Origin of the sequence: Brevundimonas vesicularis (assembly GCF_014204545.1) — a bacterium.
GTDB lineage: Bacteria > Pseudomonadota > Alphaproteobacteria > Caulobacterales > Caulobacteraceae > Brevundimonas > Brevundimonas vesicularis_B.
The window spans coordinates 446,484-558,060 of the sequence record NZ_JACHLJ010000001.1; the positions used below are offsets into that span (position 1 = coordinate 446,484).

Consider the following 111,577-nt stretch of genomic DNA (forward strand, 5'->3'; position numbering starts at 1 on the left):
GACGATCAATCCGGTCGCCGAGATCACGCGACTGGCCCAAGCGGCGGGGGCGCAGGTGCTGATCGACGGGTGCCAGGGGGCGGTTCATGCGACGCCGGATGTGCAGGCCATCGGCTGCGACTTCTATGTCCTGACCGGGCACAAGCTGTTCGCGCCCACCGGCATCGGCGCCCTGTACGGCAAGGCCGAGGCGCTGGAGGCGCTGCCGCCCTATCAGGGCGGGGGCGAGATGATCGAGACGGTCGAGCATGACCGCGTGACCTATGCCCGGCCGCCTCACCGGTTCGAGGCGGGGACGCCCCCGATCCTGGAGGCCATCGGCCTGGGCGCGGCCCTGGAATGGCTGGCGCAATACGACCGGGCGGCCGTGCAGGCGCATGAGCATGCCCTTTATCAGCACGCCGTCGATCGACTTCAGGGTGAGAACTGGCTGCGGATTCTAGGCGAGGCCGAAGGCAAGGGCGCGATCCTGACCTTCGCCGTCGAGGGCGCGCACGCCCATGACGTGGCCCAGATCATGGATCGTTACGGGGTCGCGGTGCGCGCGGGGCTGCACTGCGCCGAGCCGCTGGCGAAAAGAATGGGGGTGACGTCAAGCACCCGCGCCTCCTTCGCCCTATATAACACCGTGGAGGATGCCGACGCCTTCGTGGATGCGCTGATCAAGGCGCGGAACTTCTTCGTGTAAGCCGATGACAGATCAACCGATTCAAGACAGCGACGCCTTCAAGGACGCCTGGGACGAGCCCCAGAAGAGCGCCCTGTCGCAAGCCGAGCTGGACACCCTGACCGATCAGCTGATCGAGGCGCTGAAGTCCGTCTATGACCCGGAAATCCCGGTCGACATCTATGAGCTGGGCCTGATCTACCGCGTGGATGTCAACGATAACCGCGACGTGGTGGTGGACATGACGCTGACGGCGCCGGGCTGTCCGGTCGCCGGCGAAATGCCGGGCTGGGTGGAGACGGCGGTGGAGAAGGTCGAGGGCGTGCGCAGCGCCAAGGCCAATCTGGTGTTCGATCCGCCGTGGGACGCCTCCAAGATGAGCGACGAGGCGAAACTCGCCTTGAATATGTTCTGATGACCGAGCTTCAAGCGACATCCCGTCCGCGCCGCCCGCGCCCCAAGGCCGTGACCCTGACGGACGCAGCCGCCGAGCGGGTGCGCGAGATCCTGGACAATGCCGAGAACGATCACATCGGCCTGCGCATCGGCGTCAAGAACGGCGGTTGCGCCGGGCAGGAATACACGTTCGCCTATGCCGACGAGATCGGGCCCATGGACGAGGTGGTCGAGGACAAGGGCGTCACTATCCTGATCGAGCCCCGGGCCGTGCTGTTCCTGATCGGCACCGAGATCGACTATGAGACGACGCGTCTGGCGTCCAAGTTCGTGTTCAACAATCCGAACCAGACCGACGCCTGCGGCTGCGGCGAGAGCGTGACCATCGTGCCGGTCGCCGCCGATTGAGAGGGCCTGGGTCTGATGGGCTGCTGGACCCTGACCGACGCGGCCCTGGACGATCCCGACGAAGCCGTCGCCTGGGCGCGGCAGTCGCGCTGGACGTGGCGGTAAAGAAGGCGACGAGGAAGACGCCGAAGTCCGCTACTTAGTCGGTGTGTCGATGAGCACGGCCGGCGTGATGGGTTGACCTGTGGCCTGGGCGACGAGCTCGGCGGTGCGGGTCTCGATGACGGCTTCGAGGCGAGCCAGGAACTCGTCCTTGGGGAGGCCGACTGGGATCGGGTCGAGGAACTCCAACGTCGCCGTGCCGGGATGTTTTTCGTATTTTTCCTCGGGCCAGAAGAGGCCGAGGTTGGTGCCGAGCGGCACGACGGGCACGTCGAAGTCGCGGTACATGTGCCAGACGCCGGAGCGATATTTGAACTTCTTGCCGACAGGCGCGAGATGTCCCTCGGGATAGATCAGGATCTTGCGGTTCTCGGCGCGGGCCTCGGCGGCGCGCATGGCCAGGGCCTTGCGGGCTTCGTGGCCGCCGCAGGAGTTGACGACGATGGCGCCCAGTTTCTTCAGCACGCCGCCCAGCAGGGGAAACTTTTCCAGGTGGTCGCCAGTGACGAAGGCGATGTCGTCGAACTGGTCATAGGTCGCAAAGCCGTCGCCCCAGCTTTGGTGCTTGGAGGCGATGATGAAGGCGCCCTCGGGCAGGCGATGCTTGCCGCGAACATCCAGTTTGATGCCGCCGAAGATCGCCATGGCTTGGACCATGCGTTTCACATAGCGACGGATGACCCAGCTGGCCGGGCCGCGACCGGGCGCCAGCGCAGCGAAGGCGGCGGTCAGCCCATAGCCGATCGACAGTATCCAGTAGGCGACATTGAAGGCGAAGCTGCGCATGCGGCGACTATGGCAGAAAGCTTGGCCTTGTCAGACCCTAAGCCGCTTTTTCGAGCGACGAAGCGGGCGTGACGCAGTTTCGACCTGCACGTTTGGATTCGTACAGAGCGGCGTCGGCGCGTTCCAGCAGGCTGGCGGCGGTTTCGCCCTTGCGGCGCTGCGCGAAACCGGCGGAGACCGTCACAGAGCCCAGGTCGTCATTGGTCGATCGACGGCGCAGTGCGCGTGAAGCCACGTCGTTGCGGATGCTTTCAAGCGCCGCCATCACGACGCCGGCGCCTTCACCAGGGAAGATGATGGCGAACTCTTCGCCGCCGAACCGAGCGGCGAACCGGGTCCTGCCGCAAATATTGGACAGGACGGTCGAGACATAGCGCAACACCTGATCGCCCGTCTGGTGGCCCCAGGTGTCGTTGAACCGTTTGAAATGGTCGATGTCGAGGATGGCCAGGCTGAGCGGCGCGCCGTCATCCTCGGCGCAGGCGGCCTCAAGCCGTTCGTCGAAGGCCTTGCGGTTGGCCAGATTGGTCAGGGCGTCGGTCATGGCGTCGCGGCGCACCTGTTCCAGGTTTTCGCGCAGGCGGATGACTTCCTTATTGGACTTTTCCAGACGCTTTTCCAGGATCGCCGTTTCCCGACGCACCCGGTTGGTCGCGGTCGAAAGGCCGCCGACCAGATCCTTCAGCGAAGACGGATCGTCGACGGTTTCCATGCACTGAGAGGCGTCGGCGAGGGTTTCGCCGTAGTCGTGTTGGGTCTTGTGAGCCATGGCGATGGCGCTGGCGACGCTGGCCAGTTCGCGATCCAGCACGGCGCCGACGTCGCGGATCTGATCCGGCAAGCGACCGCGCGGCAGGAACTCGGCGGCCAGCATTTCGGATGTCTTATCAGTGATGGTAGCGGACTGCGCCAGAAGACGGCGAATTTCCTGGGCCAAGGCGCCGTCGGGGTCGCTGATGTAATGCAGCCAAAGCTCGAAGTTCAGGGGGGTCGGCCAGACGCCGGCCTTTTCCATTTCGTCGATGACGTTGCGCGCCAAAGCATAGGCTTGAGGAGCTCTTAGCGCCGTCTCGACTTTTTTCGACATTCTTGTTCCCCTGCGCTCCTGTTCTGGAGCTGTATCGCGGGGCACACTACGGGATGTTCCGTAATGCGGGGTAAACGGCGCAGCATTCACTGCGCCGCTGTGTGTGAGTTCAGGCGCGAATGACGACGGGCCGGCGCAGGAAAGCGGGGATGTCGTCGCCGAAGCCACGCACGCCTTGGCGCTGCGTATCGCTCTTGTCAGCCTTGCGGTCGCCGCGGCGATCGGATTGCAGCAGGTGCGGCTCGCGATCTGCGCGTTCCGGGCGTGGGGCGCGAGCGGTCTCAACAGGTTCGACGGCCGCCTCAGCTTCGATTGCGGCGGCGACGGGAGCCGCGACTTCGACCGGAGTCTCGGGGCGGGCCTTGCGGCGGCTGCGGCTGCGGGGCGCCTCGGCCTCTTCAGACGAAGGTGCGCCGGCGACGGCGGCGATGTCGACAGGTTCGGCGGACGGTGTGGGCGCGCTGCTGGTGCGCGACCGGCCGCGACCGCGTTCGCCCGAGCGTTTGTCGTCGCGGCGCGGGCCGTCCTTGATGGCGGCGAAGTCGATGCCTTCGAGGACCAGCTCTTCCGGATCCTTCTTGATCAGCTTCAAGACCTTATCCAGCGACTTGTCGTCGGCCGGGGTCACGATCATGAAGGCCTGGCCCAGCTTGCCGGCGCGGCCGGTGCGGCCGATGCGGTGGACGTAGTCGTCGGCGTGGTGCGAGACGTCGTAGTTGAAGACGTGGCTGACGTCAGGGATATCCAGGCCGCGCGCGGCGACGTCGGAGGCAACCAAGATCTTCAGAGCGCCCGAGCGGAAGTCCGCCAGGGTCTTCATCCGGTGCGACTGATCCAGGTCGCCGTGGATCGGGGCAGCGTCGAAGCCGTGGGTCTTCAGCGACTTGGCGACGATATCGACTTCGGACTTGCGATTGCAGAAGACGATGCCGTTGCGAACGTCCTCACGGCCGACCAGGGCGCGCAGGGCGGTCCGCTTGGCCTTGGGGTCCGAGGTCGGGATGCGGACGATGTACTGGGTGATGGTGTCGGCGGTCATCGCCGGACGCGAGGCCTCGATCCGGGTCGGATCCTTGAGGAAGGCGGTCGTCAGGCGCGTGATCTCGGGCGGCATGGTGGCCGAGAAGAACAGGGTCTGGCGACGCGGCGGCGTCAATTTGAAGATCCGCTCGATGTCGGGGATGAAGCCCATGTCCAGCATCCGGTCGGCTTCATCGACGACCATGATCTCGACGCCGGTCAGCAGCATCTTGCCGCGTTCGAACAGGTCGAGCAGGCGGCCGGGCGTTGCGATCAGGACGTCGACGCCCTTGTTCAGCGCCGCGACCTGGTCGCCCATGGAGACGCCGCCGATCAGCAGCACCCAGCTCAGCTTGGTGCCCTTGGCGTATTTGGCGAAGCTTTCGGCGACCTGATCGGCCAGTTCGCGGGTCGGCGCCAGGACGATGGCGCGCGGCATGCGGGCGCGGGCGCGCCCGGTGGACAGGCGATCGACCAGGGGCAGGGTGAAGGCGGCGGTCTTGCCGGTGCCGGTCTGGGCGATGCCCAGAACGTCACGGCCGGCGAGGGCGACGGGGATCGCCTGTTCCTGAATGGGCGTGGCGGTCGTGTAGCCGGTGTCGGCGACGGCCTGAAGGGTCGTGGGCGAAAGGCCCAGTTGGGTAAATTCGGTCATGAATCCTTGGGAGAGAAAGCGTCTGCGTGCATAGCAGCGACGGAACCGCCCCTCTTTGGGCGAGCGGGCGGCGCGTATCGCAGACCTGTCCCGAGGCTGGGGGCGATATAGAAGCCCCTGCGCAGAAGTCAAGTATTCCTGGTTTTTCGCTCGTGCGGACACAGCCGTAAATTACGGCCCACAAACGAAAATCGCCGGACGGGCGAGCCGTCCGGCGATCTGCTGGATCAGAGGGGAAGTGCGATCAGCGCTTGCCGAAGATCATGTCGCCGAGTTTGGCGAGGAAGCCCTTTTCCTCGGGCTTGGCGGTAGGCGCCGGCTTGGGGGCTTCGACCGGCTTGGGAGCCGGAGCCGGAGCCGGAGCCGGCGTAGGCGCCGACGCCGCAGCGGCGGAGGCAGCGGCGGGTGCGGGGGTGGCGGCGGGCTTGGGCGCGGCGACGGCTTCAGCAGGCTTGGGCGCCGCTGCGGCCGGCTTGGCGGTAGGCGCGGCCTTCGGGGCGGCGGCGGGTTTCGAAGCGGCGGCCTTAGGCGCAGCAGGTTTTGCCGCTGCAGGCTTTGCCGCCGTCGCCTTCGGTGCGGCAGCTTTCGAAGCTGCAGTCTTCACTGCCGTCTTGGCGGCGGCGGGCTTGGGTGCGGCGGCTTTGGGCGCGGCTTTCGGAGCAGTCTTGGCGGCAGGGGCGGTCTTGGGCTTGGCTGCGACCTTGGCGGCGACCGGCGCAGCGGCGGCCTTGGGGGCGGCGGTTTTGGGCGCCGCAGCCTTGGGCGCGACAGTCTTGGCGGCGGCGGGCTTCGGCGCAGCGGCTGCCGGCTTTGCCGCGGCCTTGGGCGCAGCGGTTTTCTCGGCGGCGGTCTTCACAGCGCTCGACTTCGGCGCGGCTTTAGGCTTGGAAGCGGCGGTCGCCGGCTTTGGCGACGCTGGTTTAGACGTAGACGGTGACTTGGCCATGTATTCCCCGACCCCTCGGTTTGATAAAAACGCGGCGGCGACGGGCGTTCAGCACCGGATCGCTACGATTCGCCATATTACCGGTGTTTGAAAAATGTCCGAGTCCGCACTTCAGATAATCGCACGTGGCCCGCGCGCCGCCGCAGAGGCCGCCGCAGAGGCCGTAGACGCCGATCCACGGCTGGAAGGCGCGACCTATTCGATCCTGGAAGAGGACGAGGACAACGACGTCTGGCGCATCGACGCCTTTCCCACGACCGACGACGAGGTCGAGGGTCTGAAGGCAGTGCTGGCGGGCTATCCGGTCACGGTGCTGGTCGAGAAGCTGGCGGACGCCGACTGGCTGGCCATGTCGCTGTCGGGTCTGCCGCCCGTCGAGGCCGGACGGTTCTTCGTCTATGGCGCGCACGATCAGGGCAAGGTGCCCGAGGGTCGCGTCACGCTAAAGATCGACGCCGGCGCCGCCTTCGGCACGGGCCACCATGGCACCACGGTCGGCTGCCTGGAGGCGTTCGACAAGCTGCTGGAGACCGAAAGCTTCGAGAAGGTGTTGGACGTCGGCTGCGGCACGGGCGTGCTGGCGATCGCGGCGGCCAAGACGGGCACGCCGATCGCCGTCGGCACCGACATCGACGAGCCCTCGGCCCGGATCGCCAATGAGAACGCCGAGATCAACGAGGCCAAGTGCGACTTCTATTTCGCCGATGGTCTCAGCGATCCGCGCATCGCCCAGCATCAACCGTATGATCTGGTGTTCGCCAACATCCTGGCCGCGCCGCTTGTGCATCTGGCGCCCGAGATCGGGGCGGCGCTGAAAACCGGCGGGGTCGCAATCCTGTCGGGCCTGCTGCGCACGCAGGAGGAGCGGGTGCTGGAGGCCTATCTGCCGCTGGGCTTCACGGTCGAGCAGACCATTCATCACGACGCCTGGAGCGCCCTGCAACTGCGCAAGGGCTGAGGATCGATCATGCGCCAGACGTTTGATGAAACGACCGACCCGTCCTTTGGGGCCAAACACCTGCCGCTGCTGCGCGCCGAAATGGCCAAGCAGGGGCTGGACGGGTTTCTGATCCCGCACGAGGACGAGCATCAGAACGAATATCTGCCGGACGCCAATGAGCGTCTGGCCTGGGCGACCGGCTTCACCGGCTCGGCCGGGGCGGCGGTGGTGTTCCAGGATCGGGCCAGCATGTTCACCGACGGTCGCTACACCGTTCAGGTGAAGGCCCAGACCGATCCGGCGCTTTTCGAGCGACGCGACTTGAATGACGTGGCGGCCTATCTGGAGACGGCGGCGAAGGGGGCGGTGATCGGTTACGATCCGCTTCTGCACAGCCCGGATGCCTTGGTCGCCTTGAAGGCGGCGGCGCAGAAGGCGGGGGCCGAGTTGCGCGCCGTGGACGCCAACCCGCTGGATATGGCCTGGGGCGCCGATCGTCCGGCTCAGCCGACGGCGCCGGTCGTGCCGCATGAAGATGTCTATTCCGGAGAGATCCATGCATCGAAGCGGGCGCGGATCGGCAAGGCCGTGGCGGACGCCGGCGCAGATGCGGCAGTGCTGACGGCGCCGATGTCGATCGCCTGGCTGTTCAATGTGCGCGGCGGGGACGTGATCCGTTCGCCCCTGCCGATCGGTCAGGCCATTCTGGCGGCGGACGGAAAGGCGCGGCTGTTCCTAGACCCGGCCAAGGTGACAAATGCTTTGCCGGACTGGCTGGGCGACGATGTTCGCATCGAGGCGACCGAGCAGCTGCCGGCTGCGCTGGACGGGCTGTCGGGCCAAAAGGTCATGATCGATCCGTCGCTGTCCTCGGCCTGGTATTTCGACCGGCTGGAAAGCGCCGGGGCGACGGTGGTGCGGGCGATGGACCCCTGCGCCATTCCTCGTGCGGCCAAGAATGCGGTGGAGATCGAAGGCAGCCGCCAGGCGCACATCCGCGACGGGGCGGCGCTGAGCCGGTTCCTGCACTGGGTCGACACGGTGGTGCAGGAGACCCTGCCGGACGAGCGCGAAGTGGTCGAGGCGCTGGAGCGGTTCCGCGAGGAGACCGGGGCGCTGAAGGACCTGAGTTTCGACACCATCGCCGGGGCCGGGCCAAATGGGGCGCTGCCGCATTACAAGCCGGTCGGGGCCAGCATTCGCAAGGTCGAGAAGGGCTCGCTGCTGCTGGTGGACGGCGGCGGCCAGTATCTGGACGGCACGACCGATGTGACCCGCACCATGGCGGTGGGCGAGCCGAGCGAGGACCAGCGCCACAAGTTCACCTTGGTGCTGAAGGCGCATATCGCCATGGCGACGATACGCTTCCCGGCCGGGACCAGCGGCATGGCCCTGGACGCCATTGCGCGGGCGCCGATGTGGGCTGCGGGCCTGGATTATGATCACGGTACGGGGCACGGCGTCGGCTCCTACCTGGGCGTGCACGAGGGGCCGCAGCGGATCGCCAAATGGGGCACGTCCCAGCCGCTGCTGGAGGGGATGATCCTGTCCAACGAGCCCGGCTATTACCGCGAAGGCCATTGGGGCATTCGCATTGAGACCCTGCAGGTGGTGACGCCGGCCGTGGTGCCCGAGGGCGGAGAGCGGCCGATGCACGGCTTCGAGCAACTGACCTTCGCGCCTCTCGACCGCAAACTGATCGATGTCGGGATGCTGACGCCGGACGAGCGGGCCTATATCGACGCCTATCACGCCGAAACGCTGGCCAAGGTCGGGCCGTTGATGGACGGCGAGGCGCTGGACTGGCTTCGAGGGGCGTGTGCTCCGCTCTGACACCTTCCCAGCCGCTCATCCCCGCGAAAGCGGGGACCCAGTGCTTTGGGCGAAAAACTTGACCCCGTTTTCAAGATTGCTGTCCAACGCACTGCCGAGCGACAGAACTGGGTCCCCGCTTTCGCGGGGATGAGCCGATAGGTCAGAGGCCAGACGGAGATCTTCTTCTCAGGTGGGTGATGGGGACCGTCAGTTCGGCCAGCGCCGCCCTCATAGCGTCATAGCCGATGGCGACGGGGCCGTCGTAGGTCTTCCAGTCCCGAATGTCGCTGCCGGCGACCTGGGGCAGGACCAGAACGTCGGCGTCAGCCCTCGACTGCGTCATCTCAACGTCGGTGGTGATGGTGGCCGAGCGCATCAGGATCGAGACGATGGGCGGGCCGGCCTTCCAGGCGCCGGACAGGACCCATTTCCACCAGGACGGCGGATTCTCCAGCGCCTGGGGATCGACGCCGCGCGTCTGGGACATGTCGACGCCGATGATCGGGCCGCTGTTCAGCTGGCGCATCACGCTGGTGGGGAAGTTCTTCAGAACGGCGCCGTCCACCAGCACCTGACCGTCCATGACGACCGGCGGCAGGACGCCGGGGATGGCGATGGAGGCGCGCATGGCCCTGCGCATCAGGCCCGTGCGATGCGCCTCGATCCGGCCCGAGGTCAGATTGGACGAGACGGCGAAGAAGGGCAGGGGCAGGTCCGCCAGGTCGATGTCGCCGTAAGCCTGTTCCAGCAAACGGGCGACCTTGCGAGCGCGGGACATGGCGATGATCGGCACGGCCAGGTCCGACAGCGGATCGGACTCGACGAAGGCGCGCCGAATCTCGAAATCCAGCCGTTCGCAGGACCAGCCCAAGGCCGGGCCGGCGGCGACGACCGCGCCCATGGACGCGCCGCCCGCGAAGTCGATGGGCACCTTGGCCTCTTCCAAGGCCTTGATCGCGCCGATGTGGCAATAGGCCCGCGCGCCCCCGCCGGACAGCACCAGGCCGACCGCCGTGCCGGTGACGACGCGGGCGATGCGCTCGGCGTCCTTGGCCAGTCCTTCGACGCAGTGGAACCAGCGGTCGGGCTGTAACGCATCCAGCCAGACGCGCGTGTTGGCCGGGTGATGCATGCGCGGATCGCGCAGCAGGATCAGGTCGGTCAGGCGGCGGCCGTCGCCGAAGCCCTGGCGGCGCGGCACGGCGGACGGCGGCGCCAGAAGGCCGCTGCCGACGATGAACATCCGGTCCACCTGGCGCGCGCACAGACTGGCCCAGGCGGGCTGATCCTGCTCGGCGACATAAAGGACGTAGTCGTGGTCGCCCTCCACCCGGCTGAACCACTCGGACGCCGAGGCCAGGGCCGACTGGTCGATGACCTGACAGGTGAAACCCATGGCCTGGATGGCGGCGGCGATGCGTTCGACGAAGGCGCGGATGGGGCGGGGGCGGGCCGAGACGAAGCCGAAGACGCTGGGCTCGGATGCGCCGGCGGTGCGTTCGCGAGCGCGGTGGATCATCAGCCGCGACAGCTCGACCATCAGGTCCGGCTCGGTGCGGGCGGCCTCGAAGAAGGCTTCGCGCGGCAGGGCCAGGATTTCGCTGTCCCTCAGGGCGACGACGGTGGCGGTGTGCGGCGTGCCGGCCAGCATGGCCATGCCGCCCACCGGCTCGCCCGCCTTGACCACGCCCAGCATGTGCGGCGTCTGATCGGCCTCCGTTCGAAACACGCCCAGACGGCCGGAGCGGACCAGATACAGGGTGTCGGCCGGATCGCCCTCGGTGAACAGCGGCTCGCCGCCGGTCAGGGCAAACCAGCTGGCCCGGTCGACCATGCGACCTTCGAAGATGCGCGCGAGCGAGGTCGCCAGCGTGTCGGGGCGAAGCGTGGCCATGATGCGTTTGTAGGCGCGATTCTGGGACGGGTGAATTGGCTTCTCGCGTTGCCCGAGTCCGCGTGGGCGGGTAGAGCGTTCGGCTTCTCCCGCCCAGCCGAAGTTTCAGACCATGCACGACATCAGAGCCATTCGCGAGAACCCCCAGGTTTACGTGGCGGGCTGGTCGTCGCGCGGGGTGGACGAGGCCGACGGGCTGGTGGCCGAGATCCTGCGGCTGGACGCCGAATTGCGTCATGCCCAGACGACGGGGCAGGACGCCCTGGCCAAGCGCAATGCGGCCTCCAAGCTGATCGGCGCCGCCATGGGGCGCAAGGACATGGCCGAGGCCGACCGACTGAAGGCCGAGGTCGAGGCGCTGAAGGGCGATATCGCGACGGCGGCCGAGGTCGAGGCGCGCGTCGGTAAGGAACTGCGCGAGCTGCTGGCAGCGCAAAAGAACCTGGCGGCCGAGGATGTGCCGGACGGCGAGGACGAGGCGGGCAATGTCGAGGTCTCGACCTGGGGCGAACCGCGTCGCACAGGTCCGGCCAAGGATCACGCCGACCTGGGCGAGGCCCTGGGGATGCTGGACTTCGAGGCGGCGGCGAAGATGTCGGGCGCGCGGTTCGCGGTGCTGAAGGGGCAGTTGGCGCGGCTGGAACGGGCCGTGGGCCAGTTCATGCTGGATATGCAGACGGACCAGCACGGCTATCTGGAAGTGAACCCTCCGCTTCTGGTGCGGGATGAGGCGATGTTCGGCACGGGGCAGTTGCCCAAGTTCGAGGAGGATCTCTTTGCGACTTCCGACCCGATTGTCGCGACTGGACGCGAAATTCTAGCCGCTGCGGAAAAGCTCCGTAACAAACCTTCGTCTGAGCTGAGTTTGGATGAAACCTATGTCGTACTCGATGCAATCGACATTGAGTTGGAAGTCGCTCGTAGCAACAACCGACGTTTCCTCATCCCCACCGCCGAAGTCTCCCTGACCAATCTCGTGCGCGAGACCATCCTGTCTGAGGACGACCTCGCCACGCCGATGCGGATGACGGCGTTGACGCCATGCTTCCGGGCCGAGGCGGGGTCGGCGGGACGCGATACGCGCGGGCTGATCCGCCAGCACCAGTTCTCCAAAGTCGAGATGGTGTCGATCGCGCGGCCGGAAGACAGCGACGCCGAGCATGAGCGGATGACGGCCTGCGCGGAGGCGGTGCTGATGGCGCTGGAGCTGCCGTTCCGGCGGATGCTGCTGTGCAAGGGCGACATGGGCTTTTCGGCGCAGAAGACCTTCGACCTGGAGGTCTGGCTGCCCAGCCAGGGGACCTATCGCGAGATCAGCAGCTGCTCGAACTGCGGCGACTTCCAGGCGCGGCGCATGGACGCGCGGTTCAAGCGTGCCGGCGAGAAGAAGACCGAGTTCGTCCATACGCTGAACGGCTCGGGGCTGGCGGTCGGCCGGACCCTGGTGGCGATCATGGAGAACTATCAGCAGGACGACGGGCGGATCGCCGTGCCGGCGGTGTTACAACCCTATATGGGCGGTCTGATCCACATCGGAGGAGTTTGATCATGAAGACGTTGAGCCTGATCGTTGTCGCCGCGACCGCAGCCCTGTCAGCGTGCGCCACGCCCACGACCCTCACCAATCCCAATCTTGATACGAACGCTTCGGAGTTCACCGGCTGGGTGCGGGTGGCGAATGGGGAATTTCAGCTTTACCAGACGCAGCGGGACCTGCGTATGCCGCCTTCCGCCCTTCGCTGTGTCAGCGGCGCGCTGCCGTTCAATCAGCAGAATGGTGCGCAGGATCTGGGCGGCTCTAAAGTGGTCTTTACAGGCCGGGCTGTGCCTTGGGCCGAGGCCGACGGTGTTCAGACTATACGTCATGAGGGCGCGCGCATCACCAACCAGTGCCGCGGCGACTATGTCATCAAGGCCCAGTCGGTTCGGGTGTTGCGCTAGGCATGCGGATTCTGCTGACGAACGACGACGGGATCGAGGCCGAAGGCCTGGAATGCCTCGAGCGGATCGCCCGCACGCTGAGCGACGACGTGTGGGTGTGCGCGCCCGCCGTCGAGCAGTCGGGCAAGGGACGGGGGATCACCCTGACCGAACCGCTGCGGGTGCTGAACCTGGGCGAGAAGCGGTTCGCCGTGACGGGAACGCCGACCGATTGCGTCGTGCTGGCGGTCAATGACCTGATGCCGGAGAAGCCCGATCTGGTGCTGTCGGGCGTCAATCGCGGGCACAATATCGGCGAGGACGTCAGCTATTCCGGTACTGTCGCGGGCGCCTTGCAGGGGATGGCGTTCGGCATCCGCTCCATCGCCCTGAGCCAGAGCCTGGAGCGGTTTCACGACGAGGTGGTTGCGCACTGGGAGACGGCGGAAGCCTTCGCCCCGGCGATCATCAGTCGCCTGCTGGACCAGAAATGGGCGAACGGGGTGGTGATGAACCTGAACTTCCCCAACCGGCCGCCCGAAGCGGTCGATCAGGTCGAGGTGACGACCCAGGGCTTCCGCAACGTCGGCGAGATGCACGCGGTGCGGCGCACGGACCTGCGCGGTCGTGACTATTACTGGATGAGCTTCCGGGGCGAAAAGCAGGAGCATGCCGAGGGCACGGACCTGCGCGCGATCGAAGAGGGGCGGATCTCGGTCACGCCGCTGCATATCGACCTGACGCACATGACCAGCGTGCATGACCTGAAGAAGGTGCTGGGCGGAGCGCCGCCAAAGAGCGTGGCGACCGCCGCATGAATCTGCACGACGACCGGGCCGGGCGGCTGATCCTGTCGCTCAGGCAGCAGGGGGTCACGGACCCGCGCGTGCTGAAGGCGATGGAGAGCATCGACCGCGCGGTCTTCGTGCACGAAAAGTTCCTGGATCAGGCGTGGGAGGATCAGGCCCTGCCGATCGACTGCGCCCAGACGATCAGCCAGCCCTATATCGTCGGCCTGATGACCCAGGCGCTGGAGGTGCAGGCGCGGCATCGGGTTTTGGAGATCGGCACGGGCAGCGGATACCAGTGCGCGGTGCTGAGCCGGCTGGCGCGCTATGTCTATTCGGTGGAGCGGTATCGCAGTCTGCTGGTCGAGGCCGAAGCGCGACTGCGGGTGCTGAAGATCGAGAACGTCATCACCAGGCACGGCGACGGCGGCCTGGGCTGGGCCGAACAGGCGCCGTTCGACCGGATCATGGTCACCGCCGCCTCGCCCACCGAGCCGACCGAACTGCTAAAACAGCTGAAGCCGAACGGGGTGCTGGTCGCGCCTGTGGGACGCACGTCGGTGCAGATGCTGCATCGCTATGTCGGGCAAGGCGACGGGTCGTTCCACCGCGAAAGCCTGACGGAAGTGCGTTTCGTGCCCCTGGTCGAGGGGACGGCGAAGGAGGGATAGGCTCCTTTTTGCTGGCTATCACTCGCGACCGGGTTGCTCGCTGTTTGAGCCGTTAACCTTCGCGCCCCAATTCCGCGATGATTGCGGGGTTGGCTTATGGGGCGCGAGCGGGCACACCGGGCGGGCGAGTTTAACCACGAATGGGAGCAGCCGGTGGCGATGATTTCGGGCTGGATGAGAGCGGTTCTGGTCGCGGGGGCGACGTTGAGCACGGCGGCCTGCATCAGCTATCCTTCGGAGCCGCGCTATTCGACGCATGCGAACCCGGCGCCGGCCTATGGTCCGGGGCAGGGCGCCTACCCGCAGCAGCCGACCTATCCGAATGCCGGCCAGAATCCGAACCAGCCCTATCGTCCCGCCCCTTATGAATCGCCGCCGCCCGCGACGGCGCCGATCGGTCAGGTCGATGGCGGGGCCTTGCCGCCGACGGTCAATGTCGGTCCGAGCCAACCGACCTATCAGCCGCCGGCGTCGCAGCCGCCCGCCTATACGCCGCCGTCCTATCCGTCGTCGTCGGCCCCGGTGCGCCCGGGCGCGGCCTATGTGATCCAACCGGGCGACACGATCTCGGGCGTGGGACGCCGGTTCCAGACGCCGGTCCAGACGCTGATCGACCTGAACGGCCTGGGACCGCGCGGGGCGATCACGACGGGCCAGCGAATCATCCTGCCTGAAGCGGCGGTGGATACCGGCCGCGATCCTTACGCGACCGGCGCTTCGCCCGTCGGCGTGCTGGTGCCCAACAACGGCGCCGTGCCGCCGCCCCCGCCGCCGCCGCCCTCGGGCAATGCGGCGCTGCCGGTCCAGACGCGGCCTGTCGAACAGACCAACGCCGCCAGCGCCGCTGCCGGTCAGCCGAACCTGCTGTGGCCCGTGCGCGGCGACATCGTGCGGCGTTTCGGCCCGGTCGGCATGGGCGAGCGGAACAACGGCATCAACATCGGCGCCTCGGCCGGCGCGACGATCAGCGCCTCTGCGGCCGGGCGCGTGGCCTATGTCGGCAGCGATCTGGTGGGGCAGGGGCTGACGGTGCTGATCGTGCACGCCAACGGCTGGCGCACGGTCTATGGCCATCTGGGTTCGGCGACGGTCAAGGACGGCGACGACGTGCGCGCGGGCCAGCAGATCGGCACCGTGGGTCTGACGGCCGGCGACGGACGCCCTTCGATCCACTTCGAGACCCGTCAGATGCGCGGCGACGATCCGGTTGCGGTCGATCCTTTGACAGTGTTGCCCAGGTAGCGCTTTCGCCGCGTTGCATTCCACGAAGCGGAGCCCTAGGTTCCGCGCCTCGTTTTTGATGGGCGCCGATGACGGCCGCCCCCTATCTGTTTGCGGAGACTACCATGGGCGCTGAAGGCGGCTTGACGGCGCAGTTGATCGGGTTTGCGCCCATCATCGGTATTTTCATCCTGTTCTACTTCCTGCTGATCCGTCCGCAGCAGAAGCGCGCCAAGGAACACGCGACCGCCATCGCCGCCGTCAAGCGTGGCGACACCGTCGTCCTGGGCAGCGGCATGATCGGCAAGGTCACTCGTGTCGAAGAGGCCGAGGTCAACGTGGAGATCGCGCCCAGCGTCAATGTGCGCGTGGTCAAGGCCATGATCGCCGAGGTGCGCAACCGCACCGCCATCGCCGCCAACGATTCCAAGGCCTGATACGCTCGCGTATCCGCCGATACCTGGACCGCCCTCATGATTCAGCTGTCGCGCTGGAAAGTCATTCTCGTCGTCGTCGCGGCCGTTCTCGGCTGTCTGCTGGCGTTCCCGAACCTGTTGTCGGATCAGCAGCGCGAGGCGCTGCCCGGCTTCATGCCCAAGAACAAGCTGAACCTGGGGCTGGACCTTCAGGGCGGTTCGTATCTGCTGCTGGAAGTCGATGTGCCGGCGATGCGCGAAAAGCGCGTCACCAACCTGATCGAAGACGTTCGGGTCACGCTGAACGGCGCGGGCGTCGCCACCAACGGCTTCCAGCGTGAAGCCGGCGGCGTGGTCGTCACCCTGGCCAATCCGGCCCAGAACGATGCGGCGTTTACGGCGCTGCAGCAGCTGGCCGGTCAGGCCGGCGCGGGCGGGCAGGTCGAACGCGCAGCGACGCGCTTGGGCAATAACCGCATCCGCTTCGCCTACACCGACGCCGCGCTGAACGGCATGGGCGCGACGGCCGTGGACCAGTCGATCGAGGTGGTGCGCCGCCGCATCGACAGCCTGGGCACGCGCGAACCCTCCATCACCCGTCAGGGCGCCGACCGCATCGTGGTCCAGGCACCGGGCGAGAGCGATCCGACCAAGCTGGAAGAAGTCATCGGCCAGACGGCCCAGCTGACATTCCAGATGGTGGATGTCGAAAACTCGGTCACCGAGGCCGTCGCCGGACGTGTGCCGCCGGATTCCGAACTGCTGGTCGGCGAGGACGGCACGCCCTATCTGGTCAAGAAGCGCGTGCTGGTGTCGGGCGAGAACCTGACCCGTGCAGGCGTCGGTTCGGACCAGAGCGGCCGCCCGGCCATCGATTTCCGCTTCGACGGCGCCGGCGCCCGCCGGTTCGGCGAAGCCACCGCTGCCAACCTGCAAAAGCCCTTCGCCATCATCCTGGACGGCAAGGTGATTTCGGCTCCGACGATCCAGAGCGCGATCACTTCTGGCTCGGGTCAGATCACCGGCAACTTCTCGATCCAGGAAGCGGCGACGCTGGTGAACCTGCTGAACGGGGGCGCCCTGCCGGCGCCGCTGAACGTCGAAGAGCGCCGCACCGTGACGGCTGAACTGGGTGCGGACGCGGTCGCCGCCGGCGCCCTGTCGACCGCCGTCGGCTTCGCCATCATCGTGCTGTTCATGATCCTGGCCTACGGCCTGCTGTTCGGCGGCGTGTCGGTGGTCGGCCTGGTGCTGAACGGCGTGCTGATCGTGGCGGCCATGTCGTTGACCCAGGCGACCCTGACCCTGCCCGGTATCGCCGGTCTGATCCTGACCTTCGCGGTCGCGGTGGACGCCAATGTGCTGATCTATGAGCGGATGCGTGACGAGGCCCGGGCGGGGCGCAGCGTCATCGCCTCGATGGACGCCGGCTTCAACAAGGCCATGGGCACCATCATCGACGCCAACCTGACCACCCTGGTCGCGGCGGGCATCATGTTCGTGTTCGGCGAAGGCCCGGTTCGCGGGTTCGCCTGGACCCTGACCATCGGTGTGTTCACCTCGGTCTTCTCGTCGGTCCTGGTCGCCCAGGTCCTGCTCGGCTACTGGCTCAAGACGGCCAAGCCCAAAAAACTGCCGATCGCGGAGTGATGGCGATGCGTGGATGGCCCCTCATCAAACTGCTGCCGCAGAAGACGAACTTCCACTTCGTCAAATATGCGCGGTTCGCCGGCGTTCTGTCGGTGATCCTGTGCGTCGCGTCGATCATCGCCTGCTTCTATCCTGGCCTGAACATGGGCATCGACTTCCGGGGCGGCGCCTCGATGGAAGTGTCCAAGCCGGCGGGCCAGACGATCGAGCTGGATCGGGTCCGCGAGGCCGTAAACGGCCTGAACCTGGGCGACGTCCAGGTCCAGGGCATTGCGCGCCGCGACACCAATGTCGATGACGGCTCGACCGCCATTCTTCGCTTCCAGGTGCCGGAAGGCCGCGATCAGACCCAGGTCGTCAACCAGGTCGAGGGCGCCATCAACGGCGCGGTCGGTCAGGTCAACTATTCGGGCGTCAGCGTCGTCGGCTCCAAGGTGTCGGGCGAGCTATTCACCTCGGGCCTGTTGGCTCTGGGCGTCGCGATCGGCCTGATGTTCCTCTACATCTGGTTCCGGTTCGAGCCGCAGTTCGGGTTTGGCGCCGTGGTCGGCCTGCTGCACGACGTGATCCTGACGTTCGGGCTGATCGTGCTGTTCAAGCTGGAGTTCAGCCTGAACATGGTCGCCGCCGTCCTGACCGTGATCGGCTATTCGATGAACGACACCGTCGTCGTGTTCGACCGCCTTCGCGAAAATCTGCGCAAGTACAAGACCATGCCGCTGCGCGACGTGATCGACCTGTCGCTGAACGAGACCCTGTCGCGGACCATCATCACCGGCGTGACCGCCGTCATGGTGCTGGCGGCCCTGGCCATCTTCGGCGGCGAGGCCCTGTTTGGCTTCTCGATCGCCCTGATGTTCGGCATCATCATCGGCACCTATTCGTCGATCTATGTCGGCGCGCCGATCATCCTGCTGTGGGGCGTCAAGCGCGGCGCCCTGGCCGACGACGCCAAGCCGGTGAAGCTGGGCATGGCCAGCCGGCCGTAGGTCGAGCGCCATCGTCGAAAGTTGGGCCGTCCCGTCATCGCCGGGGCGGCCTTTTCCTTTGGGCGGCGTCCGTGCAAGACTGAGCCTATGAAAGCGCTCGTCTATACCGCCGTTGCCCTCGCCCTGACTGGCGCCCTTACCGGCGGACTGTCCGCCTGCACCGACAGCAAGCGGGCGCGCAACGACGCCACCTGGGGCGACAAGCCGGCGGACATCACCTGCTGGACCTATGGGGTGGAGAACTTCAAGGGACGCTCGACCGGCAAGGTCGAGTACGACGACGGCGGCCGGATCTCGTTCGTCGACGCGTCGAACAACCGCTACACCACGATCGATGGCGATTGCCGCGTGGTCTATATGCAGCCCAGCCAATAGGGCCGGATGGCGGGCGGAGGCCTGAACCTCCGCCCTGAATCGATCAGCGCAGCGAGGCCGTGAAGCGCTGGATGCGTGTGCAGGCTTCTTCCAGCACAGCGTCCGAGGTGGCGTAGCTGATGCGGAAATAGGGGCTGAGGCCGAAGGCCTCGCCCTGGACGACGGCGACGCCCTCGGCGTTCAGCAGTTCCGCGGCGAAGGTGGAATCGCCGTCGATGGCGACACCCGTCTCGGTCGTCTTGCCGATTAGTCCGGCGATGGACGGATAGACGTAGAAGGCGCCCTCGGGCGTAGCGCAGGTAATGCCAGCCGCCTGGTTGAGCATCGACACGACAAGGTCGCGGCGCTTTTCAAAAGCGGCTTTGCGCTCAGGGATGAAGTCTTGCGGGCCGTTCAGCGCCTCGACGGCCGCCCACTGGCTGATGCTGGACGGGTTGGACGTGGTCTGGCTGGCCACCTTGCGCATCAAATCGATCAGCGGATTGGGGCCGCCGGCGTAGCCGATGCGCCAGCCGGTCATGGCGTAGGCCTTGGACACGCCGTTGACCGTCAGGGTGCGGTCGATCAGGTCCGGCGCCACCTGGGCGATGGTGGTGTATTCGAAGTCGCCATAGACGAGGTGCTCGTACATGTCGTCGGTCAGCACCCAGACGTGCGGATGGCGACGCAGGACCTCGGCCAAGGCTTCAAGCTCGGCGCGGGTGTAGGCGGCGCCGGTGGGGTTGGATGGGCTGTTGAGGATCAGCCATTTGGTGCGGGGCGTGATCGCGGCCTCCAGCACGGCGGGCAGCAACTTGAAGCCGTCCTTCTCCTCGCCGATCACGGTGACGGGCTCGCCGCCGGCCAGCAGCACCATGTCGGGATAGCTGACCCAGTAGGGGGCGGGCACGATGACTTCATCGCCGGGGTTCAGCGTGGCGACCAAGGCGTTGAAGATGACGGGCTTGCCGCCCGGCGCGACGTGGATGTTGGCCGCCGTATAGTCGAGATCGTTCTCGCGCTTGAACTTGGCCACGATGGCCGCCTTCAGCTCGGGCATGCCGTCGGCGTCGGTGTATTTGGTCTCGCCGCGGTTGATCGCGTCGATCGCGGCCTGTTTGATATTTTCGGGGGTGTCGAAATCCGGTTCGCCGGCGCCCAGGCCGATCACGTCGCGACCTTCGGCTTTGAGCTTCCGGGCCTGCGCAGTGACGGCGATGGTGGCCGAGGGCTTGACGCGGGCGAGGGCGGAAGATTGCAGGCTGGACATGAACTATCCCGTGGTTTTGGAAGTTTTTGCCGGGGAGGCGGGGTTGTTTACGCGGCGTCGTCCCTCGGGACAATGCGCTGATGCTCGCTAATGCAGAGATGGGATGATAAGCGGCGGCTCTGATGCGCTGGATCATCGATTTCCTGTCGAACATGGAGGGGCGGCGCTGGCGCGCCGTGCTGGCGACGGCCCTGCTGCTGGTCGCGATGATCGCCCTGTTCGCTGTGGGCAAGAGCCAACTGGGTCTGGAGGCCGAGGGGCGGCTGGAAGACTGGCTGGCCGGATTCCGTCAGGGGCCCTGGGGCCTGGTCGCCGCCATCGTGGTGTTCACGATCTCGGCCTTTTTCGGGGCGCCGCAATTCATCCTGATCGCCGCCTGCGTCGTGGCGTTCGGGCCGTGTTTCGGCTTCCTTTACAGCTGGATCGCGACGGTCGTGTCGGCGGGTGTGACCTATTGGCTGGGACGCGGACCTACGGCGCGGCTGCTGGCGCGGCACGGCGGCAAGACGGTCGGACGCCTGACGCGGTTCGTCGGCAAGAATGCCTTCTACGCCAGCTTCATGATCCGCAACGTGCCGTCGGCTCCGTTCATCGTCGTGAACATGGCGTTCGGGGCGGCGAGGGCGTCGTTCCCGGGCTTTCTGGCGGGGTGCGCGCTGGGCGTATTGCCGAAGACCGCTCTGGTCGCCTTCTTCGGCGGATCTTTCATGACGGCGGTCAGCGGCGACGGCATCTGGACCTCGGCCATACTGGCCGGCGTGGCGCTGGCCTGGCTGGCGCTGATGCTGTTGGTGCGTGAACTGGTGAAGCGGCGCGAGATCGCGCGCGGCGACTGAGGGAATTTGCTTAGCCTGCTATTTACACTCCGTTCACCCACAGGTTGCATGATGGCTGGTGGGAGGCATCGCTATGGATGTCGAGGTTCTAAAAACGCAGCACGGCCGGATCATCCGATTGGCCAGCGCCTTGAGCGGGACCGCCGCCGTTCTGAAAACATCGGATGATGCGACACGCGCGCGCGAGTTGATGAGCGCGCTGAACGTCGCCCTGACCGAGCATCTGGCGATCGAGGACGGTGAACTGTACCCCGTGCTGGTGCAGTCCGAAGATGTGTCGGTTCGTCACCTCGCCGAGCATTACGTCGAGGATATGGGTGCGCTCAGCGGGGTCTGGGCGCACTATTTCAAGGAATGGACGCAGGCTCGGATCCTAGCGGATCGTGACCGGTTCGCCAGCGTCACCAAGGGGCTGATCGGCGCGCTGGCGCACAGGGTCGCGCGCGAGGAAGACACGCTGTATCCGACGATGCTGGCCGCCGCCAGTTTTGGCGTCGGCGCATATAGGCCGGGCAGGGCGGCCTCCTAGGCATGGCGTCCACAGGCGACGCGTATCAATAGCCGTCTCTATATGACGACACTGTCATCGGGGCTTGTATTCCCGGTTTCATACGGGCAAACCCGCCGCTAGTAGGCGTGGCGAAGACGATCAGGAACTGTCCGGCGTGGGGATGTCAGGGCAGTTGGGGCGTCGCCAGGTCGACTGAGACATCTAGACGCCCTGCCAGCTAACAACGGTATCGATTCCCATGAGCTTCTCCCTTTTCGGCGCGATCTCCAACGACATCGCGATGGACCTGGGCACCGCCAACACCCTGATCTACATGAAGGGCAAGGGCATCGTCCTGAACGAGCCGTCGGTCGTGGCGCTGAGAAACGTGGGCGGGCGCAAGGTCGTCCACGCCGTGGGCATCGAGGCCAAGCAGATGCTGGGCCGGACGCCGGGCCACATGGAGGCGATCCGCCCCATGCGCGACGGCGTCATCGCCGACTTCGAAGTCGCCGAAGAGATGATCAAGCACTTCATCCGCAAGGTTCATAACCGCAAGGGCTTCGTGAACCCCAAGATCATCGTCTGCGTGCCGTCGGGCGCTACGGCGGTCGAGCGTCGCGCGATCAACGACAGCTGCCTGAACGCCTCGGCGCGTCGTGTGGGCCTGATCGACGAGCCGATGGCGGCCGCGATCGGCGCCGGCCTGCCGATCCACGAACCGACCGGCTCGATGGTCGTCGACATCGGCGGCGGCACGACGGAAGTCGCCGTCCTGTCGCTGTCGGGCATCGTCTATTCGCGTTCGGTCCGCGTGGGCGGCGACAAGATGGACGACAGCATCATCAGCTACATGCGCCGCAACCATAACCTGCTGATCGGCGAAACGACCGCCGAACGCATCAAGAAGGACATCGGCACCGCCCGCATCCCGGCCGACGGCGAAGGCCTGTCGATCGAGGTCAAGGGTCGTGACCTGATGCAGGGCGTGCCGCGCGAGGTGCGCATTTCGGAGCGTCAGGCGGCGGAAGCTCTGGCCGAGCCGGTCACTCAGATCATCGAGGCCGTGAAGGTCGCGCTGGAAGCCACCCCGCCGGAACTGGCCGCCGACATCGCCGACAAGGGCATCATGCTGACGGGCGGCGGCGCCCTGCTGCGCGGTCTGGACGTCGAGATCCGCGATCACACCGGCCTGCCGGTCTCGGTCGCCGACGATCCGCTGTCGTGCGTGGCCATCGGCTGCGGCCGGGTTCTGGAACACCCGCGCTGGATGAAGGGCGTGCTCGACTCCGCGCTCTGATCCGTCTGTTGCGGCCAGATGAAAGCTTGGCTGCAAATCCTTGTGTTGCCTGTGTGATCACGGTTCCATTCCGGCCTTGATTTTGCGATAGGCAGGCTCAGCGGCAGGGGGCGTCCTGCCGATTCCAACCCCTTTGAGTGGAAGGTCGCCCGTGGCGTTTCGCGACGGCCCTTTTGAAAACATCAAGGTGCCGCTGGCGTGGACCGCCGCGGTCGTCGTCGTCGTGGCCGTCATCGGCGCGATCGTCCTGTTGCTGGGCGACCGGACCACGTCCGAGGGCGGCTCGACCATGGGCGCCGCGCGTGGCGGTTTCGAAGCGGCGGCCGGGCCGGTCGGCGGGGTCTTCGCCGCGCCGGTGCGTTGGGCTGGGGCCGCGCGCGACTATGTCGGCGGTTATTTCTTCGCCATCGGCGAGAACCGCCGCCTGAAGGCCGAGATCGCCGAACTGCGCGGCTGGCGCGACGAGGCGATCGCCCAAAAGAATATCAACGGCCGCTATGAGGCCATGCTAGGTCTACGCACCGAGCCGCCGTTGCCCATGGCCACGGGACGGGCGATTTCGGAATCGCGCGGTCCCTTCTCCAACGCCAAGCTGATCGACGTCGGTTCGGCCAAGGGCGTGCGGATCGGCAATCCGGTCGTGACGGAACATGGACTGGTCGGTCGGGTGACGGGCGTGACGGGGGGCGTCAGCCGCGTCGTGCTGCTGACGGATGTGGCGTCGCGCACGCCGGTGATGATCGAGCGCACTGATGCGCGCGCGATGCTGACCGGAGACAGCGGCGACAGCCCGCGTCTGGAATTCATTCGCGGCTCGGGTTCGATCAAGGCGGGTGACCGCATCCTGAGTTCGGGAGACGGCGGCGGTCTGCCGCGTGGTCTGCCGGTCGGGGTCGCCGCCAAGGGCGTGGACGGCGCCTGGCGGGTTAAATTGTTCAGCGATCACGGCGCGATCGATTATGTCCGCGTGCTGTTGTTCCAGAGCTTCGGTCAACTCGTCAGCCCGAACGCGCTCAATGCGCCGCCGCTCGCAGGCCTGACGACGGCACCGGAGCCGAGCGCCGCCGAGGTCGGAGCAATCCGTGACGCCGCCGCCCGTCGTCTGGCGGCGCAGCAGGCCCAGGCCGAACGGGCGCGTGCTGCGGCGGCGACGCCAGCGCCAACGCCTGCGCCCGCCGCTGCGCCGACTGCGGTCCGTCCGGCTGCGACGTCTCCGAGGCCTGCGGCCTCGACCCCGTCGCCTGCGCCGACTGCGCCCAGCCCTGCGCCGGCGCCCGCTCCGGGAGGCGCGGCGTGAGACGGCCCGTCGCGGTTCGCGTTGTCGGACCTCTTCAGTGGATCGTCTATCCAGCCCTGCTCGTCCTCGCCGCGACGGTCGTTCTGGGGACGCCGCTGCAACTGTTCGGTCTGCATCTGCCCGAGCCGGTCATTCCGATGATCCTGGCCTTCGCCTGGCCCTTGATCCGGCCGTCGATGCTGGCGCCGGCGGTGCTGTTTCTGATCGGCCTGTTCCTGGATCTGTTCTGGAATACGCCGCTGGGTCTGTGGGCGCTGTGTCTGATGGCCGTCTATGGAACGGTGCTGCTGTCGCGCAATCTGCTGGCGGGGCATGAGGGGCTGATCCGCTTTGGAGCCTATGCCGCCTGTACGCTGGGCGCCTTTTTTCTGGCCTATCTGGTGGTGACGATGCGGGCGACGAACGCGCCGGCGATTCTGCCGCTGGTCGGACAGGTCGTGCCGACGCTGCTGCTTTATCCGATCGCCAACTGGATGCTTGAGCGATTCGACGACGGAGACATTCGGTTCCGATGAGCGGCGAGCCCTCCATCTTCTTTGCCGATGTGAACGAACGCCAGGGGTCTTTCCTGCGGCGCACCTTCGTATTCGGCGGGGCGACGGCGCTGGGGATCACCGCGCTGATCGGACGGCTGGGCCAGCTGCAGGTCGTGCAGGCTCAGGAATATGCGACCCTGTCGTCGCAGAACCAGTTCAATTTTCGCATGGTCCCGCCGCCGCGCGGCCTGATCAAGGACCGCAACGGCGTCGTCATCGCCGGCAACCGCCCCAGTTTCCGGGTGCTGGTGGTGCGCGACGAAACCAAGGACCTTGACCAGACGCTGGATCTTCTGGGACGGCTGTTGCCCGACACGCTGGAGCGCCGTCGCGCGATCATCCGCGACGTCAATGCGGCGTCCAAGTTCAACCCAGTGCCGGTCAAGAGCGACCTGACCTGGGAGGAGTTCGCCAAGGTCAATCAGTACGCCAACGAACTGCCTGGCGTGATGGTCGATATGAACGAGGCGCGCTACTATCCGTTCGGCGGATCGTTCGCCCACGTCATCGGCTATGTGGCCAAGGTGTCGGACCGGGACGTCAAGGCGATCCGCGACAAGGGCGAGCAGCCGCCCGCCCTGCTGTTCAACCCCAGCTTCCGCATCGGCCGCCAGGGCGTCGAAAAGGCGCTGGATATGTCGCTGCGCGGCGAGCCGGGCGGCAATCGGGTCGAGGTCGATGCGCGCGGTCGCGTCGTCGCCGAGGACATCGGCGGATCGCGGCCCGCCGTGCCGGGCAAGGAAGTCGTCCTGACGCTGGACGCCGACGTTCAGAACCGGGCGCTGGAGGTGTTTGGCGACGAGTCGGGCGCCTGTGTGGTCATGGATGTGCGCAACGGCGACATCCTGTGCATGATGTCTGCGCCATCGTTCGACCCGAACCTGTTCGTCGGCGGCGTGCCCAGCAAGACCTATCGCGCCCTGGCCGATTATGAGCGCAAGCCGCTGCTGGACAAGACGCTGAACGGCACCTTCCCGCCGGGCTCGACCTTCAAGCCGACGACAGCGCTGGCTCTGTTGGAAGCCGGCGTCGATCCGAAGCTGACGGTGTTCTGCTCGGGTTCGTATCGGACCGGTAACCGAACGCAGCGATGCTGGGGGCGGCATGGCACCCAGAATATGCACGACGCGATCAAGAACTCGTGCGACGTCTATTTCTACGCCATGTGCAACCGCGCGGGCGTGGATAACATCCGTAAGGCGGGGCTGGCGCTGGGCTTCGAGCACGAGTTCGACATCGGTGTCGGCAACCAGCGCAAAGGCCTGTTGCCGTCCACGGAATGGAAGGCGCGGACCTTCCCGCGTGATCCGGTCTGGCATCCGGGGGAGACGACCTCTGTCGCCATCGGCCAGGGTGCGATCACGGTGAATGCGCTGCAGCTGGCGGTCATGACCTCGCGTCTAGCGAACGGGAAGAAGCAGCTACAGCCGCGCCTGATCAAGTCCATCGGCGGTGTCGAACAGCCCAGCGGGGCCGAGGCGCCGGACCTGCCGTTCGATCCGGCCCACGTCGAATACGTGCGCCAAGGCATGATCGCCGTGGCCAACGACCGATCCGGCACCGCCTATCGCCAAAGCCAGCTGGGTCTGGGCGACATCCAGATGGCCGGCAAGACCGGAACGGCCCAGGTCCGGAACTACGGCTCCGGCTCGCGCAAGAGCAATATCTGGGCGCTGAAGGATCACAACTTGTTCGTGGCCTTCGCGCCGGTGGATGCGCCGCGATATGCGGTCGCCGTCATCGTGGAACACGGGGGCAAGGGCGGGGCGACCGCAGGCGCGCCGCGTGCGCGTGAGGTTATGCGCACCGTGCTGCTGAAGGATCCGGACATGCGAGCCCGCATCGAACGGCCGCTGCCGCCTGAACCGACAGGCGACGCCATCGTCGAGGACGGGGTGGTGGGCGCCGCGCCCGAGCCCGATGTCGTGGCTCCGCCGCAGCCGAGCCGCCCTGCGCCGTCTGCGACCAGCGGGCCGCGTCCCTATCTTTCAGAGCCTGGCCGTTGACCGCCTCGGCCCTTTCACGTCCCGGCGAGCGCGAACGCGTCTCGACCAAGCTGGGCCAGATCGACTGGCGGCTGACGGCCTTGCTGTGCGTGGTGTCCGGCACTGGCGCCCTGATGCTGTATTCGGTGGCCGGCGGATCGTGGTCGCCGTGGGCGATGAAGCACCTGATCCGGTTCGGCCTGTGTCTGGCGCTGATGCTGATGCTGTCGCTGATCAGCATCCGCTACTGGTTCGCCCTGGCCTATCCCATCTACGGGATGGCGCTGTTCATGCTGGCGCTGGTGGAGACGCCGCTGGGCTATACAGCATTGGGCGCCACCCGATGGCTGGACCTGGGGTTCACCCGCATCCAGCCGTCCGAGATCATGAAGATCGGCGTCGTGCTGGCCTTGGCGCGCTGGTATCACGGCGCCTCGGCCAAGGAAGCGAGTTTCCACTGGAAGCTGATCTTCCCGGTCGGGATCATCGGCCTGCCGTTCCTGCTGGTCGCGCACCAGCCGGACCTGGGATCGGCCATGCTGATCGGTTTGACGGGCGCGGCGATCATGTTCGTCGCCGGGCTTAGCTGGCGGATCATCCTGCCGCTGATCATCGCCGCCGCCGTGCTGGTGCCGCCCTATGTGATGTTCGGCATGCACGACTATCAGCGTCACCGGGTGCTGACCTTCCTGAATCCCGAAGCCGACATGTCGGACAAGGGCTATCAGATCGTGCAGTCCAAGATCGCCATGGGGTCGGGCGGGCCGCTGGGACGCGGGTTCGGCCTGGGTAGCCAGAGCCAGCTGGAGTTCCTGCCCGAACGCCAGACCGACTTCATCTTCGCCGCCTTCGCCGAGGAGTTCGGCTTTGTGGGCACCTTCACGCTTCTGGCCTCTTACGCCGCCATCATTCTGATCTCGCTAAGGATCGCCTCGCTGTCGCACAGTCACTTCGGCCGATTGGCGGCGTCGGGCGTCACGGCGACATTCGCGCTCTATGTGCTGATCAACGGGGCGATGGTGATGGGGCTGGCGCCGGTTGTGGGCGTGCCGATGCCGCTCTTGTCCTATGGCGGCACGGTGATGCTGACCGTCATGATCGGGTTCGGTCTGGTGATGGCGACGCGGGTTCACCGCTACGCCGAACTGCCCAAGGGCCACGGCCTGATCTGACGTTACGTCAGCTATGTGATCGGCATTCAGGTTTCGCTTTCTAAGGCGGGGATTTCCTGGATAAGGTCATTCCCAACGATGTCTCGCATCGGTTTCGGCCGGTCAGCGACGCACGCCATGGGAGACGAGGAATGACCGATCTGGAGCAATTCCGCGCCGAGACGCGCGCCTGGCTGGAGGCGAACTGCCCGGCCGAATGTCGCGGGCCGATGGCCGACGACGAGATGATCTGGGGCGGGCGAAATCCCACCTTCAAAACCCCGGCGCACAAGCAATGGCTGGAGCGGATGGGCGCGCGGGGCTGGACGGCTCCGGAATGGCCCAAGGAATACGGCGGAGGCGGCCTCAGCCGCGAGGAGGCCAAGGTGCTGGCCTCCGAACTGCGACGCATCAAGGCCCAGCCGGCCCTGGCCAGTTTCGGCGTCTGGATGCTGGGCCCGGCGCTGCTGGCTTTTGGGACGGAAGAGCAGAAGAAACGCTTCCTGCCAGAGATCGTGCGCGGCGAGATCCGCTGGTGCCAAGGCTACTCAGAGCCCGGCGCGGGGTCGGATCTGGCGTCCATTCAGACGCGGGCCGCGGATCGGGGCGACCACTGGATCGTCAACGGTCAGAAGATATGGACCTCCTACGCCGACAAGGCCGACTGGATCTTCTGCCTAGTGCGCACGGACCCTGAGGCGCCCAAACATCTGGGCGTCAGCTTCGTGCTGTTCGACATGAAGACGCCGGGCGTAACGACGCGGCCGATCACCCTGATTTCAGGCAAGTCCCCCTTCTGTGAGACATTCTTCGACGACGTGCGGGTGGAGAAGGAAAACCTGGTCGGGACGCTGAACCGGGGCTGGGACGTGGCCAAATATCTGTTGGCGCACGAGCGCACCATGATCGGCGCGATGGGCGAGGTCGGCGGCGGGCGCCCTGTGGGGCAGGTGGCGATGGACGCCATCGGCGCCGACGAGGCCGGACGATTGGATGAGCCGATGCTGCGCGCCCGGATCGCGGACCTGGAGATCGACGCCGCCGCTTTCCGTCTGGCGATGGAGCGGGTGGGCGATCAAGTGAAGGCTAAACAGGCGCATCCGGCCATCGCCTCCATGCTGAAATACTATGGTTCCGAACTGAACAAGCGGCGGCATGAGTTGCTGATGGCGTCGGGCGGGGCCGATGCGCTGGAATGGGAGGGCGAGCGGTCGCATGACGGCAAGACGGCGCGCGACTGGCTGCGGACCAAGGCCAATTCCATTGAGGGCGGCACCAGCGAGGTTCAGCTGAACATCATCGCCAAACATCTGCTGCAACTGCCGGGAGCGTGAGACGATGCCGCTGATCCTGACCGAAGAACAGACGATGTTGCAGGACGCCGCCCACGGCTTCCTGAACGAACAGGCGCCGATCGCGCACTTGAGGAAGCTGCGGGACGAGCGGGACGCCGACGGGGTGTCGCGCGACCTGTGGCGGGCCTTTGGCGAAATGGGTTTCGCCGGCGTCATCATTCCCGAAGCGCTGGGCGGCATGGGCTGGGCGCCGTAGAGGCCGGAGTGATCGCCGAGAGCCTGGGCCGCACCCTGACGCCGTCGCCGTATCTGGGATCGTCGATCCTGTCAGCCAAGGTGCTGATCGACGGCGGATCGCAGGCGCAACAGGCCTGGCTGCCCAGGATCGCAGCCGGTGATGCGATCCTGTCACTGGCGGTGGACGAAGGCGCGAAACACGCGCCGTCGCGGATCACGACGCGGGCCGAGCGGGCGGGCAACGGTTTCAAGCTGAACGGCGCCAAGGCCTTCGTGCTGGACGGCCATGTGGCCGACGCCCTGATCGTCGTCGCGACGGCTGAGGAGGGGACGACGCTGTTCCTGGTTGATCCGGCGACGGCGGGCGTCGAAATCGAGCGCACGGTGATGGTGGATGCGCACAATGCCGCCCGTATCACGCTGACCGATGTGGCGGTCGACGCCGATGCGGTGATCGGCGCGGTCGGGGGCGGGGAGGCGCTGCTGGACGGCGCGCTGAACCTGGGGCGGGCCTGTGCGGCCTCAAGCCTGACGGGCGCGGGCGATCAGGCGTTCAAGACGACCATGGATTATCTGCGGACCCGCAAACAGTTCGGAAAGCTGATCGGCGAGTTTCAGGCGCTGCAGCACCGGGCCGCGCATCTGTTCTCGGAGCTGGAGTTGGCGCGGGCGGCGACGATCGGCGCCCAGATCGCCATCGACGAGCGGCGCGAGTATGCGCCGCTGGCGGCTTCCATCGCCAAGGCCAAGGCGGGGCGCGTCGCCGAGCTGGCGGTGCAGGAGGCGGTTCAGATGCACGGCGGCGTCGGCATGACCGACGAGTTCGACGTCGGCCTGTTCATGAAACGGGTGCGGGTGCTGAACGAACTGCTGGGCGACGCCGGCTTCCACGCCGAACGGGTAGCGCGGGCGCAAGGGTTTTAGGAGTAAGGTCTAGACGAAGACGCCGTCATTCCGGGGCTGAGCGTAGCGAAGAACCCGGAAGCCAGGAGTGCGTGTCACGGCTCTTGCCGCGTTAGGTGTCGGCGATGTCCTCCTGGGTTCCGGGTTCGTCCTGCGGACGCCCCGGAATGACGATGAGATTGGGTTCGCTTTCGGCCTAAACCGCTTTTTCGCTCCACAGATCCAGATCCGCCTCGCGGCCGATCAGGGCCAGGCCGGCGGCGATGGATTCGAACTCGCCGCCGGTTTCGATCCGCTCGGTGCCGAACCGGTCCTGGAAAAGCGCCCGCACGGCCGGCACGAAGGAGGTGCCGCCGGTCAGGAAGACGCGGTCGATGGCGTCGGGCGCCAGGCCGCTGCGGGCCATCGCCTGATCCACCGCGCCCTCGATGGCGGCCAATTCCGGCGCGATCCAGCGTTCGAAATCAGCGCGGGCGACCGGCTTTTCGATATGGACGCCGCCGGCCTGGAACAGGAAGGTCGCCTGGTCGTCAGCCGACAGGGCCATCTTCAGCGTGGAGACGGCGCGGTACAGGTCATGACCGTGGTTGTCGTCCAGCACCTCGATCAGGCGTTCGATCTTCTCCGGCTCCAGCGCGGTGCGGGCCAGCGCGCGGATGTCGCGCATGTCGCGTGATGCGCGCAGCAGGGCCAGCTGATCCCAGCGGGCGAAGGCGGAATAATACCGTTGGGGAATGGGCAGTTGTTTGCCGACGGAGCTGTACAGACCGCCCCTACCCAGTTCAGGCGAGACCAACTGGTCGATGATCCGGTAGTCGAAGGCATCGCCCGCCACGCCCACGCCCGAGCGCGCCAGCGGCGTCGAACGCAGGCCGTCGGGCGTATGCTCGAAGCGGATGATGGAGAAGTCGCTGGTGCCGCCGCCGAAGTCGGCGACCAGGACCGTGGCGTCCGCCTTCAGCTGGCGCGCAAAATAGAAGGCGGCGCCGACCGGCTCGTGCGCATAGCGGATGTCGGTGAAGCCCAGCCGCTCGAACGCCGTCTGATAGCGCGAAAGGGCCAGGGTCTCGTCCGGATTACCGCCCGCAAAGGTGACGGGACGGCCGACGATGACGGCGGGCGGGCTGTCGGACAGTTCGTCGCCGGCGTGGTGGCGCAGACGCAGCAGGAAGGCGGCGAGCAGATCCTCGAAGGCGTAGCGTTTGTTGTCGATCCGCGTCTCGGTGAAGGCGGCGCTGGCGGCGAAGGTCTTGAACGACTGGATGAAGCGGGTCTCCAGCGGATCCTCGACATAGGCGGCGATGGCCCAGGGCCCGGCCTCGACCACGCGCTCGGGCGGCTGGCCGTCGATGCCCGGATGGGTCTGGAAGCTGAGCGCCGAGCGGAAGGTGGTCGTCTGGCCCTCGACCGCGTCAAAGGTCACGAGATGGGCAAGGCCGTCCGCATCGGTCAGGGCAACGACTGTGTTGGTCGTGCCGAAATCGATCCCGATCGTCATCGGTTTCGTCGCCGTCATGGCAGGGCTCCAGGCAGGGGAGCCGGGTTCCTAACGGCAGACGGGGCAATAGCAAGGGCTAAGCGAGGGATAGTGGCGGAAGCGGTGGGATTCGAACCCACGGACGGCTCTCACCGTCGCTGGTTTTCAAGACCAGTGCCTTAAACCACTCGGCCACACTTCCTTGCCGCCGCAGCGGAGGCGGACGCCATAGCAGGCGAACGGGTCATTAACCAAAGCGGAAATGTCTTCGGTCATCCTGTTTTCGTATTTTTTGCGAGGCGGGTCGATGACGTTTGGACGGGGAGTGCGCGGCGCGCTGATCCTGGGGCTGTTTTCGCTGCTGGCCGCCTGTTCCACCGTTGGCGGAGCAAGCGTGCGCGGGACGGTCGCCGGGCGCGGCGAGGACCATCCACCCGTCGTCAAGGACCCTGCGCCGATCGTGTCGGGCACGATGCGGCCCTATCAGGTGCGTGGGCGCTGGTACACGCCCAAGGAGCAGCCGGATTACGAAGAGGTCGGGATGGCGTCCTGGTACGGCGACGCCTTCAACGGCCGGCCGACCTCCACTGGCGAACGGTTCGACATGCATGCCCTGACGGCGGCGCACAAGACCCTGCCTCTGCCCGGTCTGGTCGAGGTGACGAACCTGGAGAACGGGCGGCGACTGGTGGTGCGGATCAACGACCGCGGGCCGTTCGTGGACAGCCGGATCATCGACCTGTCGCGCGAGGCGGCGAGCGAACTGGGGATGCTGTCGCAGGGCGTGGGGCGGGTGCGGGTGCGCTACCTCGGGCGGGCGCCGCAGCAGGGCGGGGGCACGCTGTTAAGGGCGTCGGTGCCCGTGCCGCGCGGTTCTGCCCCGGTCAGCGCGCCCGTCGTTGCGCCCGCGTCGATCGTGGCGGAGGTGACGACCTTCTGGGTCCAGGCAGGCAGCTTCTCGGATCAGGTCGAGGCCGGGCGAATCGCTGACAGCCTGAGCGGCTGGGTGCGCGCCGATCGGGGCGCGGGGCGGTTCAACGTGGTTGTAGGCCCCTGGGACAGCGCCAATGCGGCCGAGGCGGCGCGTCAGTCGGTCGTGGCGCGCGGTTATGCGGGCGCCCTGTTGATATCCGGCAGCTGATCGCGCGCGCGGGCTTGCGCCGGGCGGCGTCGGCGCGCCATGAAGGCGCGTGACCCGTGGACAATTCATAAGCTTCGAAGGCGGCGAGGGCGCCGGCAAATCGACCCAGGTCGGGCGGCTGGTCGCGCGGCTGCAGACGGTGCTGGGCGAGCGCAAGGTCGTGCGCACGCGTGAACCGGGCGGGTCCAAGGGCGCGGAGGTGATCCGCAATCTGGTGGTGGCCACGGACGCCGAGCCGTGGTCGGCCATGACCGAAACCTTGCTGATGTACGCCTCGCGCTCGGACCATCTGGAGCGGACCATCCGCCCGGCGCTGGCGGCCGGCGACTGGGTGGTGTGCGATCGGTTCGCCGATTCCAGCCGGGCCTATCAGGGCGCAGGCGGCGGCGTGGCGCAAAGCTTCATCGAACAGATCGACGCCGGCGTGGTCGGGGACGATCAGCCGGACCTGACCCTGGTGTTCGACCTGCCGGTCGAGATCGGCCTGGAGCGGGCGTTCGGGCGCGGCCTGTTCGAGACGCGGTTCGAGTCCAAGGGGCTGGAGTTCCATCAGCGGCTGCGCGAGGGCTTTCTCAGGATCATCGAGGCCAATCCGCAGCGGTGCGTGCTGATCGACGCGGTCGGATCGCTGGACGAAGTCGAGGCGCGGGTCTGGCAGGCGGTTCAGGACCGGCTGCTGTGAGCGACCACCCGCGCGACCGGTTCGACCTGGTTCCTGATGCGGCGGCGGAGACGGCGTTTCTGGACGCCTGGGAGCGGGGGCGGTTGCACCACGCCTGGCTGCTGTGCGGGGTCGAGGGGACGGGCAAGGCGACGTTCGCCTATCGCGCGGCGCGACGGCTGCTGGGCGCGGCGGCCGATCCGGCGTCCGGGCCGCTGGGCGCCCGGCGCGATGATCCGGTCAGCCGGCTGATCTCGGCCCAGTCGCATCCGGACCTGCTGGTGCTGGAACGCCTGGTCGAGGGGGGCAAGACCAAGAAGTCGATCTCGGTCGATCAGTCGCGCGAACTGCCGGAGTTCTTTTCAAAGAGCCCGTCGCAAGCCCAGTTTCGGGTGGCGATCATCGATGCGGCGGATGACTTGAATCTGAATGCCGCCAACGCCTTGCTGAAGGTTCTTGAGGAGCCGCCCGAGCGTGGCGTGCTGTTTCTGGTGACCCATGCGCCGGGGCGATTGCTGGCGACGATTCGGTCGCGGTGCCGGCGGCTGAGCTTTCCGATCTGGACGCCGGACCGGCTGGAAACCTTGGTGCGCAACCGGACGGGCGCGGAGCGTGAGGACGCCGAACACGCGGCCGTCATGGCGGGCGGATCGCCGGGCGCGGCCCTGGCCCTGGCGTCAGGCGCGACGTTCGAGATGGATCAGCTGGCGCGGAGCTGGGTTGAGGGCGATGTGGACCGGGCCGAAGCCCTGGCCATCGCTGATCGATTCCGCGGCGCCGAGGGGCAGGAGCGATTCGAGACGCTGATGGACCGGCTGATGGCGGCGGTGCGGATGCGCGCCTTGCAGAGCGCGCCCGGCGCCGGCAATCGATGGGCCGAGCTGTGGGAGCGGCTGCAGCCGCTGCCGGAACGCGCGGCGGGACTAAACCTGGACAAGGCCGATGTGCTGGCCGGCGCGCTGGCGGACCTGAAGCGGGTTCAGGCCCAGCAAGAGCGGATGGGCTGATGTTGATCGACAGTCATGTGAACCTGCACGCGCCCCAGTTTGACGAGGACCGGGACGCCGTGATCGGGCGCGCGCGCGAGGCGGGTGTCTCGATTATGGTGGAAATCTCCGACAAGCTGACGACGTTCGAGGCGACGCACGGGATCGCCATGGCCAATGACGACATCTGGTGCACGGTCGGGGTGCATCCGCACGAGGCCAAGGACGCGGCGGAACTGACGGCGGCGACACTGATCGAACTGGCGCAGCGGCCCAAGGTTGTGGGCATCGGGGAGTGCGGCCTGGATTTCCACTACGACTTCAGCCCGCGCGAGGTGCAGGCGGCGGTGTTCCGGCAGCATGTGGCGGCGGCGCGCGAGACGGGCCTGCCGCTGGTGATCCACACGCGTGAGGCGGACGAGGTGATGGCCGGGATCCTGCGCGAGGAATATGCCGTGGGATCGTTCAAGATGTTGATGCACTGCTATACGAGTGGCGCGGAACTGGCTAAAACTGCTGCCGAAATGGGCGCGTGGTTTTCTGTGTCCGGCATTGCGACCTTCAAGGCGGCTGAGGATGTGCGGGCGGTGATCCGCGATATGCCGGACGACCGGATCATCGTCGAGACCGACTGCCCCTATCTGGCGCCCATTCCGCATCGGGGGCGGCGCAACGAGCCGGCCTACATCGGTCATGTGCTGGACAAGCTGGCCGAGATCCGAGGTTGGAGCGCCGAGGAGGCGGACCGCGTCACGACCGAGGCCTTCTTCGGCCTCTTTCACCGGATACCCAGGCCCGCATGAGTTTCGAAGTCGTCATTCTGGGCAGCGGATCGTCGGGCGGTGTGCCGCGCGGGGACGGCGACTGGGGCGCTTGCGACCCGACCGAGCCAAAGAACCGGCGCACGCGCTGTTCGATGCTAGCTAGAAAGACCGGCGCCGAGGGCGTGACCAACGTCCTAATCGACACCTCGCCGGACCTGCGCGAACAGATGCTGGCCAGCGGCACGAAACATGTGGATGCGGTCCTCTACACCCACGATCACGCAGACCAGACCCACGGCATCGACGATCTGCGCACCTTCGCCGCGCGGGCGAGAAAGCGCATTCCGGCGTGGATGGATGCGGCGACGCATGGCTCGCTGACGCATCGCTTCGACTACATCTTCGAGAGCAAGTTCGGTTATCCGCCGCTGCTGGACGGGCGGATCATTCCGCCACACGGCGTGGCCTGGTCCGTCGAGGGCGCGGGCGGGGCGATCCCGGTCACGACCTTTGACCAAGCGCATGGGCCGATCCTTTCGATGGGGTACCGATTGGGCGACGTGGCCTATTCCAGCGACGTATCCGATCTGGACGAGGCGGCATTGGCGGCCGTGGCCGGCTGCAAGCTCTGGATCGTCGATGCGCTGCGTTATGGGCCGCATCCGACCCATGCCCATCTGGACCAGGCCCTGGCGTGGATCGCCGCCGCAGACGTGGAGCGCGCGGTTCTGACAAACCTCCACATCGATATGGATTACAAGGCGTTGTCGGCGCTTGTTCCTGCAAATGTCGAGGTCGGATTCGACGGTTGGAGCCGAGTGATCGACTAGCTTGCGCCGGCCTTGTGGTTTTTCCAGTCGAATAACTCTTCCAGCACCTGGACCGCCTGACCGCGTTCCGACGTCAGATCAGGATCGCGGTTCATGATCAGCCGCGCATCATCGGCGGCGGCCAGCATCAGGCTGCGGTGGCGGATCGGGTCGGCGAAGCGGTAGGCGGGAAAACCACTCTGTTTCAGGCCCAGAGGATCGCCGCCGCCGCGCAGCCGGAAGTCTTCCTCGGCGATGACGAAGCCGTCCTCGGTGCGACGCAGGGTTTCGAGCCGCTCCTTGGCCGTCTCGCCGAGGGCGCCGTCCTGACCGCCGTACAGCAGAATGCAGGAGCTGGCCTTGGCGCCGCGACCGACGCGGCCGCGCAGCTGGTGCAGCTGGGCCAGGCCGAAACGGTCGGCGTGTTCGATCACCATGATCGAGGCGTTGGGCACGTCCACGCCGACTTCAACCACCGTCGTGGCGACGAGAACCGGCAGGCGGCCGTCTGCGAAGTCGGCCATGACCGCCTCGCGCTCGGCGCCCGGCATCTGGCCGTGGGCCAGGCCGACCTCCACGCCCAGCAGGCGTCGCAGATCGTCGGCGCGATCAACGGCGGCGGCCAGGTCGATGGCCTCAGATTCCTCTACCAAGGGACAGATCCAATAGGCCTGGGCGCCGCTCTCTACCGCCGTTTTCAGCCGGGCGGCGACCTCGCCGATACGGGCCAAGGGCAGGACGGCGGTCGTGACGGGGGTTCGGCCGGGGGGCTTCTCCATCAGGCGACTGACTTCCAGCTCGCCGTATTGCGTCAGCTCAAGCGTGCGGGGAATGGGGGTGGCCGACATGGTCAGCAGATGCACCGCCCCCAGGCGCGGGTCGCCCTTGGCCTGCAACCGCTGACGCTCGTTGACGCCGAACCGGTGCTGTTCGTCGATGACGGCCAGGGCCAGACGGTCGAAGCGGACGGCGTCCTGGAACAGGGCGTGGGTGCCGATAGCGACCTGGGCTTGACCCGAGGCCAAGGCGGCCAGTTTCTCGCGGCGTTGGGTCGGGGTGTCGCGGCCGGTGAGCAGAATCGCAGCCACGCCGGCTGCGTCCAGCATGGGGCCGAGCTTTTCATAATGCTGGCGCGCCAGGATTTCGGTCGGGGCCATGAGCGCGGACTGAAAGCCGCTCGAAGCGGCGTCGGCCAGAGCGAGAGCGGCGACGGCGGTCTTGCCCGATCCGACATCGCCTTGCAGCAATCGCCCCATCTGCTGGCCCGACGCCAGATCACGACGGATTTCGGCGACGGCCTGGGCCTGAGCATTGGTCAGCTGGAAAGGCATGGCCTGAAGCAGGTGGTCGGACGCCGCGCCGGGGGCGATAACGGGGGCGGGCTTGATCTCGCGGGCGCGCCGACGACGGGCCAGAGCCAGCTGATGGGCCAGGAACTCGTCATAGGCCAGGCGCTGGCGAGCCGGTGCGTCGGGCGACAGGTCGATCTCGCCTGTGGGGGCATGCAGCGCGTCCAGAGCGGCGCGCCAACCCAGCCAGGTTTGTTTCTTGAGCCAGGCGGGATCCTGCCATTCCGGGAGGTCGGAGGCGGTGGGCAGGGCGGCCTTGACGAGTTTACGCAACTGGCGCGAGCTGAGGCCCTGCGTCGCCGGATAGACGGGTTCAGACGCCGGAATGTCGGCGGCCTTTTCGAGCGTCACGATGTCCGGATGGACGATCTGGACCTCGCCGTTGAAGCGCTCGACCTTTCCTGAGACCAACCGCGTTTCGCCACGCGGCAACAGCCGGTCGATGTGCTGGGGCGAGCCGCCGAACCAGACCAGATGCACGAAGCCGGTGGGATCGCTGGCCCGCACCTTCAGCGGCGCGCCGGGACGGCTGGGCGTGAAGAGGCGATCGATGGTGACGGTGAAGACGCCCACCTCGCCATCGACCGCGGTGGCGGCCTCAGCGGGGCGGCGGACGATGACGCCGGACGGGCTGAGGAACAGCAGATCGCGGACCAGCGGGCCCGCCACCTTTTGCACCAGAGGCAGGACGCGCGGGCCCACGCCCTTGAGGGTCGAGACCTCGGCGAACAGGGGAAAGAGAATCTGCGGACGCATCGCCGTGAACATAGCGTGACCATGACGGGTGGCGAAGTGCGTTCAGGAACGCTATCTGCGCTTCTCACATTCCTGATGCGCTATCGCTCTCCGCGCGGCGGATCGCTGCATGAGCGCATCGGCATTTTTAACGGGCAAGGATTCTTGTGGCCGAAATCGACGCGCGTGCCGAAAGCGAAATGACCCCTGAACCCATGACTCCTGAGCGGAGGCAGCGGCTGGGCCGCATCCAGTTCCGCGCCTGGCGGCGGGGCTTTCGCGAGGCTGATATGGTGCTGGGTCCGTTTTCCGATCAGGTCGCGCCGACGCTGACCGATGCGGAACTGGATCAGTTCGAACGGCTGATCGACGAGGAGGATCAGTGGCTTTACGGCTGGATCATCGAGCGTGATCCGACGCCGCCCGAGTTCGAGACGCCGGTGATGGCCAAGGTGCGCGCCTTCATGCGCGCCCACGTCGCGGCCGAAGTCGGCAAGGGGATTGGCTGATGGACGCCAAGGTGGAACATCGGACCGACGCCGATCTGGGCGGCGCGCCCGAGGGGCTGGACGCGCTGATCGTCGCCGAACGGATCAAGGCCGGCGGCGGCGTCGGCCTGTTTGTCGCACGCGACTTCCAAAGGTCGGGCAGCTTCGTTCAGGCGTTTCAGTTCTTCTCGAAAGATATTGAAGTCCTGGAATATCCGGCGTGGGACTGTCTGCCCTATGACCGACTAAGCCCCACGGCAGGGATTGCGGCGCAGCGCATGGCGACGCTGACGCGGCTGGCGATGCGCAAGCCTGGCGATGCGCCGGTTCTGGTTGTGACGACGGTGTCGGCGGCCATGCAACGCACGCCGCCGAAGTCGGTCACAACCCAGGCCGGGTTCGAGACCAAGGTCGGCCGCGATCTCGATATCCAGGCGCTGGAGCGATATTTCGCCGCCAACGGCTATGTCCGGGCCTCGACCGTGTCGGAGCGCGGCGAGTTCGCGGTGCGCGGCGGGGTTGTCGACGTCTATCCGCCCGGCTTCGAGGAGCCGGTCCGGCTGGACATGTTCGGATCCGAGCTGGAATCGATCCGCACCTTCGATCCCGAAACGCAGCGGTCGACCGGCCAGATGACGTCCGTGTCGCTGGCGCCCGTTTCGGAAGCGCTGCTGGATGCAGCGGCCATCTCGCGCTTCCGCACCGGCTATCTGAACCTGTTCGGCGCGCCGGGCGACGATCCGCTGTACGCAACGATCAGCGAGGGCGCGCGGCGTCAGGGCATGGAGCAATGGCTGCCGCTGTTCTATGAGACGCTGGACAGCCTGTTCGACTATCTGCCGAGCGACGCGGCGATCTTCCTCGACAGTCAGGTCGAGACGGCCCGCGCCGAGCGATGGGATTTGGTCGCGGACGCCTATGATGCGCGCGCCGAGGCGGCCAAGGCCAAGGGTCAGGCCAGCGCCAATCGCGCCTTGCCGCCTAAGCGGCTCTATCTGGACGCCGGCGACTGGAACCAGGCCCTGGCGGGACGGGCGGTGCGACGTTTCACGCCGTTTTCCGGCGGGGGAGAGGATGCCGGCGGACGGTTGGGCCGGACCTTCGCCGCCGAGCGGGCGCAGGACAGCGTCAATCTGTTCGAGGCGGTGGCGGCCCATGCGGCGGCGCTGAAGGCCGAGAGCAAGCGGGTGCTGTTCGCCTCCTGGACCGAAGGCTCGTCGGAGCGGCTGGCGACCATGCTGGCCGACCATGGGCTGGATCACATCGTCGCCGTGCGCGACTGGGCCGATGTTCAGGCGGCGCCGAAGGACCTCTATCTGCGCGGCGTCCTGCCGGTCGAGCATGGCTTTGTCACCGACGCCGTGGCGGTGATTTCCGAGACCGACATTCTGGGCGATCGTTTGGCGCGGCCGCGCAAGAAGCGCCGCGCCTCGAACTTCCTGGCGGAGGCGTCGGCCCTGACGACGGGCGATCTGGTGGTTCACCTGGATCACGGGATCGGTCGCTATGAGGGGCTGAAGACGCTGGAGATCCAGCAGGCCCCGCACGATTGCCTGGAGCTGTTCTACGCCGGTGAGAGCAAACTTTATCTCCCGGTTGAAAACATTGATCTTCTGACGCGATACGGTTCGGACTCCGAGGGCGTCCAGCTAGATAAGTTGGGCGGGGCAGGTTGGCAGGCGAGAAAGGCCAAGGCCAAGGAACGCCTGCGCGCGATGGCCGAGGGGCTGATCGCCCTGGCCGCCAAACGGGCGCTGCGCGAGACCGATGCGGTCACGCCGCCGCCGGGTCTGTTCGCCGAGTTCTGCGCGCGCTTTCCTTACGAGGAAACCGACGACCAGCTGAACGCCATCGGCGATGTGCTGGAGGATCTGGGCAAGGGCACGCCGATGGATCGCCTGATCTGCGGCGATGTCGGCTTCGGCAAGACCGAGGTGGCGCTGAGGGCCGCCTTCGTCGTCGCCATGAAGGGCCAGCAGGTGGCGATCGTTGCGCCGACGACTTTGCTGGCGCGCCAGCACTACAAGACCTTCACCGAACGCTTCGCCGGTTGGCCTGTGAAGGTGCGTCAGTTGTCGCGGATGGTGGGCGCCAAGGAGGCGGCGGAGACACGCGCCGGGCTGAAGGACGGATCGGTCGAGATCGTCGTCGGCACCCATGCGGTGCTGAGCGAACAGGTCGGCTTCCGCGACCTGGGCCTGGTCATCGTCGACGAGGAGCAACACTTCGGCGTCAAGCACAAGGAGAAGCTGAAGACGCTGCGCGCCGACGTGCATCTGTTGACCCTGACCGCCACGCCGATCCCGCGCACGCTTCAGATGGCGCTGTCGGGCATCCGCGAGATGTCGATCATCGCCACCCCGCCGGTCGATCGTCTGGCGGTGAGGACGTATGTGACGCCGTGGGATCCGGTGCTAGTGCGCGAGGCTCTGCTGCGCGAGAAATATCGCGGGGGTCAGGCCTATTACGTCGCGCCGCGCCTGAAGGACCTGCCCGCCATCGAGAAATTCCTGCGCGAGCAGGTGCCAGAGGTGAAGTTCGTCGTCGGCCATGGCCAGATGAGCGCGACGCAGTTGGAGGAGGTGATGAGCGCCTTCTACGACGGGGAATATGACGTCCTGGTCTCCACCACGATCGTCGAGAGCGGGCTGGATATCCCGACGGCGAATACGCTGATCGTGCACCGCGCCGACATGTTCGGCCTGGCGCAGCTTTATCAGATCCGGGGGCGGGTCGGCCGGTCCAAGGCGCGCGCATTCGCCTATCTGACCACCGACGCGATCAAGCCGATGACGCTGTCGGCCGAGCGGCGGTTGCAGGTTCTGCAGTCGCTGGACAATCTGGGCGCCGGCTTCCAACTGGCCAGCCACGATCTGGACCAGCGCGGCGGCGGGAATCTGCTGGGCGACGAACAGTCGGGCCACATCCGCGAGGTCGGCGTCGAACTGTACCAGCAGATGCTGGAAGACGCCGTGGCGGAGTTGCGTGAGAAGGGCGAGGGACAGACGGTGGATCGCGGTTGGTCGCCGTCCATCAACGTCGGGGCTTCTGTCCTTATTCCAGAAGATTACGTGCCGGACCTAAACGTGCGTCTGAGCCTATATCGTCGTCTTTCCGACGCCGAACAGGCCGAGGATCGCGAAGCCTTGGCCGCCGAACTGATCGACCGTTTCGGGCCGCTGCCGGATGAGGCGCAGCAACTGCTGAAGATCGTCGGCATCAAGTCGAACTGCCGCAAGGCCTGCATCGAGAAGATCGACATTGGGCCGCGCGGCGCGGTGCTGACGTTACGCGACAACAGCTTCCCCAATCCGGGGGGACTGGTCGGGCTGATCCAGAAAAACCACGCCTTCTGGAAAATTCGGCCGGATCAGAAGATCGTCGTTTCGGGCGATTGGCCGACGGCGGAAGAGCGTCTGAAGGTGGCCGAGCGGATCACCGCCGATCTGGCGCGGGTGGCGGGGGCGTAAAGCCCCTCAGCGCGTCTTTTCGAACAGGTCGGCCGAGGCGCGCTCAAGCAGGGCGGCGGCGCTTTCGTCGGGGCGCATCTCGGCGGCGCCGACGTCGAACTCGGCGACGAACGGCGACCTGTCTGGACCTGCGTCGAAGGCGGTGCAGCCGATCACGGCGGCGATACGCTCTGCGGCCAGACGCGCCGGTTCAGCGTGGGTCGCCGGCAGGGCCAGAGCGAAGACCTCCTTGGCGAGGCGGGCAGGGGTGTCCTCGACACGGACCAGGCGCGAAACCATGGCCCCGATCTGCGGCATGGCGCGATCCAGCCAACCGCCCTGACGGGCCCAGGTGACGGATTCGGTCTCGCGCACCCTCAGGACGCAGACGGAAAGCGGGCGTTTGCGCGCGCGCGAAGCCTCGGCGACACGGCCCAGGTGGCTGGCGAACAGTTCGGGCGTGAACATGCCTGTTTCCGGATCCATCACTTCCAGGCTGCGCACCGAGTCCAGCGTCTTGCGGATGCCCAGATGGATGCGGTGCGCGCCGGCCAGGGACAGGATCCGTTCGGCCGTTTCGCCTTCGGGCGTGTCGGCAGACGCGACATCGGCGAAGCCGCGATTGAACAGCTCAGCCAGACTGATCTCGTTCCTGCCACGCAGATAAAGCATCAGCGGAATATGGTAGAGACGCGTGTTGCGCTTCATGCCCGCCGCGATCGACAAGGCTGGCGCATGGTCTTCGGCGCCCCACAGAACGGCGGCGTCGAACGGGCTTTCGTGCAGATAGTCGAAGGCGGTGTAGGGCGTCGGCGCCGCGACTACCTCGACCCCGGCCGCGGTCAGGGCGTTCGACAGGGCGAGAAAGCGCCGGTCCGCGACGCCGGCGGCCAGAACACGCAAGGGACCGTCGTCGTCTGTCCGCTTGTCCAGACCGACCCCGCGCGTGGCGAAGGTGGTGACGCGCAGCCGATACTCTTCCTCGGCGATGGCGGCCCGGCCCAACTGCTCCAAACGCAAGGCGGCCTGAGCCGGATGCGGCGGGGTGGACATGGTCAGATCCGCGCCCTTCACCGAATCGGGGCGGGCGCCGATGACCACGATGGGCAGGCGGCGCGGCTCGGCGGCGGCGCGAAGGCGAGACGCCACGTCGGCGTCAAAGGTGTTGATGTCGATGACGGCGGCTTCGAGCGGAAAGTCGTGAAGCGTCATCTCGGCGGAGACGACGTCGCGGGCGGTCACCGTCGTCCAGCCCAGCGCATCCAGACCCGCAGCGAGCGGCCCGATCCGGCCATCGTCAGCCGCCAGGATCAATACGCGCGCGTCGAAAGCCAAGCCGATCGTCTCCAAAAGTCGCCGCGCCAATAGACGGCCGGAAACGCGCGGACCATAGCGACGAGGGTGTTAAGGATGCAATGTCGTCCGGCCAAAGCGATGCGGCCGGATCGCGAATGATCGTCCTCACGCGGATGAGACTTTCGCCGCAGACGAATTCCGCTAGGTTCCGCCGCTTGTGCAAGGGTGGGGGGACCGATTTGAGTGAGCAACTGACACGGTCGGTCCTGAAAGCGCCCGGGTTCTGGGGCGGGCTGGCCGTGCGAGCGTTCACCCGCAGCTGGGGACGTGACGTCATGCTCTATACGGGCGGCGTGTCCTTCTTCGCCCTGCTGGCCGTGTTTCCGGCGATCGCCATCCTGATCGGCTTCTACAAGCTGGGTCTGTCGATCAGCGAAGTCAGCGCCCAAGCGACCGCCTTGTCGGACCTGCTGCCCAAGGCGGCGCAGACCATTTTTCAGGGCGAGATCACGCGTTTGAGCAATGCGTCGGCGCGGACGGTTTCCGCTCAGAGCGCCTTCGCCCTGTTCGTCGGCGCCTATGCCGCGCACCGAGGTTTCAAGGCCTTGTTGGCGGGATTGAACCTGATCCATGACGAGACCGAGCCGCACGGCTTTTTCAAATTCAATCTGCTGGCTTTCTTCGTGGCCATCTTCGCCTTTGCGCTGTTCACTGTGGTGTCGGGCGCGGTTGTTACCGTGCGGATCATGGCGCATGCGTCGTCGTCGGCCGCCGGCCTGCCCGGGCGAAGCGGCATGGCGCCGCTGGACGCCTTCCTGCCCGCCATTGGTTTGGTGATCGGACTGAGCCTGCTCTACCGCTACGCCATGAGCCACAGGACGCCGGTCGCCTGGCTGCCGGCGACGGCGGGCGGTCTGGTGGCGACACTGATGTCGGTCGTGTCATCGTGGCTGTGCGCCATCTATGTCGAGCAGATCGCGCCGCTGGGGGCCACCTATGGATCGGTCGGCGCCGTGGTGGTGCTGTTGATCTGGCTGTCGTGGAACGTCAACGCCATCTTCTACGGCGGCGCCTTCGCTACCGAGATGGAGCTAGCGGCCAAGGCGCGCGCGGTCGTCGATGCGCCGCGGGCCGATGTCGTCAATCTGTCGGAGCGTCGCGCCGGGCGCCGGTCGCGATCGTAAAGCGAAGAAGGCCGTCGGCGTCCTCGATTTCGATTACGCGGCCACCCTTCTGAAACATCAGAAACGGCACGTCGATCCGGGCCATCGGATCGGTGGCCAGCAGCACCATCCGCGCGCCGGGCGGAGCGGTTTCCATCGCCTTCATCAGCTTCAGGCTGGGAACAGGGCACCGGTGCCCCTTGGCGTCGATGACGACGGGGTCGCTCACGCGAGCCGATCCACCAGCATTGTCAACGCCACGCGAACGCTGGCTTGGCGGATCCCATCGCGGCCGAGATCGCCGAATCGCTCGACGCGGTGAACGACACCTTTTGGCCCGGACGCCGCGAAGTGCACCAGCCCTACGGGTTTATCGACCGACCCGCCGCCTGGTCCGGCCACGCCTGTCACGGACACCGAAACAGAGGCGCGCGAGTGCGCCACGGCGCCCTCAGCCATCGCCACTGCGACGGCTCGCGACACGGCGCCGTGGGCGGACAGGCCTTCCAGCGACACGCCCAGCATCTCGGCCTTGGCCTCGTTGCTGTAGGTGACGAACCCGCGATCCAGAACCGCTGACGAACCGGGAATGGCCGTGATCGCAGCGGACACCAGCCCGCCCGTGCAGCTTTCGGCCGTCGCCAGCATCAGGCCGCGCTCGCTGGCCGTTGCGACAATCTGTTGCGCCAGGTGCGCGATATCTTGGGAAAACATGGTCTTTTCATAGGCCGCGAACCCCGCTCTAACCAGAGCCATGACCGAGGCTGTCGATCCGTTACGCCCCGCCGCCCCGACATCGGATCGCATCGCGCCGATCCTGTTCGCCGTCGCCATCTTCACATCGGCCTGTCTGGTCTTCGTCGTTCAGCCAATGGCGGCCAAGCTGCTGTTGCCGACGCTGGGCGGATCGCCTTCGGTGTGGAACGCGTCGATGGTGTTTTTCCAGACCGCGCTGCTGGCCGGATACGGCTATGCGCACCTGCTGCAACGTCTGGCGACGATGCGGGCGCAGGTCGGGGTTCACCTAGGCCTGCTGGTTCTGGCGGCGTTTTTCCTGCCCTTGCAGATCAGCGGCCTGTTGGGGGATCCCGATCCGTCCCAACCGGCGGTGTGGCTTCTGGCGACGCTGGCGGTGTCGATTGGCGCGCCGTTTGCGGTTCTGTCGGCGACCGCGCCATTGCTTCAGGCCTGGTACGCGCGCGTGCGGGCCGGGCACGCAGACGGCCAGAACCCCTATGTTCTCTATGCCGCCTCGAACCTAGGCAGTTTCCTGGCCCTGCTGGCCTATCCCGTCGTGATCGAGCCGCTGGCCAGCCTGTCGGATCAGCGCCTGGGCTGGAGCGTCGGCTATGGGCTGTTCGTGGTGATGGTCGTGGGGCTGGGCGTTCAGGTCTGGCGACGACGCGAGATGGGGACAACGGAGCCCGCCCCGCTTGAGGCCAGCCGGCCGATCGCCTGGCGTGAAAAGGGGATGTTGGTTCTGCTGGCCGCCGCTCCGTCCAGTCTGATGCTGGGGGTGACGGCGCACCTGACGACGGATGTGGCCTCGGCGCCGTTTCTGTGGGTCATACCGCTCGCGCTCTATCTTCTGACGTTCGTCATCGCGTTCCAGACCCGGCCGGCGATCCCGCCCACCATCGGCCTAGGGCTGCAGGCGGCGATGGGCGCGGCCTGCGCGGCCCTGATCGCGTTCCGGACAGGTGAATGGCTGCTGGTGTTCACCGTCAATCTGGCGGCCTTCTTCTTTACCGCGTTGATGTGCCACCAGAGGCTGGCGGCGCGGCGGCCGGCGCCGGATCGGCTGACCGAATTCTATCTTTTGCTGTCGCTGGGCGGCGTAGTCGGCGGGCTGTTCAACGGCCTGATCGCGCCGGCCGTTTTCGACATGGTGTGGGAGTATCCGCTGGTGCTGGTGGCGGTCGGATTGCTGCGACCGTGGAGCCGTCGCGAGATCAGGCCGTGGGAGATCATCTGCTGCGTCGCCGGCGTGGTCATCGCTCTGTTGGGGCCGCTGTCGATGGAGGCGGTCCGTTATGCGCCCGACATTCGCGCGGCCATCCCGGACGCCGAACTGGTGCGGATCGCGCAAGCCATCCTGGGGATCGCGACCCTGTTCGCCTTCCTGGTGCGCGATCGGGCGGTGATGTTCACGATCGTTTTGGCCGCCCTCGTCTGGTCCGGCTATCATCTGGCGCGCGGTTATGACTGGGCCCTGTCGGAGCGCAGCTTCTTTGGCGTGATGCGGGTGGCCAAGATCGACGATCCGCTGATGGGCGGGCCGGTCCATGTGCTGATGCACGGCACGACCCTGCATGGCGCCCAGGCCCAGGCGCCGGCGAACCGCTGTCAGCCGACACTCTATTATGCGACCTCGACGCCGCTGGGGCAGGCAATGCTGCAGATGCAGACAAAACGGCTGGACGGCGCGCGCGTCGGCGTGGTGGGGCAGGGCTCGGGCGCCATGGCCGCCTACAAGCGCGCCCAGGACCAACTGACCTTCTTCGAGATCGATCCGATGGTGGATCGGCTGTCGCGCGACCCCCAATGGTTCAGCTTCATCAACGGCTGCGCCGAGGGGCCGGTGCGGACGGTGCTGGGCGACGCGCGTTTGACGATGGATCGCGAGCCGGCGGGATCCTACGACCTGCTGGTCATCGACGCCTTTTCGTCCGACGCCGTGCCGACGCATTTGCTGACGGTGGAGGCGATCCGCGGCTATCTGCGGCTGTTGGCGCCCGACGGCGTCGTCGTGCTCCATCTGTCGAACCGGAACCTGGAGATCACCCTGCCGGCCGAGGCGGCGGCGCAGGCGCTGAAGGTCCCGCACCTGCACCAGGTCTATATCGAGCAGTCAGGTCAGGGCGACATGGCCGAGGCCTCGACCGAGGCCCTGCTGATCGGCAAGAGCCCGGCGGCGTTGGAAGGCTTCAGGGACGATGCACGTTGGCGCAGGCTGTCGCCGACGACGGTGCGTCCCTGGACGGACGACTATGTCAATCTGTTCGGATCGCTGGTGCGTCAGATGAAGATGGCGGCGCGCTAGGCGACTGGCGTTTCAACGGTTGCGACGGCCTGGGCGGCCAGACCCTCGCCGCGTCCGGTGAAGCCAAGCCCTTCGGTCGTCGTCGCCTTGACGCTGACGGCGTCGAGCGGAAGGTTCAACAGCCCGGCGATGCGGTCGCGCATGGCCTGGCGGTGCGGCTTCACCTTGGGGCGTTCGCAGATCAGGGTGACGTCGACATTGACGATGCGGCCGCCGCGCGCCGCGACCAGTTCGGCGGCATGGATCAGGAACTGGTCCGAGGAGGCGCCCTTCCATTTCGGATCCGTTGGCGGGAAATGGTCGCCGATGTCGCCCGCCGCGATGGCGCCCAGGATGGCGTCGGTCAGGGCGTGGAGACCGGCGTCCGCGTCGGAGTGGCCGATCAGCGTTTGATCGTGCGGCACCTCGATCCCGCAAAGCCAGACGGACCCGCCTGGTCCCCAGCGATGCACGTCATAGCCGGAGCCGATGCGGGTTTGATAACGCTGCGCTTCGGGCAGCAGAGCTTCGGCCATGGCGAAATCCTCGGGATAGGTCAGTTTCATCAAACGCGCATCGCCCTGAACCAGGGCCACCGCGCCGCCGCTGCGCTGGACGACGACGGCTTCGTCGGTAGGGACATCGGCGTCCGACCAGGCCGCATAGGCGGTCTCAATCACGCCCCGGCGGAAGGCTTGAGGCGTCTGGGCGCGCCACAGACCTTCGCGATCAACCACGTCGGTCATGATTTCCGCCTCTCCGCGTCGCAGGCTGTCGGCGACAGGCAGGACGGGCAGGGCGCCGTCCGAAGTTCCAAGGGCCGACAGCAGACGATCGACGACGGCGGCGTCCAGCAGGGGGCGGGCGGCGTCATGGATCAGCACCGGCTGATCCGCTGGACAGGTCAGGGCTGCAAGCCCGGCGCGGACCGAATCGGCGCGGACGGCTCCACCGACGACGGCTTTCCAACGCGGCAAACCGGACATCACCTCCGCCACACGCTCAACGGCGTCAGGCGCGATCACGACGATCAGTTCGTCGGCGCCGGCGTTCAGCAGGGCTTCGGCGGACCAGCGCAGCACAGGCTTTCCACCCAGGTCTCGCCACTGTTTGTCGCCGCCGGCGCGTGAGCCGGAACCGGCCGCAACGATGATGCCCGAGAATGTCATGGCGGTCTTGATAGTGCGCGCGGCGACGGGGCGAAACCATCAAAGCGCCGCGGTCGTGCTTGACGAGGGCGGCTGCGATGCGGCGAAAGACGGAAATGCCCAAGACCTTGCAAATCGGCGATGTGACCGTGCCCGGCCAGGTGCTGATGGCGCCGATGACCGGCGTGACCGACCTGCCGTTTCGCGTGCTGGCCTCCAAACTGGGCGCCGCCTATGTCGCGACAGAGATGGTGGCGGCCAAAGAACTGGCGCGGGCGCGGCCGGACGTCGTGCGGCGCGCCGCCGTGGGAGCCGGTCTGCCGCTGACCGTCATCCAACTGGTCGGGCGTGATCCCGAACAGATGGGCGAGGGGGCGCGGATGGCGGAAAAGGCCGGGGCGGACATCGTCGATCTGAACTTCGGCTGTCCGGCCAAGGAGGTGACAGGCTCGGCCGCCGGTTCGGCTCTGATGCGGACGCCGGATCTGGCGTGTCGGATCATGGAGGCGGCGGTCAAGGCGACCGAACGGCCGGTGACGGTCAAGATGCGGCTGGGCTGGGATGACGAGAGCCGAAACGCCGCCGAACTGGCCCGCCGCGCGGAAGCGATCGGCGTCAAGGCCGTCACGGTGCATGGCCGGACGCGAAAGCAGTTTTACACCGGGCAAGCGGATTGGGACGCGGTCGGAACGGTGAAAGCGGCGGTCGGCATTCCCGTCATCGTCAATGGCGACATCATCACCGCTGACGAGGCGCGCCAGGCCTTGGCGCAGTCAGGGGCCGACGGGCTGATGCTGGGACGCGGCGTCTATGGCCGGCCGTGGCTGGCGGCGCACCTTGAGCGGGCGCTGATCGACGGCGTGGCGCTGGAGGAACCCGGACCGGAAGAGCGGCTGGCGATCGTGATCAAGCACCTGCGGGCGTCGGCAGAGTTCTACGGCCTGCCGCTGGGTTTGAAGATGTTCCGCAAACATCTGGGCTGGTACATCGAACAGGCGCCGTGGCCGGCCGATCCGCAACACCGTCGCGAGGCGAAGGCAAGAATTTGCCGCTTGGACGATCCGATGGCCGTCGAAGACGCCATGCACGAACTGTGGCGGCCGGATTTGCCTCGAGATGGCAAGTCTGCTGTTGAAAATGGGTCACAGGTGTTGGAGACTGCTGTGGCATGACGGATACGCCTTCAGCACGCACTGCTTCGCCCGACCTCGCGTCGGACGACGGATCGTTCTGGGGGTGGGTCGATAGCGAACGGGCGCGGACCGGCTTCGGACTAGCGTTCTTTCTGGCTGTCGCGATCACGGCGGCGGCCATCTGGCTGGTGGCGGTCGCACCGGGCGCCACATCAGGGTCGGCGCGCGGATCGAGCAGCCAGATCGCTCTGATCGTGCTGGCCGCTAATCTGCTCCTGATTTCAGGCTTGGCCATCATCGTCGGCCGGCGGGTGCTGACCCTGATGCGCAGCACTGACGAAGCCGGATCGCGCCTTCACCTGAGGTTCGTCGCTCTGTTCTCGATGGTGGCTCTGGTGCCGTCGGTGCTGATCGCGTTGGTGTTCGGCGTACTGGTCAATCGGGGCGTGGACCAGTGGTTCAGCGAGAACGTGAAGTCGTCGGTCGACAACGGCGCCATTATCGGTCGCGCCTATGTCCGCGACGTGGCCAGCTCGATGGATGCGGATCTGGTCACGATCTCCGATCAATTGGACAGCGCACGAGGACTGTTTGACGACCGCATCCAGTTCAATGCCGCCTTGGCGCAGGTTGGGGACATTTTCCGATATCCGGCCATCTATATCGTCAACGGCAACGGCGAAGTTCTGGCGCGCGCCGAGCAACCCGGCGCACCGCCCTATCTGGCGCCGCCACGCAGCTATCTTGAGGCCGCCGGGCAGGACGGCCAACCGCCCACTGACGTCACGCAAAATCCCGATACCGTACGCTCCATCATCGCTCTGCCGGCCTATGGAGACGCCTACCTTTATCTCGTTCGTCCCCTCCAAGAGGGACTGATCGCGCGGATGAATGCGTCGGACCAGTCGATACAGGCCTATCGCGAGGCGGAAGAGAGCCGCGCTCGAATCCAGTCAGCCTTCATCCTCAGCTATCTGGAGACGGCGCTGCTGGTGCTGGTCGGAGCCGTATGGCTGGGAATGTCGGCGGCCAGCAGCATCTCTGCGCCCATCGGTCGGTTGGTGAAGGCGGCGGGCCAGGTCGCGGGCGGCGACTTCACCGCACGGGTCGACAGCGACGGCGCGCCGGCCGAAATCGCCACCCTGTCGGACGCCTTCAATCGCATGACCGGCGATCTGCAAGCGCAGCAGGCGGCGCTGAAGGCCGCGAGCGACGAGGCTCATGATCGCAGCCGTTTCATCGAGACCGTGCTGTCGGGCGTCAGCGCCGGTGTCATCGGTCTGGACAAGCGCGGCCGGGTGTCGGCGATCAACGACAGCGCCCTGCAGCTGCTTCACATTGACGACGCCGAGGTTCTGGGTCACGAACTCGCAGCCCTGTCGCCAGAGCTGAGCGATCTGGTGCGGCGCGCCGAGGCCCATATCGAAGAAGACATCGACGTCAGCCGAGGCGGAGACACGCGGCGGCTGCGCGTTCGGATCGAGGGCGGCTTGGGCGGCGAGATGGTCCTGACCTTCGACGACATCACTCGCCTTGTGACGGCTCAGCGAAACGCCGCCTGGCGAGACGTGGCGCGTCGCATCGCCCATGAGATCAAGAACCCCCTGACGCCGATCCAGCTGTCGGCCGAGCGGCTGAAGCGGAAATATCGCGCGCGGATCGGCGAGGATGTCGAGATCTTCGACCGCTGCACCGACACCATCATCCGCCAGGTCGGAGACATCGGCCGCATGGTCGATGAGTTCTCGTCCTTCGCCCGCATGCCGGCGCCACGTTTCGCGCCCGAGAACCCGGCCGAAATGCTGCGCGAGGCGGTGTTCGCTCAGCGGGTCGCCGCGCCGGACATCGTCGTCGACATCACCGAGCCCCTGCCCAAGGCGATGATGCAGGCCGACGGCCGCATGGTGGGGCAGGCGCTGATCAACATCCTCAAGAACGCGGGCGAGTCGGTTGCGGCGCAACGGCTTGCGGCGGGTGAGGCGGCGGCATCGGATCATGCGGGCGTTATCGCCTCGCTGACGATCGAGGACGGCATCGCGACCTTCGTCATCGAGGACGACGGCGTGGGTCTGCCGGCGCGTGACCGGGACCGCCTGACCGAACCCTATGTGACCACGCGCGAGAAGGGCACGGGCCTGGGCCTGGCCATCGTCAAACGCATTTGCGAGGACCACGGCGGCGAGCTGAAGTTGGCTGACGCCCAAACCCTGCGCGGCGCACGCGTGTGCATGATCTTCCCCCTGAAACCCCACGGTAAAGGCGGCGAGGGCGCGGAGCGCAAGCTCCAGACCCTGGCCGCCGAATAGCGAGGCAAGATGCGACCAACCGGTTCCGACATTCTCGTCGTCGACGACGAGGCCGACATCCGCGACCTGGTGTCAGGCCTTCTGGAGGACGAGGGGCATGCCGTGCGCGTGGCCGCCAACTCCGACGAGGCCCTGGCCGCGATCCGGGCAAGAAAGCCGTCGCTGGCGATCCTGGACATCTGGATGCAGGGCGGGGGGCTGGACGGGCTGGAGCTGCTGGAAGTGGTCAAGGAACTGGACCCAGACCTGCCGGTGGTGATGATTTCCGGTCACGGCAACATCGAGACGGCGGTGACGGCGCTGAAACGCGGCGCCTATGACTTTATTGAAAAGCCGTTCAAGTCGGATCGGCTGGTTGTCGTGGTCGAACGCGCGATCGAGGCGGCGACGCTGAGGCGCGAGAACCGCCGCCTGCGCGCGGCGACCATGACGCCGTCGGGCCTGATCGGCCGATCGCAGGCTGCGCAGGCCTTGCGCAGCACCATCGCCAAGGTGGCCCAGGCCAACAGTCGGGTCCTGATCGCTGGACCGGCCGGCTCGGGCAAGGAGCTGGTGGCGCGCCAGATCCACGAAGCCAGCCCGCGCGCCCGCGCCGAGTTCGTCGCGATTTCGGCCGCCGGCATGACGCCGGAACGTCTGGACGTCGAACTGTTCGGCGAAGAGGGCCAAGATGGCCGCCCGCGCAAGATCGGCGTGTTCGAACGCGCCCATAATGGCACCCTGTACCTGGACGAAATCAGCGACATGCCGCGCGAGAGCCAGAGCCGCATCCTGCGTGTTCTGGTGGACCAACGATTCCGGCGTGTCGGCGGAGAGCAGGACGTTCAGGTCGACGTGCGCGTCGTGACCTCGACCTCGCGCGATCTGAAGGCCGAGATCGCAGAGGGACGTTTCCGCGAAGATTTGTTCCACCGTCTGAACGTGGTGCCGATCCGTGTCCCGCCGCTGTCGGAACGGCGCGAGGACATCGCAGAGCTGGTCGAATATTTCGTCGACACGATCAGCGCTTCGCAGGGACTGCCTAAACGCATCGTCGGGGACGACGCGGTGGCGGTGCTGCAGGTTCATCCGTGGCCCGGCAACATCCGCCAGCTGCGCAACAATATCGAGCGTCTGCTGATCCTGGCGACCGGCGATCCGGCCGAGACGATCACCGCCGACATGCTGCCGCAGGAGGTGGCGACCTCGAACGGCGGGACGGCGAACCTGGGGGGCGAGCGCACCATCGCCCTGCCGCTGCGCGAGGCGCGCGAGGTCTTCGAACGGGAATATCTGGCGGCGCAGATCATGCGGTTCGGCGGCAATATCTCGCGCACCGCCGCCTTCATCGGCATGGAGCGATCGGCCCTGCACAGGAAGCTGAAGTCGCTGGGCGTGTCGCCTGCGCGCGGCGGCGATGAGGAAGAACCGGCCTGATGTCACGCGTGGCCTATGTGAATGGCGCCTACAGCGCGTATGGCGAGGCCGTGGTCCATATCGAGGATCGCGGTTTCCAGTTCGCAGATGGCGTCTATGAGGTCTGGTCGGTCCTCGACGGGCGGCTGGCCGATTTCGAAGGTCATATGAGTCGCCTTCACCGCAGTCTGAGCGAACTGAAGATCGAGATTCCGATGAGCGCCGGCGCCTTGGGCGTCGTTCTACGTGAGACCGTGCGGCGCAATCGCGTACGTTACGGCATGGTCTATCTGCAGGTCACACGCGGCACGGCGCCGCGCGATCACGGCTTTCCGCTCGATGTCGCGCCCAGCGTGGTCGTGACCGCCAAGTCGATCGATCCGGCGCGAAATCAGCGTCTGGCGCAGAACGGCGCGGTGGGCGTCACCCGACCCGATATTCGCTGGGGACGTTGCGACATCAAGACCGTCGGTCTCTTGCCGAACGTGCTGGCCAAACAGGCGGCGCGCGAGCGCGGGGCCTATGAGTGCCTGATGTACGACGACATGGGTCTGATCACCGAAGGCGCATCGACCAATGCGTGGATCGTGGATGAGGACGGCAGGCTGAGAACTCGGGACATCCAGGCCAATATCCTGCGGGGCGTCACGCGAGCGGCCGTCCTCGCGCTCGCCGCCGCCGAGGGTGTCGAACTGGAAGAACGCGCCTTCTCGGTCGACGAAGCCAAACGGGCGCGCGAAGTATTCGTCACCGCCGCCAGCGCCTTCGTCATGCCGCTGGTTTCGCTGGACGGCATGAAGATCGGCGATGGTAAGCCCGGCCCCGTCGCGACCCGCCTGCGCGAGCTCTACCTTGAACAGGCGCGTCGAGGGGCCATTTAGGGCGTTGCCCGAGCGGCCGGGCGGCGGTTAAGGTCGCGGTCGGCCGCCTCGGCCCCGCCGCTACCACGGCGACAAACAACGAAGAACAGGAAAAACCTGCCATGTCGCAAGACAAACGTCAGAACCTTCAGGACACCTTCCTCAACTCGGTCCGCAAGACCAAGACGCCGCTGACCATCTTCCTGGTCAATGGGGTCAAGTTGCAGGGCATCGTGACCTGGTTCGACAACTTCTGTGTCCTGCTGCGCCGCGACGGCCAGTCCCAGCTGGTGTACAAACACGCCATCTCAACCATCATGCCGTCTGCGCCCGTGCAGTTGTACGAGCCCGACGCCGAAGAAGACTGATTGACCCAAAAACTGATCGACCACACCGTCCCGCTGATCCGGGCGGTCGTCATTCACCCCGACCGACGCTCGGACAGTCCCCGGCTGGCGAGCGAACGGCTTGAGGAGGCGGCGGGCCTTGCCCGCGCGCTGGATCTCGACGTGCGCGCCGAAGAGATCGTGCGGCTGCGTAGCACCACGCCTGCGACCTTGTTCGGCACGGGCAAGGTCGAGGAATTGGCCGCGCTCGTGCGCGCCGCAGACGCCGAGGCCGTCATCATCGACGACGCCCTGACGCCGGTGCAGCAACGCAATCTGGAAAAGGCATGGGAGGTGAAGGTCATCGACCGCACCGGCCTGATCCTGGAAATCTTCGGCCGTCGCGCGCGGACCAAGGAAGGGCGTCTTCAGGTCGAACTGGCGCGGCTGGATTATGAGCGGTCGCGTCTGGTGCGGACCTGGACCCACCTTGAGCGGCAACGCGGCGGCACTGGTTCGACCGGCGGGCCCGGCGAAACCCAGATCGAGTTGGACCGGCGGCTGATCGCCGACCGGATCGTCAGGCTGAAGTCCGAGTTGGAGGAGGTGCGACGCACGCGCGGCCTGCACCGCAAGCAGCGTCAGAAGGCGCCGTTCCCGACGATCGCCCTGGTCGGCTACACCAACGCCGGCAAGTCGACTCTGTTCAATCGGCTGACGGGATCGGAGGTCTTCGCCAAGAACCTGCTGTTCGCCACTCTGGACACGACCCAGCGCACCATCCGGCTGCCGCAAGGGCGACCGGCCATCGTGGCGGATACGGTCGGCTTCATTTCTGACCTACCGCATGAATTGGTCGAGAGTTTCCGCGCCACGCTGGAGGAGGTCGGCGAGGCCGATCTGATCCTGCACGTCCGCGACATCGCCTCGCCCGACAGCGCCGCCCAGGCCAAGGACGTCGAGGCCGTGCTGAAACAGATCGAGACGCCAGAGGGCAAGACGCGCCGGGTGCTGGAAGTCTGGAACAAGATCGACCTGCTGGACGACGAGGCGCGCGAGACTGTGCTGGGTCAGGCCGAACGTTTGGCGAAGGACGGTGAGGCCGTCGCCGTCTCAGCTTGGACGGGCGAGGGGGTCGAGCCTCTGCGCCAGATCATCGCCGGCCTGATCGACGACGATCCCGAGACGCAGCTGACGCTGGAGCCTCATCAGGGCGACGCCCTGGCGTGGCTTTATGAACATGGGCGGGTCACGGCGCGCGATGCGGACGAGCTTGGCCGTACTCACGTCACGGTACGGCTGCATCCTGCGGCGCTTGGGCGATTCGAGCGTCTGTATCCCGACCTGACCGACTGAGTTTTCATGCATCTGATCGAAACCGTCCTGCTTCTGCTGTTGGCTGTGGTGGTGTCGGGTTCGATCGCGCGTATCACGCGCATTGCCTTGCCCTTGGTTCAGATCGGGTTGGGCGCCGCCATCGTGCTGATCACGGGCAAGACGGTCGATCTTGAGCCGGACATCTTCTTTCTGCTGTTTCTGCCGCCGCTGCTGTTTCTGGACGGCTGGCGCATTCCCAAGGAAGACCTGTTTCGCGACCGGGCAGTCATCCTTGAGCTAGCGCTGGGACTGGTGCTGTTCACCGTCGTCGGTCTGGGTTTCTTGATCTGGTGGATGATCCCGGAGATGCCGCTGCCGGTGGCCTTCGCCCTGGCCGCCATCCTGTCGCCGACCGATCCCATCGCCGTTCAGGCGATCGCGGCGCGGGCGCCGATCCCCAAGCGTCTGATGCACATTCTGGAAGGCGAGTCGCTGTTGAACGATGCGACGGGCCTGACCTGCATGCGGATTGCGGTCGCCGCCGCGACGACCGGAGCGTTTTCGATCGGCAATGCGGTTGGGACGTTCACCTGGCTGGCTCTGGTCGGGGTCGCGGTCGGCGTTCTGGTCACCATGGCCATCAGCTACGCCAAGAGCTTCATCAGCCGACGCTGGGGCGAGGACGTGGGCGCGCAGATCCTGATCAGCCTGCTGATCCCGTTTGCGGCCTATCTGGTGGCGGAAGAACTGCACGCTTCGGGCATCCTGGCGGCGGTGGCGGCTGGGGTGACGATGAGTTTCACCGAACGCGGAGGCATCGCCGGCCAGTCGATGGCGATGACGCGGATCCGGCGCAGCGTTGTGTGGGACACGGTTCAGTTCGTGGCCAACGGCATCATCTTCGTGATCCTGGGCGAACAGATGCCCTCAATCATGTCGCGCGCGGCCGAGGTGGTGGCGGGCACCAGCCGGCCCGAGGTCTGGTGGCTGGCGGTCTATGTGTTCGGCATCGTCGCCACCCTGGCGGCGCTGCGGTTCGTCTGGGTCTGGACCTCGCTGAAGCTGACCCTGTTTCGCCGCCGCCATCGAGGTCCGCCGGCCAAGGTCGGTTTGCGGCTGACCATGGTGATGTCTCTGGCGGGCGTGCGGGGGGCGATCACTCTGGCGGGTATTCTGACCCTGCCATTCGCCTTGGGCGACGGGTCGCCGATGCCGTCGCGGAACCTCGCGATCTTCCTGGCGGCAGGCGTGATCGTGGTGTCCCTGGTGCTGGCGACCTTCGCCTTGCCCCGGTTGCTGAAGAACGTCGAACTGCCGCCGGAGCCGTCGCACGAGCAGGAAGAGGATCGCGGCCGGGTCGCGGCCGCTTCGGCCGCCCTGCGCGCCATCGAGGACGCGTCGCACGCCATGGCGGAGGGCAAGCCCAACCCTGACCTTTATTCCGACATCGCGGGCCGGATCATGGAAACCTATCGCCAGCGGATCGAGACCCATACCCGCACGGACGAGGAAGACGCCGCCCTGACGCGCAAGATGGACGACATCGAGCGGCGTCTTTGGCTTGCAGGGCTAGCCGCAGAGCGAGAAGAGTTACGTCGGTTGCTGAGGTCGCGTCAGCTGGACGAGGTGACGGCCAAGAAGCTGTTCCGTGACGTCGATCTACAGGAACTGCGCTACCTCTGACGCTCAGCGATCCATGAAGGCGGAGACGGCGGCATAGCTGTCGGCGATAAAGTGGGCGCCGCGCGCCGTCAGGCGTTCGGCATGACCGTCGCGAACATGGCCGCCCGCCGTCAGTCCCACGACCGTCATACCGGCCGCGACGCCTGCGGTGACGCCCGCCTCGCTGTCTTCGATCACCAGGACGCGCGTGGGATCAACGCCCATCGTCTGGGCGGCGTGCAGGAAGATGTCCGGGTGGGGCTTGCCGCGCTCGACCACCAGACCGGTGAAGACCGCGCCGTCGAAATGATCCGTCAGGCCGAACAGGTCCAGACCGACCCCGATCCAGTCCGGGCCGCTGGACGAGGCGATGCAGCGAGGCTCGGTCCGGGCGGCGACGAAGTCCAGCAGACCGGGCACGGGCTCAAGCTGGTGCGGCGCGCGCTGGCGACAGGTCGCAAACCATGTGGTGTGGAAGTCGGCAGGGCAGGCGCGACCCAAGGCCGCCTCGACGATCGGCCGATTGTCGCGCCAGCGCTTGCCCGTATAGGCGGCCAAGACGTCGTCGAGCGAGGTCGGCAGACCGATGGCGGTCAGTTGCTCGGCCATGACAGTGCTGTTCAGCACCTCGCTGTCGGCGACCACGCCGTCGTAGTCGAAGATGATAAGGTCGTAGGGCATGCGGCGGCTCAGGATGGCAAGCCGGCCTTCTCAGCGACCTTTGCGGCGTCCCAGAGGCGGTCCATCTCGGCCAGATCCGATTGGTCGGGCGTACGGCCGTCCTTCGCCAGCGCCGCCTCGATAAAGCCGAAGCGACGCATGAATTTGGCGTTGGCGGCGCGGAGCGCATCCTCGGGCTCGACGTCCAACTTGCGCGCCAGGTTGGCGACGACGAACAAAAGGTCACCCAACTCTTCGCGCGCCTTGGCCTTGTCGCCGGCGGCGATCTCGACGCGCAATTCCTCGACCTCTTCGGCCAGCTTGTCGAAGACCTCATCGGTAGACGGCCAGTCAAAGCCGACGCGGCCGGCGCGCTTGGTCAGTTTGGCGGCGCGGGTCAGGGCGGGCAGGCCGACCGGCACGTCGTCCAGAACACCCGGCTTCTTGCGGTCCTTGCGCTCGGCAGCCTTGATGGCTTCCCAGGCGACGGTCTGTTCCTTCGAAGAGCGCTGCGCCTCGTCACCAAAGACATGGGGGTGGCGGCGCTCCAGCTTGTCGGCGATGGCCGTGACCACGTCGTCGAAAGCGAAAAGCCCCTGTTCCTCGGCCATGCGGGCGTGAAAGACCACCTGAAACAGCAGGTCGCCCAGCTCGCCCTTCAGCTCGACCAGATCGTTGCGCTCTATGGCGTCAGCGACCTCATAGGCTTCCTCGATCGTATAAGGGGCGATGGTGGCGAAGGTCTGCTCCACGTCCCACGGGCAGCCGCCGTTGGGATCACGCAACCGCTCCATGACGCCGAGCAGGCGGTCGATCGGTCTCAACGGCGGGCTCCGTCGCGAGCTTCCAGGGCGAGGCGGATTTCATCGTGCCGCTTCGGCGTTAAGGGATAGCCCTTCAGCACCCAGGCGGCGGCGGCCAGCAACAGGCCGGGGACCAGGATGAACAGGATCTGGAGCGTCAGCAGGGAAAAGTCGCTGTTGCCCGTCGGCCCCGGCACGGCCTTGAAGCCCACGCCCTGCAGGATCAGATAGGGGATCAGCGCGACCACATGGCCGATCTTGGTCGTCGCGGATAGGATGGAGAACATCAGTCCGGTGCGATCCACGCCGGTCTCCAGCCGCACCTCATCGCCGGCGTCCGCCATCATGGCGCGCAGCAGGAACAGGCCGGCCGCATAGGGCAGGCCGGCGATGAACATGGCGCCTGCCGTCAGCATGAAGTTGCCGCCGGGAACCAGGGTGGCGGCGATGTAGAGGACCGCGAAGATCAGGCTGGCGACGGCCAGGGCCTTGTCCTTGCCGATCCGCGTGGCCAGCCAGGCCCAGATCGGCGCGCCGCACAGACCGGCGACGAAATAGAACAGCATGAACAGGCCGGCCTGGCTGTGGTCATAGCCTTTGATCTGTCCGAAAAAGAAGAACAGCAGCGAACCCGTGATGCCCGGCGCGACGCCCAGCAGAAGGTCGGCGATCAAGAGCTTTCTGACCGTCGGCATTTTCAGCAGGGCCAGATAGGCGCCGGCGCCGCCGTGCGGCTGGGCGCCCGCATTGACGGGCTCCGGCACGGCGACCATGGCCAGGCCGATGGTGACGGGCAGGGCGATCAGGATGGCCCAACCCATGATCCGCACGCCGTCGGCATAGGTCCCGATGCCCGTCTGAACCACCACGGTCGGCAGCACCAGAATCAGGATCACGCCGATGATGTTGAACACCTGCCACCAGCCATAGACGCGGCTGCGCTGATCATACTGCGGCGCGAGCACGGCGGCCCAGCCGAGTTGGCCCAGGGTGCCGATCGAAAAGCCGAGATACAGGACCAGCAGCCAGCCGAACAGATAGGCCGGTCCGGCGCCGGGCTGGACCACGACGAACATCATGAAGGCCGACAGCATAAGGATCGGCGTCGAAATCGCCATCCACGGACGATAGCGACCGAACCGCGTCTTGGTCTTGTCCATGCCCCAGCCGATGAAGGGGTCGAAGACGATGTCGATCAGGCGCACGGCCATGAAGACGGCCGCCACGACTCCCAACTCCAAACCCACATGAGTGGCGTAGAACTCCGGCAGTGTGACGGGCAGTGCGACGCCGAAGGCCGCCAGCGGCAGGCATGGGCCGGAGAAGGACGCGAGCACGGCGTTGGAACGGCGGGGCGCGGTCGGCGCGGCGGTGGACATGCATCGGTCCGAAAGGCGCGGCGCGAGTCGGCCGCGCGTCACCATGCCAGCGATCGGTGACGCATGCACTTGTGAGATCGACCGGCTTGGGGCTTCCTGTGGGACATGTGGCGAAGCCTTTTTGCGTTCCTGTCCGTTTGCTTCGTCATGACGTTTGCCGGCGGCGCGCGTGCGGCCGGGCCCTGCCACACCAACGCCGATGGCTGGCAGGCGCAGGGACTGGCGAACGCGGCGTCGGCCTACGCCATGGAATGGGCGCCGTTCGGGGCGGCGGAGTGGGGGTGGCAGGCCTATCTGCCGCTTATCCAGCGTGAACTGCATACGACGTGCGGACCCGGCACACCGATCTTCGCGTCGCAACTGGCCGGGTTTCAGCAGACGTACGGCCTGGCGCCGACCGGCCTGTTCGATGCGGCGACATTCCAGGTGTTTCGCGGCCTCTGGCAGGAGCGGCGGCCGTTCGTCATGGCGCGCGTCAGCGGAGCCTGTCCCGAGCCGCCGCCGATCAATCAGCTCGGCTATCTGGTCGAGTCCGAGGAACATGCCGACCGTCTGACACGCCTGCTGCGCCGTGACGTGTTGGACGCCTATCGCCGGCTGGTCGCGGCGGCGCGGGCTGAGGTTCCGGAGGTGGAGGCCGATCCCGAACTGCTGCAGATCTTCTCCGGCTTCCGCGATCCCGAAACGGACGCGGCGCGCTGTGCGCAACAGGGCAACTGCGACGGGCTGCGTCGGGCGATCTGTTCGCCGCATCGGACGGGGACGGCGATCGATCTGTATGTCGGTCAGGCGCCGGGTCTGGGTGTTGATTCCACCAACCCGGCCAGTCGCGAATATATGGCGCGGTCGGCGACCTATCGCTGGCTGGTGGCGAACGCTGGGAGTTTCGGCTTTGTGCCCTATGTCTATGAGCCGTGGCACTGGGAGTATGTGAAGCCTTGGGATCCTTCGTTCGCGCCCTGACAGTATCTGAGAAATCGCTCGCGGGAGAGGCGTTTGGGGCTGCGATCGACCTGGCGCCCGTTCGTTTGATCGGTTGGCCGTTCCGCCGCGCCTTCGTGGCTGGACGCTGGTTCGGACGAGACTGGATTGTCTGGCCGAAAGCGCAGCTCGTCGCAGACTTCACGGCCGCATCTGTGAGAATTCAGGGCGTCCTGATCCACGAACTGACCCACGTCTGGCAGGCTCAGCATGGGGTCAACCTGCTGTTCGCAAAGCTGAAGGCTGGGGACACAGCCGCGTCGTATGCCTATAGCGTGGAACCGACCTGCCGGTGGGACACGTTGAACATCGAGCAGCAGGCGATGGTGATGGAGCATCGTTTCCACTGTCGCCGCGGTCGCCCCACGCCGGGCGACAGGACCTTTTACGACACCGTTTGCCCCTTCGAGACGTGATTTGCTGGCGGGGACTTGCGGAACGACAAGCAGCGCGCCAAGTTAGCAACGGTCGTTGTTGCGAATGACGACCATGTCATTCAACGGAGCCTCCCCGATGCCGAAAGTCCTCGTCCTCTATCATTCGACCTATGGTCACCTGGAAACCATGGCCGAGGCAGTCGCCGAAGGCGCGCGCGAGGTCGAAGGCGCAATCGTGGACATCAAGCGCGTGCCGGAAACCGTGCCGGAAGAGCTGGCTAAGGCCTCGCACTACAAGCTGGATCAAAAGGCGCCGATCGCCAAGATCGACGATCTGAAGGACTATGACGCCATCATCATCGGCGCCGGCACCCGCTTCGGTTCGGCCGCGTCGCAGATGCGCGCCTTCCTGGATCAGGCCGGCGGCCTGTGGTTCTCGGGCGCCCTGATTGGCAAGGTGGGCGGGGCCTTTACCGCGACGGCGACCCAGCACGGCGGTCAGGAGACGACCTTCCAGGGCCTGCACAACTTCTTCATGCACCACGGCATGCCGGTCGTGGGTCTGCCCTATTCCTTCCAGGGACAGATGACGCTGGACGCCATCCACGGCGGTTCGCCCTATGGCGCATCGACGATCACGGGCGGCGACGGCTCGCGTCAGCCCAGCGACGTCGAGCTGGACGGCGCCCGGTTCCAGGGTAAACATATCGCCGAGCTGGCCAAGAAGCTGCACGGCTGATCCGATGCGCCAGCCCGCCGTCTTTTTCGGCCACGGTTCGCCCATGAATGCGCTGGGCGGTCCCTATGGGGCCGCTTGGCGTGAGCTCGGCGAAGCGATCGGCAAGCCCTTGGGGGTGGTGATGATCTCCGCCCACTGGGAGACGCGCGGGCTGGGCGTCACCGCGCAGGAGAAGCCAGAAACCGTCCATGACTTCGGTAATTTCCCGCGCGAACTTCATGAGATGCAGTATCCGGCGCCCGGGTCGCCCGCCCTAGCGGCGCGGGTGTCGGCGCTGACCGGGGCCATCCAGACGCAAGCGTGGGGCCTGGATCACGGAGCCTGGTCGGTGTTGTGCCATGTGTGGCCCGAGGCGGACGTGCCTGTGGTGCAGTTGTCGCTGAACCGCGAGCTGACGGCGCGCCAGCATTACGAACTGGCCAAGGCGCTGAAACCGCTGCGCGACGAAGGGATCGTCATCGCCGGCTCGGGCGACTTCGTCCACAATCTGCGGACCTGGAAACGCGAGGACGACGCCGAGCCCTACGCCTGGGCGACCGGCTTCAACGAGGCGGTGAAGGCGGCGTTCGAACGGAGCGACCATGAGGCGCTGATCAACTGGGTAGGTCTGGCTGAAGACGCGCAACTGAGCGTGCCGACCGACGAACATTTCCTGCCGGTGCTTCATATCGCCGCGCAGCAGGAGGCGGGCGAGGCGGTCAGCTTCTTCAACGACCGCATCGACGGCGGCTCGATCTCGATGACGGGCGTCCGGATAGGTTGATCAGGCCGCCTTCTCGGCCTCGACCATCTTCTGGATCGACACATAGTCGGTCTTGCCGGTGCCCAGGACGGGGACCTCGGCGACCTTGACGATCTTCTTGGGCACGATCAGTTCGGGCGCACCGTTGGTTCGCGCCCACTCAGCCAGGGGCGCCACTTCCGCCTCGGCATGATCCGTCACCAGGACCAGCTTTTCGCCCTTGCGGCTGTCGGGAATCGACACGACGGCGTGGCGCTGATCCGGCCAGACGGCGCCGGCGATGCCTTCGACGGCGGTCAGGGAAACCATTTCGCCGCCGATCTTGGCGAAGCGCTTGGCGCGGCCCTTGATGGTGACATAGCCCTCGGCATCGACATCGACGATGTCTCCGGTGTCCAGCCAGTCGTCGCCGATCGCATCCCAGGTCATCGGCTCGGCCGATGTAACGTAGCCGCTCATGACATTGGGCCCGCGCAGCATCAGGCGACCGCCCGCGTCGATGCCCTCGACCGGCTCCAGCTTCCAGTCGATGCCGGGCAGCACCTGACCGACCGTGCCGGGCGCGTTGCGGTCAGGGTGGTTGACGGCGATGACAGGCGAGGCCTCCGTCGCACCGTAGCCTTCCAGAAGTGCGACGCCGCCGAACTTGGTGTTGAACAGGGTGCGGGTCTCCTCGCGCACCTTCTCGGCGCCCGCGACCACGAACTTCAGCGTCGAGAAGTCGTTCGGTTCGGCGACGCGGCCGTACTGGTTCAGGAAGGTGTCGGTCGCGAACAGGATCGAGGCGTTTACCTGGGGCAGCAGGTCGGTGATCTGTTTGGCGTGCAGCGGCGACGGATACTGGAAGGCCTTCAACCCTTGCAGCAGCGGCAGGATGACCCCGCCGGTCAGGCCGAAACAGTGGAAGGTCGGCAGGGGATTGAACATCACCCATTCGGGCAGCAGGTCGATATGGGCTGCCACCTGACGCGCATTGGCGACGAGGTTCTTCTGGCTCAGCACCACACCCTTGGGCGTGCCAAAGCTGCCGGAGGTGAACAGAACGACGCCCGGCGCATCGGGGTCCGTCTTCGCGCGAAACCGCTTGGGCGCCGCGCCGGCGGCGAGACCGTAGAGCTTGTCTGCCAGGCCGATGGTCTTGCGCACGTCGTCCAGCCAGACGACCTCGGCCACATTCTTCAGTTCGATGATCAGGTCGTCCAGCTTGGCCTGGTCGATGAAGCGTTTGGCGGTTAGCACCTTCTTGACGCCCGAGGCCTTGATCGCCGCCTTCAGATTGGCTTCGCCGGCGGTGAAGTTCAGCATCACCGGCACACGACCGTGCGCGTGCAGACCAAAGAAGGTGACGACGACGCCCATGGACGACGGCAGCAGGATGGCGACCCGCTCGCCCTTGTCGGTCATGTTGGCGATCTTGCGCCCCAGCACGAAGGCGGCGCGGATCAGGCCAGTATAGGTCAGCGGATGCCGGTCCTGATCCTCCAGGATTTCCTTGTCGCCGAAACGCGACCGCGCATCGATCAGGGCGTCGATCAGGGTCGAGTCGTAAAGCGAGGGATCCAGGGCCTGGCGCAAGCGCGTCTCCTACGGAGGACGCGGGCGGCCCTCTCTGTTGTTCGGGCGACTGTCATTAATGACGCCGCGCCATCTTGAAAAGATGCGTAACGTCGCGTGAGTTCCGATGCGCGATCACGCCTGCGGCAAGTCTGTTACCCGGTGTGCCTTGCCTAAACGGCCTCAAAGTCCGAAATACCGGCCATGGTCACCCTGATCGACACCCTTCAGCGCAAGCCGTCCGAGCTGCGTCACCCCGAAAAGCAGAACCGGCCCGAGTCGGTCGTTCTGAAAAAGCCCGACTGGCTGCGGGTCAAGGCGCCGGGCTCTGGTCAATACAACGCCACCAAGGAGATCGTTCGCTCCAAGGGGCTGGTGACGGTGTGCGAAGAAGCGGCCTGCCCGAACATCGGCGAGTGCTGGAGCCAGAAACACGCCACTCTGATGATTATGGGCGACACCTGCACGCGGGCCTGCGCCTTCTGCAACGTCAAGACGGGCTTGCCTCAGCCGCTGGATCCGGAAGAGCCGGGCAAGGTGGGCCTGGCCGTCCAGCAGATGGGTCTGAACCACGTCGTCATCACCTCGGTCGACCGCGACGATGTGGCCGACGGCGGCGCAGCCCACTTCGCCGAGGTGGTGCGCCAAATCCGCATCCAGGCGCCGGACACCACCATCGAGATCCTGACACCCGACTTCCTGCGAAAGGACGGGGCGGCCGCCGTCATGATCGACGCCAAGCCCGACGTCTTCAATCATAACCTGGAGACCGTGCCGCGCCTGTATCTGAAAATCCGGCCGGGCGCGCGCTACTTCCACAGCCTGCGCCTGTTGCAGATGGTCAAGGAGCGGGACCCGAACCAGTTCACCAAGTCCGGCATCATGGTCGGCCTGGGCGAGACCAAGGAAGAGGTCATGCAGGTGATGGACGACATGCGATCCGCTGGCGTCGACTTCATCACCATCGGCCAGTACCTGCAGCCGACGCGCAGACACGCCGCCATCGATCGGTTCGTGACGCCGGAAGAGTTCAAGGCCTATGAGGCGATCGCCCGGGCGAAGGGCTTCCTGATGGTGTCCTCCAGCCCGCTGACGCGTTCGTCGCACCACGCCGGCGACGACTTCGCCCGGCTGAAGGCCGCGCGCGAGGCGCAACTGCGCCGCTAAGTCCCGAATGTCCGTCCACCGCGTCACGCGCATTCTTCCCTATGCGCCCGAACAGCTTGCCGATCTGGTCGCCGACGTGCGCGCCTATCCTGATTTCGTGCCATGGGTGACGTCGATGCGCGTCTGGAACGCGCGCGAGGAGGGCGAGGGCGTCGGCTTGCAGGACGCGGAGGCCAGCGTCGGTTTTTCCTTCCTGAAGGAGCGGTTCTCCACCTGGGTCCGGCATGATCGCAATGCGCCCAAGGTCGAGGTCGGCTTGCTGCGCGGTCCCTTCAAGCACCTGAAGAACCGTTGGGAGTTCTTTCCTCATCCCGACGGCACGCGGCTGGAGTTCATGATCGACTTCGCCTTCAAGTCCCGGATGCTGGACATGATGCTGTCGGCGAACTTCGACCGGGCCGTGGAAAAGCTGATCGGTTGTTTCGAGGCTGAGGCGAAACGGAGATACGGCGTCCGATGAGTTTTGATTTCGACGCGACCGTCGTGGGCGCCGGGGCTGTGGGCCTGGCCTGCGGTCGGGCGCTGTCGAAACGGGGGCTGACGGTGCTGGTGTTGGAGAAGGAAGGCCACATCGGCCAAGGCGTCTCCTCCCGCAATTCCGAGGTGATCCACGGCGGCCTCTATTACCCGACCGGATCGCTGAAGGCCCGCTTCTGCGTCGAGGGACGTCGTGCGCTCTACGACTTTCTGGCCAGCCGCAAGATCGACCACTGGAAATGCGGCAAGCTGGTTGTGGCGACCGAAGAAACCGAGGTCGAGCGGATCGAGGCCATCTTCGAACAGGCGACGGCGAATGGCGTCGAGGGGCTTGCGCATCTGACCGGCGCCCAGGCGCGGGCGCTGGAGCCGGAGCTGAACGCCCACGCCGCCATCCTGTCGCCCGAGAGCGGCCTGTTCGACAGCCATGGCTATATGCTGGCCCTGCAAGGCGAGATCGAGGATGCGGGCGGATCGGTCGTGGTCTCGGCGCCGTTCGAGGGCGCAGAGTCTCTGGCGGGCGGCGGTTTCACGATCCGTGTCGGCGGGGAGGGGGCGATGCAGGTCACCAGCCGCCTTTTGGTCACCGCGCCCGGACTGTCGGCCCAGGCTGTGGCGGCGTCGATCGAAGGCTATCCGCCCGGCGACATTCCGGCCGGGCATTTTGGCAAGGGCGTCTATTTCCGGCTGACGGGAAAGGCGCCGTTCGACCGGCTGATCTACCCGCCGCCTATCCCCGGCGCGCTGGGCACCCACTATCGCAAGGATCTGGGCGGTCAGGCCGTGTTCGGCCCTGATCTGGCCTATGTCGAAACCGAGGACTACTCGGTCGATCCCGCCAAGGCCGAAGAGTTCGCCACCTACATTCGTCGTTTTTGGCCGGGTCTGCCCGACCGCGCCCTGACGCCGGACTACGCCGGCATTCGACCCAAACTGCATGGGCCGGGCGAGCCGCAACCTGACTTCCAGCTTCATGGCCGCGAGCATCACGGCATCGATGGTCTGATGGCCCTGTTTGGCATTGAAAGCCCGGGCCTGACCAGTTCGCTGGCCATCGGCGAAGCGGTGGCCTCCGCTATGACGGAGGCCGCATGACCGAGCGCGAGAAGATGCTGGCGGGCTTGCCCTATGATCCGGGCGATCCCGATCTGCGCGACGGTCGCGCCCGCGCCGTGGCTCTGACCGTCGCCATCAACGCTGAGCCGGATCGCGACCGGCGCGGCGCCCTGGTCAACGAACTGGTCAATGCGGCCGACAGCAAGGCGATCATCATGCCGGGCTTCTTCTGCGACTATGGCGTCAACATCCATTTGGGCGCGCGGGCCTTTGCGAACGCCAACTGCGTGTTCCTGGACTGCGCCGAGATCCGTATCGGCGACAACTTCCAGGCGGGGCCAGGCGTCCAGCTTCTGACGCCGGAACATCCGCTGGACGCGGTCGCCCGCCGGGGCGAGGAGACGGCGCGGCCGATCGTCATCGGGGACGACGTCTGGCTCGGCGGCGGCGCGATCGTTCTGGCGGGCGTCACCATCGGCGATCGTTCGGTGATCGGCGCGGGATCGGTCGTGACGAAGGACGTGCCGTCCGACGTGGTGGTGGTGGGCAATCCTGCCAAGATCGTCCGGCGTCTGACGCCTGCTTAAACGCCTTGAAATCGTCGCGCGGTTCATGCATAAGCCGCGCCTCGCGTGGCGGTCCTGAGGGCCGCCGCTATTGTTTTCGCGCTAGACGGAGCTCGGCTCTGGGCGGCGCCCGACTTAGAAGATTGAGACGGACATGGCCGTTCCGAAGCGCAAAGTATCTCCCTCGCGTCGCAACATGCGCCGCGCCCACGACGCCCTGACCTCGAACGTTTACGTCGAGGACAAGGACACCGGCGAGCTGAAGCGCCCGCACCACATCGACCTGAAGACCGGCACCTATCGCGGTCGTCAGGTCATCACGCCGAAGGAAGACTAGTCTCTCAGGCGACCCCGACTTCGGTCGGATGACGATTTCGACGGCGCGCGGTGACCCGCGCGCCGTTTTCGTGCGTTCAGTGCGGTGAAGCTTCCATGGGAGACGCCGCATGATGATTCGTTTCACCGCCGTCAGCGCCTGCGCGCTGCTGACTCTCGCCGCCTGCAATCGTGCAGAGGAGCGCGTCTCCGAGCCCGCCGCAGCGCCGGTCGCATCGGCGAACGAGACGCCCGCAACGCCCGCCGCCGATTCGAATGCGTTGACGGCCGAAGGTCTGGGCCCGGTGCGAATCGGCATGACGCGCGCCGAACTGGTCAAGGTCTGGGGCGAGGACTCCCAACCGAACGCCGCCGGCGGCGCCGAGCCCGAAGTCTGCGATCAGTTCCATCCCGCCAAGGCGCCAGCAGATGTGCAGGTGATGGTCCAGAACGGCGTACTGACGCGAATCACCCTGGCGCGCGGTGCGACGACCAAGACCGATCGCGGATTCGGGGTGGGCGATACGGCCATGGCAATCAAGCAAGCCTATGGCGGTGCAGTCTTCGCCCAGCCGCACAAATACCAGGAAGCGCCGGCCGAGGATCTGTTCGTCTGGTCCAAAGGTGGATCGACGACCTATGTCACCGACCCGTCCGCACGCGGCGTTCGGTATGAGATCGGCGGCGACGGCAAGGTGATGATGGTCCACGCGGGCGATCCTTCGATCCAACTGGTCGAAGGCTGTTCCTGACGCCCGGCGACGATGTCGGCATTGGCGTTTGGCGGGTAGGCGGCTAAACCGTCTGACCTTCCTTGCCCCTTGAGCCAAAGAGCCGAGCCATGACCGACATCGCCGACATCGTCGCCCGCCAGATCCTCGACAGCCGGGGCAATCCGACGGTCGAGGTCGATGTCACGCTGGAAGACGGTTCGTTCGGCCGTGCCGCCGTGCCGTCCGGCGCGTCTACGGGCGCGCATGAAGCGGTCGAGCTGCGTGACGGCGACAAGGACATGTGGGGCGGCAAGGGCGTCCAGAAGGCGGTCGACGCCGTCAACGGCGAGATCTTCGACGCCCTGTCCGGCATGGACGCCGAGCAGCAGCGCCGGATCGACGAGGCGATGATCGAGCTGGACGGGACGCCCAACAAGGGCCGTCTGGGCGCCAATGCGATCTTGGGCGTGTCTCTGGCGGTCGCAAAGGCCAGCGCCTTGTCGGCCAATCAGGAACTGTATCGCTACCTGGGCGGCGTCTCGGCCCGCGTCCTGCCGACACCGATGATGAACATCATCAACGGCGGCGCCCACGCCGACAATCCGATCGACATCCAGGAGTTCATGATCCTGCCCACCGGCGCCGAGACCTTTTCGGACGCGGTGCGCATGGGCGCCGAAATCTTCCACGCTCTGAAGAAGCAGCTGAAGGACGCCGGGCACAACACGAACGTCGGCGACGAGGGCGGCTTTGCCCCCAATCTGGCCTCAGCCGATGAGGCGCTGAGCTTCATCACCAAGGCGGGCCAGGCGGCAGGCTACCTCGCGGGCGAGGATTTCCACCTGGGCCTCGATGTCGCCTCGACCGAGTTCTTCAAGGACGGCAAATACGTCATGGCCGGCGAGGGCAAGACCGTAGATTCCGAAGGCATGGCCGCTTACCTGGTCGATCTATGCGAACGCTTCCCGATCGTGTCGATCGAGGATGGTATGGCCGAGGATGACTTCGACGGCTGGCGCCTGCTGACCGAACGCCTTGGCGATCGGGTCCAACTGGTCGGCGACGATCTGTTCGTGACCAATCCGGCGCGTCTGGCCGCCGGTATCGGCGAAGGTCTGGCCAACTCCATCCTGATCAAGGTCAACCAGATCGGCACCCTGTCGGAAACCTTGGATGCCGTCGATATGGCCCACCGCGCGGGCTATACCGCCGTGATGAGCCACCGGTCGGGCGAGACCGAGGACTACACCATTGCCGACCTGGCCGTGGCGACCAACTGTGGGCAGATCAAGACCGGCTCGCTGGCCCGCTCCGACCGGGTGGCGAAGTACAACCAGTTGCTCCGCATCGAGGAAATGCTGGGTGACCAGGGCGTTTATTTCGGCGACGGCATGCTGCTGAAATAGAAAACGGAATTGTCGGCGGAGAATCAGCGTTTTCCGCCGACATTCTTACGGTCAAGCTACATTTCGTTAGGCATTTTCGGGCACGGTTTCTGAACTGTGTTTTCGCGCTCAGAAGGAGCGTCTCAAGTGCCCGAACGGATGAAACCTTACCGCCTGTCCCTCGCCCTGTTGCTGCTTCTGGCCTATCTCGGGGTGCAGGCGCTGACGGGCGAGCGCGGACTGTTGAGCGGCTCGTCTCGCGACGCCCTGCTGGGGCAACGCGAGGAGCAGCTGGCGCATCTGACCGAGCAGCGCCGCGACCTTGAGACGCGAGTTCGCTATCTGCGCACCGACAGCCTGTCTCGCGATCTTCTGGAAGAGCGCGCGCGCGCCGTGCTCGGCTTCTCCGATCCCCGCGACTATGTGATCCGCGTCTCGGCCCCCGCTGCCCAAGGCTAAGCGACCTTCACCACTTGAACTATTGTTACAGGGCGACCCGCACCCCTTTGCGTTACCGGAAGGAAGGCTGCTAAAGCCCCTTTCCGTAACGATAAGAAGGCGTCGGTTCTCGGCGCCTAGCCGGGAGATACCGGATGGCGAAAGCCCCAGCCAAATCCGCTCAGACGACCACGCCTGACAAACTGCCCAACACGCCGACGGCGTCCAAGGAAGACCTTCTGCGCTTCTATCGCGAGATGGTTCTGATCCGCCGCTTCGAAGAGCGTGCGGGCCAGCTCTACGGCATGGGTCTGATCGGCGGCTTCTGCCACCTGTACATCGGCCAGGAGGCCGTGGCGGTCGGCGTTCAGGAGAGCGTCAAACAGGGCCACGATAAGATCATCACCGGATACCGCGACCACGGCCATATGCTGGCCGCCGGCATGGATCCCAAGGAAGTCATGGCCGAGCTGACCGGCCGCAGCGGCGGTTCGTCCAAGGGCAAGGGCGGATCGATGCACATGTTCGACGTGCCGACCGGTTTCTATGGCGGTCACGGCATCGTCGGCGCCCAGGTGGCGCTGGGCACCGGCCTGGCCTTTGCCGGCAAGTATCGCGGCGACGATTCGGTGGCCTTCGTCTATTTCGGCGACGGCGCCTCGAACCAGGGGCAGGTCTACGAGAGCTTCAACATGGCGCAGCTGTGGAAGCTGCCTGCCATCTACATCATCGAGAACAACCAGTACGCCATGGGGACGAGCATCGAGCGCTCGTCCTCCACCACCGAACTGTATCAGCGCGGCGCCAGCTTCGGCATTCCGGGCGAGCAGGTCGACGGCATGGACGTGCTGGCCGTGCGTGACGCGACGGCCCGTGCGGTGAAGCGCGCCCGCGAAGGCGGCGGTCCCTTCATCCTGGAAGTGAAGACCTATCGCTATCGCGGTCACTCGATGTCAGACCCGGCCAAGTACCGGACCAAGGAAGAGGTCGACGAGGTCAAGAAGACCCGCGACCCGATCGATCACCTGAAGATGCTGCTGTCGGCCGCCAATGCGACCGAAGACGAGCTCAAGGCCATCGACAACGAGATCAAGGCGATCGTCGCCGAAGCTGTTCAATTCGCCCAAGAGAGCCCGGAACCCGATCCGTCCGAGCTCTATACCGACGTCTACGTGGAGGCCTGATCCGTGACCGACATTCTGATGCCGGCGCTGTCCCCCACGATGGAAGAGGGCACGCTGACCAAATGGCACATCAAGGCGGGCGACACCGTGTCGGCCGGCCAGGTGATCGCCGAGATCGAAACCGACAAGGCGACGATGGAAGTCGAGGCCGTGGATGAAGGCGAAGTGCTGGAAATCCTGGTCGCCGAAGGCTCCGAGAACGTGAAGGTCAACACGCCGATCGCGCGTCTGGCCGGCGAAGACGGCGCAGCGACGCCTGCGCCCAAGGCGGAGTCCGCAAAGGGTGAAGCTGAGGCGCCCAAGGCGACGGCCGAAGGCAAGACCGGCGATCCCGAGAAGGCGCCAGCCCAGACCGCGACGCCCAAGGTCGAATTTAGGGACCCGGAAATCCCGGCCGACGCCAAGCTGGTCAAGACGACCGTGCGCGACGCCCTGCGTGACGCCATGGCCGAAGAGATGCGCCGCGACGATCGCGTCTTCCTGATCGGCGAGGAAGTTGCTCAGTATCAGGGGGCCTATAAGGTCAGCCGCGACCTGCTCCAGGAGTTCGGCGACCAGCGCGTCGTGGACACCCCGATCACCGAGCATGGCTTTGCCGGCCTGGGCGTCGGCGCCGCCATGTCGGGCCTGAAGCCGATCGTCGAGTTCATGACGTTCAACTTCGCCATGCAGGCGATCGACCACATCATCAACTCGGCCGCCAAGACCCTCTATATGTCGGGCGGTCAGATCCGCGCGCCCATCGTTTTCCGCGGTCCCAACGGCGCCGCATCACGCGTCGGTGCCCAGCACAGCCAGGACTATTCCGCCTGGTATGCGCAGGTGCCGGGTCTGAAGGTCATCGCGCCCTATGACGCGGCCGACGCCAAGGGCCTGCTGAAAGCCGCCATCCGCGACCCGAATCCGGTCGTCTTCCTCGAACACGAGATGATGTACGGCCTGGAGTTCGATGTGCCGGAGGTCGAGGACTACGTCCTGCCGATCGGCAAGGCCAAGGTCCGTCGCGAAGGCAAGGACGTCACCATCACCGCCCACAGCCGCATGGTCGGCTTCGCCCTGCAGGCCGCCGAGAAGCTGGCCGAGGAGGGTATCGAGGCCGAGGTGATTGACCTGCGCACCCTGCGTCCTCTGGATCACGAGACCATCGTCGAGAGCGTCAAGAAGACGAACCGTCTTGTCTCGGCCGAAGAGGGTTGGGGTCCGATGGGCGTCGGCGCCGAGGTCGTGGCCCGCGTCATCGAGTACGCCTTCGATTATCTGGATGCCCCGCCGCTGCGCGTGCACCAGGAAGACGTGCCGCTGCCCTATGCCGCCAATCTGGAAGTCTTGTCGCTCCCGGGCGTGGACAAGATCATCGCGGCCGTGAAGCAGGTGATGGCATGACCGAGGCATCGGAGTTCATGCTGACGACGCCAGACAGCGTCGCTGCTGACCCCAAGGCCATCGAAGTCCTTCGGATGTGGTGGTCGAAGGACGAGCCGGTGATGTCCGTCAAACCGGCCTTCAACGATCCCATACAGTTCGGTCGGCTGCTGGCCTATGCGGCTCGACATATGGCGCATGGTTATGCCGTGCGGCATCAACACGATGAAACTGCGGCCTACCACCGCATCCTCGAAGGTCTCAGCGAAGTGGTGAGGGCGAATGACGTCCGCACTGTCGCCGAACCGATCGCGCCAACCGGGGGGAACGCCTGATGACCGACATCCTGATGCCGGCCCTGTCTCCGACGATGGAGGAGGGCGTTCTGGCCAAGTGGCACGTCAAGGTCGGGGACGTCGTCTCCGCCGGAGACGTGATCGCCGAGATCGAAACCGACAAGGCCACGATGGAAGTCGAGGCCGTGGACGAGGGCGAAGTCACCGACATCCTGGTCGCTGAAGGCACGGAAGGCGTGAAAGTCAATACGCCCATCGCCCGCCTGAAGGATGAGGGCGGCGCGGCCGCACCCAAGCCTGCTGAAAAGCCCGCCGCCAAGACGGAAGAGGCGCCAAAGGCCGAGGCCGCTCCGGCTGCTGCCGAGGCGCCCAAGACAACTACGCCTGCCGCTCCGGCGCCCGCCGCGCCGAAGTCGGACGGCGGAGATCGCATCTTTTCTTCGCCGCTCGCTCGCCGTATCGCCGCTCAGAACGGCGTCGATCTGAAGTCGATCAAGGGCACTGGTCCCCACGGCCGCATCGTCAAACGCGACGTTGAGGCCGCCGGCAAGGCGTCGGCCCAACCGGCGACCGCATCGTCGGCGTCGCCCGCCGCGACCGCAGCCGAACCGCGCAAGGCGCAGTCGCTGGCTCAGATGGGCATTCCCGACGGCAGCTACGACCTGATTCCGCTAGACGGTATGAAGAAAGCTGTGGCGCGTCGCATGGTCGACAGCGTCCAGAACGTCCCACACTTCCCGCTGTTCATCGACTGCGAGATCGACCAGCTGATGGCTGTGCGCGCCAAGGTCAACAAGATGCTGGAGCCGCAAGGGATCAAGGTCTCGGTCAACGACTTCGTCATCAAGGCCGCCGCTCTTGCCTTGAAGATGGTGCCGGAGGCCAACGCCTCCTACACGCCCGAAGGCATCGCCATGCATCACAACGCCGATGTTTCCATGGCGGTGGCGATCGACGGCGGCCTGATCACTCCGATCATCAAAAAGGCCGAAACCAAGGGTCTGGCGCAGATCGCGACCGAGTCCAAGGACCTGGCCAAGCGTGCGCGCGACCGCAAGCTGAAGCCGGAAGAGTTTCAGGGCGGCACCTTCTCGGTGTCCAATCTGGGCATGTTCGGCATCAAGCAGTTCACCTCGATCATCAATGAGCCGCAGGGCTGCATCATGAGCGTGGGCGCGGGCGAACAGCGCGCCGTCGTCAAGAACGGCCAGGTCGTACCGGCCACCGTCATGACTGTGACCCTGACCTGCGATCACCGCGTGGTGGACGGCGCGACCGGCGCCCGCTTCCTGCAAGCGTTCAAGCCGCTGATCGAAGATCCCGTCGCGATGCTGGCCTAAGGGGAGGGTGAGGTCATGACCTCGGTCTATGACTTCTCCGCCCGCGCCATCGACGGCACGGACGTATCGCTTGATCGCTTTCGCGGTCAAGCGCTGCTGATCGTGAATACGGCGTCCAAGTGCGGCTTTACGGGGCAGTACGACGGCCTGGAAGAGCTGCATCGGACGTTCGCTGATCAGCCGTTCGAGGTGTTGGGCTTTCCCTGCAACCAGTTCGGCGAGCAGGAGCCGGGCAAGGCGGCGGAAATCGCCGCCTTCTGCGCCACCAGTTTCGACGTGACCTTCCCCCTGTTCGACAAGGTGGAGGTCAACGGACCGAACCGACATCCGCTTTACGCCTGGCTGACGGAGCAGAAGCGCGGCTTCCTGGGCTCCAAAGCCATCAAGTGGAACTTCACCAAGTTCCTGACCGACCGCGAGGGCAGGGTGGTCGCCCGCTATGCCCCGCAGACTGAACCCGAGGCCATTAAGGCCGACATCGAGAAGTTGATCTAATGGCTGCTGAATTCGATCTCGTCGTCATCGGCTCGGGCCCCGGCGGTTATGTCGCGGCCATTCGCGCCAGCCAGTTGGGCCTGAAGGTCGCCATCGTCGAGCGCGAGAACCTGGGCGGCATTTGCCTGAACTGGGGCTGCATTCCCACCAAGGCCCTGCTGAAGTCGGGCGAGAAGTTCGAGAGCCTGAGCCATCTGAAGGACTACGGCCTGTCCGCATCGGGCGCGTCGTTCGACTTCGACGCCATCATCCAGCGCTCGCGCGGCGTGGCCAAACAGCTGAATCAGGGCGTCGGCTTCCTGATGAAGAAAAACAAGATCGAAGTGATCGAGGGTTCGGCCAAGCTGGAGAAGGGCGCCGCCGCGCCCAAGGTTGTGGTCGCCCTGAAAGCTGGCGGTTCACGCGCTCTGGAGGCCAAGTCCGTCATGCTGGCCGTCGGCGCCCGTGCCCGCGCCTTGCCGCAGATCGGGCTGGAAGCCGACGGCGATCGCATCTGGGCCTATCGTGAGGCCATGGCGCCGAAGTTCATGCCCAAGTCGCTCGTCGTGATCGGTTCGGGCGCCATCGGCATCGAGTTCGGCAGCTTCTATCGCGCCCTGGGCGCCGAGGTGACGGTCGTGGAGGCGGTCGAGCGCATCATGCCGGTCGAGGACGAGGAGGTCTCCAAGGCCGCCCAGAAATCGTTCGAGAAGCGCGGCTTCAAGTTCAAGCTCGGCGCCAAGGTGATCAAGGTCACCAAGACCGGCGCCGGCGTGAAGGTGGACATCGAGGTCGGCGGCAAGGCCGAGACGCTTGAGGCCGAGGTCTGCATCTCGGCTGTCGGCATCACCGCCAACACCGACGGCATCGGCCTGGAGGCGCTGGGCGTCGAACTGGACCGCGGCCATATCAAGACCGACGGCCACTGCCAGACCAACGTCAAGGGCCTGTTCGCCATCGGCGACTGCGCCGGGGCGCCCTGGCTGGCGCACAAGGCCTCGCACGAAGGCATCCACGCCGCCGAATATATCGCCGGCTACAAGACCCCGAACGTCCATTCGCCCATCGCCGGCTGCACCTACGCCCAGCCGCAGGTCGCCTCGGTCGGCGTCACCGAACAGGCCGCCCGCGCCGAGAAGCGTGAGGTCAAGATCGGCCGCTTCCCGTTCCGCGTGAACGGCAAGGCGATCGCCTCGGGCGACACCGACGGCTTCGTCAAGGTGATCTTCGACGCCAAGACCGGCGCCCTGATCGGCGCCCACATGATCGGCCACGAGGTCACCGAGATGATCCAAGGCTATGTCACCGCCATCACAATGGAGGCGACGGAAGAAGACATCCACGGGATCGTCTATCCGCACCCGACCATGTCGGAGGCCATGCACGAGGCGGCGCTGGACGCCTATGGGCGTGTGATCCACATCTAAGCCAGAGACCGAAACGGCCCCGGAGTGCTCCGGGGCCGTTTCTCGTTTCAGGCAGGCGGCATCAGCGCTTCTTGCCCAATTCCGCCGCGATATCCTTGGTCATGCGTCCAACCTTGCGGTGCGCTGCGGTGATCTGGTCCTTGGTGACGCCCCAGCGCTTCATCCAGTATTCGACGGACTGACGCTCGGATAGGTCGATCCGGTCCTTGTCGATGAAGCCGCGCTTGTCCTTGAGGCCCGCCATCTTTGGCTCCGTTCGTTGCGTTAGAGCGCCGGGTTAGGCCTTCTCGACAAAGCTGTCGATCACGCGCTTCTCCCCGGCCTTTTCAAACTCGACCAGCAGTTTGTTGCCTTCGACCACGCGCACGTTCCCGTAGCCGAACTTCTGGTGAAAGACGCGTTCGCCCTTTTTCCAGCCTGAACTGGATTTGGGATCGGCGGTCGCGATTAGGCGACCGTCGCCTTCGATGACGGCCTTGCGCGCCGGAAGCTTGGCTGGCGTCTGAGCGGCGGTGAAGGATTGGGCGCGCTTCCATCCGGGGGACGAATAACCGCTGCCAAAGGATGGCGCGTCGTCCCAGCGGCTCTTGGCCTCCTTCATGCCGGTCGATGCGCCGTAATAGCCGGTGTCGGATTGGGGATCGACGTGGGCGATGGGCAGTTCGTCGACGAAGCGACTGGGCAGTTGCGAGGTCCAGCGGCCATAGACCAGCCGGTTGGCGGCGAAGGAGATGCGGGCGTCCTGCTTGGCGCGGGTGACGCCGACATAGGCCAGGCGGCGTTCCTCCTCGAGGCCTTTTTCTCCCTTTTCGTCGATGCTGCGCTGGCTGGGGAAGACGCCTTCCTCCCAGCCGGGCAGGAAGACCAGCGGGAACTCCAGCCCCTTGGCGCCGTGCAGGGTCATGATCTGCACCGCCCCGTCGCCGTTGGGATCGTCGCTGGTCGCGCGCTCCAGATCCATCACCAAAGAGACGTGCTCCAGATAGGCCTGTAGCGTCTCGAACTGTTGCATCGACTGGGTCAGTTCCTTCAGGTTCTCTAGGCGGGTCTGGCCGCTGGTGCGGTCGGCCTTCTGCATGTCGGTGTAGCCGCTCTCCTCCAGCACCGTCTCCATGACCTGCCAGTGGGGCGTGGTCTCGGACAGTTGGCGCCAGCGGTCGATGTCGCGCACGAAGTTGGACAGAGCGGTGCGCGTGCGGGCCTGAAGCTCGTCGGTATTGATCAGGCCCCGCACGGCGGTCAGGGCCGACAGGTCGTGCTGGCGGGCCAGTTGCAGAATTTTCTGCACGCTGGTGTCGCCGATGCCGCGTTTGGGCACATTGACGATCCGCTCAAAGGCGAGGTCGTCGTCTTCCGACAGGATCAGGCGCAGATAGGCGTGGGCGTCGCGGATTTCGGCGCGCTCGAAGAAGCGCGGCCCGCCGATGACGGTGTAGGGAATGGCCAGCATGACCAGCCGTTCTTCAAAGGCGCGCATCTGGAACGAAGCGCGGACCAGAATGGCCATGTCCTTGTATTTCAGGCCCGGCTCGCCGGCGTGGGGACGCCGCGCGGTCTCGATCTCGTCGGCGATCAGGCGGGCCTCGGCCTCGCCGTCCCAGACGCCGCGCACCCGCACCTTGTCGCCTCTGTCGTCCTCGGTCCACAGGGTCTTGCCCAGACGGTCGCGGTTGGCGGCGATTAGCCCGGACGCCGCGCCCAGGATATGACTGGTCGACCGGTAGTTGCGCTCAAGCTTGACGATCTTGGCGCCGGGGAAGTCGCGCTCGAAGCGCAGGATGTTGTCCACCTCGGCCCCGCGCCAGCCATAGATCGATTGATCATCGTCACCGACGCAGCAGACGTTGCCGGTCGAGGCCGTCAGCAGCCGCAGCCACAGATACTGGGCGACGTTGGTGTCCTGATACTCATCCACCAAAATGTAGCGGAAGCGGCTGCGATATTCCTCAGCCAGGTCCGCATGCTGCGACAGGATGGTGATGTTGTGCAGCAGCAGATCGCCGAAGTCACAGGCGTTCAGGCTGCGCAAGCGCGCCTGATAGGCGGCGTACAGGCCCTGGCCCTTGCCGTTGGCGAAGTCCTCGCCCGGCGGCAGCTTGTCCGGCGTCCAGCCGCGATTCTTCCAGTGATCGATCAGGCCGGACAGCGACTTGGGCGTCCAGCGTTTGGTGTCGATATTGGCCGCTTCCAGCAGCTGTTTCAGCACCCGTTCCTGGTCGTCGGTGTCCAGGATGGTGAAGCTGGATTTCAGACCGACCAGTTCGGCGTGGCGACGCAGGATCTGGGCGGCGATGGAGTGGAAGGTGCCGAGCCAGCGAAGCCCTTCGGCCGACGGGCCGATCAGATGGGTGATGCGCTCGCGCATCTCGCGCGCGGCCTTGTTTGTGAAGGTGACAGCCAGCAGTTCCCACGGCTTGGCCCGGCCTGTCGCCAGAATGTGCGCCAGTCGTGTCGTCAGAACGCGGGTCTTGCCCGTACCCGCGCCCGCCAGAACCAGAACCGGCCCCTCAGTCGTCTCGACCGCCTCGCGCTGCTCCGGGTTCAGTCCCTTGAGATAATCACGCGGCGCCTCGCCCTCGGGCGCACGAGCGCGCGCGAGGTCGGAAATGCGGGGGGCGGGAAGATCGGTCACAGGCGCAAAACTATCCGTCAGTCAGAATCAAACCGGAACATAAGGTGACCGCGCGACAAAGTCAGGGCCGCGCATGACGAAAGCTCGGAACCGTGCGGGCGAGGGTCGGTTCCTAGCTGCAATGCAGCACGACGATCACCAGCAAGGGCCGACGCGCCGCAAGCCGAACGGACGAGCGGGCTGGATCGCCTTTGCCTTGGGCATGACCGCGATGTTCGCCATCATGGCGATCTGGGTGGCGGTCGTCGAAATGGGCGACGCCCCTTCAGACGAGGTGCAGTTGATCAGCCGATCGGAAACTATAGAGGACCATGGCGGGCGCGGCCGCGGCGACTAGCCGATTCTCCAGACGGCGTTCACGGCTGACGTCCATGATCCGCCACCCAGTCCAGCGCCAGCAGGCGACAGGCGGAGGCGAGGGGGCGTCGGCCGCGACCGGCGTCGATCTCGGCCAGAAGTTGCGCCTTGCTGAGGCTGCGGGCGGCTGCGATCCGGTCCAGCACGGCCCAGAACTCCGGCTCCAGCGCCACCGAGGTGGCATGGCCGGCAAGGGCGACCGAACGTTTGCTGAGGCTGCTCAACGCGCGGACTTCAGCACGATCTCGGCCGAGGCCGGCGCGCCGTTCGTCAAGATCGCGTGGCGGGTGTCTGTGACGAAGACTAGGGCGCCTGCCGCGTCTCGGATCTCGGCGCGCGCGGCATAGGTGTGTCGCGGATCGATCTGAGACGTGGAAAAGCCCAGAGTGACGCGATAAGGCGGGGCGCCGGTCAACGGCTCGCTGGTCTCGGCGAGAACCTTGGCGGGCGCGTCGGCCAGACTGACATCCTCAACCCTGACGGTCAGGACATGGCCGGGCGACAACATGATCCGTTCGCGATAGGTGGCGGTCACGTTCACCACCGTCGTTCCGGTGGTCACGTCCGGCGTGGCGGCGCAGGCTGCCAGGACCAGGGCGGCGGGCAGGATCAGGGGGGCGTTTCGCATGGCGATCTCCTTCGAGGCGTCCAGTGTGCCACACTCAGGCGCAAGACGTGAGGGCGGGTGGCGTCAGGGCGTGTTATGCGGGCCGTCCACCGTCGGAGATCAACCCTTGAGCCGCCCCTTTGCGATCGCCGCGATCGCCATCTGCGCCCTGATCTGGGGCACGACCTGGTACGCGATCACCCTGCAGCTGGGGCCGGTTGATTCCATCGTCTCCATCGTCTGGCGGTTTGGTCTGGCGTCGGCGGTCCTGTTCGCCTTCTGCGCCGTGACGCGCCGGCCGCTGCGTCTGACGCGCAGCCAGCATCTGGCCGCCATCGGGCAGGGCGCCTTCGTTTTCGCGGTCAGCTATGGCTTCGTCTATGCGGCGGAAGGGCAGGTGGCGTCGGCTGTGGTCGCGGTGATCTTCGCCGCCTTGGCTTTTGTGAACCTGATCCTGTTTCGGCTGCTCGGCGGACAGAAGGCGGCGCCGGCCGCTTGGATCGGCGCAGTTCTGGGCGTCATGGGCGTCGGGGTCTTGTCCTACGGCCAGATCACGGCGGCCGGCGCTGGCCTTAATCCGGGGCTGGGCGTCATCTTCGCCCTGACCGCTGTACTGGCTTCGGCGCTTGGCAACTGGTTCGCCTGGAAGGGACAGCAGGCGGGCGCGCCCGTCATGGCCGCCACCTCCTGGGCGATGGCCTATGGCACAGTGATGTTGGCGCTGTACGGCATGGCGACCGGCGTGACGTGGCGGATCGAGCCGACGCCGGACTATGTCCTGTCGCTGCTCTATCTGTCGCTGTTCGGCTCGGTGATCGCGTTCGGCCTATATTTCACCATCGCGCGCCAGCGCGGCTATGCCCTGGCCAGCTACATCTCGGCTCTGACGCCGCCCATCGCCATGCTGGTGTCGGTGCTGTTCGAAGGCGCGCGTTTCGGTTGGAGCGCCCTGATCGGACTGGCGCTTGTGCTGGCGGGGCAGGTCATGCTGATCCGCGCGCCCAAGGCCTGAGCCGTCAGTCGTCGGATTTCGGCTCCAGCTTCTGACCGTCCAACTGCTTCTCGGCGCGACGACGCTCAAGAGCGGACAGGGTCTTTTCGGCCTTGGAGCGTCCGTGCGCCGCGCGGTTGGCGGCAGCCAGCGCCTTGTCCTCGGCCTTGGCGCGGGCCTTTCGCGCCCGGTTCAGATTGATGATCTCGCCCATGACTACGACGTGGGCTTGTCACCGGGGGGCGTATGCGCCGACGGTTTCGCCGAGGGCTCGGGCGTCAGCACAGCCGGCACTTCAGACTCCGAAATCGTCGTCTGGGGGATGAAGGGCTGGTCCGCCGGGCGCTCGCCCAGCCGTGTCCAGGCATCGGTGCCGCGTCCGCGCTGGCGACCCAGTTCGAACATGGCCGTCATGGTCTCCGGATCGAACTTCAGGCTGGACGCGGCGACATTGTCTGGAATTGCCGACAGCGCCATGTCCAGCCCATTGCGCCGCGCAAACGCCGCCGTCACCGCCAGATGGATGCGCAGCGACGACTTGCTCATGCTGTCATAGGTGCGCGACAGAATTCCCGACAGGCGGCCGGGCGTAACCCCGTCGTTGCGGCCGACCTGACCATTGACGATGACATAGAGGGCACCGACACGCCCTTCGTCCTTCGGACGGGTCCACAGCATCAGGTCTTCAGGAATAGCCAGAAACGGCGTGTTGACGCCGCCGTCGACATGCATTTCCAGAACCACCTTGTCGTCGTCTTGGAGCCCGGCGATCAGAACCGGTGGAAAGACGCCGGGAATGCTGGCCGAGGCGACCAGCACCTCCTTGAACAGTTCGCGGGTGTTCTCGTCGCCCTGGGTCGCCAAAAGGCCCATGTCCCAGATGACGGTTTCCTCGCTGTCCAGATCGGTCGTCGCCACCAGCAGGCGTCGGCCCTTGGCGTGCTCGCGCGCGACGGCCTGCATCAGTTCAGGGGTGACGTTCTCGTCCACCAGATTGCGCAGGACCTGCGACGAGAACAGGCTCGGGTTCAGGAAGGCGGCGAAACTGCGCCAGCTCAGCAAATTGCTGGCGGCGCCGCTGGTATAGGCGTGCTGAAGTTCGTCGTCCCAATCCGATCCAAGAAAGGCGAACGGAGCGGCAAGCGCTCCCGTGCTGACGCCGGTGACGACATCGAACGCGGGGCGATCGCCCTGTTCGGTCCAACCGACCAGAAGCCCGGCGCCGTAGGCCCCGTTTGCGCCGCCGCCAGACAGCGCCAGGATCGACGTCGGTTTGTCAGGCCGAAGTCGCTGACCGATTTCCTGGGTGAAGGCCTGCAGGCGCGCGTTGTCGCTGGCGCGGATGCGAGGGTCTTCCGCCTTGACGAGCGTGCCGTCGGTGATGCGGAGGGGGCCGGTCGGGCGATCCAGCGTTCCACACGCCGACAAGGCCAGGGCCATGAGGACGCCGAACAGGCCTGATCCAATCCGCCGCATATCTTGAGTTCCGGTTCCGTGTGAACGCCGGCTTCTACCGCGTCCTTGCCAATCCTGTCATCAAGGCGATGAACAAGCGTCGCCGTTTGAAACCGTCGCAGGCCGGGTGTGTTCTCATCGGCAGGACAAACCAAACTGCTGGAGATACACATGGTTGACGTTTCGCTCATCAAGGAACACCTCGAAGTCGTGGGCTCGGACGGCGGTCACGTGGGGCGGGTCGATCACGTCCTGGGCGACCAGATCGAACTGGCGAAGCTGGATTTCGCCGGCGGCTTCAAGCACCACATGATCCCGGTCAGCTGGGTCGAACGGGTTGACGACAAGCACGTCCATCTGAGCCTGACCCAAGACGACGCCAAGGCGCGCTGGACCGAGAAGCCGCACTAAGGCCGATCTGACGCCGATTTAATGAAGGCCCCGCTGCACAAGCGGGGTCTTTTGCTTATCTGAGGTATGTCGCATTGGGCGACAGTGGAGCCTGTCTTGATGCGCCTGATCCTGAATGTCCTCTGGCTCATCTTCGGCGGCTGGATTTCCGGGCTGCTGTGGCTACTGGGCGGCGCGATCCTCGCGCTGACCGTCGTCGGCCTGCCGTGGACGTTCGCGGCGTGGCGCATCGCCAGCTATTCGTTCTGGCCCTTCGGTCGCGAGATCGTGTGGCAGGACCCGCATCCCGTCGCTGGCTGTGTCGGCGTCGTGTTGAACATCGTCTGGTTCGTCGTGGCCGGCTGGTACATCGCCCTGACGCACCTGCTCATCGCCGTGGCGGAGTTCGTCTCCATCATCGGCATTCCGTTTGCGCTGAAGGATCTCGAACTGGCCAAGCTGGCGCTGGCGCCGGTCGGACGCACCATCCGCGACAAAGCCTGACCCAAACGAAAACGCCGACGTCAGACGACGTCGGCGTTTCAAAAATCTCGATCTTGGAGGGGTCAGCCCGGCGAGATCATCTTCTCCGGCCGCACGGCTTCATCGAACTCCGCGTCCGTCAGATAGCCGCCGCCGACAGCCTCTTCGCGCAACGTGGTGCCGTTCTTGTGCGCGGTCTTGGCGATCTTGGCGCACAGATCATAGCCCAGCTTGCCGTTCAGAGCGGTGACCAGCATCAGCGAGTTGTTCAGGCCGCGCGCAATATTGTCCTCGCGCGCCTCGATGCCGACGACGCAGTTGTCGGTGAAGCTGATGGCCGCGTCGGCGACCAAGCGCACCGACTGCAGGAAGTTGTAGGCCATCACGGGGTTGTAGACGTTCAGCTCGAAATGGCCTTGCGATCCCGCGAAGGTCAGGGCGGCGTTGTTGCCGAACACCTGGACGCAGACCTGGGTCAGGGCTTCGCATTGGGTCGGATTGACCTTGCCCGGCATGATCGACGAGCCTGGCTCGTTTTCCGGCAGCGCCAATTCGCCCAGACCCGAACGCGGGCCGGAGCCCAGGAAGCGGATGTCGTTGGCGATTTTGAACAGGCTGGCGGCGACCGTGTTGATGGCGCCGTGGCTGAAGACCATGGCGTCGTGGGCGGCCAAGGCCTCGAACTTGTTCGGGGCCGTGGTGAAGGGCAGGCCGGTGATCTCGGCGATCTGGGCCGCAACCTTCTCGGCGAAGCCGATGGGTGCATTCAGGCCGGTGCCGACGGCGGTGCCGCCCTGCGCCAATTCCATAAGGGCCGGCAGCGTCTGTTCGATGCGCTTGATGCCGTTTTCGACCTGTTGCGCATAGCCGCCGAACTCCTGGCCGAGCGTCAGAGGCGTGGCGTCCTGGGTATGGGTGCGGCCGATCTTGATGATATGGGCCCAGGCCTTGGCCTTGGCGTCCAGGGCGGCATGCAGATGTTTCAGGGCCGGGATCAGGTCGTTGACCACCTGCTCGGCGCAGGCGACGTGCATGGCCGTGGGATAGGTGTCGTTGGACGACTGGCTCATGTTGACGTGGTCGTTGGGGTGGACCGGCTTTTTAGAGCCCATCTCGCCGCCTAGAATCTCGATCGCGCGATTCGAGATCACTTCATTGGCGTTCATGTTCGACTGGGTGCCCGAACCCGTCTGCCAGACCACCAGCGGGAAGTGGTCGTTCAGCTTGCCTTCGATAACCTCATTGGCGGCCTTAATGATGGCGTCGGCCAGGGCCGGATCCAGCTTGCCCAGGTCGCGGTTGGTCTCGGCGGCCGCACGCTTGACGATGCCCAGGGCGCGCACGACCGGCAGGGGCTGCTTTTCCCAACCGATCTTGAAGTTGCCCAGCGACCGCTGCGCCTGAGCGCCCCAGTAGCGATCGGCGGTGACTTCGATCTGGCCGAAGGTGTCGGTCTCTGTGCGGACGTTGCTCATGCGCGTAAATCTCGTCTCTCAGGCGTGGCGATGGGTTGCGCGGCGGTGTAGCACGAGAGCCATGCAGGGCAAGAAGAGCGCGGATATGAGACGAGGGCTGATCGCCGTGGCGGCGCTGTCGGCGCTGGCGGGCTGCGCGACTGTTCAGCCTGAACCCATAAGGCCCCGCGTTGCGCTCGATACGACCGCCGGCACGATTGTGCTGGCGCTGAATGCAGCCGTCGCGCCGAGCACGACATGCAACTTCATCGGCTACGTCGTGACCGGTGATTATGATGGGGGCACGTTCTTCCGAACGGTCAACCGCGATACCAATACCGCCAGCCGCTATCCTATCGACGTAATCCAGGCGGCGACGCCACGCGGCAGCGATGACGCCTCGCGGCCGCCGATCATTCTTGAACGGACACGAGACACTGGCCTGCGTCATACGGCCGGCGCGGTGTCCATGGCGCGGGACGGACCGGACAGCGCGACCTCCAGCTTCTTCATCGTCACTGAGGATACGCCGAGTTTGGACTATGGCGGAGGGCGGAATCCTGACGGTCAGGGCTTCGCCGCATTCGGAGCCGTGCTCCAAGGACTGGATGTCGCGCGCCGGATCCAGCGGATGCCCGTGAACTCTCAGGAGCAGCTTACGCCGCCCGTCGGCATCCGCTCCGCGCGTTTGCTGGATGCGGCGCCCGCCGTCTGTATGAAGTCGATGCGACCGTGACCGCCGGCTGGATAGGGACCGGCAAGGTCAGGGCGCGCGAGGATGGCGATGCGGTCGAGATCGTTATCGACGGCCTGACGACCCAGGCCAAGTACTACAAGCCGCTGGTCTATGAGTTCATGCGTAAGGAATGGCGCGGAGCCAGACCATCATGGGGCGACCACGTCGTCGAAATCCGCATGGAGCATGTCGGCGAGCCGCCCTGGATGGACCTCGACAACCTGGCCAAGGCCTTGCTCGACTCCATCAAGGGCTATCTGTTCCACGACGACGCCCAGGTCGCGCGGCTGCTGGTCGAAAGACGCGAAGGCGAAAAAGAGCGGATCCTGATCCGCTCCTATCCGCGTAAAGACTAACGGCGGCTATTTTTTGCGGAACTGGTCCAGCGAAACGACCTTTGGTCCGTCCGAAATCGGCGGCATGTCCTGCGGCGGGGTCGGCTCGTCTTCGACCTCGTCCAGAAGCTGCGGGTCTTCGAACTGCAGCAGGAATTGGACGCTAGGATCGTAGAAGCGCGTGATCGCGGAATAGGGGATGACAAGGCTCTTGGGCATGCCGCCGAAGCGCAGCTTGACCGAGAAACGCTCAGACTCGACGCGCAGGTCATCGTACTGGTGCTGCAGAACGACCGTCATCTCTTCCGGATATTTCGCAAGGATGTCAGGGGCCACGCTGACGCCGACGGCGCGCGTCTTGAAGGTGATGTAGAAGTGATGAGCGCCGGGTAGGCCCTCGGCCAGTACGCGTTCCAGCGCGGCACGCATAACGCCGCGCAGGGCTTCCTGCGCCAGCTGTTCGTACCGCATCTCATCGACCGGAGGGGCCTGGTCGCTCATCGTCACCTCACATTAGAGCGCGACTGATAGCGGCGCAGGGCCGCAGGCGAAAGGTGTCATGAAGGTAAAGCGCCGGGATTCTGACGCCGGGCTCCCGACCATCTTTTGGAAAGCGCCGGGATTCTGTTGCCAGGCTCCCGACAGGCCCCGCCCAAGGATCTGAACCCCTAGGACTTAAGATTCGAAATCACTCGAACCGCATTACGCGGCGAGAGCGACTTCTCCAGCGAAGTTATCGTTCGCAGTTAGAAAATGGCCCGATACGGTGGGCCAGGACGAGCGAAAGCAATCCTCTTTACACGTCCGTCGATGCTAGTCGGCCCCATGCTGCCTCCGCCGATAACGCGGGGAGAGAGTTGGTGGAGCCGCCGGGAATCGCACCCGGGTCCGGTCCGCTTATTACAAGCGCGTTTATCGCTATAGTCCGGCCGAAACCGGACATGACGAATATAGGCGCAGCCGTGAGGCATTCCAAGCGCCGGATTGCACTCAGGCGCGGCGCCAGTCCGGCGTCTGGTTTCGAAACCACGTCAACTGACGTTTGGCGTAGTTGCGGGTGGCTTGTTTCAGAGCGGCGATCGCGTCGTTGCGGGCCAGGTCGCCGGACTGGTAGGCGGCCAGTTCTCTAACCCCGACCGCCTTCATGGCAGGCAGGGCGGGGTGCAAGCCACGGGCCACAAGCGATTGAACTTCGTCTATCGCTCCCTGATCGATCATCAGATCCACGCGCTGATCGCAGTTTGCATAGAGCGGCTGACGGTCGGGCTCTCTGACCCATCCGGTCCATGAGCCTGGCGCCAACAAGGGCTGGGTGTCGGCCTTCCAGGCGCTCAGCGCGCGACCGCTGGCGATGAAGACGCTCATGGCTCGAACCAGTCGCTGGCGGTCTCCCTGTTCAATGGCCTGCGCCGCCTCGGGATCGATCTGGGCCAGGCGGCGGCGGAACGCTGACTCGCCGAGCGTCGTGTAGTCGGCATCCATCTGATCGCGCACCGCGCTCGGCACCGCTGGAATGTCGGCCAGGCCGCGCGTCAGGCTGGTGAAATAAAGGCCTGTGCCGCCCACCAGAATGGCCGGGCGTCCTTGATCGCGAAGGTCGTCGAGCAACACCATGACGGCGCGGCTCCAGCGCCCGACCGACCAGGCGTCGGCCGCGTCAGCGACGCCGTAAAGGCGATGATCGGCCTGAGCCTCGTCCTCAACCGAGGGCCGGGCCGTCAGGATGCGCAGGTCGGCGTAGAGCTGTTGGCTGTCGGCATTGATGATCACCGCGCCCGTTTCGCGCGCCATCTTCAGCGCCAGCGCCGACTTGCCCGAGGCGGTCGGGCCGGCGATCAGGGTGATTGAGGGCGGTTGGGACAAATCGTGGCTCGCGGGACGGGTTCGAGGGCGATAGAACGCGCGCATCATTGCCTGCAAGTCTTCTGGAGACCGCCTTGGTCGAACGCTCCGCCGTCATCGCCGCCCTCGACGCCGTCATCGATCCGGTTTCCGGCCAGGGGCTGGTCGCCGCCGGTCTGGTTCAGGGTCTGGTCGTGGCCGAAGGTCGCGCGGGGTTTGCTCTGGAAGTCGATCGCAGCCAGGCCGCCGCGTACGCCCCGGTCCGTGACGCGGCGGAGGCTGCGCTGAAGGCCGTTCCCGGCATGGCGCGTGTCTCGGTCATTCTGACCGCTGAGACCAAGCCTACTGCTGCGCCACGCACGGCGGGTCTGTCCAAGGCGGCGGTCGATCAGGGCCGCGCCAAGTCCCCGGTCCCGACCGACCGTCCTGCGCATGTCCGCCGCGTGCTGGCCGTCGCCAGTGGCAAGGGCGGGGTCGGTAAGTCCACCGTCGCCGTAAATTTGGCTGCCGCACTTTCGGCGCGCGGGCTTTCGGTCGGCATTCTCGACGCCGATGTGTATGGGCCCTCGCTGCCGACCATGCTGGGTATCAGCGGCCAACCCGCCTATGAAGACGGCGCCATCGTGCCGCACGTCGCCCATGGATTGAAAGTCATGTCGGTCGGCCTCTTGACCAAGATGGACGACGCCATGATCTGGCGTGGCCCCATGGCGTCGCAGGCCATCACGCAGATGCTGACCCAGACGCGTTGGGGGACAGCTGATGCGCCCTTGGACGTGCTGGTGGTCGATCTGCCGCCAGGCACGGGCGACGTGCAACTGACCTTGATCCAGAAGACGCCGCTGGATGGGGCGGTGATCGTGTCGACGCCGCAGGAAGTGGCCTTGGCCGATGCGCGGCGCGCCCACACCCTGTTCCAGCGAGTCCATGTCCCGACGTTCGGCCTGATCGAGAACATGAGCGGGCCAGTCTTTGGTGAAGGCGGGGGAAAAGCCGAGGCCGAGCGCCTATCCATCCCATTCTTGGGGGCCTTGCCGCTGGACGCAGCCTTACGAGAGGGCGGCGATGCCGGACGACCGCTTTTCGCAACCGATCCGCAGGGCGATATCGCTGGCCGTTTCGCCGAAATCGCCGCGCGCGTCTCGGCGGCGCTCGGGATTTAGAAAAAGCCCAGGCAAGGGGTTTTCAAACGCAACCCTGTTCGCCACCTTGGGTGCTACAGATACCCAAGGAGATCCAATGAGCCTCGACGCCCTGTTCAGCCCCTTCACGATCAAGGGGCTGACCCTGCCCAACCGCATCGTCATGGCGCCCATGACGCGGTCCTTCTCGCCGAACGGCATCCCGACCTCCGACGTCGGCGCCTATTATCGCCGTCGCGCCGAGGGCGGGGTAGGACTGATCGTGACCGAGGGGACGGTCGTCGAACGTCCGGCGGCGCGCAACGACGCCAATGTTCCGGTCTTTCACGGCGAAGCGTTGCCGGAATGGAAGTCCGTGGTGGAAGAGGTTCATGCCGCAGGCGGTCTGATCGCGCCGCAGATCTGGCACGTCGGCTCGGCCCGGGGACAGGGCGAGGACTGGGCGCCGCTGGGCAAGGTGGACAGCCCGTCGGGCATGACCATGCCGGGCAAGACCAAGATGGAGCCGATGACGGAGGAAGATGTCGCCGACACGATCGCCGCTTTCGGGCGGTCGGCTCGCGCGGCACGAGACCTGGGCTTTGACGCCGTCGAAATCCATGGCGCCCACGGCTATCTGATCGACCAGTTCTTCTGGAGCGGCCTGAATGCGCGCGAGGACCGCTGGGGCGGGCCGACCATCGCCGACCGCGCCCGCTTCGGCGCCGAGGTCGTCAAGGCGGTGCGCGAGGGCGTCGGCGACGACATTCCCGTCATCCTGCGCCTGTCGCAGTGGAAGCAGCAGGATTTCGCCGCCCGCATCGCGCAGACGCCGGAGCAGATGGTCGAGTGGCTGACGCCGCTGTCGGACGCCGGCGTCGATGTCTTCCACTGCTCGCAGCGCCGCTTCTGGGAGCCGGAATTCGAAGGCTCGGACCTGAACTTCGCCGGCTGGACCAAGAAGTTGATGGGCAAGCCCACGATCACCGTCGGGTCCGTGGGCCTGGACGGCGAGTTCATCGCGGCCTTTGGCGGCGAAGGTTCAAAGCCCGCCTCGCTGGACGGTCTGCTGCGTCGTGTCGAGAATGAGGAGTTCGATCTGGTCGCTGTCGGCCGCGCGTTGCTGGCCGATCCTCAGTGGGTCGCCAAGATTCGCGACGGCCGCGAAGACGAGCTGCGCAACTTCGAGCGTTCGGACCTGATGACCCTGTCCTGATCGGGAAACGTCGAGCCGGTTATGCCGGCTCGACGATCACGCCCGTGCCGTAGCACAGCACCTCGGTTACGCCCGGCATGATCTCCGTCGCGTCATACCGGACGGCCAGAATGGCGTTGGCGCCGTGGGCTTGGGCATGTTTGACCAGTTCGTCATAGGCTTCCTGACGCCCGGCTTCAGCCAGCTTCACATAGGCGCCGACGCGGCCGCCCAGCATGGACTGCACCCCGCCGATGGCGTCGGAGATGGCGTTGCGCGATCTCACCGTGACACCGCGAACCAGGCCGATGTGGCGGGTGACGCGAAAGCCGGGCAGGTCGTTGGTCGTGGTGACGTACATCTGTTTCTCCTAGCGGCGTTCCAGCACGCGGAAGGTGAAGGCGTGGTCGTCCTTCTCGCCCGCCGGGTGCGATTCCGACGATACCTCGACCCAAGCGGTTTCGTCGAATGACGGAAAGACGGCGTCGCCTCCGGGCGAGGCGTCCACTTCCGTGATGTAGAGGCGTCTGGCGCGGGGCAGGGCGGCATCGAACAAGGCCGTGCCGCCGATGATGCAGATCTCATCGACGCCATCGTCCTCGGCGGTTTCGCGTCCGATCTCGATGGCCTCGTCCAAAGTGGCGCAAACCAGCGCGCCCTTCGACATGCCGTCGGTTTCGTAGGATTCGTCACGCGTCAGCACGATGTTCAGCCGACCGGGCAGAGGCTTCAACGGCAGGCTCTCCCAGGTCTTTCGGCCCATCAGGCAAGGCTTGCCCACGGTGATGGCCTTGAAGCGCTGTAGATCACTGCGCAGTCGCCAGGGCAGGTCGCCGTCACGGCCGATGACGCCATTGCGTCCACGCGCGACGACCAATGCGATTAGAGGAACGGTCATGCTTTCGGCTCCAGCCACTTCAGCCATTTGCTCTGCATGGCCTGATCAAGATCGACACCCGCCCGCGCGCAGTAGATCAGCAGCATCCCCAGCACATCCGCCGCCTCGTCGCCCAGCGCCTGGCTGTCAGGTGCGCCCCGTGCGCGGCCGGATAGGCGCAGATGCTCGGCTGTCAGTTCGCCCAACTCCTCCTGAAGCTTCAGCAGCGCCCAGTCGCGATCCCGGTCGATGTCGTGTTCGGCGGCGTAGATGTCGGAGATGCGCAGGACGTCGGCCTGAAGGTCCTTGAGATTCATCAGACCGCGACGGCGGCCTTGATGTGCGGCCAGGCTTCGTAGCCCTCGAGGGTGAAGTCCGAGAGGTCGAAGGCGAACAGGTCGGTCTTGGGCGCGATCTGCATGACGGGCAGGGGCAGGGGCTCGCGGGTCAGCTGAAGCTCGGCCTGTTCGAGGTGATTCAAATAAAGGTGGGCGTCGCCGAAGGTGTGGACGAAGTCGCCCGGCTCCAGCCCCACGACCTGGGCCAGCATCATCGTCAGCAGGGCGTAGGAGGCGATGTTGAACGGCACGCCAAGGAAGACATCGGCGCTGCGCTGATACAGCTGGCAGCTAAGCTTGCCGTCGGCGACGAAGAACTGGAACAGGCAGTGGCAGGGCGGCAGGGCCATGTCGTCGACATCGGCCGGGTTCCAGGCGGTGACGATGTGGCGACGGCTGTTGGGATTGGTCTTCAGCCCATGAACCAGCTTCTCGATCTGGTCGATGACCCGGCCGTCCGGCGCGGTCCAGGACCGCCATTGCTTGCCGTAGACCGGGCCCAGCTCGCCCTCGGCGTCGGCCCATTCGTCCCAGATGCGGACGCCGTTGTCCTTGAGATAGGCGATATTAGTTTCGCCGCGCAGGAACCACAGCAGTTCGACGATGATCGACCGCAGATGCAGCTTCTTGGTCGTCAGGACGGGAAAGCCCTTGGACAGATCGAACCGCATCTGGCGACCGAAGACGCCCAAGGTGCCGGTGCCGGTGCGATCGTCGCGGCGGACGCCATTGTCGCGGATGTCGCGCAACAGGTTCAGATACTGCCGCTCGGGATGATCGGCCGGCGCGGCGGCGACGCGAGCCTGAAGTTCAGCGATGGCGACCTGAGCGTTCATTTCTCGAGCTTGCCTCAGAACCTGCGATTCGAAATGCAAATCGATGCGGACTCCTAGGGAGTCCACAGAAATCGAATCAGCCCCCGAAGCCGCCTTCGTCGAGGAAGGCCTGTTCTTCAGGCGTGGTCTGGCGGCCCAGTGCGGCGTTGCGGTGCGGGAAACGGCCGAAGCGGACGATGATGTCGCGGTGCAGCTTGCCCCATTTCTCCAACTCTTCATCGCCGGCGACCGAGGCCATGTAGCGGTCCTGATCCTCGATCCGTTCGGAATGTTCGAAGGGCAGAAGCAGGAAGTTCTTCAAAGCCGGCTCCACCGCCAGATGCAGATCGCGCGCCTCCGCCTGATTGGCGAACATCAGGGCCAAAGGATCGGTGGCGAACTGATGCGCCGTGCCGCGAAAACTGTTTCGGGGATACTGGTCCAGCAGGATCAGCAGCGCCAAGGCTCCCTCGGGCGTGTCCATCCAGTCGTCCAGTTCGCGGCGCGCGGCGGCCCAATGCAGGGCGTGGCCTCGGTCGCGGAAGTCGGAGTCGAACGCCTCGTCCTTGGCGAACCACTTTTCAGGCCCAGCCTCTTTCCAGAAGGCGACGACGTCGGATGGGGTTATGAAGGCGGTCATGACCCAGACCCTACCCAATCCGCTGCCCGTCTTCCATGACCGCGACTGCGACCTTTCGATCATACGCAGCAAGCGCGTGGCGATGATCGGGTACGGCAGCCAGGGTCGCACCCATGCGCTGAACCTGCGCGATTCGGGCGTGACTGACATCGTTGTGGGCCTAAAGGTCGACTCCAAGACCCGCGACCTGGCGCGCGCCGACGGGTTTGAGGTGATGACGGCGTGGCAGGCCGCGTCGGGCGCTGATGTGGTCGCCGTCATGACCTCAGACGAGGCGCACCGCGATCTGTGGCGCGACGAACTGAAGCCGAACGTGCGGCCGGGCGCGGCCTTGGTCTTCGCCCACGGCCTGTCGGTGAGATTCGGCCTGGTCGAGCCGCGCGCGGATCTGGACATCATCCTGGCCTCGCCCAAGGGGATCGGGCCGCGCATCCGAGATCTGTACGAAGCCGGGGAAGGCGTCTTCTGCCTGTTTGGCGTGCAGCAGGACGCGACGGGCGGCGCGCATGCGCTGGGCCTGTCATATGCGGCGGCGCTGGGCTGCGGGCGCAAGGGCATTTTGGAAACGACGATGCGCGACGAGTGCGAGAGCGACCTGTTCGGCGAACAGGTGGTTCTGTGCGGCGGCATCGCCGAACTGATCGACGCAGCCTTCATGAAACTGGTCAACGCCGGCTATCCGCCCGAAGTGGCGTGGTTCGAATGTTTCTACGAGACCAAGCTGGTGACCGACCTGATGTACGAACGCGGCATCGCGGGCGCCTTCGCCAAGATTTCGAACACGGCGGAATACGGCGCCTATCTGACCGGGCCGAGGATTATCGGAGCCGGATCGCACCAGGCGATGGATCAGGTGTTGGCCGAGATTCAGGGCGGGGCGTTCGTGCGGCGGCTGATGGCCGACTACGACGCGGGTTCGCCCGACCTGACCACGCGCCGAAAGGCGTTGGGCTCAAGAACCATCGAGTCGGTCGGAGCGCATCTGAATGCGGTGGCGCGCCAGGCGATGGAGAGCGCGGCGAACGACGACTGACGCGGCTCTAGCAGCGGGCGAAGACCCGCTGTCGCATCGTCGATTTTTCTGAGGAGAAGATGGTCGGAGTGAGAGGATTCGAACCTCCGACCCCTGCGTCCCGAACGCAGTGCTCTACCAGGCTGAGCCACACTCCGACCGTGGGGGCTGGCCTGGCGGCGTCGCCCCGAAGTGAGGACGCGGCTTATAGCCATGGGTTTGATAGGCCGCAAGCGCCCATTTCGACCCATCTTCACGGTAAGCGAAAATAGTCCTGAAAGAGGGTGTTGCATCCCAAAACGGCTTGGCGTATCTGACCGCCTCCGCCGCACAGAGTGCTTCGGAAACGCCGGTCCTGCTGGGGAATGGTGTAATGGTAACACTACGGTTTTTGGTACCGTCATTCTAGGTTCGAGTCCTAGTTCCCCAGCCATCCGCCGACAAAGGTCGGCGCCGCCGAACCACTTTACAGCTTCAGCATTATCATCTGCGCCAGGGGTTCCGTTCGGACGCCCGGCTACCTAGCTTGACCGCAGACTACTGCTGAGGAGAACGATGATGGTCACCGCCAAAGAAAAGCGCCTGGCGCCCCTGAGGACGCCGACGAGCCTGTCGGAGGAGGCGACCCAGAGCATTTCCGCCGCTCTGACCGGGCTGCTGGCCGATACGTTCGCCCTCTACATCAAGACCAAGAACTTCCACTGGCACGTCTCAGGCCCGCATTTCCGGGACTATCATTTGATGCTGGACGAGCAGTCGGCGGAAATCCTGGCCATGACCGATCCGATGGCCGAGCGGGCGCGCAAGATCGGCGGGACCACGCTGCGCTCTATCGGTCAGATCGCCAAGGAATCACGCATCGCCGACAACGACGCCGATTACGTCGATCCGCTGGATATGCTGGCCGAGCTTCGCGACGATAACGGCGAACTGATCGGCCGGATGCGCGAGGTGCATGACCTATGCGACGAGCATAACGATGTCGCGACCGCCAGCCTGCTCGAGAATTGGATCGACGAGAGCGAGAAGCGCGTCTGGTTCCTGTTCGAATCGGGTCGTCGCGGCAACGGCTGAGGAACCGCAGCGCTTGCGCCGTCTTATGTATCGTCGATAGTCGATGACGGACGGCGCAGGAGGGGCGTGTGAAGCAGGATTCGGTGATCTGCGGCTTGGCGATTATAGGCGTGCTGGCGGCCTCGCCCGCCTCAGCCGATATGTCCAAGGCGTTCGGTAATACGATCTTGTCCCATTATCCGAACGGACAGTGGGTCCGGCATTATTTCGAGCCGGATGGACGCTACACCTCGCAGTTTTCGGATGGACGACGTGTGGCGGCCCGCTGGTCAGCCGAGGGCGACAAGATATGTCTGACCGGATTCAGTCCGCGCCAGATCCTGCCGCGCTTCTGCAGCCGGATGGTCGAGGCCGATGTCGGCGACACTTGGCGCGCCCGCGATCCCTTGGGACGCTCCATTCGCAACGAACTGATCGCTGGGCGTCGCTAGGCCTTGCCCTGAGCGACGTCACCCTCTAGACGCGACCGCCTACCCGATGCGGATGTGGCGGAACTGGTAGACGCACTGGATTTAGGTTCCAGCGCCGAGAGGCGTGGAGGTTCGAGTCCTCTCATCCGCACCAAGACAAAAAAGGCCCCGGAGCGATCCGGGGCCTTTCTTTATTCTTGGCCTATCGCCCTTGCGGGCTACTTGAGGCCGATAGATGGGCCTGCCGTGATTGGTGCGACAGGCCCACAGTTTTGGCTTAGCTGATCGGCGGCACGGGCGGCGGCGGGACGTCGCGGTCCGTTTCATGAACCTCGACCAGACCGCGACCCAGGTGGCTCTTGCGATAGCCATACAGGAAGTAGATCACCAGGCCGATGCCGCCCCAGATTGGCAGCACCATCTTGGCGTCGTGCGGCAGATTCCAGAACAGGAAGGCGCAGCCGAACGCCGACAGGGGCGCGAACACCCAGATCAGCGGCGTACGGAACGGACGGCGACGGTTCGGATCCTTGACCCGCAGCACCAGCACCGCGATCGACACCATGAAGAAGGCGAACAGGGTGCCCGAGTTCGAGATGTCGGCCAGTTGGCCCACCGGGAACAGGGCGCCGGCGATGGCGACCGCGATGCCGGTGGCGGCGGTCACGATATAGGGCGTCTTCCACTTGGGGTGGATCTTGGTCAGGCCTTCCGGCAGGAGGCCGTCGCGCGCCATCACGAAGAAGATGCGGGTCTGACCGAAGATCATCATCAGGATGACCGACGGCAGGGCCAACAGGGCGGCGGTGCCCAAGGCGTTGCCGATTTGGGGGTGACCGACGACGCGCAAAACGTGGGCCAGGGCCTCGTTGGAGCAGACCAGCATTTCTGCGTTTGCGGGCAGGGCGCAGGCGGCGACGAAGGCGGGCGAGCCCGGCTGTACCGCTTCACCGGCGGCGCCCAGAACCGGCTGGGCACCGATAGCGCCGGCGGCGCCGAGCGCGACCAGCAGATAGAAGATCGTGCAGATGGCCAGCGAGCCGATCAGGCCGATGGGCACGTTGCGCTGCGGGTTCTTGGTTTCCTCAGCCGCCGTCGAAACGGCGTCAAAGCCGACATAGGCGAAGAAGATCGAGGCCGCGGCGCCGACGATGCCCATCCCCGAATATTGGCCGAACAGGCCATTGGGAGCGAACGGCGACAGGTTGGCCGACTTGATGACAGGCAGGGTGATGACGATGAAGACCGTCAGGGCGACGACCTTGATCGCGACCAGGATCGCGTTGACGCGAGCCGATTCCGTGGTGCCGACCATCAGCAGAGCCGTCACCAGCAGGGCCACGACGATGGCGGGGATGTTGACGATCCCGGCCGAGAAGTCAGGCGTGGGGATGAAGCCGTTCATCGACCAGGTCGGCCCGGCGGATAGAAGATCAGGGAAGTCGAATCCGAGCCCCTGTTCTATCAGCCCGAGCACATAGCCCGACCAACCGACCGACACGGCCGAGGCCGCCACGGCGTATTCCAAGATCAGCGCCCAGCCGACCGTCCAGGCCAGCAACTCGCCCATCACGGCATAGGTGTATGTGTAGGCCGAGCCCGAAACCGGAGCCATCGACGCCAGTTCGGAGTAGCAGAGCGCTGCGACCGCGCAGACGGCGCCGGCGATGACGAAGCTGATCATCATGCCCGGTCCGGCCTTTTGGGCGGCCGAAGCGGTCAGCACGAAGATTCCGGTGCCGATGATGGCCCCGATCCCCAGAAGCGTCAGTTGAATAGGACCAAGCGACCGGTGAAGCGACTTCTTCTCGGCCGTGGCAAGGATCGCGTCGAGCGACTTAACGCGCCACATAAAATACCCCCACGTTTTGATGCAGCCCCTCGGCTGCTTGGGGCGGACGCTAGCGACGGATGAGGCGGCGCGCAACGCGCATGACGGGGTGGTTAAGGCGCGACGACGCTTTCGTGATCGCCTGTCGGCAGGCTAGAGGCGAAGCATGCTGCCCATCCACGCCGTTCTGGAACCGCTGAAGGCCGCCCTGAGCGCGGGCAATACGGCCGTGCTGGCGGCGCCGCCGGGGGCCGGGAAGACGACGGTCGTGCCGCTGGCCCTGCTGGATCAGCCCTGGCTGGACGGCAAGGTGCTGGTGTTGGAGCCGCGACGCCTGGCCGCACGGGCGGCGGCCGACCGGATGGCTTCTACCTTGGGCCAACAGGCGGGCGGGACGGTAGGCTATCGCACCCGGCTGCAGAGCCGCATTGGGCCGAACACGCGGATCGAGGTCATCACCGAGGGCGTCTTCACGCGCATGATTCTGGACGATCCGGGGTTGGATGGCGTGGGCGCGGTTCTGTTCGACGAGTTCCACGAACGCAGCCTGGACGCCGATCTTGGGCTGGCGTTGGCGAGAGACACGCAAAAGCTGCTGCGTGAGGACCTGCGACTGCTGGTCATGTCGGCGACGCTGGATGTGGTCGGGGTCTCGCGCCTGCTCGACGGCGCGCCGGTGATCGAGGCCGAGGGACGGGTCTGGCCGGTCGAGACCCGGTATCTGGGCCGCAATCCGTCCGAACGGTTCGAAGAGGCTTTGGCGCGGGCCTGTCTGACCGCGTTGGGCGAGGAGACGGGGTCGGTGCTGGTCTTCCTGCCGGGGCAGGGCGAAATCCATCGGGTCGCTCGGCTGGTGAACGCTCGGCTCCGGCTGCCGAACGTCGATGTCGTGCCCCTGTATGGCGGGCTGGACCGGGCCGAACAGGACCGAGCCATCGAACCGGCGGCTGAGGGGCGTCGCAAGCTGGTGCTGGCGACGTCGGTTGCGGAAACCAGCCTGACCATCGAAGGCGTGCGGGTCGTGATCGACGGCGGCCTGTCGCGCGTGCCGCGGTTCGAACCGTCCAGCGGCCTGACTCGGTTGGCGACGGTCAAGGTCAGCCGATCCTCGGCCGAACAGAGGCGCGGCCGGGCCGGGCGCACCGAGCCGGGCGTCTGCTACCGCCTGTGGGATGAGGAACGGACGCGCGGGCTGGTTCCGCATCAGCGGCCAGAAATCCAGGAGGCGGATCTGACGGGTCTTGCCCTGGATCTGGCCCGATGGGGCGCACGATCGGTCGAGGGGCTGGCCCTGTTGGACCCGCCGCCGGCTGGAGCGATGGCCGAGGCGCGCAAGGTGCTGACACGGCTGGGGGCGCTGGATGCTGATGGCGGACTGTCGCAACACGGGCTTAGGCTGACGAAGATCCCGCTGTCGCCGCGGCTGGCCCATATGGTGGCCGTGGCGTCCGACGCCGGCGACGCGATGACGGGCGCACGGATCGCGGCGGTGTTGAGCGAGCCGGGTCTGGGCGGATCGAGCGTCGATCTGGCGGATCGCCTGATCGGGCTGGAGCGCGATCGGACGCAGAGAGCGCGCGATTCGATCAAGCTGGCGGAGCGCTGGGCGCGCGCAGCGGGCGGCGGATCGGGACGGACGATCGATCCTGGACTCCTGCTGGCCGAGGCCTTTCCCGAGCGGATCGCAAAGGCGCGGGGCAAGGCGGGTGAATACCTTCTCGCCAGCGGGAGAGGGGCCGTGCTGGAGGCGACCGACCATCTAGCGCGTGAGACCTGGTTGGCGATCGCCGAACTGGGCGGCGGCGACACGCGCGACCGGGTGAGACTGGCGGCGGCGCTGGAGGCGGACCGGATCGACAGCGATCTGGCGCGCATGATCTCGACGGAAGACCGGCTGGCGCGCGAACCGTCGGGGCGGTCGGTGATCCGGCGCTCGCGGCGCATCGGCGCCATCGTGCTGGACGAAAAGATCGTCGGCGCGCCGGATGCGAAGACCCTGACCGCCGCCCTTCGGGCCGAGATCGAGGCGGATGGGCTGGGCGCTCTGAAATGGGGCGAGCAGGCGTCGGGACTGCGCGCACGTCTGGCCTTCCTGCACGCGCGCGACCCAGCCTGGCCCGACGTATCGAACAACGCCCTGCTGGCCGCGCGGCAGGACTGGCTGTGGCCCCTGCTGGACGGGGCGAAGTCGCTGGAGGCGATAGCTGACGGTCGTCTGACCGAAGCCTTGCGTGGACTGATCCCTTGGGACCTGCAACGGCGGCTGGACGAGCTTGCGCCCCCGCGTCTGATCACGCCGCTAGGCTCGGCAGCCATCGACTATGCCGCCGAGGGCGGGCCGCGCGTGGATATTCGCGTGCAGGAACTGTTCGGCGTGACGACGCATCCGACTGTCGGCGGCGTGCCGTTGACCCTGGCGCTGTTGTCGCCGGCGCGACGGCCGGTGCAGGTCACCAAGGATCTGCCGCGCTTCTGGTCGGGATCGTGGGCGGCGGTGCGTGCGGAGATGCGCGGCCGCTATCCCCGTCATCCGTGGCCGGAAAATCCGGCCGAGGCGCAGGCGACGAACCGGGCCAAGCCGCGCGGGACTTGATCGCCTTGACGCGGCGGGCGGGAAACGGGCATCGCTGGGACAACCGGGAGAAGAAGATGTCCGACGTCCTGCCGAAGAACTCCACCGGCCGCGTGCTGTTCGCCAGCCTGATCGGCACGACCATCGAGTTCTTCGACTTCTATATCTACGCCACGGCGGCCGTTCTGGTGTTCCCGACGCTGTTCTTCCCCGGCGAAGATCCGGGGACGGCGCTGCTGTCGTCGTTCGCGACCTTCTCCATCGCCTTCTTTGCGCGGCCCATCGGCGCCTTAGCCTTCGGACATTTCGGGGACCGGGTGGGGCGCAAGGCGACGCTGGTCGCGGCGTTGATGACGATGGGCCTGTCGACCGTGGCGATCGGCCTGTTGCCGACGCACCAGCAAGTCGGTCTGCTGGCGCCCCTGCTGCTGGCCCTGTGCCGGTTCGGTCAGGGGCTGGGCCTGGGCGGCGAGTGGGGCGGGGCGGTGTTGCTGGCGACAGAGAACGCGCCGCCCGGAAAGAAGGCCTGGTTCGGCATGTTCCCCCAACTGGGCGCGCCCATCGGCTTCATCCTGTCCACCACATCCTTCATCGTTCTGACGTCGACGATGAGCGAGACCGCGTTCGAGGGCTGGGGCTGGCGAATTCCGTTCCTGGCCAGCGCCATCCTGGTGTTCGTCGGCCTGTGGGTGCGGCTGAAGATCACCGAGACGCCCGAATTCCAGAAGGCGGTCGACCGCGACGAGCGGGTCAAGGCGCCCGCCGTGACCCTGTTCGCCCATCACAAGGCGGCGCTGGTTCTGGGGACGTTCAGCGGCGTGACGACCTTCACTCTGTTCTATCTGATGACCGTCTTCGCCCTGGGCTGGGCGACGACGGGAATGGGGCTGGCGCGGGCAGATGTCCTGCCCATACAGTTGATCGGCGTGCTGTTCTTCGCCGCCTTCATCCCGGTGACGGCGCTGCTGGCGGATCGATACGGGCAGGTCAGGGTGCTGATCGCCTCGTCGGTCGGGATCGGCCTGTTCGGCTTTCTGTTCGCACCGCTGTTCGGGGGCGGTCTCAGCGGCCTGCTGATCTTCTTTGCGCTGGGGTTCGCCCTGATGGGCTGCACCTATGGACCCATCGGCGCGGCCATGGCGCGGCCGTTTCCCACAGCGGTGCGCTACACCGGCGCGTCGATGGCCTTTAATCTGGCGGGCATACTGGGCGCATCACTTGCGCCCTATGTCGCGCTGAAGCTGGCCGAGCGATTCGGGCCGGGAGCCGTCGGCGGCTATCTGGCGATTTCGGCCCTGGTCACAATCGCCGCCCTGTGGGGCATGGGGCGGGTGGCGCCGGAAGAGAAGCGCTAGGCTTCGTCCGTCGCGGCATAGACCATGATGCCGGTGGCGATAGCCAGGTTCAGGCTGTCAGCGCGGCCGCGCATCGGGATCTTGACGTTGACGTCGCAGGCGGCGGCCAGGCCGTCGGTCAGGCCCGCCTGTTCATTGCCCATCAGGATCAGCGACGGCCGTTGCATGACGGCTGAGCGGTGACTGACCTTGGCGTCCAGTCGTGTGCCGACGACGCTGCCGGGCCAGCGCTTGCGCCAGGTCAGGAAGGCTTCGGGCGTCGTCTTGGTGATCGAAACGGCGAAGACCGAGCCCATGGTCGCGCGCACGGCCTCAACCGAATAGGGATCGACGCAATCGCCGATCAGGATGACCCCGCCGCAACCGGCCGCGTCCGCCGTGCGGATGATGGTGCCCAGATTGCCGGGATCGCGCACCTGCTCCAACGCGACCCAGCAGGGCGCCGAGGCGGGGTTGAGGCTGTCGAGAGGCGCATAGGCCTGTTCGAACACGCCGAGCACAGTCTGCGGATTGTCCCGGCGGCTGATCTTTTCAAGGATGGCGTGGGTGACGACGATGATGTCGCCGCCGGCCTTGAGCGTGGCGGCCTTGGCGCGGTCCAACAGCGGGTGGGGGCGGGCGTCCTCGCCGACCAGCAGCATGCGGGGCGCACGGCCCTGGTCCAGCGCCTCGCCAATGAACTTCAGACCTTCGGCCAGGAAGGTGCCGGTCAGGTCGCGTTCCTTGCGCATATGCAAGGCACGGACGCCCTTGACCGTGTCGTTGGTCAGGGAAGTGATGACGCGTTCGGTCATTGGCTCCACCGCGCGAAGAAGGACAGGCCGATGGCGCGGGCGCCAGGGCCGTCTTCGGACAGGGCCAGTTCGCCCCAGTCGATCCGGCCGCCGCGATCCTGGGTCGCCTCGACCATCAGATGCGCCAGGGACAGGCCGGAAACGCGGGCCGCATAGGCGTTCAGCAGCAGGAAATCGGCTTCGTCGGACAAAAGGGTGGCGCAGTCCTTGAGCAGGCCCGGCATGTCCTCGAACAGGCGCCAGACTTCGCCCGTCGGACCGCGCCCGTATTTGGGCGGGTCAAGAATGACGCCATCGTATTTCGAGCCGCGCCGGACTTCGCGCGCGACGTATTTGCGGGCGTCCTCGACGATCCAGCGGATTGGATGTTGGGCCAGGCCCGACTGTTCGGCGTTCTCGCGAGCGTAGGCGACCGACTTCTTGGAGGCGTCGACGTGGGTGACCTCTGCGCCCGCGGCGGCCGCAGCCAGGCTGGCGACGCCGGTATAGCCGAATAGATTTAGGATCTTCGGCGCGCGGCCGCTCGAACGTGAGAAGTCACGCACGCGTCCGTCCAGCCATCCCCAGTTCGCCGCCTGTTCAGGGAAGAAGGCGAGGTGGCGGAAGGGGGTGAAACGGCCGCTGAATTTCACATCGCGCCACCTCAGGGGGAAGGCTTCGATGGGGCCGTGCTTGTCGAACCGCCAGCGACCGCTGTCGTCCTCTTCCTGCTGGGGATCGAAGGTGGCGGTGACGTTTTCGAAGGCCGCAGGATCGCGGGGAGACCAGAAACACTGCGGCTCGGGCCGGACGACGGTGTAGCGGCCATAGCGCTCCAGCTTCTTGCCGTCGCCGCTGTCCAGCAGGGCATAGTCCGACCAGCCGGAGGTCACGAGCGTTTCGGGAGTTTTGGAAAGGACGGGCGCCATCGTCGGGCTGATAGGCGCTCAGGCCGCCTCGCGTCCAGCGTCCAGCGCAACGACGGTCAATTCCGGTATCTGATCGTCGCGATCGTGCGGGGTCTTGTCCCAGACGTGCGGTTCGACCGCGAGCCGCCAGGCCGCATGGACGAAGGCCAGACTAAGCAACGCCCAGTATGCCGGCGCAGCCAGCACATCGCCCAGACGATAATCGAGCCCGGCGCGTCGTGCTCCGACCGCACAGCTCATCCAGGCGGTAATGACGCCCAGGGCCAGCACGCCTAGCGAGCCGCCGGGGAGGGGCGGCAAGACGCCTGACAGGGCCCAGACGGTGATGGCTAGAACCAGCCAGGCCAGCGTCGGGGCATGGGCGGCCGCCGAAAGGATCGCCGCACCCAGGGTCATGACCAGCGACAAGCTTCCGCGCCGGCCCAACGCATTGGGACGCCGCGTATGCACGCCCCAGGTCTGCATATAACCCTTCAGCCACCGGGTGCGCTGGGGCAGCCAGCGGTCCATTGCGCCCGGCGGCGTCTCCCAGGTCGGACTGTCGATGACGCCGAGCTTCCAGCCGAGCGACCACAGGCGAAAGCCCAGGTCGGCGTCCTCGGTGACATTGTGCGCGTCCCAGCCGCCGGCGCCGCGCAGAGCCGTCATCCGGATGTGATTGCTGGTGCCGCCCAGTGGGAAGGGCAGGCCCAGCCGCGCCATGCCCGGCAGCGTCACCTCGAACAGCGCCGCATATTCAAAGGCGAACTGCCGATCCAGAAACCAGGAACCAGTCTTGCCGGATGCTCGGATGCGCAGCGGCGCCTGAAGACAACCCAATCGGGGCTGGGCGACGAAGCGCGCCGCCGCCTGACGGAGTTGTTGCGGATGCGGTCGGTCCTCTGCGTCATAGATGGTGACCAGATCGCCCCGCGCTTGACCCAGGGCGTAGTTCAAAGCGCGCGGCTTGGTCTGGGGATTGCCCGGCGGCGCGATCAGGATTTTCAGCCAAGGCGGCTTTAGCGTCGCCTGGGCTGCGGCCAGGGTGGCCTCGTCATGCGCCTCCAGCACGATGAAGGCCTCCAACCTGTTCGCCGGATAGTCGATCCGGCTGAGGTTGGCGATCAACTGCGAGGCCACAGCCGCCTCATCGTAAAGCGCCGCCAGAATGGAGTAGCGCGGCCATTCGATCGGACGCGGAACAGGTGCGGGGCGTCGCAGGCTGGCGATGCTGATGGCGACCTTCCACAGAGCGCAGATTACGAATGCAGCCTGGAACAGCACCAAGGCGACGTCGAAGGCAGTTTCGGTCCAGCGGATTAGCGCCACGACGGAGGTCAGGGTGAGCAGGATCAAGGTCGTGACCTGGAAACCGCTTGGCGCGCGTCGTGAGGCGCCGTTTTGGCGTTGCCTGATCCCTGGATGCGCCCAATCCTTCACCGCATCCGCCCCCAAAGCGCCACAACGCCTAATCGCTATTTGAAACAACCGAGTTCTGCAAGTCGGTTGGCGCCCGGGACGGATTGTCGCTATTCAGGGCGCCTCACCCGGAGCAGCGGCTTGTCTGAACCCTCGAACGCCTCGCGCACGACCCGAAAGCCCAAGGGCGAAGGCCATTCGCGGAGGGGTGAAATCCTGGCGGCGGCTGAACGCATCTTTGTCGAGCACGGCTATGAAGGCGCGACGATTCGCAAGATCGCGGACGAGGTCGGGTTGTCGTCGACAGCGCTCTACATGCATTTCTCGGACAAGGGCGCGATTCTGCAGGAAATTTGCCGTGACGCCTTCGCCCGTCTGATCGCGTCGAACGCCGCCGTCGCCGATGAGGAAGCGCCGCCCGAGCAGCGGCTGCGGCGGATGATCGAGGGCTATATCGACTTCGGTTTCGCCCATCCCAATGCCTATCGCCTGATTTATCTGACACGACCTGTCGAGGCGCGAGAAGGCGCGCAGGACGCGGCGCGCGAACTGGGCTCCAGCTTGTTCACGACATTGGAAGTGACCGTGGGGGACGCCGTGACGGGCGGACGCATGAAGGGCGATCCCGCCACGATCGCCCAGGCGATCTGGGCTGCGGCGCACGGGATCGTGTCCCTCATGATCACAAAGCCTTATTTCCCGTGGTCCGATCGGCAGGCGCTGGTTCGCACGACCCTTGACGCCCTGTTCGCCGGTCTGATCGAACGATGAGGCGTGTCTGCGTCGCCTTGGCGGCTCTGGCGTTCAGCAGCAGCGCGGCTCAGGCCAGGCCCTTGCGGATCATGGCGCTGGATCAGTGCGCCGACCAATATGTGCTGGCCTTGTCGCCGGGCGCAGACATCGCGCTATCGCCGCGCGCCGACGATCCAGACGCCTGGCTGCGTCAGCAGGCGGTCGGTCACAGGCGTTTGCGTCCGACACTCGAAGCCGCCGTGGGTTTTCAGCCTGACGTCGCGGTGCGCTACTGGGGCGGCGAGCCGCGCCTGCTGACAGCGCTGGCGAAGCGCGGGGTCAAGGTTGTCACGATCGATGATGCGGTGGACCTAAACGGGGTGCGCCGGAATATCCAAACCGTGGCGCGCGATCTGAATCAAACGCAGCGCGGACGGGCTCTAGAGCAACAGATGGACGCCAAGCTGGCGAAGGCGGCGCCGGTAAGACCTGTGACTGAAGCGCCTGGGGCCGTCTATCTGACATCGGGGGGCTTCACCGCGGGTCCGGGGACGCTGATGGATGCAATGATGCGGGCGGCCGGATTTCGCAATCTGACGGCCGCTCCCGGTTTTGGCGCACTCAGCGTCGAGCGAATTGTGATGAATCCGCCAGTGCGATTTGTGCTCGGCTTTTTCGATCAGCTGCGCGCCGATCTGCGCGGGCCGGGGCGGCATCCGGTTGTCGCGCAGGCGGCCGAGAGCCGAACGGCGGCGCGCCTGCCCGCCGCGACCTTGACCTGCCCGGCTTGGTTCGCCGCTGACGCAGTTGAAATGATGGCCAAGGGGCGGCCGTGAACAGCACAGTTCGGCTATGCCTAATCCTGACCGGTTTCATCGTCGCGGCGCTGGCTCTGGCGGTGCTGGCAGGCGAGACGGCGTTCGACGTCGATCAGTTTGCGGCTGCCTTCAGCGATCCGACATCCGGTCCGGCCGAGGTGCTGTGGCAGGTGCGGGCCCCGCGCGCGGTATGCGCGCTTGTCGTCGGCGCAGCCTTGGGTTTGGCGGGCGCGGTGATGCAGGGGTTGCTGCGCAATCCGCTGGCCGATCCCGGCGTCCTGGGGGTGTCGGCGACGGCGGCCCTAGGCGCGGCGCTGGCGATCGTGCTGGGCTCGGCGGCTGTGCCGGGACTGATTGAGCTGTCGGCCTTGGCAGGCGCAGCGTTGGCGGGCGGACTTTTGATCGCAGCTTCCAGGGCTATGAGGGCGCCGGAGGCCCTGATCCTGTTCGGCGTCGCGCTGTCCAGTTTCGCAGGCGCGGCGACGGCCTTGATCTTCAACCTGTCCCCGTCGCCGATCGCCTCGGCCGAGGTCATGTCCTGGCTTTTGGGATCGGTGCAGAACCGAAGCTGGGTCGATGTCGCCTGGGTGACCCCGGCCGTGATCGTCGCGGGCGTCTTCGCTGCCTTGTCGGGCGCAGGTCTGCGCATGCTGACCCTCGGCGACGAGGGTGCGGCGGCGTCGGGCTTGAACATGGGACGGTTGCGGGCCTTCGCCCTGATCGCAGCGGCCCTGGCCGCCGGGGCGGCGGTAGCAGTAGCGGGCGTCATCGGGTTCGTGGGCCTGGCCGCACCGCATCTGGTGCGCGCGGCGGTTCGCGGTGATGCGAAGCGAATCCTGGCGCCCTCGGCGCTGGCCGGCGGGTTGATGCTGATCGTGGCGGACCTGTTGGCGCGACTGACGCCGACGGATCAGGAACTGAAGCTGGGCGTGTTCACCGCCCTGATCGGCGCGCCCCTGTTCGCCCTGATCGCCTGGCGCGCGGCGCGGGAGTGGCGACTGTGAGCCTGTTATCTCTGGACACGGTTCAGGCGCGGCTTGGCAGGGCTGTCGTGCTGGACGGAGTGAGCCTGTCGGTCGCGGCGGGCGATGTCGTGGCCCTTTGCGGTCCGAACGGCGCGGGCAAGAGCAGCGCTATCCGCGCGGCCGTGGGACTTTTGGCCATGACCGGCGGACAAATCAGGTTGGGCGGCGCGGACATCACTGATCTATCCCCTCGCCAGCGGGCGGAGCGCGTCGCCTATCTGCCGCAGGAACGGCGCATCGCCTGGAATCTGCCGGCGGTGGAGGTGGCGGCGCTCGGCACGCCTTTCCTGTCAGGCGCGGATGCGCTGGCGCGCGCGCGAGCTGCTCTGGACGAAATTGGCGCCGGTCATCTGGCGGACCGCGGCGTTGCAGAGATGTCAGGCGGCGAGCGTGCCCGGGTTCTGCTGGCGCGAGCTCTTGTCGTCGATGCGCCGCTGCTGCTGGCCGACGAGCCGATCGCGGGGCTGGACCCGGATGCGCAGCGTCTGGTGCTGGAGCGCCTTAGGGCCCGTGCTGACGGTGGGTCGGGGGTGTTGGTCAGCCTTCACGACCTGTCCCTGGCTGCAACCGTGGCGGATCGCATCGTCGTGCTGGATCGGGGGCGAGTAGTCGCCGACGCCCCACCGATCCAGGCCCTGTCGTCCGCCGTCCTGCGCGAGGTGTTCGGGCTGGACGGCGAGTGGATCGAGGGGCCGAACGGGCCGCTGCTGGCGGCCCGCCGGGCTCAATAGGCGATATAGGGCCGCGCGCCAGCCGCCGATCCGCGCGAGATGTCGGCCGAGGGCGTCAGCGGCGCCGTGCCGCCGTTCAGGCGCGCCTTGTAGACCGCCATGTTCTCCATCACCCGCATCATGTAGTTGCGTGTCTCCGTGAAGGGCGCGCACTCAATGAAGTCGATGGTCTTGACCGCATCGCCGCGCGGGTCGCCGCAACGGGCGATCCACTGGCTGGGGCGCGCCGGGCCGGCGTTGTAGCCGACCGTCGCCAGCAGCATGGAGCCGTTGTTCGCGGCCATCAGCTCGCCCAGGTGATAGCTGCCCAGGGTCATGTTGTAGTCTGGATCCCACAACTGCTCGGCGGAATAGCTCATGCCCAGACGGCGGGCGACGCCGGAGGCGGTGGACGGCAGGAACTGCATCATGCCGCGCGCGTCGGCGCCGGAGCGGGCGCGGGGATCGAAGCTGGATTCCTGGCGCGTGATCGCCTGGGTGAACTCCAGCGGTGCGGCGCCGGCGACCTGGGGCGGGACGCGGACCGGATACATCCGCTCGGGCATGACGAAGCCCCGCTGGCTGGCGGCGCGCCCCACCATCATGGCGGTGAAACCCTCGCCGTAGCCGCGCGACAGGTCCATCAGCAGGGCCAGATCGTTGATGGTCGGCAGGTCGTTGTCCAGCTGATAGGCGAAAACGCGCAGCAGGCTCATCTCGCCCGTCTCGCCCAGGATTCGTGTGGCGCGGACGATCTCATTGTCTTCGAAGCGGGCCATGTCTGCTTGGGACGGCACAGGCTCGCCCGGCAGCTGAAGGGTGGTCATCCCCGCCTTCTCGGCCGCCAACTGACCATAGAAGGTCTGCCAGTGCTGGGCGCCATTGCGGTAATAGGCGAGGGCGACGTCGCGTTCGCCGCGCGCCTCGGCGGCGCGACCCAGCCAATAGTAGGCGCGCCCCTGAGTGATCGGCGTGGATGATGCGGTGCGCAGAGCCTCGAAATGGCGGGCGGCCACTTCGGGCTGGTTCAGCTTGGTCAGGGCGACCCAGCCGGCGAAGAACTCGGCGTCCACCATCCGGTCGCCCGAGGTGAAGCCGTGACCGTTCATGGCGTCATAGGCTGCGCGCCAGTTGCCCTGTTGAAGGGCGTCGAGGAAGTAGTTGCGGCGCTCGCTCCACAGAGTGTTGTCGCCGGTCGTGTGGCCCGGCGCCGGCGGAAGATTGGCCAGCAGCGCAAAGCCTTCGGACTGCCGGTTTTGCGATCGCAGAAGGCGCACGCGCTCCAACACGACCGCCGGATCGGCGGCCTGGGCGGTCGTCAGATTGGCGATGACGGCGTCGGGACTGTAGGCCGAACGCAGGGTCATGACCGTGTTCGCGATGGCGGCGCGATCGGGCGACACCAGATTGATCATGCTGCGCGTCGCCGGTCCGTGCGGACCGAGCAGCAGCATATTCAGCCGCGCCTCATGATCGGCGGGTGTCAGCCAGGAACCCCATTGGCTGAGGATGCGCGACTGCGGCGCGTCGTCGAACGAGCGGGTGCGCCACCAGTCGCGGACCAAGGCGCGCGCCTCATCCTGGCGGCCGCGCTGCTGCAGCGCGGAGGCGTAGGCGATGGCCCCCTCGACCGTCGTCGGCTTGCCGTCAGACATCAGGGCCAGTGCCGCGTCCGCGCCCATGCCGGAGCGGTCCAGCACCTTTTCGGCGGCGGCGCGTCTTGATTCGCCGCGCGGCCATCCCGCCAGATCGGACTGACCGCGCGCGAGGTCCGAGTAGGACAGTTGCTCGCCCGAGGTGTCGATCAGCGCCCATTCGACCAGTTTGCGAGCCGAGGCGTCCTTGATCTGCGACATGGCGGACTGGGCGCCGAACACATCGCGCGCACGGGCCGCCGCCAGCCCCTGACGAAACAGCGCGGTGTCCTGATCGGTCAGCACGCGGCCCTGATAGGTCGCTGAATAGCCGGGCACGGATGAGGACGCCGAGGCATAAGGCACAGGCTGGGTGGGCAGGACGTCCTGCGGGTTCGGCGCAAGGACGGCGAGGGCCGCCGCCAGACTGGTCGCGATCATGATCTGTCCTGTTCCCATTCAATCCCGGTTGCGGCGGAGCCGCTGGCGACCTAACGTCCCGCGCTCATTGCAAAGGCGATGAACACTCGTCCATCGTCACTCCCCACGCAGGCCAGCTTAGTCTCATGAACGCCCCCTTGTTCAAGGGCGTGATCACCGCCCTGATCACACCACTTCGTGACGGAAACGTGGACGAAGCCGCATTCGCCAAACTGCTCGAGCGTCAGATCGCCGCAGGCGTTCACGGCGTCGTCCCTATGGGCACGACGGGCGAGGGCGCCAGCATGGATCTGGATGAGCACAAGCACGTCATCGAGCTGTGCGTGCGCCTGACGGCCGGGCGCGTCGCCGTCATCGCCGGCACCGGATCGCCCTATACCAAGGAAGCCATCGACCTGACCCGCCACGCCAAGACGGTGGGCGCGGATGGGGCTTTGATCGTGACGCCCTATTACATTCGTCCGTCCCAGGCGGGCATGGCGGCCCATTTCGAAGCGGTGGCCGACGCGGTTCAACTCCCGATCCTGCTTTACAATGTGCCGGGCCGGACGGGGACCGATCTGTCCAATGAGACAGTGGCGCGGCTGGCGGGCCACCCCAACATCGTCGGCATCAAGGACGCCACAGGCGACATGAGCCGCGTCAGCTGGATGCGCGCGAACATCGATGGCCAGTTCGACCTGATCTCGGGCGACGACCCCAGCTATCTCGGCTACCACGCCCATGGCGGCGTTGGCCTGATCTCGGTGGCGTCGAATGTCGCGCCCGAAGCCATGGTCGCCTTGCACAATGCGATGACCGCCGGCGATTATGCGACGGCACGCGACTGGCAGGACCGACTGATCAGTCTGTGCAAGGCGCTGTTTCTGGACAACTCGCCCGCGCCAACGAAGTACGCTTTAGCCAAGCTCGGCTTGTGCAACGAGGAGGCGCGTCTGCCGCTTTCGCCGACCTCCGATGCGGTCAAACCTTTCATCGACCGCGCCATGGCGGCGGCGGGCGTCATCTGATGGCCCCCAAGCCGCAATCGAAGTCCAAGGTCATCGCCGAAAATCGCCGCGCGCGGTTCGACTATTTCCTGGAAGACAATATCGAGGCCGGGATCCAGCTCCTGGGCACCGAGATCAAGGCGCTGCGCGACGGCCGGGCCAATATCGCCGAAAGCTATGCGGCGGTGGAGGGGCGCGAGATCGTGCTGATCAACGCCGATATCCCCCCATACAAACAGGCAAACCGCTTCAACCACGAGCCGCGCCGACCGCGTAAGCTGCTGCTGCACAGAAAGCAGATCGACAAGCTGATGGGGGCGGTCCAGCGCGACGGCCAAACCATCATTCCGCTGAAGCTCTATCTGAACGATGCGGGCAAGGCGAAGCTGGAGATCGCGCTGGCCAAGGGCAAGAAGCTCCACGACAAGCGCGAGGCTTCGGCCGAACGCGACTGGCAGCGCGACAAGGCCCGCCTGATGCGCGACAAGGGCTGAGGCTCAAGCCTCGATCAGGGTTCGGGCGCGCGCGAAGATGTCCTCGAACATCTGCGGCGTCAGGCGACCCGTGTTCGTGTTCAGGCGAGAGCAGTGATAGCTGTTCAGAATGATGTAGCCGCCGGCTTCGCCCTGCGCCCCGTGACCCGCCGGCATCGCTGACGC

General features: G+C 66.0%; 112 protein-coding genes, 4 tRNA genes, 1 other RNA gene and 1 pseudogene (2 of these 118 only partly in view). 79 read left to right on the forward strand and 39 right to left on the reverse strand.

Features of this window, described 5'->3' with window-relative positions; genetic code table 11:
* The 3 genes in view from HNP47_RS02190 to HNP47_RS02200 are tightly spaced (at most 4 nt apart) and all read left to right on the forward strand, a layout consistent with a single transcriptional unit that may run on beyond the window.
* Window positions 1–688 carry the 3' portion of an aminotransferase class V-fold PLP-dependent enzyme gene (locus HNP47_RS02190; protein ID WP_184278010.1) on the forward strand. 509 nt of this gene lie to the left of the window's left edge, so 688 of the gene's 1,197 nt are visible here — the last part of the coding sequence; its start codon lies off the left edge, out of view; it ends in the stop codon at window positions 686–688.
* A gap of 4 nt (window positions 689–692) precedes the next feature.
* Entirely contained in the window at window positions 693–1,082 is a 390-nt protein-coding gene (locus HNP47_RS02195; protein ID WP_184278012.1) for an SUF system Fe-S cluster assembly protein, read from the forward strand.
* Entirely contained in the window at window positions 1,082–1,471 is a 390-nt protein-coding gene (locus HNP47_RS02200) for an iron-sulfur cluster assembly accessory protein (protein WP_055753478.1), read from the forward strand. The genes HNP47_RS02195 and HNP47_RS02200 overlap by 1 nt, the downstream gene beginning before the upstream one ends.
* 135 nt (window positions 1,472–1,606) lie before the next feature.
* Here the strand turns inward: HNP47_RS02200 and HNP47_RS02205 are convergent, their stop codons facing one another.
* The 4 genes from HNP47_RS02205 to HNP47_RS02220 all read right to left on the reverse strand — a co-directional run bounded on the left by HNP47_RS02205 (window position 1,607) and on the right by HNP47_RS02220 (window position 5,977).
* Window positions 1,607–2,359, reverse strand: a complete 753-nt coding sequence (locus tag HNP47_RS02205) for a 1-acyl-sn-glycerol-3-phosphate acyltransferase (RefSeq protein WP_184278014.1) — start codon at window positions 2,357–2,359, stop codon at window positions 1,607–1,609.
* A 37-nt stretch (window positions 2,360–2,396) separates the two neighbouring features.
* On the reverse strand, window positions 2,397–3,446 hold the full coding sequence (locus HNP47_RS02210; RefSeq protein WP_184278016.1) for a GGDEF domain-containing protein: 1,050 nt from the start codon (window positions 3,444–3,446) through the stop codon (window positions 2,397–2,399).
* 109 nt (window positions 3,447–3,555) lie between these two features.
* A complete protein-coding gene (locus HNP47_RS02215) occupies window positions 3,556–5,121 on the reverse strand; it encodes a DEAD/DEAH box helicase (protein ID WP_184278018.1) in 1,566 nt (521 codons plus the stop codon).
* Between the two features lie 244 nt (window positions 5,122–5,365).
* Window positions 5,366–5,977 carry a hypothetical protein gene (locus HNP47_RS02220; RefSeq protein WP_184278020.1) on the reverse strand — a complete coding sequence of 204 codons (612 nt, stop codon included), beginning with the start codon at window positions 5,975–5,977 and terminating at the stop codon, window positions 5,366–5,368.
* A 184-nt stretch (window positions 5,978–6,161) separates the two neighbouring features.
* Between HNP47_RS02220 and HNP47_RS02225 the strand changes: the two genes are divergently transcribed.
* Window positions 6,162–7,025 carry a 50S ribosomal protein L11 methyltransferase gene (locus HNP47_RS02225; protein ID WP_184278022.1) on the forward strand — a complete coding sequence of 288 codons (864 nt, stop codon included), beginning with the start codon at window positions 6,162–6,164 and terminating at the stop codon, window positions 7,023–7,025.
* 9 nt (window positions 7,026–7,034) lie between these two features.
* Window positions 7,035–8,840: an aminopeptidase P family protein gene (locus HNP47_RS02230; protein ID WP_184278024.1), complete on the forward strand. Its 1,806-nt coding sequence runs from the start codon at window positions 7,035–7,037 to the stop codon at window positions 8,838–8,840.
* Window positions 8,841–8,982: 142 nt separating this feature from the next.
* Here HNP47_RS02230 and HNP47_RS02235 read toward each other — a convergent pair whose 3' ends face one another.
* Window positions 8,983–10,716 carry a patatin-like phospholipase family protein gene (locus HNP47_RS02235; RefSeq protein ID WP_184278026.1) on the reverse strand — a complete coding sequence of 578 codons (1,734 nt, stop codon included), beginning with the start codon at window positions 10,714–10,716 and terminating at the stop codon, window positions 8,983–8,985.
* Between the two features lie 112 nt (window positions 10,717–10,828).
* Between HNP47_RS02235 and serS the strand changes: the two genes are divergently transcribed.
* The 9 genes from serS (at window position 10,829) to HNP47_RS02280 (ending at window position 18,746) form a co-directional block, all read left to right on the forward strand.
* Entirely contained in the window at window positions 10,829–12,262 is a 1,434-nt protein-coding gene (gene serS, locus HNP47_RS02240) for a serine--tRNA ligase (protein ID WP_184278028.1), read from the forward strand.
* Between the two features lie 2 nt (window positions 12,263–12,264).
* Complete coding sequence (locus HNP47_RS02245; protein WP_184278030.1) at window positions 12,265–12,657, forward strand: hypothetical protein; 393 nt, start codon at window positions 12,265–12,267, stop codon at window positions 12,655–12,657.
* Between the two features lie 2 nt (window positions 12,658–12,659).
* Window positions 12,660–13,454, forward strand: coding sequence for a 5'/3'-nucleotidase SurE (gene surE / locus HNP47_RS02250; RefSeq protein ID WP_137721733.1), 795 nt, complete (start codon window positions 12,660–12,662; stop codon window positions 13,452–13,454).
* Window positions 13,451–14,095 carry a protein-L-isoaspartate(D-aspartate) O-methyltransferase gene (locus HNP47_RS02255; RefSeq protein ID WP_184278032.1) on the forward strand — a complete coding sequence of 215 codons (645 nt, stop codon included), beginning with the start codon at window positions 13,451–13,453 and terminating at the stop codon, window positions 14,093–14,095. Before surE ends, HNP47_RS02255 begins: the two co-directional genes overlap by 4 nt.
* A 159-nt stretch (window positions 14,096–14,254) precedes the next feature.
* On the forward strand, window positions 14,255–15,337 hold the full coding sequence (locus tag HNP47_RS02260; protein ID WP_184279075.1) for a peptidoglycan DD-metalloendopeptidase family protein: 1,083 nt from the start codon (window positions 14,255–14,257) through the stop codon (window positions 15,335–15,337).
* A gap of 104 nt (window positions 15,338–15,441) precedes the next feature.
* Window positions 15,442–15,753: a preprotein translocase subunit YajC gene (yajC, locus tag HNP47_RS02265; RefSeq protein WP_017504795.1), complete on the forward strand. Its 312-nt coding sequence runs from the start codon at window positions 15,442–15,444 to the stop codon at window positions 15,751–15,753.
* 36 nt (window positions 15,754–15,789) lie between these two features.
* On the forward strand, window positions 15,790–17,382 hold the full coding sequence (gene secD, locus HNP47_RS02270) for a protein translocase subunit SecD (RefSeq protein ID WP_184278034.1): 1,593 nt from the start codon (window positions 15,790–15,792) through the stop codon (window positions 17,380–17,382).
* Window positions 17,382–18,371 (forward strand): protein translocase subunit SecF, encoded by a 990-nt coding sequence (gene secF, locus HNP47_RS02275; protein WP_184278036.1) that lies wholly within the window; start codon window positions 17,382–17,384, stop codon window positions 18,369–18,371. Before secD ends, secF begins: the two co-directional genes overlap by 1 nt.
* Window positions 18,372–18,458: 87 nt before the next feature.
* Window positions 18,459–18,746 (forward strand): hypothetical protein, encoded by a 288-nt coding sequence (locus tag HNP47_RS02280; RefSeq protein ID WP_184278038.1) that lies wholly within the window; start codon window positions 18,459–18,461, stop codon window positions 18,744–18,746.
* Window positions 18,747–18,789: 43 nt separating this feature from the next.
* Here HNP47_RS02280 and HNP47_RS02285 read toward each other — a convergent pair whose 3' ends face one another.
* Entirely contained in the window at window positions 18,790–19,995 is a 1,206-nt protein-coding gene (locus HNP47_RS02285) for a pyridoxal phosphate-dependent aminotransferase (protein ID WP_184278040.1), read from the reverse strand.
* Between the two features lie 122 nt (window positions 19,996–20,117).
* Between HNP47_RS02285 and HNP47_RS02290 the strand changes: the two genes are divergently transcribed.
* The 10 genes and pseudogenes from HNP47_RS02290 (at window position 20,118) to HNP47_RS16250 (ending at window position 30,046) form a co-directional block, all read left to right on the forward strand.
* Window positions 20,118–20,831, forward strand: a complete 714-nt coding sequence (locus HNP47_RS02290; protein WP_184278042.1) for a TVP38/TMEM64 family protein — start codon at window positions 20,118–20,120, stop codon at window positions 20,829–20,831.
* A gap of 58 nt (window positions 20,832–20,889) precedes the next feature.
* Complete coding sequence (locus HNP47_RS02295; RefSeq protein ID WP_184278044.1) at window positions 20,890–21,360, forward strand: hemerythrin domain-containing protein; 471 nt, start codon at window positions 20,890–20,892, stop codon at window positions 21,358–21,360.
* A 220-nt stretch (window positions 21,361–21,580) separates the two neighbouring features.
* Window positions 21,581–22,621 (forward strand): rod shape-determining protein, encoded by a 1,041-nt coding sequence (locus HNP47_RS02300; protein WP_017504801.1) that lies wholly within the window; start codon window positions 21,581–21,583, stop codon window positions 22,619–22,621.
* 151 nt (window positions 22,622–22,772) lie between these two features.
* Window positions 22,773–23,918: a rod shape-determining protein MreC gene (mreC, locus tag HNP47_RS02305; RefSeq protein WP_184278046.1), complete on the forward strand. Its 1,146-nt coding sequence runs from the start codon at window positions 22,773–22,775 to the stop codon at window positions 23,916–23,918.
* Entirely contained in the window at window positions 23,915–24,433 is a 519-nt protein-coding gene (locus tag HNP47_RS02310) for a hypothetical protein (RefSeq protein ID WP_184278048.1), read from the forward strand. Before mreC ends, HNP47_RS02310 begins: the two co-directional genes overlap by 4 nt.
* A complete protein-coding gene (gene mrdA / locus HNP47_RS02315) occupies window positions 24,430–26,460 on the forward strand; it encodes a penicillin-binding protein 2 (RefSeq protein ID WP_184278050.1) in 2,031 nt (676 codons plus the stop codon). The genes HNP47_RS02310 and mrdA overlap by 4 nt, the downstream gene beginning before the upstream one ends.
* The gene (rodA, locus tag HNP47_RS02320; protein WP_039243638.1) at window positions 26,457–27,611 is read left to right on the forward strand and encodes a rod shape-determining protein RodA; all 1,155 of its coding nucleotides are present in this window, start codon (window positions 26,457–26,459) and stop codon (window positions 27,609–27,611) included. The genes mrdA and rodA overlap by 4 nt, the downstream gene beginning before the upstream one ends.
* A gap of 131 nt (window positions 27,612–27,742) precedes the next feature.
* Entirely contained in the window at window positions 27,743–28,924 is a 1,182-nt protein-coding gene (locus HNP47_RS02325; RefSeq protein WP_184278052.1) for an acyl-CoA dehydrogenase family protein, read from the forward strand.
* 34 nt (window positions 28,925–28,958) lie between these two features.
* Window positions 28,959–29,494, forward strand: a pseudogene (locus tag HNP47_RS16245) (acyl-CoA dehydrogenase family protein); the annotation flags it as partial.
* 15 nt (window positions 29,495–29,509) lie between these two features.
* The gene (locus tag HNP47_RS16250) at window positions 29,510–30,046 is read left to right on the forward strand and encodes an acyl-CoA dehydrogenase (RefSeq protein WP_260394678.1); all 537 of its coding nucleotides are present in this window, start codon (window positions 29,510–29,512) and stop codon (window positions 30,044–30,046) included.
* A gap of 175 nt (window positions 30,047–30,221) precedes the next feature.
* Here the strand turns inward: HNP47_RS16250 and HNP47_RS02335 are convergent, their stop codons facing one another.
* Together HNP47_RS02335 and HNP47_RS02340 are read right to left on the reverse strand one after the other, a co-directional pair.
* Window positions 30,222–31,541, reverse strand: coding sequence for an Hsp70 family protein (locus HNP47_RS02335; RefSeq protein ID WP_184278054.1), 1,320 nt, complete (start codon window positions 31,539–31,541; stop codon window positions 30,222–30,224).
* 73 nt (window positions 31,542–31,614) lie between these two features.
* Window positions 31,615–31,704 (reverse strand) — tRNA-Ser (locus HNP47_RS02340).
* 105 nt (window positions 31,705–31,809) lie between these two features.
* Between HNP47_RS02340 and HNP47_RS02345 the strand changes: the two genes are divergently transcribed.
* From HNP47_RS02345 to HNP47_RS02365, 5 genes are read left to right on the forward strand one after another with little or no spacing between them, the layout of a single operon-like run.
* Entirely contained in the window at window positions 31,810–32,643 is an 834-nt protein-coding gene (locus HNP47_RS02345; RefSeq protein ID WP_184278056.1) for a septal ring lytic transglycosylase RlpA family protein, read from the forward strand.
* 49 nt (window positions 32,644–32,692) lie between these two features.
* Window positions 32,693–33,325, forward strand: a complete 633-nt coding sequence (gene tmk, locus HNP47_RS02350; protein WP_184278058.1) for a dTMP kinase — start codon at window positions 32,693–32,695, stop codon at window positions 33,323–33,325.
* Window positions 33,322–34,311 carry a DNA polymerase III subunit delta' gene (locus tag HNP47_RS02355; protein ID WP_184278060.1) on the forward strand — a complete coding sequence of 330 codons (990 nt, stop codon included), beginning with the start codon at window positions 33,322–33,324 and terminating at the stop codon, window positions 34,309–34,311. Before tmk ends, HNP47_RS02355 begins: the two co-directional genes overlap by 4 nt.
* Complete coding sequence (locus HNP47_RS02360) at window positions 34,311–35,093, forward strand: TatD family hydrolase (RefSeq protein ID WP_184278062.1); 783 nt, start codon at window positions 34,311–34,313, stop codon at window positions 35,091–35,093. Before HNP47_RS02355 ends, HNP47_RS02360 begins: the two co-directional genes overlap by 1 nt.
* Window positions 35,090–35,884 carry an MBL fold metallo-hydrolase gene (locus tag HNP47_RS02365; protein WP_184278064.1) on the forward strand — a complete coding sequence of 265 codons (795 nt, stop codon included), beginning with the start codon at window positions 35,090–35,092 and terminating at the stop codon, window positions 35,882–35,884. Before HNP47_RS02360 ends, HNP47_RS02365 begins: the two co-directional genes overlap by 4 nt.
* Here the strand turns inward: HNP47_RS02365 and recG are convergent.
* Entirely contained in the window at window positions 35,881–37,968 is a 2,088-nt protein-coding gene (recG, locus tag HNP47_RS02370) for an ATP-dependent DNA helicase RecG (RefSeq protein ID WP_184278066.1), read from the reverse strand. The genes HNP47_RS02365 and recG overlap by 4 nt on opposite strands.
* Window positions 37,969–38,147: 179 nt before the next feature.
* Here recG and HNP47_RS02375 point away from each other — a divergent pair, with 179 nt between their 5' ends.
* Window positions 38,148–38,456, forward strand: coding sequence for a succinate dehydrogenase assembly factor 2 (locus HNP47_RS02375; protein WP_221414890.1), 309 nt, complete (start codon window positions 38,148–38,150; stop codon window positions 38,454–38,456).
* Entirely contained in the window at window positions 38,456–41,905 is a 3,450-nt protein-coding gene (mfd, locus tag HNP47_RS02380) for a transcription-repair coupling factor (protein ID WP_184278070.1), read from the forward strand. The genes HNP47_RS02375 and mfd overlap by 1 nt, the downstream gene beginning before the upstream one ends.
* Before the next feature lie 6 nt (window positions 41,906–41,911).
* On the opposite strand, the gene HNP47_RS02385 is transcribed toward mfd, so the two are convergent.
* Window positions 41,912–43,219, reverse strand: coding sequence for a diguanylate cyclase domain-containing protein (locus tag HNP47_RS02385; RefSeq protein WP_184278078.1), 1,308 nt, complete (start codon window positions 43,217–43,219; stop codon window positions 41,912–41,914).
* Between the two features lie 296 nt (window positions 43,220–43,515).
* Between HNP47_RS02385 and HNP47_RS02390 the strand changes: the two genes are divergently transcribed.
* Window positions 43,516–44,364 carry a YihY/virulence factor BrkB family protein gene (locus HNP47_RS02390; RefSeq protein WP_184279076.1) on the forward strand — a complete coding sequence of 283 codons (849 nt, stop codon included), beginning with the start codon at window positions 43,516–43,518 and terminating at the stop codon, window positions 44,362–44,364.
* On the opposite strand, the gene HNP47_RS02395 is transcribed toward HNP47_RS02390, so the two are convergent.
* The gene (locus HNP47_RS02395) at window positions 44,321–44,572 is read right to left on the reverse strand and encodes a sulfurtransferase TusA family protein (protein WP_184278080.1); all 252 of its coding nucleotides are present in this window, start codon (window positions 44,570–44,572) and stop codon (window positions 44,321–44,323) included. The genes HNP47_RS02390 and HNP47_RS02395 overlap by 44 nt on opposite strands.
* A complete protein-coding gene (locus HNP47_RS02400; RefSeq protein WP_184278082.1) occupies window positions 44,569–45,057 on the reverse strand; it encodes a CinA family protein in 489 nt (162 codons plus the stop codon). Before HNP47_RS02400 ends, HNP47_RS02395 begins: the two co-directional genes overlap by 4 nt.
* 40 nt (window positions 45,058–45,097) lie before the next feature.
* On the opposite strand from HNP47_RS02400, the gene HNP47_RS02405 reads away from it, so the two are divergent.
* A complete protein-coding gene (locus HNP47_RS02405; protein WP_184278084.1) occupies window positions 45,098–47,386 on the forward strand; it encodes a spermidine synthase in 2,289 nt (762 codons plus the stop codon).
* On the opposite strand, the gene HNP47_RS02410 is transcribed toward HNP47_RS02405, so the two are convergent.
* Window positions 47,383–48,534, reverse strand: a complete 1,152-nt coding sequence (locus HNP47_RS02410) for a bifunctional 2-C-methyl-D-erythritol 4-phosphate cytidylyltransferase/2-C-methyl-D-erythritol 2,4-cyclodiphosphate synthase (protein ID WP_184278087.1) — start codon at window positions 48,532–48,534, stop codon at window positions 47,383–47,385. The two genes, HNP47_RS02405 and HNP47_RS02410, sit on opposite strands and share 4 nt — an antisense overlap.
* Window positions 48,535–48,629: 95 nt before the next feature.
* Here HNP47_RS02410 and dusB point away from each other — a divergent pair, with 95 nt between their 5' ends.
* From dusB to HNP47_RS02445, 7 genes are all read left to right on the forward strand, one after another.
* Window positions 48,630–49,685, forward strand: a complete 1,056-nt coding sequence (gene dusB, locus HNP47_RS02415) for a tRNA dihydrouridine synthase DusB (protein WP_184279077.1) — start codon at window positions 48,630–48,632, stop codon at window positions 49,683–49,685.
* A complete protein-coding gene (locus HNP47_RS02420; protein ID WP_184278089.1) occupies window positions 49,682–51,952 on the forward strand; it encodes a PAS domain-containing sensor histidine kinase in 2,271 nt (756 codons plus the stop codon). The genes dusB and HNP47_RS02420 overlap by 4 nt, the downstream gene beginning before the upstream one ends.
* A gap of 9 nt (window positions 51,953–51,961) precedes the next feature.
* Window positions 51,962–53,368: a sigma-54 dependent transcriptional regulator gene (locus HNP47_RS02425; RefSeq protein ID WP_066551406.1), complete on the forward strand. Its 1,407-nt coding sequence runs from the start codon at window positions 51,962–51,964 to the stop codon at window positions 53,366–53,368.
* Window positions 53,368–54,228, forward strand: a complete 861-nt coding sequence (locus tag HNP47_RS02430; RefSeq protein ID WP_184278091.1) for a D-amino-acid transaminase — start codon at window positions 53,368–53,370, stop codon at window positions 54,226–54,228. The genes HNP47_RS02425 and HNP47_RS02430 overlap by 1 nt, the downstream gene beginning before the upstream one ends.
* 101 nt (window positions 54,229–54,329) lie before the next feature.
* On the forward strand, window positions 54,330–54,575 hold the full coding sequence (gene hfq, locus HNP47_RS02435; RefSeq protein WP_003164861.1) for an RNA chaperone Hfq: 246 nt from the start codon (window positions 54,330–54,332) through the stop codon (window positions 54,573–54,575).
* Window positions 54,576–55,889: a GTPase HflX gene (gene hflX, locus HNP47_RS02440; protein WP_184278093.1), complete on the forward strand. Its 1,314-nt coding sequence runs from the start codon at window positions 54,576–54,578 to the stop codon at window positions 55,887–55,889.
* Window positions 55,890–55,895: 6 nt separating this feature from the next.
* Window positions 55,896–57,533, forward strand: a complete 1,638-nt coding sequence (locus HNP47_RS02445; RefSeq protein ID WP_184278095.1) for a Na+/H+ antiporter — start codon at window positions 55,896–55,898, stop codon at window positions 57,531–57,533.
* Window positions 57,534–57,536: 3 nt separating this feature from the next.
* Here the strand turns inward: HNP47_RS02445 and HNP47_RS02450 are convergent, their stop codons facing one another.
* Genes HNP47_RS02450 through HNP47_RS02460 form a run of 3 tightly spaced genes read right to left on the reverse strand, consistent with a single transcriptional unit; the run spans window position 57,537 to window position 60,354 of the window.
* A complete protein-coding gene (locus HNP47_RS02450) occupies window positions 57,537–58,193 on the reverse strand; it encodes an HAD family phosphatase (RefSeq protein ID WP_184278097.1) in 657 nt (218 codons plus the stop codon).
* An 8-nt stretch (window positions 58,194–58,201) separates the two neighbouring features.
* Window positions 58,202–58,996, reverse strand: a complete 795-nt coding sequence (gene mazG, locus HNP47_RS02455) for a nucleoside triphosphate pyrophosphohydrolase (RefSeq protein ID WP_184278099.1) — start codon at window positions 58,994–58,996, stop codon at window positions 58,202–58,204.
* Window positions 58,993–60,354 (reverse strand): MFS transporter, encoded by a 1,362-nt coding sequence (locus HNP47_RS02460; protein WP_184278101.1) that lies wholly within the window; start codon window positions 60,352–60,354, stop codon window positions 58,993–58,995. Before HNP47_RS02460 ends, mazG begins: the two co-directional genes overlap by 4 nt.
* A 147-nt stretch (window positions 60,355–60,501) precedes the next feature.
* Between HNP47_RS02460 and HNP47_RS02465 the strand changes: the two genes are divergently transcribed.
* The 4 genes from HNP47_RS02465 to ygiD all read left to right on the forward strand — a co-directional run bounded on the left by HNP47_RS02465 (window position 60,502) and on the right by ygiD (window position 63,214).
* The gene (locus HNP47_RS02465) at window positions 60,502–61,317 is read left to right on the forward strand and encodes a D-alanyl-D-alanine carboxypeptidase family protein (protein WP_260394569.1); all 816 of its coding nucleotides are present in this window, start codon (window positions 60,502–60,504) and stop codon (window positions 61,315–61,317) included.
* 65 nt (window positions 61,318–61,382) lie between these two features.
* A complete protein-coding gene (locus HNP47_RS02470; RefSeq protein ID WP_221414891.1) occupies window positions 61,383–61,751 on the forward strand; it encodes a hypothetical protein in 369 nt (122 codons plus the stop codon).
* A 97-nt stretch (window positions 61,752–61,848) separates the two neighbouring features.
* Window positions 61,849–62,451, forward strand: a complete 603-nt coding sequence (gene wrbA / locus HNP47_RS02475; RefSeq protein WP_184278107.1) for an NAD(P)H:quinone oxidoreductase — start codon at window positions 61,849–61,851, stop codon at window positions 62,449–62,451.
* A gap of 4 nt (window positions 62,452–62,455) precedes the next feature.
* Window positions 62,456–63,214 (forward strand): 4,5-DOPA dioxygenase extradiol, encoded by a 759-nt coding sequence (gene ygiD, locus HNP47_RS02480; protein WP_184278109.1) that lies wholly within the window; start codon window positions 62,456–62,458, stop codon window positions 63,212–63,214.
* On the opposite strand, the gene HNP47_RS02485 is transcribed toward ygiD, so the two are convergent.
* A complete protein-coding gene (locus HNP47_RS02485; RefSeq protein WP_184278111.1) occupies window positions 63,215–64,768 on the reverse strand; it encodes an AMP-binding protein in 1,554 nt (517 codons plus the stop codon).
* Window positions 64,769–64,951: 183 nt separating this feature from the next.
* Between HNP47_RS02485 and lipA the strand changes: the two genes are divergently transcribed.
* The 14 genes from lipA to lpdA all read left to right on the forward strand — a co-directional run bounded on the left by lipA (window position 64,952) and on the right by lpdA (window position 76,947).
* The gene (gene lipA, locus HNP47_RS02490; protein ID WP_184278113.1) at window positions 64,952–65,914 is read left to right on the forward strand and encodes a lipoyl synthase; all 963 of its coding nucleotides are present in this window, start codon (window positions 64,952–64,954) and stop codon (window positions 65,912–65,914) included.
* Between the two features lie 7 nt (window positions 65,915–65,921).
* Complete coding sequence (locus HNP47_RS02495; RefSeq protein ID WP_184278115.1) at window positions 65,922–66,374, forward strand: type II toxin-antitoxin system RatA family toxin; 453 nt, start codon at window positions 65,922–65,924, stop codon at window positions 66,372–66,374.
* Entirely contained in the window at window positions 66,371–67,486 is a 1,116-nt protein-coding gene (locus HNP47_RS02500; RefSeq protein WP_184278117.1) for an NAD(P)/FAD-dependent oxidoreductase, read from the forward strand. Before HNP47_RS02495 ends, HNP47_RS02500 begins: the two co-directional genes overlap by 4 nt.
* Window positions 67,483–68,034: a sugar O-acetyltransferase gene (locus HNP47_RS16495; protein WP_184278119.1), complete on the forward strand. Its 552-nt coding sequence runs from the start codon at window positions 67,483–67,485 to the stop codon at window positions 68,032–68,034. Before HNP47_RS02500 ends, HNP47_RS16495 begins: the two co-directional genes overlap by 4 nt.
* Before the next feature lie 133 nt (window positions 68,035–68,167).
* Complete coding sequence (rpmF, locus tag HNP47_RS02510) at window positions 68,168–68,350, forward strand: 50S ribosomal protein L32 (RefSeq protein ID WP_026108365.1); 183 nt, start codon at window positions 68,168–68,170, stop codon at window positions 68,348–68,350.
* A 109-nt stretch (window positions 68,351–68,459) separates the two neighbouring features.
* Window positions 68,460–69,080 (forward strand): hypothetical protein, encoded by a 621-nt coding sequence (locus HNP47_RS02515; RefSeq protein ID WP_184278121.1) that lies wholly within the window; start codon window positions 68,460–68,462, stop codon window positions 69,078–69,080.
* 89 nt (window positions 69,081–69,169) lie between these two features.
* The gene (eno, locus tag HNP47_RS02520; protein ID WP_039243670.1) at window positions 69,170–70,447 is read left to right on the forward strand and encodes a phosphopyruvate hydratase; all 1,278 of its coding nucleotides are present in this window, start codon (window positions 69,170–69,172) and stop codon (window positions 70,445–70,447) included.
* A 138-nt stretch (window positions 70,448–70,585) separates the two neighbouring features.
* Complete coding sequence (locus HNP47_RS02525; RefSeq protein ID WP_184279078.1) at window positions 70,586–70,885, forward strand: septum formation initiator family protein; 300 nt, start codon at window positions 70,586–70,588, stop codon at window positions 70,883–70,885.
* Between the two features lie 134 nt (window positions 70,886–71,019).
* Window positions 71,020–72,048, forward strand: a complete 1,029-nt coding sequence (gene pdhA / locus HNP47_RS02530; protein ID WP_066551420.1) for a pyruvate dehydrogenase (acetyl-transferring) E1 component subunit alpha — start codon at window positions 71,020–71,022, stop codon at window positions 72,046–72,048.
* A 3-nt stretch (window positions 72,049–72,051) separates the two neighbouring features.
* Window positions 72,052–73,431 (forward strand): pyruvate dehydrogenase complex E1 component subunit beta, encoded by a 1,380-nt coding sequence (locus HNP47_RS02535; protein ID WP_184278123.1) that lies wholly within the window; start codon window positions 72,052–72,054, stop codon window positions 73,429–73,431.
* Window positions 73,428–73,745: a DUF5076 domain-containing protein gene (locus HNP47_RS02540; RefSeq protein WP_184278125.1), complete on the forward strand. Its 318-nt coding sequence runs from the start codon at window positions 73,428–73,430 to the stop codon at window positions 73,743–73,745. Before HNP47_RS02535 ends, HNP47_RS02540 begins: the two co-directional genes overlap by 4 nt.
* A complete protein-coding gene (locus HNP47_RS02545) occupies window positions 73,745–75,046 on the forward strand; it encodes a pyruvate dehydrogenase complex dihydrolipoamide acetyltransferase (RefSeq protein WP_184278127.1) in 1,302 nt (433 codons plus the stop codon). The genes HNP47_RS02540 and HNP47_RS02545 overlap by 1 nt, the downstream gene beginning before the upstream one ends.
* Window positions 75,047–75,061: 15 nt before the next feature.
* On the forward strand, window positions 75,062–75,541 hold the full coding sequence (locus tag HNP47_RS02550) for a glutathione peroxidase (RefSeq protein ID WP_184278129.1): 480 nt from the start codon (window positions 75,062–75,064) through the stop codon (window positions 75,539–75,541).
* A complete protein-coding gene (gene lpdA / locus HNP47_RS02555; RefSeq protein WP_184278131.1) occupies window positions 75,541–76,947 on the forward strand; it encodes a dihydrolipoyl dehydrogenase in 1,407 nt (468 codons plus the stop codon). Before HNP47_RS02550 ends, lpdA begins: the two co-directional genes overlap by 1 nt.
* 61 nt (window positions 76,948–77,008) lie before the next feature.
* Here the strand turns inward: lpdA and HNP47_RS02560 are convergent, their stop codons facing one another.
* Window positions 77,009–77,191 carry a DUF3606 domain-containing protein gene (locus HNP47_RS02560; protein ID WP_055753752.1) on the reverse strand — a complete coding sequence of 61 codons (183 nt, stop codon included), beginning with the start codon at window positions 77,189–77,191 and terminating at the stop codon, window positions 77,009–77,011.
* 33 nt (window positions 77,192–77,224) lie between these two features.
* Window positions 77,225–79,579: a UvrD-helicase domain-containing protein gene (locus tag HNP47_RS02565; RefSeq protein WP_184278133.1), complete on the reverse strand. Its 2,355-nt coding sequence runs from the start codon at window positions 79,577–79,579 to the stop codon at window positions 77,225–77,227.
* A 73-nt stretch (window positions 79,580–79,652) separates the two neighbouring features.
* On the opposite strand from HNP47_RS02565, the gene HNP47_RS02570 reads away from it, so the two are divergent.
* Window positions 79,653–79,916, forward strand: a complete 264-nt coding sequence (locus HNP47_RS02570; protein WP_184278135.1) for a hypothetical protein — start codon at window positions 79,653–79,655, stop codon at window positions 79,914–79,916.
* A 19-nt stretch (window positions 79,917–79,935) separates the two neighbouring features.
* Here the strand turns inward: HNP47_RS02570 and HNP47_RS02575 are convergent, their stop codons facing one another.
* Complete coding sequence (locus HNP47_RS02575; protein ID WP_184278137.1) at window positions 79,936–80,160, reverse strand: ribbon-helix-helix domain-containing protein; 225 nt, start codon at window positions 80,158–80,160, stop codon at window positions 79,936–79,938.
* Window positions 80,157–80,564: a YbaY family lipoprotein gene (locus tag HNP47_RS02580; protein ID WP_184278139.1), complete on the reverse strand. Its 408-nt coding sequence runs from the start codon at window positions 80,562–80,564 to the stop codon at window positions 80,157–80,159. Before HNP47_RS02580 ends, HNP47_RS02575 begins: the two co-directional genes overlap by 4 nt.
* Before the next feature lie 106 nt (window positions 80,565–80,670).
* On the opposite strand from HNP47_RS02580, the gene HNP47_RS02585 reads away from it, so the two are divergent.
* Complete coding sequence (locus HNP47_RS02585) at window positions 80,671–81,555, forward strand: DMT family transporter (protein WP_184278141.1); 885 nt, start codon at window positions 80,671–80,673, stop codon at window positions 81,553–81,555.
* 4 nt (window positions 81,556–81,559) lie between these two features.
* Here the strand turns inward: HNP47_RS02585 and HNP47_RS02590 are convergent, their stop codons facing one another.
* The gene (locus HNP47_RS02590) at window positions 81,560–81,748 is read right to left on the reverse strand and encodes a DUF4169 family protein (protein WP_184278143.1); all 189 of its coding nucleotides are present in this window, start codon (window positions 81,746–81,748) and stop codon (window positions 81,560–81,562) included.
* Window positions 81,749–81,750: 2 nt separating this feature from the next.
* Window positions 81,751–83,010 carry a patatin-like phospholipase family protein gene (locus tag HNP47_RS02595; protein WP_184278145.1) on the reverse strand — a complete coding sequence of 420 codons (1,260 nt, stop codon included), beginning with the start codon at window positions 83,008–83,010 and terminating at the stop codon, window positions 81,751–81,753.
* 150 nt (window positions 83,011–83,160) lie between these two features.
* On the opposite strand from HNP47_RS02595, the gene HNP47_RS02600 reads away from it, so the two are divergent.
* Window positions 83,161–83,400, forward strand: a complete 240-nt coding sequence (locus HNP47_RS02600; protein WP_039243689.1) for a DUF2171 domain-containing protein — start codon at window positions 83,161–83,163, stop codon at window positions 83,398–83,400.
* 96 nt (window positions 83,401–83,496) lie between these two features.
* Window positions 83,497–83,883: a YccF domain-containing protein gene (locus HNP47_RS02605; protein WP_184278147.1), complete on the forward strand. Its 387-nt coding sequence runs from the start codon at window positions 83,497–83,499 to the stop codon at window positions 83,881–83,883.
* 62 nt (window positions 83,884–83,945) lie between these two features.
* Here HNP47_RS02605 and fumC read toward each other — a convergent pair whose 3' ends face one another.
* Window positions 83,946–85,337 (reverse strand): class II fumarate hydratase, encoded by a 1,392-nt coding sequence (gene fumC, locus HNP47_RS02610; RefSeq protein WP_184278149.1) that lies wholly within the window; start codon window positions 85,335–85,337, stop codon window positions 83,946–83,948.
* Between the two features lie 85 nt (window positions 85,338–85,422).
* Between fumC and HNP47_RS02615 the strand changes: the two genes are divergently transcribed.
* Window positions 85,423–86,052: a peptidylprolyl isomerase gene (locus HNP47_RS02615; RefSeq protein ID WP_184278151.1), complete on the forward strand. Its 630-nt coding sequence runs from the start codon at window positions 85,423–85,425 to the stop codon at window positions 86,050–86,052.
* A complete protein-coding gene (locus HNP47_RS02620) occupies window positions 86,028–86,408 on the forward strand; it encodes a RusA family crossover junction endodeoxyribonuclease (RefSeq protein WP_221414970.1) in 381 nt (126 codons plus the stop codon). The genes HNP47_RS02615 and HNP47_RS02620 overlap by 25 nt, the downstream gene beginning before the upstream one ends.
* A gap of 6 nt (window positions 86,409–86,414) precedes the next feature.
* On the opposite strand, the gene HNP47_RS02625 is transcribed toward HNP47_RS02620, so the two are convergent.
* From HNP47_RS02625 to miaA, 3 genes are all read right to left on the reverse strand, one after another.
* Window positions 86,415–86,888 carry an SspB family protein gene (locus HNP47_RS02625; protein ID WP_184278155.1) on the reverse strand — a complete coding sequence of 158 codons (474 nt, stop codon included), beginning with the start codon at window positions 86,886–86,888 and terminating at the stop codon, window positions 86,415–86,417.
* Window positions 86,889–86,999: 111 nt separating this feature from the next.
* Window positions 87,000–87,367: a transfer-messenger RNA gene (gene ssrA, locus HNP47_RS02630) on the reverse strand.
* Between the two features lie 10 nt (window positions 87,368–87,377).
* Window positions 87,378–88,250: a tRNA (adenosine(37)-N6)-dimethylallyltransferase MiaA gene (gene miaA / locus HNP47_RS02635; RefSeq protein WP_184278157.1), complete on the reverse strand. Its 873-nt coding sequence runs from the start codon at window positions 88,248–88,250 to the stop codon at window positions 87,378–87,380.
* Between the two features lie 74 nt (window positions 88,251–88,324).
* Here miaA and HNP47_RS02640 point away from each other — a divergent pair, with 74 nt between their 5' ends.
* Both HNP47_RS02640 and HNP47_RS02645 read left to right on the forward strand, forming a co-directional pair.
* Window positions 88,325–89,392, forward strand: coding sequence for an Mrp/NBP35 family ATP-binding protein (locus HNP47_RS02640; protein WP_184278159.1), 1,068 nt, complete (start codon window positions 88,325–88,327; stop codon window positions 89,390–89,392).
* A gap of 76 nt (window positions 89,393–89,468) precedes the next feature.
* A complete protein-coding gene (locus tag HNP47_RS02645) occupies window positions 89,469–90,566 on the forward strand; it encodes an NADH:flavin oxidoreductase (RefSeq protein ID WP_184278161.1) in 1,098 nt (365 codons plus the stop codon).
* A gap of 19 nt (window positions 90,567–90,585) precedes the next feature.
* On the opposite strand, the gene HNP47_RS02650 is transcribed toward HNP47_RS02645, so the two are convergent.
* From HNP47_RS02650 to HNP47_RS02670, 5 genes are all read right to left on the reverse strand, one after another.
* Window positions 90,586–90,906: a YbjQ family protein gene (locus HNP47_RS02650; protein WP_039243695.1), complete on the reverse strand. Its 321-nt coding sequence runs from the start codon at window positions 90,904–90,906 to the stop codon at window positions 90,586–90,588.
* A gap of 9 nt (window positions 90,907–90,915) precedes the next feature.
* Window positions 90,916–91,443: a dihydrofolate reductase gene (locus HNP47_RS02655; RefSeq protein ID WP_184278163.1), complete on the reverse strand. Its 528-nt coding sequence runs from the start codon at window positions 91,441–91,443 to the stop codon at window positions 90,916–90,918.
* Window positions 91,440–91,739 carry a phosphoribosyl-ATP pyrophosphohydrolase gene (locus tag HNP47_RS02660; protein ID WP_184278165.1) on the reverse strand — a complete coding sequence of 100 codons (300 nt, stop codon included), beginning with the start codon at window positions 91,737–91,739 and terminating at the stop codon, window positions 91,440–91,442. The genes HNP47_RS02655 and HNP47_RS02660 overlap by 4 nt, the downstream gene beginning before the upstream one ends.
* Window positions 91,739–92,596, reverse strand: a complete 858-nt coding sequence (locus tag HNP47_RS02665; protein ID WP_184278167.1) for a thymidylate synthase — start codon at window positions 92,594–92,596, stop codon at window positions 91,739–91,741. The genes HNP47_RS02660 and HNP47_RS02665 overlap by 1 nt, the downstream gene beginning before the upstream one ends.
* A 76-nt stretch (window positions 92,597–92,672) precedes the next feature.
* Window positions 92,673–93,215 carry a DUF924 family protein gene (locus HNP47_RS02670; RefSeq protein WP_184278169.1) on the reverse strand — a complete coding sequence of 181 codons (543 nt, stop codon included), beginning with the start codon at window positions 93,213–93,215 and terminating at the stop codon, window positions 92,673–92,675.
* Here HNP47_RS02670 and ilvC point away from each other — a divergent pair.
* Window positions 93,214–94,248: a ketol-acid reductoisomerase gene (gene ilvC, locus HNP47_RS02675; protein ID WP_184278171.1), complete on the forward strand. Its 1,035-nt coding sequence runs from the start codon at window positions 93,214–93,216 to the stop codon at window positions 94,246–94,248. The genes HNP47_RS02670 and ilvC overlap by 2 nt on opposite strands.
* Before the next feature lie 60 nt (window positions 94,249–94,308).
* Here ilvC and HNP47_RS02680 read toward each other — a convergent pair.
* Window positions 94,309–94,385, reverse strand: a tRNA-Pro gene (locus HNP47_RS02680).
* Window positions 94,386–94,586: 201 nt separating this feature from the next.
* Here HNP47_RS02680 and HNP47_RS02685 point away from each other — a divergent pair.
* From HNP47_RS02685 to HNP47_RS02700, 4 genes are all read left to right on the forward strand, one after another.
* Window positions 94,587–94,660 (forward strand) — tRNA-Gln (locus HNP47_RS02685).
* Window positions 94,661–94,785: 125 nt separating this feature from the next.
* Complete coding sequence (locus HNP47_RS02690; protein WP_066628246.1) at window positions 94,786–95,301, forward strand: Dps family protein; 516 nt, start codon at window positions 94,786–94,788, stop codon at window positions 95,299–95,301.
* 68 nt (window positions 95,302–95,369) lie between these two features.
* Window positions 95,370–95,732, forward strand: a complete 363-nt coding sequence (locus HNP47_RS02695) for a hypothetical protein (protein ID WP_311770008.1) — start codon at window positions 95,370–95,372, stop codon at window positions 95,730–95,732.
* Window positions 95,733–95,780: 48 nt separating this feature from the next.
* Window positions 95,781–95,865: transfer RNA gene (locus HNP47_RS02700), tRNA-Leu, on the forward strand.
* A 123-nt stretch (window positions 95,866–95,988) separates the two neighbouring features.
* Here the strand turns inward: HNP47_RS02700 and HNP47_RS02705 are convergent.
* The gene (locus HNP47_RS02705; protein ID WP_184278173.1) at window positions 95,989–97,563 is read right to left on the reverse strand and encodes an amino acid permease; all 1,575 of its coding nucleotides are present in this window, start codon (window positions 97,561–97,563) and stop codon (window positions 95,989–95,991) included.
* Window positions 97,564–97,708: 145 nt separating this feature from the next.
* Here HNP47_RS02705 and hrpB point away from each other — a divergent pair, with 145 nt between their 5' ends.
* Window positions 97,709–100,135 carry an ATP-dependent helicase HrpB gene (hrpB, locus tag HNP47_RS02710; protein WP_184278175.1) on the forward strand — a complete coding sequence of 809 codons (2,427 nt, stop codon included), beginning with the start codon at window positions 97,709–97,711 and terminating at the stop codon, window positions 100,133–100,135.
* 56 nt (window positions 100,136–100,191) lie between these two features.
* The gene (locus HNP47_RS02715; protein ID WP_184278177.1) at window positions 100,192–101,469 is read left to right on the forward strand and encodes an MFS transporter; all 1,278 of its coding nucleotides are present in this window, start codon (window positions 100,192–100,194) and stop codon (window positions 101,467–101,469) included.
* Here the strand turns inward: HNP47_RS02715 and HNP47_RS02720 are convergent.
* Genes HNP47_RS02720 through HNP47_RS02730 form a run of 3 tightly spaced genes read right to left on the reverse strand, consistent with a single transcriptional unit; the run spans window position 101,466 to window position 104,506 of the window.
* Window positions 101,466–102,263, reverse strand: a complete 798-nt coding sequence (locus HNP47_RS02720) for an RNA methyltransferase (protein WP_184278178.1) — start codon at window positions 102,261–102,263, stop codon at window positions 101,466–101,468. The genes HNP47_RS02715 and HNP47_RS02720 overlap by 4 nt on opposite strands.
* Window positions 102,260–103,171: a class I SAM-dependent methyltransferase gene (locus HNP47_RS02725; RefSeq protein WP_184278180.1), complete on the reverse strand. Its 912-nt coding sequence runs from the start codon at window positions 103,169–103,171 to the stop codon at window positions 102,260–102,262. The genes HNP47_RS02720 and HNP47_RS02725 overlap by 4 nt, the downstream gene beginning before the upstream one ends.
* Before the next feature lie 18 nt (window positions 103,172–103,189).
* Window positions 103,190–104,506 carry a glycosyltransferase family 2 protein gene (locus tag HNP47_RS02730; protein ID WP_184278182.1) on the reverse strand — a complete coding sequence of 439 codons (1,317 nt, stop codon included), beginning with the start codon at window positions 104,504–104,506 and terminating at the stop codon, window positions 103,190–103,192.
* A 204-nt stretch (window positions 104,507–104,710) separates the two neighbouring features.
* On the opposite strand from HNP47_RS02730, the gene HNP47_RS02735 reads away from it, so the two are divergent.
* From HNP47_RS02735 to HNP47_RS02750, 4 genes are read left to right on the forward strand one after another with little or no spacing between them, the layout of a single operon-like run.
* Complete coding sequence (locus tag HNP47_RS02735; protein ID WP_184278184.1) at window positions 104,711–105,340, forward strand: TetR/AcrR family transcriptional regulator; 630 nt, start codon at window positions 104,711–104,713, stop codon at window positions 105,338–105,340.
* Window positions 105,337–106,137 (forward strand): ABC transporter substrate-binding protein, encoded by an 801-nt coding sequence (locus tag HNP47_RS02740; protein ID WP_184278186.1) that lies wholly within the window; start codon window positions 105,337–105,339, stop codon window positions 106,135–106,137. Before HNP47_RS02735 ends, HNP47_RS02740 begins: the two co-directional genes overlap by 4 nt.
* Window positions 106,134–107,123, forward strand: a complete 990-nt coding sequence (locus HNP47_RS02745) for an iron ABC transporter permease (RefSeq protein WP_184278188.1) — start codon at window positions 106,134–106,136, stop codon at window positions 107,121–107,123. Before HNP47_RS02740 ends, HNP47_RS02745 begins: the two co-directional genes overlap by 4 nt.
* Window positions 107,120–107,875 carry an ABC transporter ATP-binding protein gene (locus tag HNP47_RS02750; protein ID WP_184278190.1) on the forward strand — a complete coding sequence of 252 codons (756 nt, stop codon included), beginning with the start codon at window positions 107,120–107,122 and terminating at the stop codon, window positions 107,873–107,875. The genes HNP47_RS02745 and HNP47_RS02750 overlap by 4 nt, the downstream gene beginning before the upstream one ends.
* Here HNP47_RS02750 and HNP47_RS02755 read toward each other — a convergent pair.
* Window positions 107,869–109,929 (reverse strand): lytic transglycosylase domain-containing protein, encoded by a 2,061-nt coding sequence (locus HNP47_RS02755; protein ID WP_184278192.1) that lies wholly within the window; start codon window positions 109,927–109,929, stop codon window positions 107,869–107,871. The two genes, HNP47_RS02750 and HNP47_RS02755, sit on opposite strands and share 7 nt — an antisense overlap.
* A gap of 125 nt (window positions 109,930–110,054) precedes the next feature.
* Here HNP47_RS02755 and dapA point away from each other — a divergent pair, with 125 nt between their 5' ends.
* Window positions 110,055–110,939 carry a 4-hydroxy-tetrahydrodipicolinate synthase gene (dapA, locus tag HNP47_RS02760; protein ID WP_184278194.1) on the forward strand — a complete coding sequence of 295 codons (885 nt, stop codon included), beginning with the start codon at window positions 110,055–110,057 and terminating at the stop codon, window positions 110,937–110,939.
* Complete coding sequence (gene smpB, locus HNP47_RS02765; RefSeq protein WP_055809902.1) at window positions 110,939–111,412, forward strand: SsrA-binding protein SmpB; 474 nt, start codon at window positions 110,939–110,941, stop codon at window positions 111,410–111,412. Before dapA ends, smpB begins: the two co-directional genes overlap by 1 nt.
* A gap of 3 nt (window positions 111,413–111,415) precedes the next feature.
* Here smpB and HNP47_RS02770 read toward each other — a convergent pair whose 3' ends face one another.
* Window positions 111,416–111,577, reverse strand: the final stretch of a protein-coding gene (locus HNP47_RS02770; protein ID WP_184278196.1) for a uracil-DNA glycosylase. The gene runs 477 nt beyond the window's last position; 162 of the gene's 639 nt are visible here — the last part of the coding sequence; the start codon falls outside the window, past its right edge — the gene reads right to left on this strand; its stop codon occupies window positions 111,416–111,418.

Coding starts and splice junctions, on each gene's coding strand:
- HNP47_RS02580 (WP_184278139.1), bottom strand. CDS start 80,564: ATGCGAAACGCCCCCCTGATCCTGCCCGCCGCCCTGGTCCTGGCAGCC.
- HNP47_RS16495 (WP_184278119.1), top strand. CDS start 67,483: ATGACCGAGCGCGAGAAGATGCTGGCGGGCTTGCCCTATGATCCGGGC.
- HNP47_RS02205 (WP_184278014.1), bottom strand. CDS start 2,359: ATGCGCAGCTTCGCCTTCAATGTCGCCTACTGGATACTGTCGATCGGC.
- HNP47_RS16250 (WP_260394678.1), top strand. CDS start 29,510: ATGGTGGATGCGCACAATGCCGCCCGTATCACGCTGACCGATGTGGCG.
- HNP47_RS02590 (WP_184278143.1), bottom strand. CDS start 81,748: ATGGGCGAGATCATCAATCTGAACCGGGCGCGAAAGGCCCGCGCCAAG.
- hfq (WP_003164861.1), top strand. CDS start 54,330: ATGTCGCAAGACAAACGTCAGAACCTTCAGGACACCTTCCTCAACTCG.
- HNP47_RS02525 (WP_184279078.1), top strand. CDS start 70,586: ATGAAACCTTACCGCCTGTCCCTCGCCCTGTTGCTGCTTCTGGCCTAT.
- HNP47_RS02235 (WP_184278026.1), bottom strand. CDS start 10,716: ATGGCCACGCTTCGCCCCGACACGCTGGCGACCTCGCTCGCGCGCATC.
- HNP47_RS02660 (WP_184278165.1), bottom strand. CDS start 91,739: ATGAATCTCAAGGACCTTCAGGCCGACGTCCTGCGCATCTCCGACATC.
- HNP47_RS02365 (WP_184278064.1), top strand. CDS start 35,090: ATGAGTTTCGAAGTCGTCATTCTGGGCAGCGGATCGTCGGGCGGTGTG.
- HNP47_RS02400 (WP_184278082.1), bottom strand. CDS start 45,057: ATGTTTTCCCAAGATATCGCGCACCTGGCGCAACAGATTGTCGCAACG.
- HNP47_RS02495 (WP_184278115.1), top strand. CDS start 65,922: ATGTCCGTCCACCGCGTCACGCGCATTCTTCCCTATGCGCCCGAACAG.
- HNP47_RS02570 (WP_184278135.1), top strand. CDS start 79,653: ATGACGAAAGCTCGGAACCGTGCGGGCGAGGGTCGGTTCCTAGCTGCA.
- HNP47_RS02215 (WP_184278018.1), bottom strand. CDS start 5,121: ATGACCGAATTTACCCAACTGGGCCTTTCGCCCACGACCCTTCAGGCC.
- recG (WP_184278066.1), bottom strand. CDS start 37,968: ATGCGTCCGCAGATTCTCTTTCCCCTGTTCGCCGAGGTCTCGACCCTC.
- wrbA (WP_184278107.1), top strand. CDS start 61,849: ATGCCGAAAGTCCTCGTCCTCTATCATTCGACCTATGGTCACCTGGAA.
- HNP47_RS02725 (WP_184278180.1), bottom strand. CDS start 103,171: ATGGCGCCCGTCCTTTCCAAAACTCCCGAAACGCTCGTGACCTCCGGC.
- HNP47_RS02300 (WP_017504801.1), top strand. CDS start 21,581: ATGAGCTTCTCCCTTTTCGGCGCGATCTCCAACGACATCGCGATGGAC.
- HNP47_RS02670 (WP_184278169.1), bottom strand. CDS start 93,215: ATGACCGCCTTCATAACCCCATCCGACGTCGTCGCCTTCTGGAAAGAG.
- HNP47_RS02550 (WP_184278129.1), top strand. CDS start 75,062: ATGACCTCGGTCTATGACTTCTCCGCCCGCGCCATCGACGGCACGGAC.
- HNP47_RS02230 (WP_184278024.1), top strand. CDS start 7,035: ATGCGCCAGACGTTTGATGAAACGACCGACCCGTCCTTTGGGGCCAAA.
- ilvC (WP_184278171.1), top strand. CDS start 93,214: ATGACCCAGACCCTACCCAATCCGCTGCCCGTCTTCCATGACCGCGAC.
- HNP47_RS02280 (WP_184278038.1), top strand. CDS start 18,459: ATGAAAGCGCTCGTCTATACCGCCGTTGCCCTCGCCCTGACTGGCGCC.
- HNP47_RS02390 (WP_184279076.1), top strand. CDS start 43,516: ATGCTCTATACGGGCGGCGTGTCCTTCTTCGCCCTGCTGGCCGTGTTT.
- HNP47_RS02650 (WP_039243695.1), bottom strand. CDS start 90,906: ATGTACGTCACCACGACCAACGACCTGCCCGGCTTTCGCGTCACCCGC.
- HNP47_RS02375 (WP_221414890.1), top strand. CDS start 38,148: ATGACCCCTGAACCCATGACTCCTGAGCGGAGGCAGCGGCTGGGCCGC.
- HNP47_RS02260 (WP_184279075.1), top strand. CDS start 14,255: ATGATTTCGGGCTGGATGAGAGCGGTTCTGGTCGCGGGGGCGACGTTG.
- secF (WP_184278036.1), top strand. CDS start 17,382: ATGGCGATGCGTGGATGGCCCCTCATCAAACTGCTGCCGCAGAAGACG.
- ygiD (WP_184278109.1), top strand. CDS start 62,456: ATGCGCCAGCCCGCCGTCTTTTTCGGCCACGGTTCGCCCATGAATGCG.
- eno (WP_039243670.1), top strand. CDS start 69,170: ATGACCGACATCGCCGACATCGTCGCCCGCCAGATCCTCGACAGCCGG.
- HNP47_RS02200 (WP_055753478.1), top strand. CDS start 1,082: ATGACCGAGCTTCAAGCGACATCCCGTCCGCGCCGCCCGCGCCCCAAG.
- HNP47_RS02720 (WP_184278178.1), bottom strand. CDS start 102,263: ATGACCGAACGCGTCATCACTTCCCTGACCAACGACACGGTCAAGGGC.
- dapA (WP_184278194.1), top strand. CDS start 110,055: ATGAACGCCCCCTTGTTCAAGGGCGTGATCACCGCCCTGATCACACCA.
- HNP47_RS02255 (WP_184278032.1), top strand. CDS start 13,451: ATGAATCTGCACGACGACCGGGCCGGGCGGCTGATCCTGTCGCTCAGG.
- HNP47_RS02600 (WP_039243689.1), top strand. CDS start 83,161: ATGGTTGACGTTTCGCTCATCAAGGAACACCTCGAAGTCGTGGGCTCG.
- lpdA (WP_184278131.1), top strand. CDS start 75,541: ATGGCTGCTGAATTCGATCTCGTCGTCATCGGCTCGGGCCCCGGCGGT.
- HNP47_RS02430 (WP_184278091.1), top strand. CDS start 53,368: ATGTCACGCGTGGCCTATGTGAATGGCGCCTACAGCGCGTATGGCGAG.
- pdhA (WP_066551420.1), top strand. CDS start 71,020: ATGGCGAAAGCCCCAGCCAAATCCGCTCAGACGACCACGCCTGACAAA.
- rpmF (WP_026108365.1), top strand. CDS start 68,168: ATGGCCGTTCCGAAGCGCAAAGTATCTCCCTCGCGTCGCAACATGCGC.
- HNP47_RS02690 (WP_066628246.1), top strand. CDS start 94,786: ATGGTCACCGCCAAAGAAAAGCGCCTGGCGCCCCTGAGGACGCCGACG.
- dusB (WP_184279077.1), top strand. CDS start 48,630: ATGCCCAAGACCTTGCAAATCGGCGATGTGACCGTGCCCGGCCAGGTG.
- HNP47_RS02195 (WP_184278012.1), top strand. CDS start 693: ATGACAGATCAACCGATTCAAGACAGCGACGCCTTCAAGGACGCCTGG.
- HNP47_RS02450 (WP_184278097.1), bottom strand. CDS start 58,193: ATGCCCTACGACCTTATCATCTTCGACTACGACGGCGTGGTCGCCGAC.
- HNP47_RS02595 (WP_184278145.1), bottom strand. CDS start 83,010: ATGCGGCGGATTGGATCAGGCCTGTTCGGCGTCCTCATGGCCCTGGCC.
- HNP47_RS02360 (WP_184278062.1), top strand. CDS start 34,311: ATGTTGATCGACAGTCATGTGAACCTGCACGCGCCCCAGTTTGACGAG.
- HNP47_RS02705 (WP_184278173.1), bottom strand. CDS start 97,563: ATGTGGCGCGTTAAGTCGCTCGACGCGATCCTTGCCACGGCCGAGAAG.
- HNP47_RS02420 (WP_184278089.1), top strand. CDS start 49,682: ATGACGGATACGCCTTCAGCACGCACTGCTTCGCCCGACCTCGCGTCG.
- HNP47_RS02325 (WP_184278052.1), top strand. CDS start 27,743: ATGACCGATCTGGAGCAATTCCGCGCCGAGACGCGCGCCTGGCTGGAG.
- lipA (WP_184278113.1), top strand. CDS start 64,952: ATGGTCACCCTGATCGACACCCTTCAGCGCAAGCCGTCCGAGCTGCGT.
- HNP47_RS02285 (WP_184278040.1), bottom strand. CDS start 19,995: ATGTCCAGCCTGCAATCTTCCGCCCTCGCCCGCGTCAAGCCCTCGGCC.
- HNP47_RS02615 (WP_184278151.1), top strand. CDS start 85,423: ATGAGACGAGGGCTGATCGCCGTGGCGGCGCTGTCGGCGCTGGCGGGC.
- HNP47_RS02425 (WP_066551406.1), top strand. CDS start 51,962: ATGCGACCAACCGGTTCCGACATTCTCGTCGTCGACGACGAGGCCGAC.
- HNP47_RS02225 (WP_184278022.1), top strand. CDS start 6,162: ATGTCCGAGTCCGCACTTCAGATAATCGCACGTGGCCCGCGCGCCGCC.
- HNP47_RS02290 (WP_184278042.1), top strand. CDS start 20,118: ATGCGCTGGATCATCGATTTCCTGTCGAACATGGAGGGGCGGCGCTGG.
- HNP47_RS02210 (WP_184278016.1), bottom strand. CDS start 3,446: ATGTCGAAAAAAGTCGAGACGGCGCTAAGAGCTCCTCAAGCCTATGCT.
- HNP47_RS02655 (WP_184278163.1), bottom strand. CDS start 91,443: ATGACCGTTCCTCTAATCGCATTGGTCGTCGCGCGTGGACGCAATGGC.
- HNP47_RS02560 (WP_055753752.1), bottom strand. CDS start 77,191: ATGGCGGGCCTCAAGGACAAGCGCGGCTTCATCGACAAGGACCGGATC.
- HNP47_RS02405 (WP_184278084.1), top strand. CDS start 45,098: ATGACCGAGGCTGTCGATCCGTTACGCCCCGCCGCCCCGACATCGGAT.
- HNP47_RS02545 (WP_184278127.1), top strand. CDS start 73,745: ATGACCGACATCCTGATGCCGGCCCTGTCTCCGACGATGGAGGAGGGC.
- HNP47_RS02345 (WP_184278056.1), top strand. CDS start 31,810: ATGACGTTTGGACGGGGAGTGCGCGGCGCGCTGATCCTGGGGCTGTTT.
- mrdA (WP_184278050.1), top strand. CDS start 24,430: ATGAGCGGCGAGCCCTCCATCTTCTTTGCCGATGTGAACGAACGCCAG.
- HNP47_RS02410 (WP_184278087.1), bottom strand. CDS start 48,534: ATGACATTCTCGGGCATCATCGTTGCGGCCGGTTCCGGCTCACGCGCC.
- HNP47_RS02465 (WP_260394569.1), top strand. CDS start 60,502: ATGACGTTTGCCGGCGGCGCGCGTGCGGCCGGGCCCTGCCACACCAAC.
- smpB (WP_055809902.1), top strand. CDS start 110,939: ATGGCCCCCAAGCCGCAATCGAAGTCCAAGGTCATCGCCGAAAATCGC.
- HNP47_RS02245 (WP_184278030.1), top strand. CDS start 12,265: ATGAAGACGTTGAGCCTGATCGTTGTCGCCGCGACCGCAGCCCTGTCA.
- HNP47_RS02540 (WP_184278125.1), top strand. CDS start 73,428: ATGACCGAGGCATCGGAGTTCATGCTGACGACGCCAGACAGCGTCGCT.
- fumC (WP_184278149.1), bottom strand. CDS start 85,337: ATGAGCAACGTCCGCACAGAGACCGACACCTTCGGCCAGATCGAAGTC.
- HNP47_RS02500 (WP_184278117.1), top strand. CDS start 66,371: ATGAGTTTTGATTTCGACGCGACCGTCGTGGGCGCCGGGGCTGTGGGC.
- HNP47_RS02515 (WP_184278121.1), top strand. CDS start 68,460: ATGATGATTCGTTTCACCGCCGTCAGCGCCTGCGCGCTGCTGACTCTC.
- mfd (WP_184278070.1), top strand. CDS start 38,456: ATGGACGCCAAGGTGGAACATCGGACCGACGCCGATCTGGGCGGCGCG.
- HNP47_RS02645 (WP_184278161.1), top strand. CDS start 89,469: ATGAGCCTCGACGCCCTGTTCAGCCCCTTCACGATCAAGGGGCTGACC.
- HNP47_RS02625 (WP_184278155.1), bottom strand. CDS start 86,888: ATGAGCGACCAGGCCCCTCCGGTCGATGAGATGCGGTACGAACAGCTG.
- secD (WP_184278034.1), top strand. CDS start 15,790: ATGATTCAGCTGTCGCGCTGGAAAGTCATTCTCGTCGTCGTCGCGGCC.
- HNP47_RS02740 (WP_184278186.1), top strand. CDS start 105,337: ATGAGGCGTGTCTGCGTCGCCTTGGCGGCTCTGGCGTTCAGCAGCAGC.
- yajC (WP_017504795.1), top strand. CDS start 15,442: ATGGGCGCTGAAGGCGGCTTGACGGCGCAGTTGATCGGGTTTGCGCCC.
- HNP47_RS02755 (WP_184278192.1), bottom strand. CDS start 109,929: ATGATCGCGACCAGTCTGGCGGCGGCCCTCGCCGTCCTTGCGCCGAAC.
- HNP47_RS02460 (WP_184278101.1), bottom strand. CDS start 60,354: ATGTCCACCGCCGCGCCGACCGCGCCCCGCCGTTCCAACGCCGTGCTC.
- serS (WP_184278028.1), top strand. CDS start 10,829: ATGCACGACATCAGAGCCATTCGCGAGAACCCCCAGGTTTACGTGGCG.
- surE (WP_137721733.1), top strand. CDS start 12,660: ATGCGGATTCTGCTGACGAACGACGACGGGATCGAGGCCGAAGGCCTG.
- HNP47_RS02445 (WP_184278095.1), top strand. CDS start 55,896: ATGCATCTGATCGAAACCGTCCTGCTTCTGCTGTTGGCTGTGGTGGTG.
- hrpB (WP_184278175.1), top strand. CDS start 97,709: ATGCTGCCCATCCACGCCGTTCTGGAACCGCTGAAGGCCGCCCTGAGC.
- HNP47_RS02335 (WP_184278054.1), bottom strand. CDS start 31,541: ATGACGGCGACGAAACCGATGACGATCGGGATCGATTTCGGCACGACC.
- HNP47_RS02665 (WP_184278167.1), bottom strand. CDS start 92,596: ATGAACGCTCAGGTCGCCATCGCTGAACTTCAGGCTCGCGTCGCCGCC.
- HNP47_RS02715 (WP_184278177.1), top strand. CDS start 100,192: ATGTCCGACGTCCTGCCGAAGAACTCCACCGGCCGCGTGCTGTTCGCC.